Here is a 114592-nt window from a genome sequence, read left to right as displayed (position 1 = left end):
CCAGCAGCCGAACTAGACGCCGATATCGATGAGCGACGCGCACCTCTCCATCGAGAGGCGAGACGACTGTCTCGGCAATTCCGGTTTTCAAAAGCCTGTCAGCGGCTTTGTGAATGTCGACGGGACCCCCCGCATCAAACGAATAGATGAAGTAAATTACTCCCTCACCTAGAACTGCCTCATGGTCTGCCTGTGTGCTCATTGAAGGAGTCCCTACCTGTCATGCGGGTCGTGCTCGTCAATCGTCGATGCCGCGCAAGCACCGATCGTGAGTCCAGGCCCATATCCGGTACCACAAGTTTCGGCGAGGTGGGTCGACGTCTGGATTCGCGTCCAACCAGCCCGATCCAAGCTGCTAGAGCTGGTCGATACACACCCGCAGCAGCGCGTTCAGTGCGGCGGCCTGGGGCAGGTCATACATGGTGATGACATCGGCACTGGCCCGGATTTGCCGGTGCAGTACGTCGTCCGCCTGAGTCTTGAACTCCAGCAAGCGGGTCATGTACTTCTTGTCGGTCCGGGTCCAGGTGTAGTTGTTCACGGCCGCCTCAAACGACTTGTGCCCGAGGAGGGGCGGCACGTGGTCGATGACGGCGCGCAGCATGGCGTGGCACGAGTAGGCGTGGCCGTCCGCGTAGTTTTCATCCAGCTCGTGCAGCAGCGCGATGAGTTTGTCCACGTTCAACTTGGTCTTGCCCTGCTTCGCAGCCAGCTCATCGCGGAGACCGGCATTGACGTAAGGCTTGGGCTCAGCCACCGGTGTCACCGTGGGCGGCAGCTCTGCTTCGGCGGTCGTCTCTTCCTGGACGACGGAGTGGCTCCACACTCCCTTCCTTTCGAGCACAAGCTGGCCCGGAGTGTTGCGAGGGTCCAGCCCATACTCAAGGTTGGTTTGCTTCACGTACTCCATCTGCGAGGCCACGTACTCACGCAAGGTGGAGACGCCCCTGAACCGCAGCAGATACCGGTGGAGCTCGTAGTGCCAGGTCTGCTCACCGTTGGCCTTGTTGTACCAGCCCTGGGCGCCACGCATCAGCAGCGGTTCAATCCGCAGCATGCCCGGCACCGCCTGGAGGAACTCGGCGCTCATCGCAGGAAACTCACGGGCCACCTCATCCGCTTCAACGTAATTGCGCTGCACTGCGTCGGGTGACGACCGTGCGAACGTCTGGCGCTGGACGAGGTAGTGCACGACCCGCAGCAACGAGTCGAAGACGTTCTCCAGCTCGGCCAAGTGCAGGCCGGCCGCCATGGTCAATGCCGGTCGGGCGTCCTCTGACAGGCCGTTGTATTCGTACCAAGCCAGCCCGTATGAAAGTCGCCCCACTGCCCGGGTGCCGACATACGGCAGTGACTTCAGCAGCTCGTCGGCGTCGAGGCCCCTGCGGTCCAGCTCGGTGAGGACGTAGTGCCACACCGGCCACTTACCTGTCTTGAGGAAGGGCCCGGTCATGGTCTGCATGAGCATCAGTTGCTGGTGGGACAGCCGGGGCGTGGCGTCAGGCATGTTCGTCCGCTCTTGAGATCATCCGCACAGATGACCCCAGATGGTACGCCGGGCTACTGACAGTGAGCCACGGCTTTGACGGCGGCCCAGCAGCAGTCTCAGCAGCAACAGCCCGACCGGGATGCCGCCTGTGATGGCGCAGCTATCTGACGCAAGGAGCAGGCCTCCCTGTCGAGCCCGTCCGGGCGGTCTGCGTCCCGAGTGAGTGTCTAACTGCGTGACAACGCAGACGAATAGCGGCGGACAACAGTGGACGCCTGTGGACCGTTGCACCAGGTAAGAGCCAGGTCGGCCCGCGGCAGCGACCTCACCCAAGTTGCTTCGGGACGAAGCAGTCCAAGCGGAAAGGCCCTGGAGCCCTGAGCTGCGGTGGCAGTAAAGTCACGTTGCCCCGACGGCAGGCGCACAGGGGCCCGGGCTAGCGCCCAACCGGTGGGAGTAAGAGGCGGCTCGCGGGGTGGTCGTTACGAGCGTGGCACTCGATCGGTGCCCTGAGTAGGCCCTACCGGACCCCGGCTGTACAGCAGAGAAGTACAGCAACCCCAGCAACCGGCAGTGTCCGGTACTGGCCCGGCACGAACTCGGGACAGCCTGTATAACCTCCAGTGACCGGTCTCTGTAGAGCTACGGATCAGAAGGTCGCTGACATCCACGGCTGACATCAACGGCGCAGGACGGGGACGTACATCAGCGTCTCTGTCCGGCTGTCGCACCAGCCGACGACCGCAGTTGGAGCGGACTCGGATCGAACTCCTAAAGCGGGAGTCAGGCAGGACCCATGAGACGTCGTGGCCGGCCGTCAGCTCTGGGTCAGTCGAGCAGCGCGAGCCAAGGCTTCTACGAACCGGAGGTCCCGCGCAGCGGAGAACGTAGTGAGCCTCAGACAGTAGGTCGTTGCGTCTGACGTCTTCAATGTGAGTTCCTTCCCGTCCAGCTCTGCGGAGACGAGGTGCACCAAAGGGATACGGACGTCGTCGTGCTCTCTCCGCTGTACGACAACACCACGTTCGTCGGCCGCTAGCCAACCTTGCGTGATGTTCCGACGCGGTGCGATGAGTGGGCCGAGCGGGGCTCTGTCAGTGGAAGCAGCGGGCGCGCCGACGGCGGTGCGACTCGGCTTCGGGCGTGTCCCCTTTGAAGAGGAGTAGGAGACGCCAGGAGCAAGGCGCACCGTCGTCGTACGGCGGCCGCGGCTGTTGAGGGTGACTCGGCCAGCCTTGCCTCCGACACTCAGGCTGCTCGACTTGCTGCCGAGCCGGATGCGGACGCCAGGTGCGACCTTGAACGACTTGTTGATGCGCAGTCCCATACATCCCCCCAGACCGTGGAGCAGCAGGCTAGCCCGGCTACCCGGGTATTGGTGCATGTCTGGCTGAGGTCAGCAGGAACCAGGACCGACGCTGGGCCGTCCCCGGGCCGTACGAGGTCACCCGACGCCGACCAACAACGACAGAAGCCCACGGCATCTGAGCTGGTCAGAGCCGTGAGCTTCTTCAGTCTCGCTGGTCGGCGGGACCGGTGATCAGTAGACGGCCGCAGGCCGCGGCCGCGCGTGATCAGTTGTGGCTGAACTGGCTCAGAGGTCCGCGCGTGCGGTCATCGCAAGCGTTCGCCGCGGCTGGTAGCCACTCGGAGTGTGTCCCGCAGAGCGCCGGTCAGCCCGGCGGCCAGAAGTCGAAGTTCTTCCGGACCAGAGTCCGAGTCGCCGAGTACGTCTCGCGCGTGTTCCAGCAGCTCGGCGGCCAGGCCGAGTTGGACCGATTCGGTGTTGTCCGCCAGACGCGACATGTAGCTGTCGTGGTCGTCGGTGCTGAGGTAGCAGGGCTTGCCGTCAGGGCCCGACCACGGCAGTAACCGCAATTCCTCTCGCTTGGTCACTCTTCCATCCCCCTGTCGTCGCTCTGGTGACGTGTGATGAAGACGGCGTCGGCGTGGTCGCCGGGGAATACGAGAAACGCGGTCTCGACTACGCGTCCAGCGGTGTCGGTGATCACACGCGTGATGGCGAGAACGGCCCAGGCAGAGCCGAGCTGGAGGATCGACGCTTCCTCCTGCGTGGGCAGGCGAACCCTGACCCTCTCCTGGACCTCCGCCAGCCGCGGGTGCAGATTGCCCAGGTTCACCAGCGCCCCAAACCGCAAGGTCGACTCTTCGGGCACGGCAGCCGGCGCCAGGTCCCGGGGCACATATATACGGGCCAGGCTGTGGGGCGCCTCCCCTTCATGGGCGAGACAAATGAACTCAGTGAGCGGGCTTCTGGCCGGTACGTTCATCAGGGCGGCCAGTTGGCCCCGCGCCCGGATCTTGGCCGTGCGGATGGTGACACGCAGAGCCGTGTCACCAGGCGTATCCGCATCGGGGCACCGCACTCCGCCGACGTACGTGATCCTTCGTAAGGGCCGCCGAACGAAGTTTCCTCTGCCGTGCATCTTCTCGATCAGGCCCTCTCCCTGGAGGACCGCCAAAGCACTCCGCAGCGTCGGCAGGCTGACCGCGTAGCGCGCGGCGAGGTCGGGTTCAGAGGGCAGGCGTTCGCCGGCCTTGAGGCGGCCGGTGACGATCTGGTTGCGGAGGTCACCGGCGATGGCGTCTCGGCGAGAGGACACGGGCCGGATCACCACCTTCTCAACATTCGCATGGCGATCATTCGGGACCGTGAGTGCAGGGTCAGCAGTTCGCCCGACTCGAACACGAGCTGCTTCCCGCCCTGGCGCAGTTGGATGAGGTCGATCACCAGGCACTGACGGCCGCCGATCTGGACGAGGTCCCCGCGCTGCACGCTCGCCGAAGTGATCTCGACCGGGGAGACCATCGCCCCAGTGGGCATGCGCTCCCTCACCGCTGTACCTCCCCCGACATAGGTCGGTTGGGCGCTGCGTGACACGGGCAGTCGCACGCCTCGTAGACCACCGGAACGTCGACCGGGGCCGTGGCCGGAGCGGACTCCGCGCATGCCAGGTGCGTCCCGATCCGGCACGAGGCCGACCGGTACGGAGCAGCCTCAGCCTTCGTGAGGTGGCGTTCTGGGCGGTAGGGCATCAGTGAACCCCCGCGCGAGCTGACCAGGCCTCAGCTGGCAGATGCCGGACCACGACCACCGAACGCTGCCGTTCGCGCTTCTCCCAGGCCGCCACCAGATACGGCCGGACGAGCGCGTTGTCCTCACCAGCGAGGAAGCCCAGACGGTTCGCGACGTCTTCCCGACGCCCCACGACGCCGGTCACGGCACCGTCCGTGGGCATGGACAGCGCGCAGGCGGCCGGCGGCCGGAAGGATGTCGAGGGGCGGCGGTGCCTGCCCTTGCGGAAGTGCCGCTCTCTGGTGAGTAAGACGGCACTGCGGATACGGTTGAACACGCTGCTCAGCTCCTATCGCTGATGGCTCGGTCCCCCGGCATCGCCCGCCGTGGGGACCGCTTTGCGTACGACCGCCCAGAGGGTGCGGCCGTTCAAGCTGGTGGCGAGGAGCCCGAATCGGTCAGCCTCGGACACCACGTCCAGGACCTCCCGCCACGAGTCGGCGGAGAGCGATTCCGGTACCTCCGCCTCGATCGACGTGCATCGGCCGTGCTCCGCCACACGGGTGGTGAGCCCGACGGCCGATAACCGGGCCGCGATGGCTTCCGCGCTCACTTCCCAAGCAGGCACAGGGCAGCCTCCGTCACCGGCGATCACTTTGGGTGAAGCTAGTTAACTAGATTAGAGCTAGTGGACTAGATTTTCCATATGCCTGAGCAGCCGCCCTATCTCCGCATCGCCGATGAGCTACAGCGGCGGATCGCGGATCACGTGTGGGAGCCGGGAGACCGACTGCCCTCCCGCGCGCAGATCGGCCAGGAGTGCGGCGTCGGCGAGAACGTGGTGCGCCGGGCGCAGGAACTGCTGATCTCCCAGGGCGTATTGGAAGGGCGCGCGGGTTCGGGCACGTATGTCGCCGAGCCCCGGCAGCGCGTGCGGGTCGTGCGTTCCTCGGCGCGCGAGCAGCCCACCGGGTCCCCGTTCCGCGCGGACATGAAGGCCGCGGGCAAGCAGGGGGATTGGGAGAGCAGGACAGACGCCAAGGTTCCGGCGCCGGCGGACATCGCGGCCCGGCTCGGTATCACCGAGGGCGAGCTGTGCGTCCGGACGACATACGAGTTCCTTGCCGATGGCAGGCCCGTGCAGTTGTCGACGAGTTGGGAGCCGTACGACCTCACCGCCGGCACTCTCGTCGTACTTCCCGAGGGAGGGCCGCACGCCGGGGCAGGCGTCGTGAACCGCATGGCCGCGATCGGCGTCACCGTCAGCCACGCCGTGGAGCAGCCCGAGCCCCGGCAGGCCACCGCCGAGGAGGCATCCTTGCTCGGCATCCAGAAGGCAGCGCTCGTCACCCACATCCGGCGGACGTACTACAGCGACCAAGGGCGCCCCGTCGAGACGGCAGACATCGTCGTGCCCGCCGCTCACTGCGAGATCGTCTACGAGATCCCGATCAGCCGCTGACGGGGCAGAGCCTCCTATGCTGAGGCTTCAGCTTCTCGGAAGCGTGTGCGAGCGTGCCCCCGTGACTGCACCCGCATCTGATCTGCTTCCCAGACCCTTTCTGTCGTGCTGGCTTCATTGGATCGCGGTACCCACCGCAGATCAGCACGGAGTCATGTCCCTACTGGGGCTGACGGACGGGGTACCCGTGTCTTTCACTCGCGCTGAAGCGGCCGTCGACGAAGACAGCCATAGTGGAGCCGAAGGGCTCGGCCGCGTGTACGTAAGTCCGGAACTCGACGGGTGGACCCTGGTCATCGGACGTTGGTGTGATCCTTGCGGCCGCGAGCGCTCGGACGCCGTGCTGCGTATGTGCGAGGAACTGAGTCTCCGCTACGGAACGGCGCAGGCCTACTACTACGGCGCGCAGGGTGACGGGTCGGCCTGGCTGGTCGCAGAGCAGGGAGCGGTTGTGCGCCGCTATTGCGAGACCGGCGCGGGCGATGACCACTACCTGACGCTGGGAGAGCCGCTGCCTTATGAGCGTTCCCGTCGCGAGGCCCTGGGCCTGACCAGGAGCTGGGATGCGGCAACCGAGACGGAAGAGGACGAAGAGACGTGGGCCCTGGAGACCATGGACATGGCCCCCGAGATCGCCGCCGACCTCGGCACCAGTCCTCGCGCCCTGACGGCGAAGACCCCGCTGTCTGGCACAGGGGTGTTGGCGCGCACGCCACCCAGTACGTCCTGATCCCCTGCGGCCCAGGGCTGGATGCTGTGATCAATGACGTCTGCGCCGAGGCTGAGGGGCAAGCCACAATCCACTCTCAGCATGCGCTCGCCCGTGCCCCTTCCGTGCCCGATCGAGCGGGAAACCACGGGGAGATACGGTGACGGGCGGGCAGCGCCCAGCACAACGGCCCCTGACCGTATCGCCTGGTCAGGGGCCGTGCGTTCAAGCGGTGGGTGTGGGATTTGAACCCACGGTGACTCGCGCCACGACGGTTTTCAAGACCGTTCCCTTAGGCCGCTCGGGCAACCCACCTTCGCGCCCGCCCACCAGGGGCGGAGCGGGTACAGCGTACCGGCCTCGCGCGTTTCGCGGACGCCGTGGGGCGGGGAAGCGGGCGATGGCTCGTCGCCGTCAGCTGGAGCTGTCGCCGACGCGGGAGCCGAGGACGACCTCGGTCGTGTGCTCCTTGCCGTCGCGCTTGTAGGTGATCTTCACCTTGTCGCCGGGCTTGTGGGTCCAGATCTCGCCGATGAGGGTGGGGCCGGAGTCGACCACCGTGTCGTCGAGCTTGGTGATGACGTCGCCGGGCTTGAGGCCGGCCGTGTCGGCGGGGCCGCCCGCCTCCACCGCGGCGGAGCCGCTCACGTCCTGGTCCGTGATCTTCGCGCCGCTCGCGCCCTCCACCAGGGAGACCGACGCGCCGATCTTGGCGTAGACCGGCTTACCGGTCTTGATCAGCTGCTGGGCGACGTACTTGGCCTGGTTGACGGGGATGGCGAAGCCCAGGCCGATCGAACCGGACTGGCCGGAACCGCCCATACCGCCGCCGCTGCCGGAGGACTGGATCGCGGAGTTGATGCCGATCACCGCGCCGCGCGCGTCGAGCAGCGGACCGCCGGAGTTGCCCGGGTTGATGGAGGCGTCCGTCTGCAGGGCGCTCATGTAGGACGCCTTGCTGTCGCTGCTGCCGTCACTGGAGGCGACCGGGCGGTTCTTGGCACTGATGATGCCCGTCGTCACCGTGTTCGACAGGCCGAAGGGGGCGCCGATGGCGATCGTCTCGTCGCCCACGGCCACCTTGTCGGAGTCGCCGAGCGCGAGCGGTTTGAGGTCGGAGGGGGCGTTCTTCAGCTTGATCACCGCGACGTCGTACCCCTGGGCGTGGCCGACGATCTCGGCGTCGTACTTCCTGCCGTCGGGGAAGGTCGCGGTGAGCTTGCCGCCGTCGACGGCGTCCGCCACGACGTGGTTGTTGGTGACGATGTGGCCCTGGGTGTCGAACACGAATCCGGTGCCGGTGCCGCCCTGGCCGTTGGTGCTCTCGGCCTCGATGGTGACGGTGCTCGGCAGCGCCTTGGCGGCCAGGCCCGCGATCGAGTTCGGGTCGCGCTTGACCTGGGAGGCGCCGGAGTCGGAGGCGGCGACCGTGGTGGAACCGCCGTCGTCGTTCTTGGCGAGGGTGTATCCGAGGCCGCCGCCCAGGCCGCCGGCGACCAGCGCGGCCACCAGGACAGCCGCGATCAGGCCGCCGCGCCGGCCGCGGGGCTTGGGCGCGGGCTGCTGGTACGTCGCGCCCCAGCCGGCCCCTCCGCCGGTGCCCGCACCCGCGCCGCCGTCCGCGTAGGCGGGCACGGCGGGGGGCTGGGGCGGCGGCCAGGAACCGTCGACGGGCGCGCCGCCGGGGCCGCCCTGCGGGGCCTGCGGGTGCTGCGGGTGCTGGAAACCGGAGGAAGCGTACGGCTGTGCGGGCGGGGCGCCCGTCTCACCGGGGGTTCCCGGCTGCGGGCCCTCGGAGGCGGGCGCCTGCCCAGCGGATGCGCCGTCCTGCTGCGGGGCGCCCGGCACGTGCGGGGGCGTACTGGGCGGCGGGGGCGTGGGGGCCCCGCCCTGGGGAGCGGGCGGCTGCGGGGAAGCTGCGGGGGTCTCCACCGGCACGGGAGGTGCGGACGGGGCCGGGGGTACCTCGGTGCCCTCGTTCTCGGTGCTCACAGCTCTTCTCCTCGATCCACGGCTGTTGTAGTCGGTCGCACTCGGTCACGCTCGTCCAGGCTGCCGACGACCCGGCGTGCTCCAGCTGTGCATGCGCATCTGTATGTCGTCAGCTTTTCCCACGAGCCGTCAGAGCACCATAAGCCGTGGCTGTGGGTCCGACAGGATTCTTTATATGGGTCATCTCGTTTTAAACGGACACATTAGCGACACTCGTCCGCCGCCATGCCACCCCGCGGCGGTGGCACCATGACGCGGTGACCCACGCACGGCAGCATCACATCCAGGTCGTCGCACACCGCGGAGCCTCCGAGGCCGCACCGGAGCACACCCTCGCCGCCTACCGGACGGCCATCGAGGACGGCGCGGACGCCCTCGAGTGCGACGTACGCCTGACCGCGGACGGCCACCTCGTGTGCGTGCACGACCGCCGCGTCAACCGTACGTCCAACGGCCGCGGCGCGGTGTCCGCCCTGGAACTCGCCGACCTCGCCGCGCTGGACTTCGGCACCTGGCGCTCCCGCGCCTCCTGGCGGGGCCGCGACGAGGAGCCCGACTGGGTCGTCCGGCCCGAGGACCCCGAGGACACCTCCGTCCTCACCCTGGAGCGCCTGCTGGAACTCGTCGCCGACGCGGGCCGGCGGGTGGAGCTGGCCATCGAGACGAAACATCCCACGCGGTGGGCCGGGCAGGTCGAGGAGCGGCTGCTCGCCCTGCTGAAGCGGTTCGGCCTGGAGGCCCCCGCATCCCCCGCCGAGTCGCCGGTGCGTGTGATGAGCTTCTCGGCACGCTCCCTGCACCGGGTACGGGCGGCCTCCCCGATGCTGCCCACGGTCTACCTGATGCAGTTCGTCTCCCCGCGGCTGCGGGACGGGCGGCTCCCTGCGGGCGTCCGGATCGCGGGCCCGTCGATGCGCATCGTGCGCAGCCATCCGGCCTATGTCGAACGGCTGAAAAGAGTCGGTCACCAGGTGCACGTGTGGACGGTGAACGAGCCCGAGGACGTCGCCCTCTGCGTGAATCTGGGCGTCGACGCCATCATCACCAACCGCCCGGGGGCGGTTCTGCGGCAGCTCGGCCGCTGAGGGCCACCGCGCCGGTACCGGGCCTGTCCGGGCGCGAGCGTCCGCAGCCGACCCGGGCTCCGGCGCGGGGGCGGCCCCCGCCTTCGGTTCCGGCTGCGCGTCCGGCTCCTGCCGCGCCTCGGGCTCCCGTCCCGGCCCCGGCTCCCGCTGCGGCTCGACCCCGGCGACACCGTCGAAATTCGGCCATACCCTCACAGGGAGTGCTCCGGCGCGTCCGGTGCGTGTTCGATCGTTGCGAATGCGTCTCCGGGCGGCGAATGGCCGGTTTCCGGTTCAGGCCAATGGGGCATCCACACCGTGGCGTGGGGCGAAGGAGGTCTCGGGGGTGGCGTTTGTGGTGGCACAGGAGGTGCCCACGTCGTCGTGCATGGCCGTACCCCATGGCCCTGCGGGCGTGGGGGAAGCAAGGCACCGGATGCGCGTGCAACTGCGCGACGGTGGCGTGGCGGAATCGGTCATCGACGATGCCGTTCTGATCCTTTCCGAACTTTTGAGCAATGCCTGCAAGCACGGGCGACCACTCGACGGCGCCCTGACCGGCGACGGTGATGTGCGGGCCGCCTGGCGCGTCGACGCGGGCGGGCGGCTGGTGGTCGAGGTGACGGACGGCGGCGGTCCGACCCGCCCGGCCCCCGCCACCCCGTCCGTCACCGCGCACGGCGGCCGGGGGCTGAACATCATCACTGCGCTCAGCGACGACTGGGGCGTGCGGGACGACGTACGTGGCGAGGTCACCGTGTGGGTGGTCGTCCACGACGACGTGTACGACCCGGACGCCGGTCACCGCCGCGACGACTTCGCCACCCGCGTCGCCGCACCGGCGGTGGCGACCCTGCCCGAACTGGACTTCGCGGACGCCTTCGACGACCTGGACTGACGCGCGCGGGACGAGCGGAGGCAGGCACCAGGCAGGCGGGCAGGCAGGCAGGCAGGCAGGCAGGCAGGCAGGCAGCGGAGGAAAATTCCCCTGCCCGGCAGCCGGCCCGCTCGCCCGCCCGCGCCGGCGGCCGGTTCGCCTGCGCCTACGGTGCGGGCCAGTGGCCGCCCAGGGACACGCCCGTGCCCTGCGGTGCGCAGGGTCGCACCCCTCGCCGAGCACAGCCCCGCGTTGTCCACAACGCCCGTCTCGTCCACAGCTTCCCGTCGTCGAGGGTGTGAACGACTAGGCTCGCGCCCGTACAAGACGAGCCGTAACCGGGAGACACCCAGATGGCCAAGAAGCGACCCCAGACGAAGGCCAAGCGCCCGCAGCTCACGGACGGAGAGATCCCGGTGGTCGGCGCCCGCGAGCCGTGTCCCTGCGGCAGCGGCCGGCGCTACAAGGCCTGCCACGGCCGGACCGCCGCGCACGCGGCGACCGAGCTGGTGCAGCGGCCGTTCGAGGGCCTGCCCGGCGAGTGCGACTGGGTCGCGCTGCGCGAGCTGGTGCCCGCCGCCACGGCAGAGCTGACGCTCAAGGACGGCCTGCCCGAGGGCGTACCGTCGGTCCGGCTCGCCACCGTCCTGCCGATGGCCTGGCCCGCGCTGCGCCGCGACGACGGCTCGGTACTCATCGGCCTGCAGAACGACACGGCCTCCGGCGACATCAGCCGCGACCTCGCCGACACCCTCCAGCGCGCCCTGGAGGCCGAGCCCGGCAACCCGGTGCAGGGCCGCCGCGCCCCGGCCGACGGGCCCCGCCTGCAGGACCTGCTCGACCTGGAGGCCCCCTTCGAGCCGGTGGTGCACGAGGGCTTCGAGTTCTGGGTCCCGGACGCGGAGAACGCGACGGCGGAGGTCACCGCCTCCCTGGAGCGGGCCAACGCCGCGGCCATCCCGACCGTGCGCCTGCAGGGCGTCGACGCGGCGTACTGGTGCCAGACCCCGGAGAAGAACCACCTGCGCTGGGTCATGCCGCACCCCGAGGAGCACCTTCTGGACGCTCTCGCGCGGCTGCACGCGGCGGGCACCTCCAGCCTCGGCGAAGGCACCCGCCTGGTCGGCTCCTTCCGCGCCCACGGCCTGACGGTGCCCGTGTGGGACCTGCCCAGCGAGTTCGGCGCCCAGGACGCGGAGAAGCCGGCCGCCGAGTTCGCCGAGCGGCTGGCCGCGGCACTGAAGAGCGACGCGCCGCTGACCACCGAGGAGCGCCGTGCCCGCGGCGGCCTGACCAACCGGCAGGTCACCCTCAGCTGAGCATCGGGGCGGGGGCCGTGCTGACCGACCGGTCAGCCGGATCCCCACGCGCGGAACAGGCAGCTCCAGTTCCAACTCCCCGTCCGCGCAGGCGAGTCGGTGTGACCGGAAAGACGGCCCCCGAGGTGACTGGAAAGCCGGGATCGAATTTGCGAACCGCCGATCTCTTGTTACCGTTCCCGTAGCCCGGTTGCTGGTGCATCCCCCGTCGCCAGCAACCGGGTCTTTCCATGCGCGCCGCCGTTCACCGACCGCAGTCGGCCGTCAACTCCCCGTTCCCGCAGGCGAGTTGCTCCCCGCGCGCAGCAGCAGCGGCTCGTCGCCGGCGCGCCCCGCGGCCTCCCGGGGGCCCGTACGCCCCGCGAACTCGGCGACGGCCGTGTAGGCGCTCGGCGCGCCGCTGGTGCGCTCCCGCGGCGTCTCGCACGTCTCCGGCTCGTCGTCGCCGCCCAGGGCGCAGTGGGTGCGCACGGTGCGATCGCCCGGGCCCATGAGGGTCAGGTCGGCGTCCAGGGACTCGCCGGTCGCGTTGCGGTAGTAGGTGCGCGCCCAGGTGTCGGCACCCTGGGTGAGCACACAGGTCTGCGCCTCGACACCGCCGGGCGAAGAGACCTCGAGGCCGCAGTGGGCGGCGGTCGCCAGCCCCAGGCCGAGCAGGAACGGGGTGCGCGAGGGCGCGGCGGACGGCACCTTGCCGTCGCCCCCCGGCTGGGGGCGCGCGGCGACCGGCATGTCGGCACCGCCCCGGTCGCCCACCTGCCCCGCGGACGCCACGGTCAGCGGGAGGGCGACCGCACAGGCCGCGACACCCATGAGGGCGAACAGCCGCACCCGCCGGGGATCGACCCGCCCCGTCCGTGCGGGCCCGCCCACGCGATCGCACGCCCAGCCGGTTTCCCGGCCGTCTCCGTGTCCGCTCGCGGGCCCGCCTCGGTACCCGGGGTCGCGTCCATCCGGGCACCCGGCGTCGCGTTCGCCCGGGCGCTCCCCGGGGCGTTCGCTCGGGTGTCCGCTTCCGTGTCCCTGGGGGTGGTGCAGCATAAAGGGACGATAACGACCAGAACGGGCGTTTGGTCTCGGCGCGCCCGACGCCCTCAGAACTCGGGCGCGCTCACACCCTTACGAGTGAGGGCGTCCACCGCCGCGTCCACGACGGCCTCCACGTCGGGCACCCAGGGCGAGGCGGAGCCGGGCAGCGGGGCGCGCTCCCAGCGGATCGGCCCGGCGCCCGTCTGCGAGGGCGGCAGGGCGAGGTAGCCGCCCTCGCCGTGGAAGCGCAGTGAGCCGGGCACGAAGTCCTTGGCGTAGAGGAGTTCGCCGAGCTGCTCCATGGAGTACGGCCTGACGAGGATCGACCAGCGCGTCGGCGAGGCCACGACCGGGCCGAGCCGCATCCCGGCGCGGTCGAGCGCGCGCAGGGCGTGGGCCGCGGCGAGGGCCGGCAGGCTCACCGCGCAGGGCGCCGTGCCGCCGGTGGCCAGGACGATGGGGGCGGCGGGCCGGTTGGTCCACCACCAGCGCACCATCCGGGCGTCGGTGGTGGCCGCGAGGAGGCCTGGGTCGAAGGGGTGTGCGCCGGGGACCGTGCACTCCGGGTCGGGGCAGCCGCAGCGGTCGGGCCGCCTCGGGTCCCGCGCCACGCCGGGGAGCACCGGCCACTGCCACTGGGCGGCGAAGGTCAGGGCCGCGTCGATCGGCTCGTGCCTCCCGTCGCTGCGCCGGGACAGGAGCCTGCGTCGCCTTCCGGGGATCTCGCGCATGAGCGCTCGTTCCTTTCCGTTGCACCGCTGGCAACACCGTGGGCCACATCACACCATGTGTCGATCACTTCACTGGGCGTACCTGTTGGCGCATCACACCCCTGCTTTCAGCACGGGGAACCCCTTCGGGCCGGGCACCTGCCGCTTCCGCGGCGGCCCTGCCCCTACGCGTCCACCAGGAGCACGGGCATGGCGCGGGGTGGCGGAGCATGGCGTTTTGCCGTCGCGCGTTCTGCTCTCCGCCGCCGTCACGCGAGGATGGGGCACGGCCGTCGGTGGATAGGACGCCCGGTTCCGTCACCAGGTTCCGGGCAGTTCCGAACCACCCCTGGTCTTCTCCGAGTACGTACCCATCACGACCGCTGTGACGCTCTGTGGAACGAAACCAGTCGACCGCAATAGGCCGTTACCCGAGGCAGTTTCAAGCCAACTTCGTTGATGCGCAAGAGTTCAGGAGCAAGACCACTGCAGGCTCTCTGACACCAGGAATCCCGGCAGGACAATGCTGGACATCCCCTCACGAGTGCGTGTACATGTGGAGACACTGCCGGCGGCGCAGAATGACATGGGGGTTTGCGATGCTTTTGAGCAGTACGCACCGGTCGGAAAGCCGGACACCATGAACGCCCCTCACCCTCAGAAAGTGGCTGGAATCGATTCAACGGTTCCCGCACCCGCACACACTGTCGCGCCAGCCCCCGCAGCCTCGGACGCCTCCCCCGCCGCCGCCCCGCACAGCGCGCACTCCCCGCACACCGCCCACCCCCCGGGCGCCCTCCTCCAGGACCGGCTCGCGGGCTGGGTCTCCGACCTCACGACCCTGCACGAGCTGACCGAGCGGCTGGCCCGCACCGGCCGGCTCGACACCGCCCTGGAGGAACTGCTGCACGCCGGAGCGGCCCTGGTGGGCGCCCGGCGCGGACTCGTCGTCCTGGAACCGGACGACGGACTGGGGCCCGACACCACCCTCGGCCTCGGCCTCGCCCGCGCCGACCTCGGCCACATCGAGACCGTCCCGCGCCACGCGATGCCCTACGGCGCCCTCCTGGACACGGCGGCCGGGCTGCCCGGCGGCGACGGCGAGATCGTGCGCCCCGACCTGTTCGCCGAGGAGAGCCTCGACCCCCGCCACCGCGAGGTGGCCGCCCGACTCGGCTACGCCGCCGGTTACGCGCTGCCTCTGACCACCGAGGCCGCCGGCCGGCTCGGCGCCGCCCTGTGGCTCTACGACGAGCCCGCCGAACCGACCGACCGCCAGCGCCACCTGGCCGGCCTCTACGTCCGCTTCGCCACCGAGCACCTCGCACGTCTGATCGACTGCGAGCGCACGCGCGCGGCCATGGCCACGATGTACGAGGAGCTGCTGCCGTCCCGGCTGCCGCGGGTGCCCGGCATCCGGCTCGCCGCCCGGCACCGCACCGGCCCGCGCGGCGGCGGCGACTGGTACGACGCGCTGCCCCTGCCCGACGCCGCGCTCGGCCTCGCGGTCGGCTCCGTCACCGGCTCGGGCCCCGGCGCGGTCGCCGCGACGGGCCGGCTGCGCGCCTCCCTGCGGGCCTACGCCGTGATGGAGGGCGAGGACCCCGTCGCCGTCCTGTCCGACCTGGAACTGCTCCTGCGGCTGACCGAGCCCGCCCGCTCGGCCACCGCCCTGTTCGCCTACTGCGAGCCCGCGCTGCGCCGGGTCACCGTGGCCGGCGCGGGGCACTGCCCGCCGCTGCTGGTCGGCGAGCGGCGCACCGAGTACGCGGAGACGACCGTGTCGGCGCCGCTGGGCATGCTCGCCTGCTGGGAGGCGCCCAGCGTGGAGTTCCAGGTCACAGCAGGCGAAACGGTGCTGCTCTACACCGACGGGCTGCTGCACCGCACCGGCGACCCCGTCGACCGTGCCTTCGCGCGGCTGCACGCCGCCGCGGCGGGCGTCCCGCGCGCGATGCGCCACGACCCGGACGCCGTGGCCGACCACGTGCTGCGCACCGTCCTGCCCGACGGCCTGGACGTGACCGACGGCACGGAGGACGTGGTGCTGGTGGCGGCCCGCTTCGAGTAGCCCGCAGGGCATGCCGGCCGGTGGCGGCACCCGCGTCTCGTCCACACGCAGCCGGTGACGGCACCGGCCCGCGACGACACGTCCGGTGGGCGGTACATCCGCGGCGGCGCGCCCAGGGCGGCGCGCACGGTGACGTGTCGCCGGTGACGTGCTCCCGGTAACAGGTGCGCGCCCCTCGGGACCCTTCCGTACGACCGTACGATGGGGGGTGGTCCAGTGCCGTATCGAGGAGGAAGACCGTGGCGGACGAGCTCAACCCGGCAGCATCGGATGGTGCTGCCGACGCAGCGGGCCCGGAGACCGAGAGCGAAGAGCCGATCAAGCAGCGCAAGAACGGCCTGTACCCGGGCGTGTCCGACGAGCTCGCCGAGAACATGAAGTCCGGCTGGGCCGACACCGAGCTGCGCGACCTGGAGCCGGTCGGACAGGCCGCCCACACCGCCCGCCGCCGCGCCGCCCTGTCCGCACGCTTCCCCGGTGAGCGCCTGGTGATCCCCGCGGGCAACCTGAAGACCCGCTCCAACGACACCGAGTACGCCTTCCGCTCCTCGGTGGAGTACGCCTACCTCACCGGCGACCAGACGGAGGACGGCGTCCTGGTGCTGGAGCCCACCGCGGACGGCCACCGCGGGACGCTCTACCTGCTGCCCCGCTCCGACCGGGAGAACGGCGAGTTCTGGCTCGACGGGCAGGGCGAGCTGTGGGTCGGCCGCCGCCACTCCCTGACCGAGTCCGAGGCGCTGTACGGCATCCCCGCCGCCGACGTGCGCGAGCTGGCCGGAAAGCTGCGCGAGGCCACCGGCCCGGTCCGTGTGGTGCGCGGCCATGACGCCGGCATCGAGGCGGCCCTGACGGACAAGGTCACCGCCGAGCGCGACGAGGAGCTGCGCGTCTTCCTTTCCGAGGCCCGTCTGGTCAAGGACGACTTCGAGGTCGGCGAGCTGCAGAAGGCCGTGGACTCCACGGTCCGCGGCTTCGAGGACGTGGTGAAGGTCCTCGACAAGGCCGAGGCGACCAGCGAGCGCTACATCGAGGGAACGTTCTTCCTGCGCGCGCGCGTGGAGGGCAACGACGTCGGCTACGGCACCATCGCCGCCGCCGGCCCGCACGCCTGCACCCTGCACTGGGTGCGCAACGACGGCCCCGTCCGCTCCGGCGACCTGCTGCTGCTGGACGCGGGCGTGGAGACCCACACCCTGTACACCGCGGACGTCACCCGCACGCTGCCGGTGAGCGGCACGTACAGCGAGATCCAGAAGAAGATCTACGACGCCGTGTACGAGGCCCAGGAGGCCGGCATCGCGGCGGTGAAGCCGGGCGCCAAGTACCGCGACTTCCACGACGCCGCGCAGCGCGTGCTGGCCGAGAAGCTCGTCGAGTGGGGCCTGGCCGAGGGCCCGGTCGAGCGGGTCCTGGAGCTGGGCCTGCAGCGCCGCTGGACCCTGCACGGCACCGGTCACATGCTCGGCATGGACGTCCACGACTGCGCCGCCGCGCGCACCGAGACGTACGTCGACGGCACGCTGGAGCCGGGCATGGTCCTCACCGTCGAGCCGGGGCTGTACTTCCAGGCCGACGACCTGACGGTCCCCGAGGAGTACCGCGGCATCGGCGTCCGCGTCGAGGACGACATCCTCGTCACCGAGGACGGCAACCGGAACCTGTCCGCCGCGCTGCCGCGCCGCTCGGACGAGGTCGAGGCGTGGATGGCGGCCCTGAAGGGCTGATCGACGGACGGCGGCCGGGCACCCGAGCGGTGCCCGGCCGTACACATGCCCAGGGGGAGGGTTTTCGTGGACATCGGGGACGACAGAGACATTCGGGACTTCCGGGATTTCCGGGATGCGGACGGCTTCTGGTCCGCGGTCGGAGTGGACCTGCATCTGGAACCGGACGCGGCGGCGGGCCGCCGGGCGGGGCTGGAGAAGGCGCTCAGGGACGCCGTGCGGGACGGGCGGCTGACGCCCGGGACCCGGCTGCCGGCGACCCGGCGGCTGGCGTCCGAGCTGGGCGTCTCCCGGGGCACCGCGAAGGCGGCGTACGACCAGCTGGTCGCCGAGGGGTACCTGACGGCACGCCAGGGCTCCGGCACCCGCGTCGCCGCCCTGCCCGCCGTGGACACGGAGGAGCCCGGAGCGGCGGCACGCGCCCGTGCGCCCCGTCTCGACCTGCGGCCCGGCAGCCCGGACGTGGGCGCGTTCCCGGCGGCGGCCTGGCTGCGGGCGCTGCGCCGCGCCATCGCGACGGCGCCCTCCCTGGCGTACGACTACGGCGACCCGCGGGGCCGGATCGAACTGCGCACCGCCCTGTCGGGCTACCTGGGGCGGGCCCGCGGGGTGATCGCGCCGCCGGAGCGGATCGTGATCACCGCCGGATACGTGCAGGGGCTGGCCCTGCTGACGCGCGTGCTGGACGGCGCCTCGGTCGCCATGGAGGACCCCGGGCTGCCCTTCCACCGGGACGTGGTGCGGCACAACGGCGGCACTGTGGCGCCGGTCCGGGTCGACGAGCGGGGGGTGCGCGCGCAGGACCTGGGCGAGCACGGCGCCGTCGTCGTCACCCCCGCGCACCAGTACCCGACCGGGGTGACCCTGCACCCCGAGCGGCGGCGGGCGCTGACCGACTGGGCACGCGCGCGTGGTGCCCTGATCGTCGAGGACGACTACGACGGCGAGTTCCGCTACGACCGCCAGCCCGTCGGCGCGCTCCAGGGCATGGCGCCGGGCCAGGTCGCCTACCTCGGCACCGCCTCCAAGACCCTCGGCCCGGCGCTGCGGCTGGGCTGGATGGTCCTTCCGCCGCACCTGGTCGACGCGGTGGCCGACGCCAAGCTGCACAGCGACCACCACACCGAGACCATCGGGCAGCTGGCGCTCGCCGAGCTGATCGACAGCCACGCCTACGACCGGCACGTGCGCGCGTGCCGGCTGCGCTACCGGCGCCGCCGGGACCAGCTCCTGGACCGGCTGGGGCCGCGCCGCTCCGTGCGCGGCATCGCCGCCGGGCTGCACGCCCTGGTCGACGTCGCGGACGAGGAGGCGGTGCTGGCCCGCGCGAAGGCGGAGGGGCTCGCCCTCGGCCGCCTGGGCGAGCACTGGCACACCCCCGGCGCGGGACGGCCGCAGGGACTCGTCGTCGGCTACGGGACACCGAGGGAGCGGACGTACCCCGAGGCGCTGGACGTGCTGGCGAAGGCCCTGGACGGCGCGTGAGGGAGGCGTTGCCGCACGGGGCCCGGGCCGGTGCGCCCGGGAGGGCTCGCCGGGCCGGCGTGACCGGTGCGACCGGAAGGGCGCCCCGGGCCGGCGTGACCGGAAGGGCCCGGGGCCGCTCCTAGACCGCCGCCAGGGGCGCGTCCTCGCGCCACTTGAGGATCTTGTCGAAGCTCACCACCGCACCGCCCCGGCCCGGCTCGTTGCCGATGTGGACGTGGTCGGCGAGTTGCCGGATGAGGCACAGGCCCCGGCCGTGCTCGGCCTCCGTGGGCGGGACGCGCGGCGGCACCCGGAGACCGCCCGCCGGGAAGCCGGGGCCCGTGTCGGCCACCTCGATGCGGCACGTCTCCCCGTCGAGGTAGGCCGTCACGCGGTAGGCCTCGCAGGTGGCGTCCCCGCCGTCCCCGCCGTGCTCGACGGCGTTCGCGCAGGCCTCGCTCAGGGCGACGGACAGGTCGTAGGAGACGTCGGGGTCCACACCCGCGGTCTCCATCGTGCCGAGCAGGAGCCGGCGGGCGAGCGGCACGCTCGCAGCGTCACGCCGCAGATGGAGTGACCACCAGATGCTCATGCTCCAGCCTCCCGGCCGCGGCTCGACATACCGTTACGTATTGCCCCGCGTGCCCGCACGTAAGCACCGAGTTGACGCGAGAGCGCCCGATCGGCGGATGTGGCGCGCACGGAATCGGTGTATGCGTGGGACCATCTGCCACAGAAAGTGACCTATACGGAGGTACCGCATCTTGTGGACCTGCCGTACGGACCGCCGGTGCCCAGTGGGATGATGAGCGCGCCATGACTGCCCCCCACTCGCGCACGGCACCCGCCGGGCGCGGTCTCCGGCTGCTGCGGGCCGCGGTGTTCGCCGCGGTCTGCGTCGTGCTGGCCGCTGCCGGTCACACGATGGGCTCGTGCGCCACGGTCCCGCTGTGGACGCTGGGCGCCGGCTTCCTCGGGGCACTCCTGGTCGTGGTCCCCCTGGCCGGGCGCGCCCGGTCGCTGCCGGGCATCGCGGCGCTGCTCGCGGTCGGGCAGACCGTGCTGCACGTCCTGTTCGGGCTGGGGCAGCACAAAGCGGCGGGCATGGCGTCCGGCGGGATGTCCATGGGCTCGATGAGTTCAATGGGCCCGTTCGGTTCGTTCGTCTCGTCCGCGCCGACGGTGCCGACGGGCTCACTCGCGCACGCCGGGCACGCGCTGTCCGACGCCGCGCTGGTGGAGCGGGCCACGCGGTACATGTGCGGCACGACGACCGCCGCGATCACCCCGGCCCGGGCCTACCGGATCCTCGTCGACGCCCACCTCTACCCCCGCTCCGCCCCCGACCCCTCCGCCGCACCGCACCCCACGGGCGCCCTGCGGGCCCTCGGCCCTGCCGCCTCGCTGCTGCCGTCCCTGCCCATGCTGCTCGGTCACGTGCTCGCCGCGCTCGCCGCGGGCTGGCTGCTGCGCCGCGGCGACCTCGCACTGCTGCGCCTCATCGCACTGTCGGCGCACGGAGTCGCCGAGGGCACGCTCGTACGATCGCTGCGCGCGGCGCTCGCCCTGGCGTGCGCCCTGTGCGCCGGGCTGCCCACGGCGCCGCGGACGGGCCCGCGCCCTGCGCGCGCCGCCGACTCCGTACTGCGCCCGCCGGCCACCACCGCACTCCAGCACACGGTGATCCGCCGCGGCCCGCCCGCCGCCTTCGCCCTCGCTGCCTGACACGACGCGCCCAGCGCTCCACCGGACCCGGCCGACCGGGTTCCGCGGGGGGAGTGGCCGCCGTCGTGCGGCACACGCGCGTGCCCTTCTCCCCGGTTTTCCGCACCGGCGGACACCCCGGCGCACGCGCCCCTCCCGACCACCGGAACTCTCCGGAACCCACCGGAACCCACTCGAAGTGGAGTGCTCTTCGTGATGAAGGCCATCAGCCGCAGGACCTCTCGTCTCGCCACCGTCGGCGCCCTCGCGGGCACGGCCGTGCTCGCCGTCTCCGTCCCCGCGTTCGCGCACGTCACCGTGCAGCCGGAGGGCGCGGCGGCCAAGGGCGGCTACGCCGTCGTCGACTTCAAGGTGCCCAACGAGCGCGACAACGCCTCCACCACCAAGCTGGAGGTCAACTTCCCGACCGACCACCCGCTGGCCTCGGTGATGCCGGAACCGATCGACGGATGGAAGATCGACGTCACCAAGTCCAAGCTGGCCAAGCCGCTGGAGATGCACGGCGAGAAGATCTCCGAGGCCGTCACCAAGGTCACCTGGACCGCCGACGGCAAGGGCGTCCAGCCGGGCTACTTCCAGAAGTTCCCGGTCTCCGTCGGCGCACTGCCCGAGGACGCCGACCAGCTCGTCTTCAAGGCCCTGCAGACGTACTCGAACAACGAGGTCGTCCGCTGGATCGAGGTCCCGCAGAAGGGCCAGGCCGAGCCCGACAACCCGGCGCCCACGCTGCAGCTGACCGCGGCGGACGACGCCCACCAGGCCGCCGCCCAGGGCGCCTCGACCGGCTCGAAGGCCGCCGTGAGCACCACCACCGCCTCCGCCAAGAGCGGCAACGACACCACCGCCCGCGTCCTCGGCATCGTGGGCATCGTCATCGGCGCGGCCGGCGTGGCGTACGGCGTCTTCGCCGGACGCCGGCGCACCACCGCCGCCTGATCCTGCAAGTCCGCGCCGCGCACCGGGGTCCCGCACCTCCCCGTACGGCCCCGTACGACCGCAGAGGCGTACGACCCCGGTGCGCGCCGCAGCTCTCACATCTGGGACATTTCTCTATGCGCAAGAAGACGTTCGCCGCGGCCGTACTGCTCGCCGCCGCGACGATGACCCTCTCCGCCTGCGGCAGCGGCACGGACAGTGCCAAGCCCGCCACCGTCGTCGCCGAGGAGACCTCGCAGAAGCCCTCGACGGTCCTCGACCAGCCGTTCGAGAAGCCCGACCTGGTGCTCACCGACACCCACGGCAAGAAGTACGACCTCCGCAAGGAGACCGCGGGCCGGCCCACGCTGCTCTACTTCGGATACACCCACTGCCCCGACGTCTGCCCGCTGACGATGAACAACCTCGCCGTCGCCAAGAAAGCCCTGCCCAAGGCGGAGCAGGACAAGCTGCGGGTCGTCTTCGTCACCACCGACCCCGGCCGCGACACCCCCGCCGAACTCGGCAAGTGGCTCAACGGCATAGACCCCCAGTTCGTCGGACTGACCGGCGACTTCGCCACCATCCAGGCGGGAGCGCGCAGCGTCGGCATCGCCATCGAACCGACGAAGAAGGACAAGAACGGCAAGCTCGTGTCCGTGCACGGCACCCAGGTGGTCGCCTTCTCCCCCAAGAACGACAGCGGTTACGTGGTCTATGACGAGGACGCCGGCGTCGGCGACTACACCAAGGACCTGCCCAAGCTCATGAAGGGACAGAACCCGTGAGGCGCCGCACCACGGCAACCGCCCTGACCGCGGCGGCCCTGGCCGGCACGGTGCTGCTGAGCGGGTGCGGCGGATCGGCCTCCGGCGCGCAGTCCGACGGGAAGGCCGAACTGGCCGTGACCAACGCCTACATGCCACAGCCGGTCTCCGACTCCATGGCGGCCGGATTCCTGACCATCGTCAACAAGGGCGACGCCGACGACAAGCTGACCTCGGTCACCAGCGACGCCGCCGGTTCCGTCACCGCGCACCAGACGGTCGGCGGCACGATGCGGGAGGCCGGCGCCGTCACCGTGCCCGCCCACGGACAGCTGATGTTCAAGAGCGGCGGCAACCACCTGATGTTCGACATGCTCAAGCACAAACCCCGCCAGGGCCAGACGGTCCCCGTCGAACTGCACTTCGCCAAGTCCGGCGACCTCCGGGTCGAGATGCCGGTGAAGTCGGCCACGTACAACCCCGAGACCGGACACTGAGGGAAGGACCACCGTGCCGCGGACCATCGCCCCCCGCCTCCGGAACCTGGTGCTGCTGCTCCTGGCCGTCACCGGCGCGCTCCTGGCCGGCGCCGCACCGGCCTCCGCGCACGCCGCGGTGACCGGCAGCGCCCCCCAGCAGGGGGCGGTGGTCGCCACGGCACCCGCCCGGGTCTCCCTGACCTTCTCCGAGAAGGTCGCCATGAACGACGACTCACTGCGCGTGCTCGACCCCGGCGGCAAACGGGTCGACACCGGCAAACCGTCCAACACCAGCGGCACCACGTACACCGTCGGGCTCCGCGGCGGCCTGGCCAAGGGCACCTACACCGTCACCTACCAGGTGATCTCCGCCGACAGCCACCCGGTCGGCGGCGCCTACACCTTCTCGATCGGAGCGCCCTCCAAGACGTCCGTCGTGGCCGGCGGCCAGGACGTGGGCGGCGGACTCGTCGGCTGGCTGTACGGACTCGGACGGTACGTCTCCTACGCCGGCTTCATCGTCCTGGCCGGCGGCGCCGCCTTCGTCCTGGCCTGCTGGCAGCGCGGAGCGGGCGTACGGGCCCTGCAACGGCTCGTCGTCTCCGGCTGGGTGGCGCTCACCGCGGCGACCCTGGCACTGCTGCTCCTGCGCGGCTCCTACACCACCTCCGGGAAGGCCGGGGACATCGTCGACCTGGACCTGCTGGGCCAGGTGCTCCAGACCAAGACGGGCGCGGCCCTCGTCTCCCGGCTGCTGCTGCTCGCGGCGGCGGCGCTCTTCGTCGCGGTCCTCTTCGGGGCGTACGAGAAGCGGGAGGACGAGGAGAAACGGGACCTGACGTTCGGGCTGGCGATCGGCGGCGTCGTGGTCGCCGCCGGGCTCGCGGCGAGCTGGGCGCTGGCCGAGCACGCCTCGGTCGGCCTCCAGCCGGGCATCGCGATGCCCGTCGACGTCGTCCACCTGCTCGCCGTGGCCGCCTGGCTCGGCGGACTCGCCGCCCTCCTGGTCGCGCTCTACCGGGCCCCGGCGGACACCCCCGTCGAGGCCTCTGCCGTACGCCGCTTCTCCCGCGTCGCCTTCGGCTCCGTGGCAGCCCTGGTCGCCACCGGCGTCTACCAGTCCTGGCGCCAGGTCGGCTCGTGGTCGGCGCTGACCGGCACCCGCTACGGGCAACTGCTCCTGATCAAGGCCGGCCTCGTCGTGCTGATGGTCGCAGTCGCGGGAATCTCGCGGCGCTGGACCGGCCGGCTCGCGGACACGGTGGCCGCCGAGGCCGCCGCCAGATCCGGCGCCAGCTCCAGCGCCACGACCGCCACCGAGGACCGCACGAAGGAACGCGACAGGCAGCGGACCCAGGAACCCGCACGCAAGGAACCCGTGGCCGCGGGCAAGGGCGGCGCCGACGGGAAGAACCCGGCCGGGGGCGACTCCCGGCGGGCCGCGCAACTGGCCCGGCAGCGGGCCGCCGTGGACGCCGCGCGGCAGAAGCGGCAGCGCGACGCCGACCCGAACCGGTTCGGGCTGCGCCGCTCCGTGATGGCGGAGGCGGGCGTCGCAGTCGTCCTGCTCGCCGTCACCACCGTGCTGACACAGACCGAACCCGGCCGCACGGAGGAGGAGGCCAAGGCCGCCACGACCTCCTCCTCGTCCTCCCCTTCTTCCTCGTCCGCGGCGGGGGCGGTCACCCTCGACATGCCCTTCGACACCGGCGGCCAGGCCGGCAAGGGCGTCGTACGGCTCGACCTCGACCCCGCACGCGTGGGCGGCAACGAGATGCACCTCTACGTACAGCGGCCCGACGGCAAGGCCTTCGACGTCCCCGAGATCAAGACCGCCTTCACCCTGACCGCCCGGAAGATCGGCCCGTTGTCGGTCACCCCCGACCACATCACCACCGGGCACTGGGCCGCGAGCGGCGTACAGATCCCCATGGCGGGTTCCTGGAAGGTCGCCGTGACGGTACGGACCTCCGACATCGACCAGGTGACCGTCTCCAAGAACGTGCAGATCGGCTGAACGACCATGACCGACCAGACCACCCCGAAGGCAGCCTCTTCGGCCCCCTCTCCCGCCTCCTCGCCGGCCGCCTCCTCGCCGGTGCCCGAACCCCGGCGGGCCGGCGCCCCCGCCACGGCGGGCGTCACGCGCCGACAGCTGCTCGGCACGGCCGGCGCCACCGGAGTCGTCCTCGGCGCCGCGGGCGCGGCCATCGGCTACACCTCCGCGCCCGCCGGCGCCACACCGCTGACCGCCCTCGGCTCGCAGCGGTCGGCGTTTCACGTGAAACATCAGCCCGGCATCACAGACGCCCTCCAGGCCTGCGGCCATCTCCTCGCCTTCGACCTGACGGCAGGCTCGGGCCGCAAGGAGGCCGCCGCGCTGCTGCGCCGGTGGTCGGACACCGCCGCGCGGCTGATGGCGGGCGAACCCGCCGCGCACAACGACACGGACGTCGCCCGGGACGCGGGGCCCTCCTCGCTGACGATCACCTTCGGCTTCGGCCGTTCGTTCTTCGACCGGACGAGCCTGCAGAAGCAGCGCCCGGCCGCCCTCGACCCCCTCCCGGACTTCTCCTCCGACCGGCTCGACAGAGCCCGCAGCAACGGCGACCTGTGGGTGCAGATCGGCGCCGACGACGCCCTGGTCGCCTTCCACGCACTGCGCGCCGTCCAGAAGGACGCGGGAAGCGCCGCACGTGTGCGCTGGCAGATGAACGGCTTCAACCGCTCTCCGGGCGCCACCGCCCACCCCATGACGGCCCGCAACCTGATGGGCCAGGTCGACGGCACCAACAACCCGAAACCGGCCGACGCCGACTTCGACCAGCGCCTCTTCGTCCCCGCCGGGGGCGAACCGGCCTGGATGGCGAACGGCTCCTACGCCGTCGTCCGCCGCATCCGCATGCTCCTGGACGACTGGGAGAAGCTGCCCCTCACCCAGCAGGAGAACGTCATCGGCCGCCGCAAGTCCGACGGCGCACCGCTGACCGGGGGCACCGAGACGACCGCCATGGACCTGGAGAAGACCGGCGCGGACGGCACCTACGTCGTCCCGGTGAACGCACACGCCCGCATCACACGCCCCGACCAGAACGGGGGCGCGGCCATGCTCCGCCGCCCCTTCTCCTACCACGACGGCATCGCCCCGGACGGCGCACCGGACGCGGGCCTGCTGTTCATCTGCTGGCAGGCCGACCCGCTGCGGGGCTTCGTGCCGGTACAGCGCAAGCTGGACCGCGGCGACGCCCTGTCGCAGTTCATCCGGCACGAGGCCAGCGGCCTGTTCGCCGTGCCGGGCGGCGCGGCGAAGGGCGAGTACGTCGGGCAGCGGCTGCTGGAGGGATGACATGCCGGACGGCCTCAGGGCCGGGGTCGTGGCGTCGCCGGGGCAGACGGGAATGCGGCGGCAGGGCCTAGGGTGAGGGCATGTCAGCGAGTTACGCCTATCTCGGTCCCGAGGGCACCTTCACCGAAGTGGCCCTGCGTACGCTCCCCGAGGCGGCCACCCGCGAACTGGTCCCGTACGTGTCCGTGCAGTCCGCGCTGGACGCGGTCCGCGACGGCGAGGCCGAGGCGGCCTTCGTACCGATCGAGAACTCCGTCGAGGGCGGGATCACCACGACGCTCGACGAGCTGGTCGCGGGCCGGCCGCTGGTGATCTACCGCGAAGTGCTGCTGTCGATCACTTTCGCACTGCTGGCCAGGCCCGGCACCAGGCTCGCCGACATCAAGACGGTCACCGCCCACCCGGCCGCCCAGCCGCAGGTGCGCAACTGGCTGAAGGCGCGCCTGCCGAACGCCCTGTGGGAGTCGGCCGCCTCCAACGCCGACGGCGCCCGCCTGGTCCAGGAGGGCCGTTACGATGCCGCCTTCGCCGGTGAGTTCGCCGCCGCGCGGTACGGGCTGGAGCCCCTGGAGAGGGACATCCACGACGCGGAGAACGCGCAGACCCGGTTCGTGCTCGTCGGCCGCCCCGCGCGCCCCGCCGCCCCGAGCGGCGCGGACAAGACGTCCGTGGTGCTGTGGCAGCGCGACGACCACCCCGGCGGGCTGCGCGACCTGCTGGGCGAGTTCTCCGGCCGGGGGATCAACCTGATGCTGCTCCAGTCCCGCCCGACGGGCGCGGGCATCGGCAACTACTGCTTCTGCATCGACGCCGAGGGGCACATCACCGACCGCCGGATGGCCGAGGCCCTGATGGGTCTGAAGCGGATCTGCCTCCAAGTGCGCTTCCTCGGCTCCTATCCGCGCGCGGACGTCGGCACGGCGGACGTACGCCCCCCTCTCGCCGGGACGTCGGACGAGGACTTCGCGGCCGCTGCGGACTGGGTGGCACGCTGCCAGGACGGTCGTTCCTAGCCACCCCTTGACCGTGTGTGACCGGTCGTACCTGCAGATCTTCGTTATCCACAGAAGTTATCCACAGGTCCTCTTCTCGACCTGGGGACAAGTCGACACCGATCGGCAACTCGGTCGACAAATCGCCCTTCAACCCGCAAGGCGGTCGATCGCCATGCAGGTCACCCTTCGTCCACTCGTTTCCTTTGGTTCATCTTTTGGGGCGACCCTTTTGCACCCGAAAGTGGGTGTCGGGCCGGTTTGAGGCGGGAATTCTTCCCACGTCCGGCACTTCCGGAGTGATCAATTCCGAAGTCCACAGATGTTTCGCACAGCCTGTGGATAACTCTCCCGGAGGTGACCGTTCCTGTGGACAACCGACCGCCCAAGTCCGGTGCCCCACAAGCAGATCCAGTCAACCGGAGGGCCGCCGGCCGCCCCCTTCCAGGGGGCCGGGTCCTCTCTTCTTGACACGATGCGCAATTCCTCCATGACGGTGGGTACGGCCGTGCGGCCGTGCGCTCCGGAATACTGGGTCGTGAGCCGGAACGCCGCACCGGTAGCCTTGGCCACGTGATTGACCTTCGCCTGCTCCGTGAGGACCCTGACCGTGCGCGCGCCTCGCAGCGCGCCCGTGGAGAGGACGTCGCACTCGTCGACTCCCTCCTGTCTGCCGACGAGCGGCGCAGGTCGTCCGGCGTCCGCTTCGACGAGCTGCGCGCCGAGCAGAAGGCGCTGGGCAAGCTCATCCCCAAGGCCGCCGGCGACGAGAAGGCCGAGCTGCTGAAGAAGGCGAGCCAGCTCGCCGCCGACGTCAAGGCGGCCGACGCGGAACGCGACGCCGCCGACGCGGAGACCCAGGAACTCCTGCTCCGCCTCGGCAACCTCGTCCACCCCGACGTACCCGTCGGCGGCGAGGAGGACTTCGTCACGCTGGAGACGCACGGCACGATCCGCGACTTCGCCACCGAGGGCTTCGAGCCCAAGGACCACCTGGAGCTGGGCCAGCTCCTCGGCGCCATCGACGTGGAGCGCGGCGCGAAGGTGTCCGGCTCGCGCTTCTACTTCCTCACCGGTGTCGGCGCCCTGCTGGAGCTGGCGCTGGTGAACGCGGCGATCGCCCAGGCGACCGCGGCCGGCTTCACACCGATGCTCACCCCGGCGCTGGTGCGCCCGCAGTCCATGGCGGGCACCGGCTTCCTCGGCCAGGCCGCCCAGGACGTCTACCATCTCGACAAGGACGACCTGTACCTGGTCGGCACGTCCGAGGTGCCGCTGGCGGCGTACCACATGGACGAGATCATCGACGCCGAGCGGCTGCCGCTGCGCTACGCGGGCTTCTCGCCGTGCTTCCGTCGCGAGGCCGGATCGCACGGCAAGGACACGCGTGGCATCTTCCGCGTGCACCAGTTCGACAAGGTCGAGATGTTCTCCTACGTCGCCCCCGAGGACTCGCGGGCGGAGCACCAGCGGCTGCTGGAGTGGGAGAAGCAGTGGCTGACCTCGCTGGAGCTGCCGTTCCGCGTGATCGACGTCGCCTCGGCCGACCTCGGCGCCTCGGCGGCCCGCAAGTTCGACTGTGAGGCGTGGATCCCGACCCAGGGCAAGTACCGCGAACTGACCTCGACGTCGGACTGCACCGAGTTCCAGTCCCGGCGCCTGTCGATCCGCGTCCGCGACGGCAAGCAGGTCAAGCCGCTCGCCACCCTCAACGGCACGCTGTGCGCCGTCCCGCGCACCATCGTGGCCCTGCTGGAGAACCACCAGCAGGCGGACGGTTCCGTGCGCGTGCCCGAGGTGCTGCGTCCCTACCTCGGCGGCCGGGAGGTCCTGGAGCCGACGGCCAAGTGACCGCCACCGTCCCCGCGGCCGTCGGCGAGAGGTCCGGCGGCCTTCCCTACCGGCTGGTCGCGACCGACCTGGACGGGACGCTGCTGCGCTCGGACGACTCGGTCTCGCCCCGCACCCGTGAGGCTCTCGCCGCGGCCACCGCGGCGGGCGCCGCGCACATCGTCGTCACCGGCCGCGCGGTCCCCTGGACGCAACACATCCTCGACGACCTCGGCTACCGCGGCCTCGCGGTCTGCGGCCAGGGCGCCCAGGTCTACGACGCCGGGGAGCGGCGTCTGCTGACGTCGGTGACGCTGGACCGGCAGCTGGCCGGTGTGGCCCTGGCGAAGATCGAGGCCGAGGTCGGCCCGCTGTACCTCGCGGCCAGCCGGGACGGGCTGGACGGCGAGGTGCTGGTGGGGCCCGGTTACGCCCTGACCGGCTCCCTGCCCGCCACGCCGCTCACAGACGCCTCGGACCTGTGGAGCGCGCCGCTCAACAAGATCTACGTCCAGCACCCGACGCTGTCCGACGACGAACTGGCCGAGGCGGCCCAGCGGGCCGCGGGCGGTTTCGTCACGGTCACGATGGCCGGTGAGGGCATAGTGGAGCTGCTTCCGCTCGGTCTGTCGAAGGCCACGGGGCTCTCGCTGGCCGCCCGGCGGCTGGGTCTGAAGGCGGCCGACACGCTCGCCTTCGGCGACATGCCCAACGACATCCCCATGTTCGCCTGGTCCGCCCACGGCGTGGCCATGGCCAACGCCCACGACGACCTGAAGGCGGTCGCGGACGAGGTCACGGCCTCACACGAGGAGGACGGCATCGCGGTCGTTCTGGAACGGCTGCTGGGCTAGGCGCGACGCGCCCGAGGGGCGGCGTGAGGGTGCGTAAGTGTCGGTCTCTGCGGAGGATGCACGGATCGAACGTGCGCGGGGGTGACCCCGACCACGGCTTAGCAAGCCGGTGCCTTACCACTCGGCCAATCCTCCGGGTGGGCGGCCCACGCGACAGCGGGGTCGCGTGCTCGAAGCGGCCGCCCCGGGCAACTCCCGGTGCGGAGCGGGCTCGACGGAGCGGTCAGTCACTCCGGAGTCCGCCGCGGGCTGCCCTGACGGGAGCCGGGCGTACTGCTGTGCATGGGCATCGCCCCGCTCATCTCCCAGAACATGGCGTCGGTTCGGTCCGGCACTGCGGTCATCTCCACTGTGCCGGTGCGGCGACCGCGACGCCACCGAATGAGAGGCCACCGAATCGAAGGGAACGATCGCCTCCGCCCCGGCCGTATCCGCCCCGGGTCCGGAGCCGCCGCCGGTCAGCGCCGCCGCCACCTGCGGCGGCGCACCTTGCTGAAGAACCAGCCCGCGGGCGGTTCGTCGGAACGCCACGGCTGCGGTTCGGGTGCCTCGCGGCGCCAGCGTGCGGCGAGCATCCGGGCGCGGGCGGACGGCTCCCTGGCCTCGGCGGCCCGTATGAAGTCGGAGTCGAGGACGATGTCGTCCCATTCCCCGCCGGTCGTCTGCCGGTCCTCGCTGCGCGGAGTCTCGCCGGTCATCTCCGTCCTCCTGGTCGTCCGACCGCTGCGCCCAGTGTGCGTGTACGGCGGTGAAGCCTCCGTGAAGGGCGAGCGGAGTCCGCTCGCCCCAGGAGCCGTCGGTGTCTCACTCCTCGCCGGCGAGGGTCAGGGACCGCAGTTTCTGTCCGGCGTACCAGGTGGCCAGCACGGTCACCAGCACCAGCAGGACCGTCGCCGTCGTCAGTCCGACGTCGGAGGTCACCAGGTCACCGCCGGCGACCTTGTGCGCGACGGCCAGGGCCCACTGCTGGATGCTCAGCGTGCGTGCCCCGGGCACCAGGGAGCCGAACAGCGCCTCCCAGACCAGCGCGTACACCAGTCCGAAGACCACTGCGTGCCGGGAGACCGTGCCCAGCAGGAGGAAGAGGGCGGCGTAGGCGATGGAGGCGACCAGCGCGGCCACCGTGTAGGCCACCGCGATCTGCTGGCCGTTGCCGTTGAGGATCAGCCCGGCGATCAGCGTGGGCACCGCGGAGAACACCATGGTCACGGCGATCGCCACGATCAGCTTGGTGAAGATGATGGCCGGGCGCTTCAGCGGCTTGGACAGCAGGTACACCACCGAGCCGTCGTCGATCTCCGGCCCGATCGCGCCGGTACCGGCGATGACGCCGATGATCGGCACCATGGTGGCGAGCGCGAAGCCGCCGAGGACGTTCACCGCGGTCTGGTCGTCGGCGCCGGTGAGGGCACGCACGACGACCGCGATGACGATCAGCAGCAGGGGCAGCGCGCCGAGAATGAGGGCCCGGCGGCGGCCGAGCAGGGCCCGGTAGGTGAGCCGGGCGACTGTGGGGTCGTACATCTTCGGCCTCCTACGCCGCGACAAGATACGAGAAGACGGACTCGAGGGACTCGTCGGACGGCGAGACCGTGTGCAGCCGGATGCCGTGGTCGCGGGCCACCCGCGGCAGCAGGACGGTGAACCGGCCGAAGTCGACGGCCTGGATGCGCAGCGCGCCCTCGGCGAGGTCCACCTCGATCCCGGAGGTCGACGGGTCGGCGATCAGCGCGGCGGCCAGGGCGCGGTCGTCGCTGGAGCGCACCAGGTAGCGGTGCGGCCGGTCGGTCATCAGGCGGCGGATCTTGCGGAAGTCACCGCTGGCCGCGTGCCGGCCGGCGACGATCACTTCGATGTGCCAGGCGAGTTGTTCGACCTCTTCCAGGATGTGGGAGGAGAACAGCACCGTGCGTCCCTCGTCGCCCATGCGCCGCAGCAGGTCCATCAGCTGCATGCGCTGGCGCGGGTCCATGCCGTTGAACGGCTCGTCCAGCAGGAGCAGCGAGGGGTCGTGCACGAGGGCGCTCGCCATCTTCACGCGCTGGCGCATGCCCTTGGAGTACGTGGAGATCTTGCGGTCCTGGGCGTACTCCATCTCGACCGTGGCCAGCGCCTTCTGTGCCGCCTTGGCGCCCAGGCCGTGCAGTTCCGCATTGGCGAGGACAAAGTCGCGGCCGGTGAGGAAGTCGTACATCGCCTCCCGCTCGGGGACGACGCCGATGTGCCGGTAGATCTGCTCGTTGCGCCAGACGGGCCGGCCGTCGAGGGTGACGGTGCCGGTGGAGGGCGCGAGGAAGCCGCCCATCATGTTGATCAGTGTGGACTTCCCGGCGCCGTTGGGGCCGAGCAGACCGGTGACGCCGGGGCCGATCGTCATGGTGATGTCGTTGACGGCGACCACGTTGCCGAACCAGCGGGAGACGTGGTCGATGCTCAGCGTGGTCACAGTCCCACCTTCTTGTAGCGGCGCAGCAGGAGGCCGTAGGCGGCGGCGATGAGGCCGAGGACGACCAGGACGTAGACGACGCCCTGTCCGGTGCCGGGGCCCGCGGCGCCGGGGGCGGAGGAGGTAGCGCCCAGGAAGGCTGTCTGTACGCCGTCGATGAGGGTGATCGGGGAGAACAGGCCGATCCACGGGATGGCGCCGGTGCTGTTCTGTGCGTCCGCGATGGCTTCGAGCGTGGAGACCGCGCCGTAGGAGATGACGAGCACGGCGATCACGGCCGCGATGCCGAAGCCCCGGCGGGGGGTGACGGCCGCGATGACCAGGCCGATGCCGGCGAAGAGCAGTGAGAGCAGGGCCACGGAGACGAGTCCTTCGGCGAATCCCTTGGTCTGGTCCGCGAAGTCGAGCTTGGCCAGCAGCGCGCCGACGTAGAGCACCAGCAGCGGGGCGGCGGTCAGGATGAACAGCGCCGAGGCCAGCGCCGCGTATTTGGCGCGGACGTAGTCCGCGGTCTCGATGGGCCGCGAGAAGTACAGCGGCACGGTCTTGAAGCGCAGGTCGCGGGAGACGGACTGGGGTGCCTGTGAGGCGACGTACAGGCTGATGACGCCCTGCAGGATGATGGCGTAGCGCGTGTAGTCGACGGGCAGGTCCTTGGCCTTGGTGGCGACCGCGACGGCGACCATGATGGCCGCGGGCACGCACATCACCACGAACAGCAGCATGGGCAGCACCTTGGACTTCACCGAGCGGCCGAGGCCGTAGGAGCCGCGCAGGGACTGCGAGTACAGCGAGCGGCGGGCGTAGGCGCGGCCGAGGCGGGGGCCGTCGTAGTTGCGGTAGCCGATGTTGTGGATCCGGGTCTGGTCGCCCGGCGGCGGTACCGGATTGCGCAGGGGCTGCTCAAGCGCCATGGTCGGCCGCCTCCTTCCGCTGTGCTTCGCGCTGTTCGTCGTCGTCCCGGAAGACCTCCGAGATGTGGTGCCTGCGCTGTTCCATGCGGACCAGGCCGAGGCCGAGGTCCGCGATCACGTCGCGCACCAGGTCGTGCGTCTCCTCGCCCTGGGCGGTGAGCAGCAGGACGTGTCCCGCGCCCGGCAGCCCGGTTCCGTCCTCGGTCTCCACGCCGCGCGCGTGGAGCGCCTCGCGGACCGCCCGGGTGCCGTCCGGGTGCTCGTCGCTGTCGGTGACCTCGACGGCGAGGGTCGTCGTGGTCTGGGTGAAGTCGGTGGTGGAGCTGGACCGCAGGAGCTTGCCGCCGTCGACGACGACGACGTGGTCGCAGGTGCGCTCCAGCTCGCCCAGCAGGTGGGAGGTGACGAGGACCGAGATGCCGAAGTCGGTGTGGATGCGGCGGATGAGGCCGAGCATGTCGTCGCGGCCGACCGGGTCGAGGCCGTTGGTCGGTTCGTCGAGGAAGACCAGCTGCGGGTCGTGCACCAGGGCCTGGGCGAGCTTGACGCGCTGCTTCATGCCGGTCGAGTAGCCGCCGATGGGCCGGTAGCGCTCCTCGTAGAGACCGACGTGGCGCAGCGTGTCCGCCGTGCGCTCGCGGGCGGCGGTGGGCGGCAGGCCGGACATGCGGGCCATGTGGACGACGAACTCGGTGGCCGAGACGTCGGGCGGCAGGCAGTCGTGCTCCGGCATGTAGCCGACGCGCTCGCGGATCGCGGCGCCCTTGGTGGCGACGTCGAGGCCGAGCACCTCGGCGCGGCCCTCCGTTGCAGGGGACAGACCCAGCAGGATCTTGATCAGTGTGGACTTGCCGGCTCCGTTGGCGCCGACGAGTCCGGTCACACCGGGTCCGACGTCCACGGAGAGCCGGTCAAGCGCGGTCACCCGGGGGAACCGCTTGCTCAGGCTTTCGGTCGCGATCACAGTCACGTCTTCGACGATAGTGACGGCGGCCGTGCCGGTCGTCAGACCGCAGAGCCGTCTTGCGGTCCCTCTTGAGTATTACGGGGCCCTAAGGGGTGCACCCCTGAGGTGGCCCATCATCCGGGACGACCCGGCTCTACCAGGCCCCCGCCCACCCTATTGACGTTCAGTCTAACAACTGCCACAGTTCGCCGAAGTCACGTGACGGGCACGCACCCCCGGCGAACGCGAGCATGGGGAGTGTGCCGCCGGGCGGAGGAGAGGTGATGCGCGTGTCGCCGCTGAAGGGCGCGCGGGAACGCCGGGTACAGGCCGGCGAGGTCGAGCTGTGCGTGGCCGAACTGGGGGATCCGCGCCGGCCGACGGTCGTCCTGGTGCACGGGTACCCGGACAGCAAGGAGGTCTGGTCCGAGGTGGCCGAACGCCTCGCCGAGCACGGTGACTTCCACGTCGTGCTGTACGACGTGCGGGGCCACGGCCGCTCCACCGCGCCCCGCCCGTTGCGCGGCGGATTCACGCTGGACAAGCTCACCGACGACTTCCTGGCGGTCGCGGACGCGGTCAGCCCGGGCGAACCGGTGCACCTGGTGGGGCACGACTGGGGCTCGGTCCAGGCCTGGGAGTTCGTCACCGTCGAGCGCACCAAGGGCCGGATCGCTTCCTTCACCTCCATGTCCGGCCCCTCGCTCGACCACTTCGGCCACTGGATCAACTCCCGTGTCACCCGCCCCACGCCGCGCCGGGTGGGCCAGCTCCTCGGCCAGGGCGCCAAGTCCTGGTACGTCTACCTGCTGCACACGCCCGCGCTGCCCGAACTCGCCTGGCGCGGCCCCCTCGGCAGGCGCTGGCCGAAGATCCTCCAGCGCGTCGAGAAGGTGCCCGCGGGCGACTACCCGACCCCGTCGCTGCCCCAGGACGCGGCGCACGGCGCCTGGCTGTACCGGGACAACGTCCGGGCCCGGCTGCGCCGACCGCGCCCGGACGCCCGCGCCCACGCACCGGTGCAGCTCATCACCCCGGTGAACGACGTCTTCCTGTCGGAGAGGCTGTACGACGACCTGGAGCAGTGGGTCCCCCGCCTGGTACGCCGCACCCTTCCCGCCCGGCACTGGATCCCCCGCACCCGGCCCGACCGGCTGGCCGACTGGATCACCGACTTCGTGACCGCCGTCGAGGACGGGCGGCCGTCGCCCACCGCCGCCGGACGCCACGCCGACCGGTTCGCCGGACAGCTCGTCCTGGTCACCGGGGCGGGCAGCGGCATCGGACGGGCCACGGCGCTCGCCTTCGCCGGGGCCGGGGCCCGGGTGGTGGCCGTCGACCGGGACGCCGAGGCCGCGACGCGCACGGCCGAGCTGGCCCGGCCGCTGGGCGCGCGGGAGGCCTGGGCGGAGACCGCGGACGTCTCCGACGAGCGGGCCATGGAGAAGCTGGCCGGGAAGGTCGCCGCCGAGTACGGCGTGGTGGACGTGCTGGTGAACAACGCGGGCATCGGCCTGTCCAGTTCGTTCTTCGACCACACCACGGAGGACTGGGGCAAGGTCCTCGACGTCAACCTGTGGGGCGTGATCCACGGATGCCGGCTCTTCGGCCGGCAGATGGCCGAACGCGGCCAGGGCGGCCACATCGTCAACATCGCCTCGGCGGCCGCTTACCAGCCGTCCCAGGTGCTGCCCGCCTACAGCACCTCCAAGGCGGCCGTGCTGATGCTCAGCGAGTGCCTGCGCGCGGAACTGGCCGGGCAGGGGATCGGTGTCACGGCCATCTGCCCCGGATTCGTCAACACCGGCATCACGTCCGCGGCACGCTTCGCGGGTGTCGACGCGGCCGAGGAGAAGCGCCGCCAGAAGCGCACGGCCCGGCTCTACCGGCTGCGCAACTATCCGCCGGAGAAGGTCGCCGCCGCGGTCCTGCGCGCGGTCGTGCGCGACGCTGCGGTGGTGCCGGTGACACCGGAGGCCCGGCTCCTGCACGCGATGTCCCGCTTCACCCCGCGGGCCCTGCGCAGGCTGGCACGGGTGCGGCCACGCCTGTGAGGTCCGCTGCGCACGGCCGATCCCGGCGAAATCCCCCAGGCCGCCCGTGAGTTGTCCACAGATTCCTCAATTAGCCTGTGGATAACTTCACTTGCTTGTGGATCAAACCTGCCCGGCAGAAAAGTTCTGCGTGAGGCTGGTCTCTTCCGGCAGGCTGGCGGCATGGACGAAAGGCGCACCGTGCAGGTCTCGAAGTACCTCTCCCGGCACCTGCGCCACCAGCCCGCGAGGATCGGACTCACGCTCGACGAGGCCGGATGGGCCCAGATCGACGCCCTGACAGCGGCGGCGACCACCACCCGCTTCCCCATCACCCGCGCGGAACTCGACCACGTGGTCGCCACCAACGACAAACGGCGCTTCGAGATCCAGGGCGACCGCATCCGGGCCACCCAGGGCCTCAGCGTCGATGTCGACCTGGGACTACCGCCGGCGCCCCCGCCACCGTACCTCTACCACGGGACGGTCGCCCGCGCCCTGGAGGCCATCCACGCCGAGGGCCTGCGGCCCACGAACCGGCACGACGTGCACCTCTCACCCGACCGGGAGACCGCGACCCGCGTGGGCGCCCGCCGCAGCCGGCCGGTCGTACTCGCCGTGGCCGCCGGCGCCATGCACCGCGACGGTCATGTCTTCCGGCTCAGCGTCAACGGCGTATGGCTGACCGGGGCCGTACCGCCGCGCTACCTGCGGTTCCCCTCCGGCCATTGAGCCCGTCCGGCATGATCGGCACCATGGACCACCCTCTCGCCACGACCCAAGCCGCCGTCACCGCCTGCCGTGCCATCGCCGCCGCCTACGCGCGCGAGATCGAGGTGACCGACGACATCGGGGCCGACCAGACCTCCCGTCGCAGTGCCGCGGGCGTGGGTGTCGCCACCGATCCGGACGGTTCGCTCCCGCACGAGGCCTTCGTCGAGTTCGGTGGCCTGCCCCGGCTGACCGTACGGCTCTACCCGGAGGAGGACGCCCTGATCACGGTCGAGGGCGTCGAATTCCACGACCTGCCCCGCGACGACGTCCCCGCCTTCCTCCGAGCTGTCCTGGACGACACCGCGTTCGTCACAGTACGGCGCTTCCCGCCCGGCTACCGGCTGGTCGTCCCGCTGCCCGGCGACCGCACGTACAAGGAACCGGTCCCGGTGATCGCTCTCACCTCGTGGCTGAGCAGCCGCGTGCGGTGACTGTTTCACGTGAAACACCGGCAGCCGCTTAGGCTCGGCCCCATGAGCCTGCGTCTGAGCACCGTGGTCCTTCCCTACCGCCGCTGGCACGAGGGCGGCCGTTCGGCGTGGACCCGTGCCGAGCAGCTCGGCTTCCACACCGGCTACACCTACGACCACCTGTCCTGGCGCACTTTCCGGGACGGCCCGTGGTTCGGTGCCGTGCCGACGCTGACCGCCGCCGCGACCGCGACCGAAAGCATGCGCCTGGGCACGCTGGTGACCTCGGTCGAGCCTCGTTCACCAATCGCGGCCTGACCTGCGAAGACGTACGTCGGGCGGCTTGGTGCCAGCCGAAGCGGCTCAGAGCGCGATGAGTCGGACGCGGCTACCGCACAGCTTGGCCATGTCGTCGAGGTCCGACGTGAGCATGGCCACCGGGCCCGGCTGGCGGAGCGCCAGCTCGGCGACGGTGGCATCGATCGCGTACTTGTGGCCGTCGCGGCCAGTCTCCTTCAGCAGCGCGGCGGCGGCTCTGGCCGCCTGCTCGGTGACCGATTCGACCTTGACCTGTGAGAGGACCCAGTTCAGTCGGGCGGTGTTCACCCGGGCGTGCACGACTTCCACGATGGTGTTGGAGCAGACCACAAGATCGGCAGCCATCGAATGGAAGGACCGGATCATCGCGAGCACGGCCCGGTCCTGCGAGATCCAGGCGGACAGCCCTTGGGAGTCCAGTACGACGGTCTCGACGCGGTGGTTCACGCGGCGCTCGCCGACTCCTCGTGCTCGGCCGTGCCGAAGATTCTGGCCTGGGCTGCGGCCAGCTCCTCGTCGGTGAACGCGCCGTGTTCCTCCTCGTAGCGGCGCAGCTCCTCACCGAGCAGCTCGCACAGACGGTCGCCGATCACGGACACCCCCGGGCGCGGGTCGCTCTCGTAGTACCAGGGCTTACGCCGACGCAGCAGCGCGTCGCCATGCTCGCTCCAGGTGAATCCCGGTTTCCGCAGGAGCTTTCGGAACACCGCGTCGGCGGTCTCCGGGTGGGCGGCGGCCAGACGGCGGATCGGCAGTGGCGTGATCGACTCCTCGCGGAGGTACGTGCGCAGCAGGTCCTGGTGCCGGCTGCGGCCCGTGCGGGCGGGGTCCGCGAAGAGGTCCCGCAGCATCCCGTAGTCGGCGTAGAAGTTGAGCCCGTCGACCTGGTCATGGATGACGCCGATGGTGCCCGCGTCCGCAAGTTCCCGCGGGAACGCGAAGAAGGGCAGGTCCAGTCCAGGGAGCCGGCGACGCCGGGCACGGCCGGGCTGTGCGGCGACAGCGGCCTGCTGGCGGTGGCGGTAGTAGGCATTGAGGAGGCCCTCGGCTTCGGCAGGCGGAAGAACCAACTCGTCGCCGCCGAAGAACTCGACGAACGCGGCCCGGTCCTCCCTCATCCGCTGCCACCCCTGCTCGACCTTCTGAGGGTTGCGGAAGACCAGCTCGGGCTGGCTGGTGGCCAGTTCGAGTGCCGCCTGTGCGATGTCGGTGGCACTGGACCTGGGGTAGTACGACATCGCCCCGGACACCAGCCACGCCCCGCCGGCCGACTGAACGGGTACCAGGCAGGTGTGGAGGAATCCCCCCTTGGACACTCGGCGGAACGCCGCCCGCCCGACATTCGAGTAGGTGCGGTACTCCAGGTCGCTGATCAGGTCGAGCAGGACGACGGCATCCCCTTCCTTCCGCCGGACCTCGAAGATGCCCTCGACCGGGTCACGCCAGCCGAGCAGCATCTCCCGGTCCGACGGGGTCAGGTCCTTCCGTCCGGCGACGAACCGGTCCACTACGGTCGAGCCGTCCGGCAGGCGGTGTCGCAGGATGAAGTGGTCGGTGATCCTGATCATCTCACCCTCGTCCAGCAGTCGCTCAGGCCCAGCCGCCTCCAGCAGGAGGGGCGTCAACCAGCGGTCGAAACGGGCGTCCTGAGCGAAGGCGACCAGCTCACCCTTCAACTCGGCACTGCGCTCGACGAGATCGGTCGGTGACGGCTCGGCGGCATCCTGACGCACGCCCTGCACGGCCTCAGGCACGTTCATCCCTTTCGTACGAACCAGTTCCGCGTGAAGTGAGAGGTGTCCGGCCTCAACCGGCCCAGTGGCGGTACGCCTCGATCCACTGCGCCCCCTCGGGCACCGGGCTGGGCAGAGGCAGCTCCAGGATGCCGATCGACTGCCGGACGCGGCCACGAGAGCACAGGGCGACGATCGTGCCGTCGGACATGAGGTCGACACCGCGCACCGTCACCTCGACGCCGAGAACCATGGTGGTGAAGGGCACATCGAGATACTCCTCGAGCATGGTGAACCAGCCGGTCCGCTGCTCGTCCTCGCCGTAGGCGTCCACCGTCGCCTCTTCGATCATGGCGTCAAGCTCGACCCTGCCCAACGTGCTCACGACGCCACGGTAGCGACCCCCGCCGCGACACTGGCACAGTTACCCGATCCTGCGCCGCCGGCTGGCACATCGGTGGCGGCGGGAAGCCCGCGTATCGTCGGGGCCATGCGTCTGAGCACGGTGATTCTCCCCATCCACCGATGGGCCGAAGGACAGAAGATCTGGCGGCAGGCCGAAGACCTCGGCTTCCACGCCGCGTACGCCTACGACCATCTCTCCTGGCGAAGCTTCCGCGACGGGCCGTGGTTCGGCGCGATCCCCACGCTGACGGCGGCAGCGACGGTGACGCGGCGTATGCGATTGGGCACCCTGGTGACCTCGCCGAACTTCCGGCACCCGGTCACCCTCGCCAAGGAACTGATCTCGCTCGACGACATCTCCGGCGGCCGGCTCACGCTGGGCATCGGTGCGGGCGGCACCGGCTTCGACGCCACCGCACTCGGTCAGGAGCCCTGGCCGCCACGGGAGCGGGCCGACCGCCTGGCCGAGTTCGTACCGCTGCTGGACCGGCTGCTCACCGAGGACTCGGTGTCGTACGAGGGTGACTTCTACTCGGCGCACGAGGCACGCAACATCCCCGGGTGCGTGCAACGGCCCCGGCTGCCGTTCGCCGTGGCCGCCACCGGCCCGCGTGGGCTGCGGCTCGCGGCGCGGTACGGGCAGGCGTGGGTGACCACGGGCGACCCCAGGCTGTTCGAGAACGGCACGCCGGAGCAGTCCGTCCAGGCCCTTCGCGGTCAGGTCGAGAAGCTGGGCGCGGCGTGCGAGGCGACCGGCCGCGCGGTCTCCGCGCTCGACAAGATCCTGCTCACCGGGTTCACCCCCGACCGCGGGCGCCCTCTGGAGTCCCTGGATGCCTTCGTCGACTTCGCGGGCCGCCACCAGGAGCTGGGATTCACCGAGATCGTGATCCACTGGCCGATCCCCGACTCGGACTTCGCGGCGGACGAGAAGGTCTTCGAGCGGATCGCCCTGGAGGCACCCGCCCAGCTGGCGTGACCGAGGTGTCGTCTCACGTGACCGAGGCGACGTCTCAGATGTGCGCGGACCCGCACGGTCGTGCGGGCATATGCGGGACAATGACCCGGTGACCTCAGCGACGCGACAGCCCGAGCCCCCGGCCCCCACCCAGCTCTCGACCTCGCTCGCACAGGGAGGTGCCCCGGTCGTCCCCCCGCGGCTGATCGCCACCGATCTTGACGGAACGTTGCTGCACGACGACAAGTCGGTCTCGCCCCGCACGGTCGCCGCCCTCGCCGCCGCCGAGGAAGCGGGCATCGAGGTCTTCTTCGTCACCGGCCGCCCGGCCCGCTGGATGGGCGTCGTCAGTGACCACGTGCACGGTCACGGCCTGGCGATCTGCGGCAATGGCGCGGCCGTGGTCGACCTGCACGGCGGCCCCGGCGCCCACCGGTTCGTCAAGGTGCGCGACCTCGCCCGGGAGAACGCCCTGGACGCCGTACGGCTGGTGCGCGAGGCGGCACCCGGCACGGTGTACGCGGTCGAGCAGACGTACGGCTTCCACCAGGAGCCGGACTACCCGAAGCTGCACATGGAGGCCCCCGACACGCTGGCGCCCGTCGAGGACCTGCTGGCGCCCGGGGGCTCTGCCGCCGGACACCCGATCCTGAAGATCCTCGCCGCCCACCCCACGCTGGACCCCGACGCCTTCCTCACCGTGGCCCGGCTCGCCGTCGGCGACCGCGCCACCCTCACCCGCTCCAGCCCCAGCGCCCTGCTGGAGATCAGCGGCCCGGGCGTCTCCAAGGCCAGCACGCTCGCCCTGTGCTGCGCCGAGCGCGGCATCTCGCACGAGGAGGTCGTCGCCTTCGGCGACATGCCGAACGACATCGAGATGCTCACCTGGGCCGGCCAGTCCTACGCCATGGGCAACGCACACCCGGACGCCGTCGCCGCGGCGTCCGGGCGGACCGCGGCCAACAACGAGGACGGAGTCGCGGTCGTGATCGAGCGCATCCTGGGGGAGCGGCGGTAGCAGCACTGCCGCCCGCCAGCCGGGCAGATGAGCGGCGGTGCTCCACCCCGACGGGTGGACGGCTCGGGTTCGGGCTCGGCGGGGCGATTCGGGCCGAGCTGGGCCGGTCGGCGCGGGGCGGGGCGGTCGACGCGGTGGAGCGATCGACGCGGTGGGGTGGTCGGCTGTGGTCGGGCGCAGCAGTTCTGGTCGGACGCGGCGGCTCTGGTCGGGCACGGCGGCTCTGGTCGGGCACGGCGGCTCTGGTCGGGCACGGCGGCTCTGGTCGGGCACGGCGGCTCTGGTCGGGCACGGCGGCTCTGGTCGGGCACGGCGGCTCTGGTCGGGCGCGGCGGCTCTGGTCGGGTCGGTCCCGCCTCCTACCGCGCCCCCACCAGCAGCTCTGACGCCGCCTCCCGCTCGGCCATCCGCCTCAGAGGGCCGGGCAGGGCCGCCAGCTCCGCGTACGGGCCTCGCTGGACCACGCGGCCCTCGTCCAGCACGATCACCTCGTCCACGGCCTCCAGTCCGGCCAGACGGTGCGTGATGAGGAGCGTCGTACGCCCCTCGGTGGCGGCCAGCAGATCGGCCGTGAGCGCGTCGGCGGTCGGCAGGTCGAGGTGCTCGGCCGGCTCGTCGAGGACCAGGACGGGGAAGTCCCCGAGCAGCGCCCTGGACAGTGCCAACCGCTGCCGCTGGCCCCCGGACAGCCGCGCCCCGTGCTCCCCGACGAGTGTGTCGAGGCCGTCGGGCAGGCTGTCGGCCCAGTCCAGCAGCCGGGCCCGGGCGAGCGCGTCCCGCAGCTCGGACTCGCTCGCGCCCTTCTTCGCCAGCAGCAGGTTCTCCCGCACCGAACTGTCGAACAGGTGCGCGTCCTGAGCGCAGAGCCCGACGAACCGGCGTACGTCGTCGCCGTCCAGCGCGCAGGCGTCGACGCCGCCGAGACGGTAGGCCCCCGCCCGCGGGTCCAGGAACCGGAGCAGGACCTGCGCGAGTGTCGTCTTGCCGGCCCCGGACGGTCCGACCACGGCGATCCTGCGGCCCTCCTCCAGAGTGAGGTCCAGCCCGGCGAGGGCGTCCTTGCCCTGTTCGGGGTGGCGGGCGGTGAGGCCGCGGACGGTGAGCGGGAAAGGAGACGCGGGCGCCTGCCGCGGTGTCTCCGGCTCGCGCACGGGCTCCGGCGCGTCCAGGACCTCGTACACGCGCTCGGCGCTGCGCCGCACCCGCTGCCGGTACTGCACGGCGAGCGGCATGCCGAGGACCGCCTCGAAGGCGGCCAGCGGGGTGAGGACGACGACGGCCATGGCCACCCCGCCCAGCCGTCCGCCGACTACGGCGTGGGCGCCGACGAGGGCGGTGGCCGCCACGGTCAGCCCGGAGACGAGGGCGGTGAGCCCGTCACCGAGCGCGGTCGCGGTGGCGGCACGCGAGGCGATCCGGGTCAGTACGGTGTCGGCGCGCCGGGTCTCGGCGGTACGCGCGGGCAGCGCACCGGCGACCGTCAGTTCGGCGGTCCCGGTGAGCAGGTCGGTCACGCGGGTCGCGAGGGCACCGCGCGCCGGGGCGAGCCGCTGCTCCGCCCGCCGGGCCACGGCACCCGTGACCAGCGGAACTCCGGCCCCGGCGACCAGCAGTCCCGCGGCGAGTACCGCCCCGGCCTCGGGCAGCAGCCAGGCAGTGAACGCGACGGACGCGGCGGAGACGGTCACCGCGGCCCCGGCCGGCAGCAGCCAGCGCAGCCAGTAGTCCTGCAGTGCGTCGACGTCGGCGACGAGCCGCGTCAGCAGGTCGCCTCGGCGGGCCCGGCGCAGCCCGGCGGGTGCCAGCCGCTCCAGCCGCCGGTAGACGGCCACCCGGGTGTCGGCCAGCATTCGCAGCACCGCGTCGTGCGACACGAGCCGTTCGGCGTACCGGAAGACGGCCCGGCCGATGCCGAAGGCGCGGGTCGCCGTGACGGCGACCATCAGGTACAGCACGGGAGGGTGCCGGGACGCCCGCGAGATGAGCCATCCGGAGGTGGCCATCAGGCCGACGGCACTGCCGAGGGCGAGGCTGCCCAGCAGCAGGGCGAGGGCGAGGCGGCCGCGTCGGCGGCCCGACATCGAGCGGACCCGGGTGAGGACGTCACCCACCGCCGACGCGGACGCGCCGCCGGGCGCCCGCGGAAGCGCGAGGGCGTTTACCGGCCGCGTATCGATCTCTCGGTCCCGGGCGTTCCCGGCCGCCCCCGCACCGCTCGTCCGCCCCCGCGACTCGGTGCCCTCCAGCCGCACCACCCGGTCGGCGACGTCCAGCAGCGCGGGCCGGTGCACCACGAGCAGCACCGTGCGGCCGGCGGACAGCCGGCGCACCGCCTCCACGATCTCGGCCTCGGTCGCCCCGTCCAGCGCCGCCGTCGGCTCGTCGAGCAGCAGGACAGGCCGGTCGGCGAGGAAGGCCCGGGCGAGCGCGAGCCGCTGCCGCTGCCCCGCGGACAGGCCCGCGCCGTCCTCGCCGAGCACGGTCAGCGGCCCGTCCGGCAGCGCGTCGACGAAGTCCAGTGCTCCGGCGTCGGCCAGCGCGGCACGGACCGTCGCGTCGTCCGCGTCGGGCCGGGCCAGGCGGACGTTCTCCGCGATCGTCCCGGCATACAGGTGAGGCCGCTGCGGAACCCAGGCGATGCGTGAGCGCCACTGCTCCGGGCCGATGTCGTGGAGGTCGGTTCCCGCGACGCGTACCCGGCCCGCGGTGGGGCGGACGAATCCCAGCAGGACGTTCAGCAGCGTCGACTTGCCCGCGCCGCTCGGACCGACGAGCGCGACGGTCTCTCCCGGCTCCACGGCGAAGGACACGTCGGTCACGGCGTCCGCCGACCGGCCCCGGTAGCGGACGCTCACGCCCTCGAAGGCGAGGGCCCCGGCGGGAACAGCCGCCGTGCCGGACCGCGGCACCGGTGTCTGCAGCACCTCGAAGATCTCCTCCGCTGCCGCCAGCCCCTCGGCCGCCGCGTGGTACTGCGCGCCCACCTGCCGCAGCGGCAGATAGGCCTCGGGCGCGAGGACGAGGACGACCAGACCGGTGTACAGGTCCATGCCGCCGCTGACGAGCCGCATGCCGATCGTCACGGCGACCAGGGCCACCGACAGCGTGGACAGGAGCTCCAGCGCGAAGGAGGACAGGAAGGCGATCCGCAGCGTGCGCAGGGTCGCCCGCCGGTACTCGTCCGTGATGCGCCTGATCGACTCCGCCTGGGCCTTGGCGCGGCCGAACACCTTCAGGGTCGGCAGGCCGGCCACCACGTCCAGGAAGTGCCCGGACAGCCGGGACAGCAGACGCCACTGGCGGTCCATGCGGGACTGCGTGGCCCAGCCGATCAGCATCATGAAGACGGGGATGAGGGGCAGGGTGGCGAGGATGATGGCCGCGGACACCCAGTCCTCGGTGACGATTCTGGCCAGCACCGCCACCGGGACGACCACCGCGAGACCCAGCTGCGGCAGATAGCGTGAGAAGTAGTCGTCCAGGGCGTCGACGCCGCGGGTGGCCAGCGCGACCAGCGAGCCGGTCCGCTGCTCACTCAGCCAGCCGGGACCGAGCGCCGCCGCGCGGGCGAGCAGACGCCCGCGCAGCTCGGACTTCACCGCGGCGCTCGCCCGGTGCGCTGCCAGTTCGGTGAGCCAGGAGACCAACGCCCGGCCGACGGCGACGGCCACCAGCAGCAGGAGTGGCGTGCGCAGTTCGGTGACCGGCATGCGGTGCTGGAAGGCGCCGACCACCACCTCCGCGATGAGCACGGCCTGCGCGATGACGAGCCCCGCGCCCAGGGCGCCCAGGGCGATCACGGCCATCAGGAAGAACCGGGTGGCCCGGGCGTAGCGAAGAAGACGCGGATCGATCGGTTTCACGTGAAACATGCCCTTCGGTCCCAGGGGGGTGTTTCACGTGAAACACCCCCTCACCGGACTCAGTGCGCGGCTTCGGCGATGTGCTGGGTGCCGATCCGCTTGCGGAACACCCAGTACGTCCACCCCTGGTAGAGCAGGACGATCGGCGTGGCGATCCCCGCGCACCAGGTCATGATCTTCAGGGTGTAGGGGCTGGACGAGGCGTTGGTGACCGTCAGGCTCCAGTTCGCGTCCAGTGTGGACGGCATGACGTTCGGGAACAGCGACAGGAAGAGCATCGCCACGGCGGCCACGATGGTGACGCCGGACAGGGCGAAGGACCAGCCCTCCCGCCCAGCCTGGTTGGCCACCAGCGCGGCGACCAGGGCGACGACCGCGACGACCAGGGCCACCAGGCTGCGGCCGTTGCCTGTGTCGGCCTGTGTCCACAGGAGGAAGGCCAGGGCCACCACGGCGGTCACCAGACCGACGCGCAGAGCCGTCCTGCGCGCCCGTTCCCGGATCTCGCCGACGGTCTTCAGCGCCGTGAACACCGCACCGTGGAAGGTGAACAGCGTCAGGGTGACCAGGCCACCGAGGAGCGCGTACGGGTTGAGCAGGTCACCGAGGCTGCCGACGTACTCGAGGTTCCGGTCGATCTTGACGCCCCGCACGATGTTGCCGAAGGCCACGCCCCACAGGAACGCGGGGATCAGCGAGCACCAGAAGATCGCGGTCTCCCAGTTGCGCTGCCAGTTCTCCTCCGGCCGCTTGGCCCGGTACTCGAAGGCGACACCGCGGACGATGAGGCAGACGAGGATGACCAGCAACGGCAGGTAGAAGCCGGAGAACAGCGTGGCGTACCACTCGGGGAAGGCTGCGAAGGTCGCGCCGCCCGCGGAGAGCAGCCACACCTCGTTGCCGTCCCAGACGGGGCCGATGGTGTTGATCAGCACCCGCTTCTCGGGCCGGTCGCGGGCGAGCAGCTTGGTGAGGACACCGACCCCGAAGTCGAAGCCCTCCAGGAAGAAGTAGCCGGTCCACAGGACGGCGATCAGGACGAACCAGACGTCGTGGAGTTCCATGACTGTGCCTTCCTCGGCCTAGTAGGAGAAGGCCATCGGCTTGTCGGCGTCCCGGTGGTCGCCGCCGATCTTCGTGGGCGGGTTGAGGTCGGCCTCCGTCAGCTCGGGCGGGCCCGCCTTGACGTACTTGGCGAGCAGCTTCACCTCGACGACGGCGAGGATGGCGTAGAGCGTCGTGAAGACGGCCATGGAGGTGATGACCTCGCCCTGGGAGACGCCGGGGGAGACGGCGTGCCGGGTCTGCAGCACGCCGTAGACGACCCATGGCTGGCGGCCCATCTCGGTGAAGATCCAGCCCCAGGAGTTGGCGATCAGGGGGAATGCCAGAGTCCAGACGGCGATGCGCCAGTACCACTTGGTCAGCTGCGGGCTGAGCGCCTTGTTCCGCAGCAGCACCAGGTGCGGCACCTCGTCGTCGCCGACCCGTAGATGCTGCGGCAGCAGGAACTTCTTGCGGGTGAGCCAGAGTCCGGCCAGGCCGATGGCGAAGGAGGCCATGCCGAACCCGATCATCCAGCGGAAGCCCCAGAAGGTGACAGGGATGTTGGGCCGGTAGTCGCCGGGCCCGAACTTCTGCTGCTCGGCCTTGTTGACGTCGTTGATACCGGGGACGTAGGAGCTGAAGCTGTCGTCGGCGAGGAAGGACAGCAGGCCGGGGATCTCGATGGCGACCGAGTTGTGGCCCTTCTCGACGTTGCCGTAGGCGAAGATCGAGAAGGGGGCGGGCTTCTGTCCGTCCCACAGGGCCTCGGCGGCGGCCATCTTCATCGGCTGCTGCTTGAACATGACCTTGCCGAGGGTGTCGCCGCTGATCGCGGTGAGCATGCCGGCGATCACCACCGTGATCAGGCCGAGCCGCAGGGAGGTCTTCATCGCACCGACGTGCTTCTTGCGGGCGAGGTGGTAGGCGGCGATGCCGACCATGAAGGCGCCTCCGGTGAGGAAGGCGGCGGAGAGCGTGTGGAAGGCCTGGGTGAGTGCGGTGTTCTGGGTCAGGACGGCCCAGAAGTCGGTGAGTTCGGCACGCCCCTTGGCCTTGTTGATCCGGTAGCCGACGGGGTGCTGCATCCACGAGTTGGCCGCGAGGATGAAGTACGCCGACAGGATCGTGCCGAGCGAGACCATCCAGATGCAGGCCAGGTGGATCTTCTTGGGCAGCTTGTCCCAGCCGAATATCCACAGGCCGATGAAGGTGGACTCGAAGAAGAACGCGATCAGTGCCTCGAAGGCGAGCGGGGCGCCGAAGATGTCACCGACGAAGCGGGAGTAGTCCGACCAGTTCATGCCGAACTGGAACTCCTGCACGATGCCGGTGACGACACCCATGGCGATGTTGATCAGGAAGAGCTTGCCCCAGAACTTGGTCGCCCTGAGGTACTTCTCCTTCTCCGTGCGCACCCAGGCGGTCTGCAGGCCGGCCGTCAGGGCGGCCAGGGAGATCGTCAGGGGAACGAACAGGAAGTGGTAGACGGTCGTGATGCCGAACTGCCAGCGCGCCAGTGTCTCCGGCGCCAAAGCCAGGTTCACGTCGTCACTCTCCTTACGTCGCCGAGTCACGCGGCGGCCGTTTGCCCCGGTGTGTCCTACGCAACACGGCAGTAATCGGACGCGCTTGTGAACGCGTTCACATTCACAAGCAATTATGACGTACCGATTTTCAGGGTGGAACCGGGGGTCCCCCCTTCGCCCTCGTGTCGACTCCTTGGCAAGAACTTCAACAACTTGTTGAATTGCACGCCATGCAGATACGGATCTCCTGGCCCTCCGGCCACCTCACCGCCCACCTCGACGACACCCCGACCACCTGGGCGCTCGCGAAGGAACTGCCGCTGGTCTCCACCGCCCGCACCTGGGGCGAGGAGGTCTACTTCGACACCGGTGTCCGTGTTCCACGTGAAACCGGCGCCCGGCAGGTCGTCGAGCCCGGAACGGTCGCCTTCTGGACCGACGGGGACGCACTGGCCCTCCCCTACGGGCCCACGCCGATCTCGCGGGGCGACGAATGCCGCCTCGCGAGCCCGTGCAACGTCCTGGGCCGGATCGAGGGCGATCCCCGCCGGCTCGCGACGGTCCGCGACGGCGACCCCGTGCGCGTCGAGCCGGTGAACGGCTGAGGGCCCGCCCGGCGGAGCGGACCGCGGAGGAACCGCGCGCCGCCGGGCAGGCCCCGAAGGAACCCTGGACAACAGGAGGAACGCACACACCACCCTGCGGAGATCACCTCTCCGGGTGGAGGGCATGCCTGATCGGGGACGTCACGCCCCCTGGTGGAAGGCCTCCGCCGTCTTGAGGAAGATGTCGTTCGCCTCGCTCTCGGCGACGGTCACCCGCACCCCCTCGCCCGGGAACGGCCGGACGACCACGCCCGCCCGCTCACAGGCCTCGGCGAAGGCGCCGGTGCGCTCCCCCAGCCGCAGCCACACGAAATTGGCCTGCGTCTCGGGGACGTTCCAGCCCTGCGTGCGCAGCGCGTCGACCACGCGCGTGCGCTCGCACACCAGCGAGCCGACCCGGCCCAGCAGCTCGTCCTCGGCACGCAGGGAGGCGATCGCCGCCTCCTGCGCCAGCTGGCTCACGCCGAACGGCACCGCCGTCTTGCGCAGCGCCGCCGCGACCGGCTCGTGAGCGATGGCGAAGCCCACCCGCAGCCCGGCGAGCCCGTAGGCCTTGGAGAAGGTGCGCAGCACACAGACGTTGGGCCGCTCGCGGTACAGGACCGCGCCGTCGGGCACCTCGGCGTCGCGGATGAACTCTCGGTAGGCCTCGTCCAGCACCACCAGCACATCACCGGGCACCCGGTCGAGGAACCGTTCCAGCTCGGCCCGGCGCACCACCGTGCCGGTCGGGTTGTTCGGATTGCAGACGAAGATCAGGCGGGTGCGGTCGGTGATCGCGTCCGCCATCGCGTCCAGGTCGTGCACATCACCCGGCGTGAGCGGCACCTTCACCGAGGTCGCCCCGCTGATCTGCGTGATGATCGGGTACGCCTCGAAGGACCGCCAGGCGTACATGACCTCGTCACCGGGCCCGCTGGTGGACTGGATCAGCTGCTGGGCGACGCCGACGGAGCCGGTGCCGGTCGCCACGTGCGAGGCGGGCACCCCGAACCGCTCGGCCAGCTCGTTGATCAGGTCGGTGCAGGCCATGTCCGGGTACCGGTTGAAGGAGCAGGCGGCCGCCGTCACCGTCTCCATGACACCCGGCAGGGGCGGATACGGATTCTCGTTGGAGGACAGCTTGTACGCCACCGGGCCGCCGGACGCGGCGGGCTTGCCGGGCTTGTAGGTGGGGATGCCTTCCAGCTCGGCGCGCAGTTTCGGGTTCGTCTCGCTCACCGCTGTCCTCCTCATGACCACCGCCGACTTCCAATACTCCATACCTTATGAGGATTGGGCGTCCCTGCGAATGGGTCGGAAGCCATCACTCCCGCCGGCTTCCCACGGCACCGGTCGCGCGGCATCGGGGGCATCCATGTACGAATATGTACGAACGAGGGGCGCGTCTCACATATATCTACGCGCCGGTGGCTCGCGCCGTGGCGCGCATCGCTCGTGCAGGTGAGTTGAGACCTCTTCGAGACCTCCAGGGCTCGGCAGGCCTACGGGTGTCACTGCTTCACGTCCTGGCATGAAATCGATGAACAGCCTTGGTTTCATCGGCAGTTGATGGGCTTCAGCCATGCAGAAACGTGCCTGTCAATGCGTGCATATGCGTCCGCACTACCCCACCGCATGAGCCCTACTATCGGCTCGCCATGACAGCAGCAGGGAAGCACCAGGTGAGCCGCGCGGAAACCTCTCGTCGAGGCAGTCGGCCGGGCCGGGCAGGCATCAGAGACGTCGCCGCCGCCGCCGGAGTCTCCATCACAACCGTCTCCGACGCCCTCAACGGCAAGGGGCGGCTCCCGGACGCCACCCGCCGCCACGTCCGTGAGGTCGCCGACCGGCTGGGGTACCGACCCTCGGCCGCAGCACGCACGCTCCGTACCGGCAAGTCGGGCCTCATCGGCCTGACCGTGACGACGTACGGGGATGAACCTTTCACCTTCACCGAGTTCGCGTACTTCGCGGAGATGGCGCGCGCCGCCACCTCCGCCGCGCTCGCCCGCGGCTACGCGCTCGTCATCCTCCCGGCGACCTCGCGCCACGACGTGTGGTCGAACGTCGCCCTGGACGGCACGGTCGTCATCGACCCCTCCGACCAGGACCCGGTCGTCAGCGAGCTGGTCCGGCAGGGCTTACCGGTGGTCAGCGACGGCCGCCCCGCCGGTTCCCTCCCGGTCACCGCCTGGGTCGACAACGACCACGAGGCGGCCGTCCTGGACATCCTCGATCACCTCGCCGAGGCCGGCGCCCGCCGCATCGGCCTGCTCACCGGCACCACGACCGACACGTACACCCACCTGTCCACGACCGCCTACCTGCGCTGGTGCGAGCGCGTCGGCCAGGATCCCGTCTACGAGGCCTACCCCGCCCACGACCCGTGCGCGGGCGCCGTCGCCGCCGACCGGCTGCTGGCCCGCCCCGACCGGCCCGACGCCGTCTACGGACTGTTCGACCCCAATGGCACGGACCTGCTCGCCGCCGCCCGCCGCTACGGCCTGCGGGTCCCCGAGGACCTGCTGCTGGTGTGCTGCAGCGAGTCCACGGTCTACGCCAACACCGAGCCGCCTATCACCACGCTCTCCCTCAAGCCACGCCGCATCGGCACCGCCGTGGTCCAGCTCCTCATCGACGCCATCGAGGGAGTCGATTCGGACCACCCGGTCGAGCAGGTGATACCGACCGAGTTGATCGTGCGCACCTCCTCGCAGCGGCGCCCGCCGCGCACGACCGTCAGCCCGCCCAGAACGCCGGAGGAGCAGTAAGGGCAGCTCGTCGCGGGACCGCCGAAGACTGCCCAATCGGGGCGAAAGCCGCGGTGAACCTGAGTCCTGCTCCGATTCACCACCCCTGGGTCATCACACGACGCGATCCGCATTCCTATGATGGGCGCACGACACCGCGGGCCGCTGCGACCAGGCAGTCCGAAGCGGTGCAGATGCGGCGCGATGGTGGAGGGGTCGATGACTCAGGGGGCCGGTCAGGGACCCGAGGTGGAGCGGACGGCGCCACTGCGCGATTTCCGCGTGCCCGCGTACATGAACGAGACCGCTCCGTACGCTCCCAGCGTGCCCCCCGCCGATACCGCGCCACCCCTGGAAGATGGCCCTCCCGCGGTCGAGGAGGGCTACCCGGACGCGTACACGCCCACCCAACGGGACCTGCCCGTCCTCCAGCGCGGGGACGCGGTCCAGGTGGCGGTGGACTCCGCCCCCGCACAGGCCGCGCAGCCTCCCGCCGGGCCCGGTCCGCTGTACGTCGTCGGCGACGTGCACGGCTACGTCGACCAACTGGTCGCCGCTCTCCAGGAGCAAGGCCTCATCGACGCCGCGGGCCAGTGGTGCGCGGGCACCGCGCGGCTGTGGTTCCTCGGCGACTTCACCGACCGCGGCCCGGACGGCATCGGCGTCATCGACCTGGTGATGCGGCTGTCCGCCGAGGCGGCGGCGGCCGGCGGCTACTGCAAGGCCCTCATGGGCAACCACGAACTCCTCCTGCTCGGTGCCAAGCGGTTCGGCGACACCCCCGTCAACTCCGGTGCGGGCACCGCCACCTTCCAGGCCGCCTGGCTGCTCAACGGCGGCCAGAAGTCCGACATGGACCGCCTCCAGGACCACCACCTGCAGTGGATGGCCCGCCTCGACGCGGTCGAGGAGGTCGACGGCTATCTGCTCGTGCACTCCGACACCACCTCCTACCTCGACTACGGCGACTCGATCGAAGCGGTCAACGACACCGTCCGCGAGACCCTCACCCGCAACGACGCCGACGAGTGCTGGGACCTGTTCCGCAAGTTCACCAAGCGCTTCTCCTTCCGCGACGAGGGCGGCGCCGACGCCGTGCGCTCCCTGCTCGATACGTACGGCGGCACCCGCATCGTTCACGGCCACAGCCCCATTCCCTATCTGCTGGGCGAGGTCGGCTCCGAGGACGGCGACGAGCCCACAGGCCCGCTCGTGGAAGGACCGCACGTCTACGCCGACGGACTTGCCATCGCCATGGACGGCGGCGTGACCATGGCCGGGAAGCTGCTGGTCCAGCAACTTCCCCTGGACATCTGAGCGTTCGACGAGCAGGCCCGTGACAGCGGGCCGGACCACGGCTCGGCGCGCAATTTGTGGAAACCCCCTGTCACCGCGCGCCGTCACGGCTCTACCATCGGTCTATCCGTAGCAGGCTCCCCTCCGTTTCTGCCCGACGGCTCGCTGTCATGCGAGCCCCAAGCCCTACGGAGCATCGGGGGATGCACATGAACAGCGTTCCGCAGCACCTGCTGATCGAGGACCGCCAGGAATACGAGCGGCTCCTCGACGAGGCGCTGCGCTCCGCCCCGCACCACCTTGAACCGGGCACCGCCGGACAGCGGCTCAACACCGAACAACTGCGCACCATGGCACTCGACGCCACGGCCCTGATCACCGCCGCCGCGGCCACCGAGTACCACCACTACGTGAAGGTCCGCGAGGACCTGCGTCGCCCCGCACCGGCCGTCCCCGCGTCCGTCCGCGAGAGTGACACCGCGGAGTCCGCAGGGGCCGCGGCAGGAATCGCGGCCACCGTCGGCGAGGCCGTCGAGCCCAGCGGTGCGGGCGCCGCCGCCGTCGTCGCGGTCCTCGCCCCCGTCCTCGCGGGCGTCGCCGCCGCTCTCTTCCTCCTCGTCGGCTACATACTGAAGATGCTCGACCCTGCACCGGCCTTCGCCCAGAGCCTGGTCACCGTCGGCTGGGTGTTCGGCGCCGTGACCGCTGCCGCCATCCTGGCGGCCGGGGCGGCCCTGCTGCTCACCGCGCTGCGCAACCGCCCGTCACCGGGCACCGCGCCGCACGAGGAACTCGTCCAGGCCCGCGCCGCCTGGCAGGAGGCCCTGCTCGAACGGGGCATCCTGCCGTTCCTGCGCGAGGCCCTCGCGGCCTCCGGGTCCGTCACGCCGTACCGGACGGACCCGTCGGCACCGAGCGGCCGCATGCCGCACCTCGGCTACGGCCGTCCCGGCTTCAGCAGCCCGGGCGACGGCGTCCCGGGCCCGCGTCCCAGCTACTCCAGCCCCGACTTCACCAGCCCGGACTTCGGAGGACCGGAACACCAGCCGGAGTGACAGCGGCCGCGGCCTCACTCAGCGAGCGGCAGGTACACCCGGTTGCCCGCGGCGGCGAACTCCTTGGACTTCTGGGCCATGCCCTCCTCGACCTCGGTCCGGCTGGTGCCGTGCTCGCGGCGGATGTCCTGAGAGATCTTCATCGAACAGAACTTCGGCCCGCACATCGAGCAGAAGTGGGCCGTCTTGGCGGGCTCCGCCGGGAGGGTCTCGTCGTGGAACTCCCGTGCCGTGTCCGGGTCGAGGGCCAGGTTGAACTGGTCCTCCCACCGGAACTCGAAACGGGCGTCGGATAGCGCGTCGTCCCACTCCTGGGCGCCCGGATGTCCCTTGGCGAGGTCGGCCGCGTGCGCGGCGATCTTGTAGGTGATGACCCCTGTCTTCACGTCGTCGCGGTTGGGCAGGCCCAGGTGCTCCTTGGGCGTGACGTAACAGAGCATCGCCGTGCCCCACCAGGCGATCATGGCGGCACCGATACCGGAGGTGATGTGGTCGTACGCCGGAGCGACGTCCGTCGTCAGCGGTCCGAGCGTATAGAACGGAGCTTCATCACAGATCTCCTGCTGAAGGTCGATGTTCTCCTTGATCTTGTGCATCGGGACGTGGCCCGGGCCCTCGATCATCGTCTGTACGTGGAAACGCTTGGCGACCGTGTTGAGTTCCCCGAGCGTGCGCAACTCAGCGAACTGCGCCTCGTCGTTGGCGTCCGCGATCGAGCCCGGCCTGAGGCCGTCACCGAGGGAGTACGTGACGTCGTAGGCGGCGAGGATCTCGCAGAGTTCCTCGAAGTTCTCGTAGAGGAACGACTCCTTGTGGTGCGCGAGGCACCAGGCGGCCATGATCGAGCCGCCGCGCGAGACGATGCCGGTCTTGCGGTTGGCGGTCAGCGGCACGTACGCGAGGCGTACGCCGGCGTGGACGGTCATGTAGTCCACGCCCTGTTCGGCCTGTTCGATGACCGTGTCCTTGTAGACTTCCCAGGTCAGTTCCTCGGCCCTGCCGTCGACCTTTTCCAGAGCCTGGTAGAGCGGCACCGTCCCGATGGGCACGGGGGAGTTGCGCAGTACCCATTCACGCGTGGTGTGGATGTTGCGGCCGGTGGAGAGGTCCATGACGGTGTCGGCACCCCAGCGGGTCGCCCACGTCATCTTCTCGACCTCCTCCTCGATCGAGGAAGTCACCGCGGAGTTGCCGATGTTGGCGTTGACCTTCACCAGGAACCGCTTGCCGATGATCATCGGTTCGATCTCCGGGTGGTTCACGTTGGCCGGGAGCACCGCGCGGCCTGCCGCGATCTCCTCGCGGACGACCTCGGGCGAAACGTTCTCCCGGACGGCCACGAACTCCATCTCCGGTGTGATCTCCCCCCGGCGGGCGTAAGCCAGTTGCGTCACGGCCTGGCCGTCACGGCCTCGCCGCGGCTGGCGCGGCCGGCCCGGGAACACCGCGTCGAGGTTGCGCAGGCCCCCGCGCGGTGCGGTGTGCTTGATCCCGTCGTCCTCGGGACGGACCGGCCGACCCGCGTACTCCTCGGTGTCGCCGCGGGCAGTGATCCAGTTCTCCCGCAGCGGCGACAGGCCACGGCGGACATCGGTGTCGACGAGCGGATCGGTGTACGGGCCCGAAGTGTCGTAGAGCGTGACTGACTGCCCGTTGGTGAGGTGCACCTGACGGACCGGCACCCGCAGATCGGGGCGTGAGCCCTCGACATACGCCTTGTGCCAGCCGATGGACACCCCGGCCTCCTCGCGGGAAGCGGACTGCCCCCCGTCGCTGGACAACTGCGCGGAGGCAGGCGTGCGTGCGTCCTTGTTGGTCATGAGACCTACTCCCTACGCCGGCATTACCCGGTAACAGGTTCGGCGGTCGACGCAGCGGCTTCCGTCCGGCGGCGGTTCCCGGGGAACGTCTCTCGTTCCACGTGAAACATCGCGAAGACGAAGGTCAGCGCCCTCTCAGCCCGGTGCTCCGAGCTCCCGCGTGTGCAAAGGTGCCTCCACGCTAGCGTCATATGGGGCGCGGTGAACAGTGGGCCCCTGCCCTTCTTGCGATGATCTGGCGGTGACCACGACACAGCAGTTCCCCCAGCCGCCGCCGGAACCGCGCCCCGACGCCGGGGCCGGGCAGGGACATGCGTCCGGGCAAGGCAGTCCCCACGGCCAGGGGCACGGGCACGGTCACGGGCACGGGCACGGCCCCGCCGCCCCGGTCTCCCAGCACCTCCGCAAGGTCATCGCCGCGATCCTGATTCCCTTCGCCGCCGCGGTCGTGGTCGGCCTCGTCGCGCTCTGGCCGGGCGGCGCCGCCGCGCACGAGCGCACCGGCGTGGGATTCGACCGACAGACGCAGCAGGCCACGGTCACCGTGGTGGTGTCGGTGAGCTGCAAGGCGGTGAACGCCTCCGGTGACACACCCACCGGGGACACCTCCACCGCCGAGGGCGCCTCTGCCCAGGCGCAGGCGTCCGGGACCTGCAAGAAGGCCACGGTCCGCGTCGACACCGGCCAGGACGAGGGGCGCACCTTCACCGAGATCGTGCAGCCGGACCAGTCGCGGCAGTTGCACCGGGGCGAGAAGGTCGTGGTCGCCTACGAGCCCGCGGCGCCGCGGGAACTGCAGTACTCGGTCACGGACGTGAACCGGGGTTTGCCCATGGCGCTGCTGGCCGGGATCTTCGCACTCGCCGTCGTGGTCGTCGGGCGACTGCGGGGCGTCATGGCGCTGGTCGCGCTGGCCATCAGCTTCCTGGTGCTGGACCTGTTCATCCTTCCCGCGATCCTGCAAGGGTCGAACCCGCTGGTCGTGGCCGTGGTCGGGTCGAGCGCGATCATGCTGATCGCGCTGTACATGTGCCACGGCCTGTCCGCCCGGACCTCGGTGGCGGTGCTCGGCACGCTGATCTCCCTGGTGCTGATCGGCGTCCTGGGTTCGCTGTTCATCGGCTGGGCCGCGCTCACGGGCAACACCGACGACGACACCGGCCTGATCCACGGTCTTTATCCGGCGATCGACATGAGCGGTCTGCTCCTCGCCGGTGTGATCATCGGCTCGCTCGGCGTCCTCGACGACGTGACGGTGACCCAGACGTCGGCGATCTGGGAGCTGCACGAGGCCAACCCGTCCATGGGCTGGCGCGGGCTGTACCGCGCCGGCATCCGCATCGGGCGCGACCACATCGCGTCCGTCGTCAACACCCTGGTCCTCGCGTACGCGGGCGCGGCGCTGCCGCTGCTGCTGCTCTTCTCCATCGCGCAGAGCAGCGTGGGGACCGTCGCCACCAGTGAACTCGTCTCCGAGGAGATCGTGCGCACCCTCGTGGGCTCGATCGGCCTGGTCGCCTCGGTGCCGGTCACCACGGCCCTGGCTGCCCTCGTCGTCTCGGCCGACCGCCCGGAGGCGGTGCGGAACCGGGCGGCGGCCGGGCTCCCCGCTCCCGCGCGCGGTGGCCGGGGCAGACGACGCAAGCAATGAGGCCTCACCGGGGACGGTGAAGGGACTGAGGGCTGGCCCGGCCTGCTCCTCGGGCCGGGCCTCAGGCCTCGGGCCGCCCCTCAGGCCTCGGATCGGGCCGGCGTCGTGTCTCGTGCCGGGCGGTGAAGCGTTACTCCATGGCACGCGCCCGCTTGCAGAAACGCTTCAGCCCGCGCTCTGCTCTTCCGCCAGGATCCGGTCCAGGGCCTCGTCGAGATGCGCGTCGAAGTCGGCCAGAGCACCTTCCTGGCCCAGCGGCACCAGTTTGTCCGTGCGGTCGAGGAACGCCACCAGGGGCGCCGTGGAGGAGCGGAAGAGGGCCCGGTCGACGCCGACCTGAAGACGGATCAGGACCTCCGCAAGCGAGTCGGACTCGGCAGGCGCGATACGCACGTCGCCGTCCCCGCACGGCCTGCCCACTCCGTCCACCAGCAGCTCCCGCCCGAACGCCCAGGTGACGGGGGCGTCACCGGGCAGATGGAAGGTCAGCCGTACGGCATAGGGATCACAGGTCTCGTACCGCAACTCCACCGGAATGCGGAAGGAGAGCTCCTCGGACACGAGAAAGCTCATCATGACCTCTGCCTGTACGGACTCGCGCATCACTACCCCGTCATCTGCCGTCGACTGGCCGGGAATGATCCCCATAACACTGGTGGCATCTTGCTGAACGTATATGGCAGATCACAAGGAGTGAGTTTTCAGATACTGATAGCCAGCGCGAGAGACCCGACACGCCGCCCCACCTCGCACTGCAACTGGCGCGCCGCGGGCAGCAGCCGGTCGGCCTGATGAGCGGGGAGTGAGAGCGCCATCGTCGCGGCCATGGTGCCCACGGTGATCGGAACGGCCGCGCAGACCGTCCCCAGCGCGTACTCCTGACGTTCCGTCACCGGCTGCATCCGCGGCATCCGCTCCAGACGTCGCAACATGGTGTGGTCGTCACGGACCGTGTAGGGAGTGATGGACCGCACCGGGTAGCGGGCCAGATGGTCGCGGCGGGCGTTCTCGTCCAGCTGGGAGAGCAGGCACTGGCCGATCGCGTGCGCGTGTCCGGTCTCCCGGAAGTCGGCCCACTCCTGGACAGCCGGATTGCCCGGGGTGTCGGAGACACACACGACCTCGATCTCGCCGTCCCGGTACATCGCGTAGTAGACCGGCACACCGATCAGATCGCGCCATTGTGCGAGCGAGTCGACGACCGTGCTGCGACGTTTCTGCGCCGCTCCGCTGCTGCTCAGCCGTTCGGCCGCCTCGCCGAGGAAGAACAGGCCCCGATCGCGGTGGAGGTAGCCCTCGTGGACCAGCGTCCGCAGCAGGTGGTAAGCGGTGGGGAGGGCGATGCCGGTCTCGCGGGCGAGCTGCTTGGCGGGGGCGCCGTGCTCGTGCCCCGCGACGGTCTCCAGCAGGCGCATCGCGCGCTGCACGGATCCGATGAGGGTCTGCGCCGCCGACGCGGGCGGCTGCTCCGGAACGCCGACGTGGGGGTGCTCCACCCGCGGCGCGGAACGCGGCTGGGCGGGGAGTCCCGTGGAACCGGACGGTGCCCGCGGGGCCGGGGGCGCGTGCGGTCCTGCGGGGGCGGTGTCAACCGTGGCCAAGGGTCACTCCCGTAGCGCGAGGGGGCAGCCCGTGCTGGGGACACGGGTGGGGGAACGCTGCCCGCGGGGGCCGGCCCCCGCGTCGATTCCCGGACCTTATCGGCCTGTCACCACTCCCAGGCGGACTGTCCGGAAAACTTCCCTCCCCCGAGGGAACCGCTGCTCCCCGTCCCGGTTCACCGGTGTCCCGGAAGGCTCACCAGTCGCCGCGCGACGACGAACCCGCCATGAACTTCCGCACGATGTAGATCAGACCGCCGACCAGCGCGACGAAGATCAGCAGCTTGAAGAGCAGACCGATCACGAAACCGACGACCGTCGCTATGAGGCTGCCGAAGACGACCAGGGCGATGACCGGCACCGCGATCCACTTCACCCACCACGGCAGACTCGTGAAGACCTCTCGCATTGCCCCGTCCTTACCTCTCCGCCGGCCCTGCGCCGGTTTCTCCGGATGGCCGGCGCCTCGTGGTGCCGGACCCGTCGTACGTCCTGCGTACGTCCTGGTTTCGATGCTAGGGCCGCCGGGGGCCCGAGCGGGCCTTTCGCATCCCTTGTCGTCCCCTGACCCTTCCCTTAGGGAACCCTGAGACGGCTCCTCACGCTTCTGGCGGAGAGAACACCACGAGGACCCGCAGATCCTCGCTGATGTGGTGGAACTTGTGGGCGACCCCGGCCGGTACGTACACCACGCTGCCGCGCGCCACTTCCGTCGTCTCCAGGCCGACGGTGATGGAGGCACGACCGCTCACGACGAAGTAGACCTCGTCCTGCCGGTGCGGGTTCTGCGGATCGTGCTCGCCCGCGTCCAGCGCGTACAGCCCCACCGACATGTTCCGTTCCCGCAGGAACTGGAGGTAGGCGCCGTCGTTGGCGGCCCGCTCCGCCTCCAGTTCGTCCAGCCGGAATGCCTTCATCGCCTCGCCCGTGTTCGTCGTGGACCTCGTCTGCCACGATCAGACACATGAAGAATTTCGTAGTCAAGACGATCGCCAACGCGGGCGCCCTGGCGGTCGCCGTCTGGCTGCTCGACAAGATCACCCTGACCGGGGACAACACGGCCAAGGAGGTCGGCACCCTCATCGGTGTCGCACTGGTGTTCGGTCTGGTGAACTTCCTCGTCAAGCCGGTGGTGAAGGTGCTGACCTTCCCGTTGTTCATCCTGACCCTGGGCCTGATCACCCTCGTCGTCAACGCCCTGATGCTGCTGCTGACCTCCTGGGTGTGCGGCAAGGTCGACCTCAGCTTCCACGTGGACGGCTTCTGGACCGCGGTGGTCGGCGGCCTGATCATCTCGGTGGTCTCCTGGGCGCTGCACATGGTCCTGCCGGACGAGGACTGAAGACGGCGCCCGCCCGTCGGCCGACGCGGCACCCCTTCCATCACCGCCGTCGCACCCGTCGCCCCCGCCACCGAGGGTGCGCCACGGGTGCGGCGGCTGTGTCCTGAGAGGGTGGAAGCGGCGGGCCACGGCTGCTCGTCACCGCACGAGAACACGTGAAGGGACAGGCGGCATGAACGATTCCGCTGCGAACGGCAGAGAGGGCGCGCCGAGGGCCACCCGCGCACCCGCCGGTGCCGGTGACGGCACGCGAGCCGTCCGGGCCGGGCTCCCCGAGCCGGTCAAGCACGAACCGACCCTGCCCGGGCCCGTGTTCGCCGCCCACTTCCACCTCCCCGGCGACCCCACGGGCCCGTACACCTACGGCCGGGACGAGAATCCGACCTGGACCCTGCTGGAGAGCGCCATCGGCGAGCTGGAGGCGCCCGGAGCGGTGGGCGCCGAAACGCTCGTGTTCGCCTCCGGCATGGCGGCCGTCTCCTCGGTGCTCTTCTCCCAGCTGCACACGGGGGACGCGGTGGTCCTGCCCGACGACGGCTACCAGGCCCTGCCGCTGGTCCGCGCCCAGCTGGAGACGTTCGGCATCGAGGTGCGGACCGCGCCGACCGGCGGGGACGCCCAGCTCGACCTGTTGGACGGCGCACGGCTGCTGTGGATCGAGTCCCCCTCGAACCCCGGGCTCGACGTCTGCGACATCCGGCGACTGGCCGAGGCGGCACGCGCGCGTGGCGCCCTGGTCGCCGTCGACAACACCCTGGCGACACCCCTGGGGCAGCGGCCGCTGGAGCTGGGCGCCGACTTCTCCGTGGCCAGCGGCACCAAACAGCTCACCGGGCACGGCGACATCCTGCTGGGCTACGTCACCGGCCGCGATGCGCAGACCATGGCAGCCGTGCGGCGCTGGCGCAAGATCGTCGGAGCCATTCCGGGTCCCATGGAGGCCTGGCTCGCCCACCGTTCGATCGCCACGCTGCAGCTGCGGGTCGCCCGGCAGAACACCTCGGCGCTGGCCGTCGCCGAGGCGCTGCGCGGACGCCCCGAGGTGACGGGCCTGCGCTACCCCGGACTGCCCGACGACCCCTCCCACGAGATCGCCTCACGGCAGATGCGGCGCTACGGCTGCGTGGTCTCCTTCACCCTGCCCACGCGCGCGCGTGCCGAGCGCTTCCTGGACGCACTGCGGCTCGTGGACGACGCGACCAGTTTCGGCGGTGTGCGCTCCACCGCCGAGCGGCGTGGGCGCTGGGGCGGCGACGCTGTCCCGGAGGGCTTCATCCGGCTGTCCGTCGGCGCGGAGGACCCGGCTGACCTGGTGGCGGACGTGCTGCGCGCACTGGACGAGTCCGCACACTGACGGACGTACGGCGGGCGGTCCGAGCCTCCCCCCTCGTGGTTCGGACCGCCCACGGTTCCGCGTGCTAAGAACCGCTCGAAGAAGGCTAGTTGACTCCGAGTCAGTGTCCAATCACAGTAGCGGCAGAGGCCTATCGACATATTTATAGTTGGGCACGGTCGGGGGCTGGGCGCAGTGGCGGCGGGAGGGGAGGGCAGGCCGTGGACCTGGCATTGCTGCGCACCTTCGTGACCGTCCACCGTGCCGGTTCCTTCACCCGCGCCGCAGCGCTGCTCGGTCTCTCGCAGCCGGCGGTCACCTCCCAGATCCGCACGCTGGAACGGCAACTGGGCCGCCCCCTGTTCCTGCGGCAGGCCCGCGGCGTGACACCGACGTCGATCGGCGAGGAACTCGCGCACAAGGCCGCGCCGCACCTGGACGCGCTGGTGGAGATCGCCGAGGCGGGCCTCGACGACGAGTCCTCCTCGCGCACCCTGCATCTGGCCGGGCCGCCCGAGTTCACCGCGGAACGGGCGCTGCCCGCGCTGAGCGGACTCACCGGGGACGAAGGTCAGGGCTTCGCCCTGCGCGCATCCTTCGGAACGGCCGAAGAGACCCTGGAAGGGCTCTCCGCCGGCCACCACGACCTGGTCATCAGCACGGCACGGCCACGTGGCGCCCTGTTCACGGCCGCACCGCTCTGCGACGAGGAGCACGTCCTGCTCGCCGCTCCGCGCTGGGCGGACGAGATCGGCTCCGCACGGCGGCGGAGCAAGGACGCGCCCGCTCTGGAGGGCGTCCCGGTGATCGAGGTCCACGAGTCACTGCCCCTCGTCCGCCGTTACTGGGCCTCGGTCTTCGATTCCCGCCCGACCGGACCGGGCACGGTGATCGTCGCCGACCTGCGCGCGGTCCTGGCGTGCGCGGTGGCCGGTGCCGGGCTCGCGGTGCTGCCGCGCTACCTGAGCGCCGCCGCCCTGAGGCGGGGAGACGTGGTGGCCCTCCATGAGCCGCCGGTCCCACCGCTGCGCACGTACTTCCTGGTCGCACGGGCCGGCACGCTGGCGATGCCGCACCTCGCGCGGGCCCATGAGCGGCTGATGCGGGCAGCGGTCGACTGGTGCTGAGCCCGGCCGAACGAAGGAGTCACCTCGGGTGCGTGGGTGATGACGGTTCGCGATGTTTCACGTGGAACCAGCCGGGCCACATTTCTCCCATGACCGTCCGACCCGTGGTCAAGCGCACCGCCCGCGCCGTCCTCCTCGACGGCGACGACCTGCTCCTGATCAAGCGCACCAAGCCCGGTGTCGATCCCTACTGGGTCACTCCCGGTGGCGGGGTCGAGCCGGGTGACACGACCGTCGTCGACGCCCTGCACCGAGAGGTCCACGAGGAGCTGGGCGCGAAGATCACCGATGTGGTCCCCTGCTTCGTGGACACCGTGGAACACATCGGCGAGGACGGCGGCGCGACCGGAGTGAAGGTCCAGCACTTCTTCGTGTGCCACCTGGAGTCGATGGACCCCTCCCTGAGGCACGGACCGGAGGTGGACGAGCCCACCGGCGAGTACGAGATCGTGCGCGTGCCGTTCACCCGGGTCGGGATCGCCTCGGTGCACCTCGTTCCGCTGTCGCTGCGGCACTACCTGGACGCAAACATCGAGGGCGTACGTGCCATGCACGCCCCGGACCTCGGCTGACCCTCCGCGTTTCACGTGAAACAGCCGCGGTCCGGTCGCCGAGCCGCGCCGTCGCCCGCACGTGACATGGCCAAAAGCACGTACGTCTCTTACGAAACGAGTGGACGCCGACGGCATCCGTCGGACAGCCTGACCTGCGTGTCGACTCCTTCCCCTGCCGCTCTGCCCATCCGCCCCCTGACGCGCCAGGACCTCACCGCCTGCGCCGACCTGTCCGAGAACCGGGGCTGGCCCCGTGAGGAACACAAATGGGGCCTGCTCCTCTCCGCCGGGAAGGGGTTCGGCATCGACGACCCCGACGGGGGACTGGTGGCCGCCTGCGTGGTCACCGAGTACGGGCCCCACGGCCGACCGGACCTCAGCGCCATCGGTATGGTCCTGGTCGCCGAGCGCCACGCACGCCAGGGCATCGGCCGCCGGCTGATGCGTCACGTCGTCGCGGCGGCGGGCACCACACCGCTGTCCCTCCACGCCACCCCCTACGGGCGCCCGCTGTACGAGGAACTCGGTTTCAAGGTCACGGGCCGGTCGGAGATGCTGCTCGGGCGTTTCTCACCGGAGGGGCCACTCACCGGGCCCGCCACTCGACCGGCCTCCGCCGACGACCTCGTCGGCATCCTCCGCCTCGACGAGGAGGTCTTCGGCGCGGACCGGACCCCTGTCATCACGCGGCTGCCCGCGTTCGCCGACCATCTCCGGGTCGCCGAGGAGGACGGCAGGATCACGGGTTACGCGGCTGCCTGGCCCAACATGGACACGCACGTGGTGGGCCCGCTGATCGCCCGGGACACGGAGACCGCCAAGGCCCTCATCGCCTCCCTCGCCGCCCACACCGACCGCCTGCTGCGCACCGACATCGACGTACGCCACGAAGAACTGCGGGACTGGGCGAAGCAGCGCGGGCTGGCGTCCATCGTCTTCAACTCCGTCATGACGTACAAAATCACGGAACCGCCCGGGGACTGGACCCGACGGTTCGCTCCGTTGACAGTGGCGGCCGGATGAGCCGGCCGGTCCCCTGGAACGCGTGAGGTCGCGAGATGCGGCGGCGGTGTGGTCCTCGGCCTGGTACGGCCGCCCTCCTCGTAGTTGCAGGCGCCGGTTGCTTGCACCCGCTGGCAACCCCGGGGGTGCCCTATCCTTGAGGCACCCGCCCCGGGATGGAGGAAACGCCATGACAGCGACGGACCCCGCGCTCACCGCCCTCGCTCAGGGCTGGTGCGCCCTCTCTCTGCTGCACGGCAGGATCGAGACCCACATCGAGCGGGCCCTCCAGTCGGGCCACGGCCTGAGCGTGCGCGAGTACTCCCTGCTCGACGTGCTCAGCCGGCAGCACGACGGCGACGGCGGTCATCTGCAGATGAAACAGGTCGCCGACGCGGTCGTGCTGAGCCAGAGCGCCACCACCCGGCTCGTCACCCGGCTCGAGGACCGCGGCCTCCTGGAGCGGTACCTGTGCCCCACCGACCGCCGGGGCATCTACACCAACGTCACCGACGCCGGACTGAGCCTTCTGGAGAAGGCCAGGCCGACCAACGACACCGCCCTGCGCGAAGCGCTCGACGAGGCCGCCGAGAACCCGGAGCTGGCACCCCTCGTCCGGGTCGTGGAGTCGTTGCACGCCCCTGCCCCGGTATAGCGGCACGCTCCGGCCGGGCGGCGCATAAGCTCCGGGGCATGGGAGATCTTGAGATACGTGCGGCCGTCGCCGAGGACGTCCCCGCCATCGTCGCCATGCTCGCGGACGATCCGCTGGGCGCCCTGCGCGAGTCGCCCGACGACCTCGCCCCGTACCTGGCCGCCCTGGAACGGCTCCGCGCCGATCCGAACCAGCACCTGGTCGTCGCCCTACGGCAGGGGCGTGTCGTCGGTACGCTCCAGCTCTCGGTCATCCCCGGGCTCTCCCGTCGCGGCTCCACCCGGTCGATCATCGAAGGCGTCCGCATCCACGCCGACGAACGCGGCAGCGGCCTGGGCACACAGCTCATCGAGTGGGCGATCGACACCTCACGGCGCGAGGGCTGCCGTCTGGTGCAGCTGACATCGGACCGGACCCGCACCGACGCCCACCGTTTCTACGAACGGCTCGGATTCGAACCCTCGCACGTGGGTTACAAGCTGTCCTTGTGAGCGCCCGCGGTGGCCACGCTCGCCGTGCAAACCGTCAGGGGCCACGCTCGCCGAGGGCCTTCCCCGCGCTGGGCCTCCCCGCCGCCAGGAGTGGCCGTTTCACGTGAAACAGCCACTCCTGCCGTTTTCACTCCGTGGCGAGGGCCGGCCTCCCTCTCTTCGGGGCTAGCCGATCCCCCGCCACCCCTCCAGGGCCACGCCCCCGGGCACCGCGGCCCCGGCGTCGTACGGCTGCCGGGTGAAGACGAACGATCCGAGGTCCAGGTGGTCCACCTCCCCGTCCGGTCGCCGTACCGCCCGCAGCAGCTCCCCGGCGTAGTACCCCTCCAGGCCCGTCCAGGTGCCGTCGCCGTTCGCCCGGAACCGCGACCTGCGCCCGGTGCCCGTCAACGGCTCCAGCGACAGGAGTCCGTCCCCGGTCAACCGCAGCCCGAAGCCGTGCGTCCCCCAGTACCACTGGCCCGCCAGCTCCAACACCTCCGGGACGATGTCCCGCAGCGGCCGCCAGGGGTCCGGGATGCGCGGCTCGGCCTCGGCGACGATCCGGACCAGATCCGCCCCCACGGAGACCACCGGGAGGCCAGAGGTGCAGTTGGTCAGCACCACGGCGGCCACATCGTCCTCCACGGCGATGGTGAGAGAGGCGAGGAAGCCCGGGAGCGAACCCGAATGCCCCACCAGCAGCCGCTCGCCGGAACGCCGCAACTCCATCCCCAGACCGTACGCGTATCCCGCCGTCACGTCCGAGGCCTCGGGCGGAGCGGCCGGGGTGCGCATCTCCCGGACCGAAGCAGCGCTCAGCACCCGCTCGTCGCCCCGGGCGAGAAACACGGCGAACCGGCTCAGATCCCCTGTCGTGGACCAGAGTTGTCCGGCCGGCGCCATCCGGCCGAGGTCCTCGACGGGCTCGGGCAGCATCACGTCGGCCCAGGGGTGCACGGCCCAGCCGCCCGCGTGCGGTGCACGGGGCCGCGCACTCGTGCTGCCCAGCCCCAGGGGTTCGAGCACCTCCCGGCAAAGGACGTCCTCCCACGGAGCGCCGCGCAGCTTCTCGACGAGCGCCCCCAGCACCGTGTAGCCGGGGTTCGAGTAGTGGAACCGCCTGCCGACCGGGTGCCGCAGCGGCTTCTCACCGAGGACGTCGGCGAGTTCGGGACGCAGCGTGCCCGGGGTCCGCTCCCACCAGGGTGCGGGCGACTCCGCGGCCAGGCCGCCCGTGTGGGCCAGCAGATCGGCGATCGTCGGGTCTCCCGCGCCCGTGCCCGGCAGGTGCTTCTCCAGCGGGTCACCGAGGTCGAGCAGGCCTTCGTCGCGCAGGCGCAGGACGAGCACGGCGGTGAACGTCTTGGTGATGGAACCGATGCGGTACTGCGTGTTCTCGTCCGGCGCGTGCCCGTCCACCGACGTGCGCGCGCCGTGCCAGACCGCCTGCCCGCCCCGTACGACGGACGCGACCAGTGACGGCGTCCGTCCTTCGGCCTGGGCGACGGCGATCCGGTGCGTAAGGGATCGACGGGTGCTGGGCAGCAACTCATCCTGAGGTGTCGTCATGTCCCCAGTCCATCGGGGACGGGCGCGCGCGTCGAGCCGATTTCGCCGGGTGGGGGCGCTTCCGCCGTGCGACCGGTCCGGGCCTCGCCGTACGAGCCGATCCGCACGGCCCGCAGGCAGCCCCTGGGCGACCCCTGGGCAGCTCGAAAACACCTCGTACCAGGCGCGCTCACCTCTCGTCCGCGTCGTCCGGTGTGTGGGGCAGCAGGGGGAACAGGCGTGTGATGAGAGCCACCGGGCGAGCGCCTTCCGGGCGGGCCAGGGGCCGCTGCTCGCGATCCTGGTAGGGCGCGAGCGCCCGTCGGATCACGTCCGCGACCCGGCCCATCTCCTCGGGCGTCAGGTAGGTGACGGCACTGAAGGCCTCGTCGTGGCGCCATGCGGGCGGGGCGTCGTCCCGCTGGGCCAGCCAGCGCTGCCAGCTCTCGTCCTCCAGCCCCCGGGCCAAGGCGCCGAACTCGTCGTGCGCGGAGCCTCCTCCGGCCGGCGTGCGCGACGCCAGACGCCAGGGCCGGGCGCGTCCTCCGCTGTGAGGGGCTTCCTCGATGCGCCCGTGGCGAGCGAGCTGCCGCAGGTGGAACGAGCAGAGACCCGAGCTGTAGCCCAGCCGGGAAGCAGCCTCGGTCGCCGTGACGGTGCCGACCTCGGCGAGCAGTTCCAGGAGCGCCGTGCGGACCCCGTGCTCACGGAGGGGGGCGTCGACGTCCCCTGGTCGGTCGTTCGGGGCGTTCAGCTCTTCAGTCACTTTGCAAAGTCTGCTACTTTGCAAAGCCTCAGGCAAGGGGCACCGCAAGAAGCCGTCGCAGGACGCCGCCGCGGAGACCGTCGCCGGAAGCCCCGGCCGAGAAGTCTTGGCACACGTCCTGCAAGAAGGAGAGGCGACCGTGACCGACCGACACGCACGGGGCTCAGTCCGCCGGATCACGGTGGTCGGCGAGGAAGTGCTGGGCCGGCCCTGCCGGGAGGTGACCGAGTTCGGGACATCGGCCCTGGCGGCGTTGATCGACGACATGTTCCTGACCATGTACGTGGCCGACGGTGCCGGTCTGGCCGCCAACCAGGTCGGCGTCGACCTGCGGCTGTTCGTGTACGACTGCCCGGACGACCACGGGGTCCGGCACGTCGGTCATGTCCTGAACCCGGTACTGGAGCTGCCAGTTCCGGGCGCCCGGCGCCTCGTCGACGACGTCGAGGGCTGTCTGTCCGTCCCCGGTGCCACCATGCCCGTACCCCGCACCGATCGGGCGGTAGTCCGCGGATTCGACAAGGACGGCACCCCTGTCGTCATCGACGGAACGGGCTACTTCGCCCGCTGCCTGCAGCACGAGACCGACCACCTGGGCGGCCACACGTACCTGGACCGGCTCTCCAAGCGGGACCGCAGGGAGGCGCTGCGACAGATGACGGACCACCGTGACGACGTCTTCGCACAGCGCGCGGCCAAGGCCGCCGCCCTGGACAGGTGAGCAGAGCGGGAAGAGCGCCCGGCGGCGTCGGATCAGGTCTGGGCCATGTCCACGAACCGTGAGTAGTGGCCCTGGAAGGCCACCGTGATCGTCGCGGTCGGGCCGTTCCGGTGCTTGGCCACGATCAGGTCGGCCTCCCCCGCACGCGGCGACTCCTTCTCGTAGGCGTCCTCGCGGTGCAGCAGGACGACCATGTCGGCGTCCTGCTCGATGGAGCCGGACTCGCGCAGGTCGGAGACCATCGGCTTCTTGTCGGTGCGCTGCTCGGGGCCACGGTTGAGCTGGGAGAGCGCGATGACGGGGATCTCCAGCTCCTTGGCGAGCAGCTTGAGGTTGCGGGACATGTCCGAGACCTCCTGCTGGCGGCTCTCGGCGCGCTTGGCACCGCCGGACTGCATCAGCTGGAGGTAGTCGATGACGACCAGCTTCAGGTCGTTGCGCTGTTTCAGCCGCCGGCACTTGGCGCGGATCTCCATCATCGACAGGTTCGGGGAGTCGTCGATGTACAACGGGGCGGCGGAGACGTCCGGCATCCTGCGGGCCAACCGGGTCCAGTCCTCGTCGGTCATCGTGCCCGAGCGCATGTGGTGCAGGGCGACGCGAGCCTCGGCGGACAGCAGGCGCATCGCGATCTCGTTGCGGCCCATCTCCAGCGAGAAGATGACGCTCGGCAGGTTGTGCTTGATCGAGGCGGCCCGCGCGAAGTCGAGCGCGAGCGTCGACTTGCCCATCGCGGGACGCGCGGCGATGACGATCATCTGACCGGGGTGCAGGCCGTTCGTCAGCGAGTCGAAGTCGGTGAACCCCGTGGGCACTCCGGTCATCTCGCCGCTGCGCGACCCGATCGCCTCGATCTCGTCGAGGGCGCCTTCCATGATGTCGCCCAGCGGCAGGTAGTCCTCGCTGGTGCGCTGCTCGGTGACCGCGTAGATCTCGGCCTGGGCGCGGTTGACGATCTCGTCGACGTCGTCGTCGGCCGCGTAGCCCATCTGGGTGATCCGGGTACCGGCCTCGACCAGGCGGCGGAGCACCGCACGCTCGTGGACGATCTCCGCGTAGTAGGCGGCGTTCGCCGCGGTGGGCACCGTCTGCACGAGCGTGTGCAGGTACGACGCGCCGCCCACCTTGTTGATCTCGCCGCGCTTGGTCAGCTCGGCCGCGATCGTGATCGGGTCCGCGGGCTCGCCCTTGGCGTAGACGTCGAGGACGGCCTGGTAGATCGTCTCGTGGGCCGGCTTGTAGAAGTCGTGGCCCTTGAGGATCTCGACGACGTCGGCGATGGCGTCCTTGGACAGCAGCATGCCGCCGAGCACGGACTGCTCCGCGTCGAGGTCCTGCGGAGGCACCCGCTCGAACGCCGGGCCCGCACCTTCCCAGGAGCCGCCCTCCCCGCCTCGGTCGTGCTGTTCCTCGCGTCCGCGACCGCCGTCGGGCCGCCTGCGGGAAGCAGGCAGACGATCACCTGGTCCGCTGTCGGCCCACGGGTCGTCCAAGGGCTCGGAAATGCTCACCGAGCGGCCTCCTCCCGTCCGCCGAGCGGACCTCGCCGTGCCTCTCTTTTCTACGGCACGGCACTGACAAATCGAGAGGCCCGCCTCCGCTTCCGGCGCGTCGTTTCGGGACGGTTCGAAAGCCGGCGAACGGAGCGGGCGCCGGACCACGGTAGGCCCCCGGGCACCGTCAGCCAATCTGGTTATCCACAGGCCATGTGGACGACGGGCCGGATGCTGTGGAGAACTCCACGAAACCTGTGCACGACTCGGTGGACAGCGTTGTGAACAAGCCCTCGACGGTTTCCGCAGACCCACTTTGACCTGCTGTTTTCCCGTCCACCGGCTGTGCAGAAGAAAAACTTCGCCCATCGGGCCAAGATCGGTTCGAACGAGGTGCACAAGTGCGCAGCCGACACGGGCAAGTAAGGGTCCCAAAGCCTTTGCATCACTTACCTGTGGACGGTTAGATTGGTGCCCATGACACAGGCCCCCGCACGCCCTACGGCCGACCGGCGCCGGCACGACCGAGAGATCGTCGCGCTGGCCGTCCCGGCCTTCGGCGCACTCGTCGCCGAGCCGCTCTTCGTGATGGCCGACAGCGCGATCGTCGGCCACCTCGGCACGGCACAGCTCGCCGGACTCGGTGTCGCCTCGGCCCTGCTGACGACCGCCGTGAGCATCTTCGTCTTCCTCGCCTACGCCACCACGGCCGCAGTCGCCCGCCGTGTCGGCGCGGGTGACCTCCAGGCCGCGATCCGTCAGGGCATGGACGGTGTGTGGCTGGCGCTGCTGCTCGGCGCCGCCGTCATCGTGGCCGTACTGCCCGCAGCCCCCGGCCTGGTCGATCTCTTCGGCGCCTCCCACACGGCCGCTCCGTACGCGACGACGTATCTGCGCATCTCCGCACTGGGCATCCCCGCCATGCTCGTCGTCCTCGCCGCCACCGGTGTGCTGCGCGGACTGCAGGACACCCGGACCCCGCTGTACGTCGCCGTCGCGGGCTTCGTCGCCAATGCCGCCCTGAACGCCGGACTCGTCTACGGTGCCGGACTCGGTATCGCGGGCTCCGCCTGGGGCACCGTCATCGCCCAGTGGGGCATGGCCGCGGTCTACCTCGCCGTGGTCGTCCGCGGTGCCCGCAGGCACGGCGCGTCCCTGCGCCCGGACGCCGCGGGCATCAGGGCCTGTGCCCAGGCCGGCGTTCCCCTCCTGGTCCGCACGCTCTCCCTGCGGGCCATCCTGATGATCGCCACGGCGGTCGCGGCCCGCCTGGGCGACGCGGACATCGCCGCCCATCAGATCATCCTGTCCCTGTGGAGCCTGCTCGCCTTCGCTCTCGACGCCATCGCGATCGCCGGGCAGGCCATCATCGGCCGCTTCCTGGGCGCCTCGGACGCCGAGGGAGCCCGAGGAGCATGCCGTCGCATGGTGGAGTGGGGCATCGCTGCCGGGTTCGTCCTCGGGCTTCTGGTCGTCGTGGCACGGCCGGCATTCCTGCCCCTGTTCACCGGTGACTCCACCGTGAAGGACGCCGCCCTTCCCGCGCTGCTCCTGGTGGCGCTCTCCCAGCCCGTCTGCGGCGTCGTCTTCGTGCTCGACGGCGTCCTGATGGGCGCGGGAGACGGTCCGTACCTGGCCGGGGCGATGATCCTGACGCTGGTGGTCTTCACCCCCGCCGCGCTGCTGGTGCCCGCCCTCGGTGGTGGGCTCACCGCGTTGTGGGCCGCGATGACCCTCATGATGACGGTGCGCATGCTGACCTTGTGGGCGCGTACCCGTTCAGGCCGCTGGCTCGTGACGGGCGCGACACGCTGAAGCGTCCTGCCCACTGGATTCGCACCGCCGTCGGCAAGCGGTGTTTCACGTGAAACGCGCCCTACGTCCCACGAATCGCTCACCTCGACGACCACGAAGAGGGGGCCGTACCCCGCCGGGTACGGCCCCCTCTTTCGACTGCGGTCAGCCGAGCACGGCGATCAGGCCGCGACGACCTCGACGTTGACCTTGGCGGCAACCTCGGGGTGCAGACGCACGGACGTCTCGTGGGCGCCCAGGGTCTTGATCGGCGCACCCAGCTCGATGCGACGCTTGTCGACCTCGGGGCCACCGGCGGCCTTGATCGCCGAAGCGACGTCGGCCGGGGTGACGGAACCGAAGAGGCGGCCGGCGTCGCCGGAGCGAACGGCCAGACGGACCTTCACACCCTCGAGCTGGGCCTTGATCTGGTTGGCCTGCTCGATGGTCTGGATCTCGTGGATCTTGCGAGCACGACGGATCTGCTCGACGTCCTTCTCGCCACCCTTGGTCCAGCGGATAGCGAACTTCCGCGGGATCAGGTAGTTGCGAGCGTAACCGTCCTTGACGTCGACGACGTCGCCCGCGGCACCGAGGCCGGAAACCTCGTGGGTAAGGATGATCTTCATGAATGGCTCACCCTTCCCTTATCGCGCGGTGGAGGTGTAGGGCAGCAGCGCCATCTCACGGCTGTTCTTGACGGCCGTGGCGACGTCACGCTGGTGCTGCGTGCAGTTGCCGGTCACGCGGCGGGCACGGATCTTGCCGCGGTCGGAAATGAACTTCCGCAGCATGTTCGTGTCCTTGTAGTCCACGTACGTGACCTTGTCCTTGCAGAAAGCGCAGACCTTCTTCTTAGGCTTGCGCACAGGCGGCTTCGCCATGGTGTTTCTCCTGTGTGATCAAGAAGTGTGGGTACGGCCCCGCCTCTCGACCCGTCCCGGTCCGCGGACCGGTCCGAAGGCCTAGAAGGGGGGCTCGTCCGAGTAGCCGCCGCCGCTGCCGCCGGAGCCACCGCCCCAGCCGCCGCCACCCTGCTGGCCACCGGCGGGAGCGCCGGTCGCCCAGGGGTCGTCGGCGGGAGCGCCGCCACCGCCCTGCTGGCCGCCGCCGGGGCCGCCGCCCCAGCTGCCGCCACCCTGGCCGCCGCCGGCGCCACCGCCGTACCCGCCCTGGCCACCTCGGCCGCTGGTCTTCGTGACCTTGGCCGTGGCGTTGCGCAGGCTGGCGCCGACTTCCTCGACGTCCAGCTCGTAGACCGTGCGCTTGACGCCCTCACGGTCCTCGTAGGACCGCTGCTTCAGCCGGCCCTGCACGATCACGCGCATGCCTCGCTGGAGCGACTCGGCGACGTTCTCCGCCGCCTGGCGCCAGACCGAGCAGGTCAGGAACAGGCTCTCGCCGTCCTTCCACTCGTTCGTCTGGCGATCGAAGGTGCGGGGCGTGGACGCGACGCGGAACTTCGCGACCGCCGCACCGGAGGGGGTGAAGCGCAGCTCGGGGTCGTCGACGAGATTGCCGACGACCGTGATGACGGTCTCGCCTGCCATGGGGGTACCTCTCGGCGGGTTTGCTGCTGGCTGCTGGTGCTGCTACTCGGATCCCGAGGCCGGCTGAGCGAAAGGGCTCAGTGGGTCTCGGGGCGGAGGACCTTGGTCCGGAGGACCGACTCGTTCAGGTTCATCTGGCGGTCGAGCTCCTTGACGACCGCAGGCTCGGCCTGCAGGTCGATGACCGAGTAGATGCCCTCGGGCTTCTTCTTGATCTCGTACGAGAGACGACGACGGCCCCAGGTGTCGACCTTCTCGACCTTTCCGCCGCCGTCACGGACGACAGAGAGGAAGTTCTCGATCAGCGGGGAGACAGAGCGCTCCTCGAGATCGGGGTCGAGGATGACCATCACCTCGTAGTGACGCATGTGGAACCCACCTCCTTTGGACTCAGCGGCCACGGTCGTTCCGTGGCAGGAGGGTTGTGATGCGTACGCAATCGTGTCTGCCAGTAAAACAGCCGGCACTGACAACGGGGGTCGGCCGGCGGAATCTCCTGACCGTCCCCTGGTTGCCCCGCGCTCGGGCCGGGCAGACACAAGTGCAGACGGAACAGACTACCCGCACCCCCGCTTCCGGTTGAAATCGGGGCGCAGAACCCGGCAATCTGGACACCTCGGGTGTACATGGCGCTACGATGCGCTGCCTTTCGCAGGAGGTGCCCCATGGCACAGACGATGCGACCGAACACCGCCGCGAACAACGGCCTCTTCGCCACGGACGGCAAGTCCCATCCCCTCCAGGACACACTGCTCGCGGTGACCCTGGTGCTGGGCATCCTCGCCTTCATCACCGGGCTCCTCTTCCACGGCCTGCACCTGCTGAGCTCCTGGGCCGGGCTGATGGGCATCCTCACCGGGGCGTACGGCCAGTGGATCTCGGTGACGACACGCGAGCGCTTCGGCCTCATCCTCGGTCTCGGGGCCTCCGCCATCGGGTTCTTCCTCGGCATGGCGCACGGCGGTCTCTTCGGCGGCCTCTTCGGCTGACGCCGGCCCCGGCCGCTCCCGACACGGGCGGCGTCCGCCGGACCCGGCGGGCGCCGCCCGGACGCCGTATGCCGTGCCCGCGCCGGGCGACAGGCCGGTGCGAAGGTGGTGTGCGGCCAGTCTGCGCGCTCCCTTGGCGCAGTAGGCTTCGGCGCGAGAGCCGGAGCCCCTGAACCCATGGGGACACGCCAGCCCGAGGAGCGCCCCGAATGAGCCTGACCCTGAGGACCATCAGTCGAGAGCAGCATCTGGCCTACATCCAGAGCCTGCCGGCGGCGAGCCACATGCAGGTCCCGGCCTGGGCAGACGTCAAGGCGGAATGGCGCTCGGAGAGCCTCGGCTGGTTCGATGACCGTACAGGCGAGATGGTCGGCGCCGGGCTCGTCCTGTACCGCCAGCTGCCCAAGATCAAGCGCTACCTCGCGTACCTGCCCGAAGGCCCGGTCATCAACTGGTTCGCGCCCAATCTCGACGACTGGATCCAGCCGATGCTGGCGCACCTGAAGCGTCAGGGCGCCTTCTCGGTGAAGATGGGTCCGCCGGTGGTCATCCGGCGCTGGAACTCCGAGACCATCAAGAAGGGCATCCAGGACGCGGACGTGAAGCGTCTGCGCGACCTGGAGGCCGACTTCATCGAGCCGCGCGCCTTCGAGGTCTCCGACAAGCTGCGCCGCATGGGCTGGCAGCAGGGCGAGGACGGCGGCGCCGGCTTCGGCGACGTGCAGCCGCGTTACGTCTTCCAGGTGCCGCTGGCCAACCGGTCCCTGGAAGAGGTCCACAAGAACTTCAACCAGCTGTGGCGCCGCAACATCAAGAAGGCCGAGAAGGCGGGCGTCGAGGTCGTCCAGGGCGGCTATCACGACCTTGAGGAGTGGCAGCGGCTGTACGAGATCACGGCCGTGCGCGACCACTTCCGGCCCCGGCCGCTGTCGTACTTCCAGCGCATGTGGACGACCCTCAACTCCGAGGACCCCAACCGCATGCGGCTGTACTTCGCCCGGCACAACGGCGTGAACCTGGCGGCCGCGACGATGCTCATCGTCGGCGGGCACGTCTGGTACTCCTACGGCGCCTCGGACAACATCGGCCGCGAGGTCCGGCCCTCGAACGCGATGCAGTGGCGGATGCTGCGCGACGCGTACGCGCTCGGTGCCACGGTCTACGACCTGCGCGGCATCTCGGACTCGCTGGACGAGACCGACCACCTCTTCGGCCTGATCCAGTTCAAGGTCGGCACCGGCGGCCAGGCCGCCGAGTACCTCGGCGAGTGGGACTTCCCGCTGAACAAGCTGCTCCACAAGGCGCTCGACATCTACATGTCGCGGCGCTGACCGCGCGTTCCTCGTTCGACGACGTCGACAGTCTTCAACCTCTGACACACCGCAGCCACGAGAAAGGTTCCAGGTCCGGCCATGGCGCTCACGCTCTACGTCGACACCGCGCGCTGGCGGGCGCATCACAAGCACGTGCAGGAGCAGTTCCCCGGGCTGGTCCCGGTCTGCAAGGGCAACGGCTACGGCTTCGGGCACGAGCGGCTCGCGGAGGAGGCCACCCGGCTGGGCTCCGACGTCCTCGCCGTCGGCACGACGTACGAGGCCGCCCGGATCAAGGACTGGTTCGGCGGCGACCTGCTGGTGCTGACGCCCTACCGGCGCGGCGAGGAGCCGGTGCCCCTGCCCGACCGGGTGATCCGCTCGGTGTCCTCCATCGACGGCGTGTACGGCCTCGTCGGGGCCCGCGTGGTCATCGAGGTGATGTCCTCGATGAAGCGGCACGGCGTCAGCGAGCAGGAGCTGCCGCAGCTGCACGCCGCCATCGAGAACGTCCGCCTGGAGGGCTTCGCCATCCATCTCCCGCTGGACCGCACCGACGGCTCGGACGCCGTCGAGGAGGTCATCGGCTGGATGGACCGGCTGCGTGCGGCCCGGCTTCCGCTGCACACCATGTTCGTCAGCCACCTCAAGGCCGAGGAACTCGCCCGGCTGCAGCAGCAGTTCCCGCAGACCCGCTTCCGCGCCCGTATCGGCACGCGGTTGTGGCTGGGCGACCACGAGGCCACCGAGTACCGCGGCGCGGTCCTGGACGTCACGCGTGTGGCCAAGGGCGACCGCTTCGGCTACCGGCAGCAGAAGGCGGCCTCCGACGGCTTCCTGGTGGTCGTGGCGGGCGGTACGTCGCACGGCGTGGGCCTGGAGGCTCCCAAGGCGCTGCACGGCGTCATGCCGCGGGCCAAGGGCGTCGCACGGGCCGGCCTCGCCACCGTGAACCGGAACCTCTCCCCGTTCGTGTGGGGTGCCAAGCAGCGCTGGTTCGCCGAGCCGCCGCACATGCAGGTCTCGATCCTGTTCGTGCCGTCGGACGCGCCGGAGCCGAAGGTCGGCGACGAACTCGTGGCCCATCTGCGGCACACCACCACGCAGTTCGACCGGATCGTGGACCGCTGAGCGCCTTTGCGGTCGTGCGAGAGGCCGTACCCGGCAGCCGTCGGGTACGGCCTCTCGTATGACGCGACCGGTCCGGTTCGCTCAGAGCGAACGGTCTTCGAGGGCGGTCTCCGGGGGGCCGCCCCACTCGGCCGGGGCGTCCTCGACGTGCGCCGCGTGGCGCGCCGGCCGGGCGGCGGTACCCAGGACGAAGAAGTCCTCGGCACCGCCGAGCACACCGCCCGACGGGTCGTCCTCCCCGCCCCGGCGCACCACGTCGTGGTCCGGCATGAGGATGTCGCGCACGACGATCGCGCACAGGTACAGGGTTCCCGCCAGGTGGACGACGATCGCCCAGTGGTAGCCGTCGGTCGGCAGGCCCTTGTGGGCGTCTCCGCTGGTCGTATAGGCGAGGTACAGCCAGATGCCGAGGAAGTACGCCACCTCGCAGGCCTGCCAGATCAGGAAGTCGCGCCACTTGGGGCGCGCCAGCACGGCCAGCGGAATCAGCCACAGCACGTACTGGGGCGAGTAGACCTTGTTGGTGAGGATGAACACCGCCACCATCAGGAAGGCGAGCTGGGCGAAGCGTGGCCGGCGGGGGGCCATGAGCGTCAGTGCCGCGATGCCCAGGGAGCACAGCAGCACCAGCAGGGTGGCCACGGTGTTCACGAAGTCCGTGCTGGGCGGGTCGGTCGAGTTCTGGGCCCAGATCAGCCAGAAGGACCCGAAGTCGACGCCCCGGTCATGGCTGAAGTTGTAGAACTGCCACCAGCCGTCGCCGGCGAAGGCCATCACCGGCAGGTTGACGACGAGCCAGGCAAGAACGGCGCCGCCCAGGGCCTTGCGGTACTCGTACCACCTGCCGGCCCGCCAGCACAGGACGAACAGCGGACCGAGCAGCAGCACCGGGTAGAGCTTGGCAGCGGTCGCGAGCCCGAGCAGGACGCCGAAGGCGAGGGGACGCCGCCGCGACCACATCAGCATGGCCGCCGCCGTCAGCGCGACCGCCAGCAGGTCCCAGTTGATCGTGGCAGTCAACGCCAGGGCCGGTGCCAGGGCGACCAGCAGTCCGTCCCACGGCCGCCGGGCGTGGGTGCGGACCACGCAGACGGCGATGACGGCCGCGCACACCATGAGCATGCCGGCGTTGACCATCCAGTACCACCGCTCCTGGTACTGGATGCTTCCGCTGTGGGGCGTCAGCCAGGAGGCCGCCTCCATGAAGACGCCGGTCAGCACCGGGTACTCCAGGTAGGGCATGTCGCCGGTGAGCTTGTCGAAGTAGGGCACGAGGCCGTCGGCGAAACCACGCCCCTGGTAGAGGTGCGGGATGTCCGAGTAGCAGGCCTTCGTGTACTGGGAGCTGGCGCCGAAGAACCAGGCGCTGTGGTAGCAGGGTGCCTTCTGGACCAGGCCGAGGGCGAACACACCGATCGCGACGAGGGCGACCACCCGCACCGGGGTCCACCAGGACGTCCCGAGGAGGGCGTGCCGCCCGACGGGTCCGCCGATCAGCTCGCTGCCGGCGGCGGCGACCTCGTCCTCCTCGGTCGGCCGGACCGGGCCGGGCGCCTGCGCGTTCGCTTGCGTCGATTCAGCACTGGACATGCCGCACATCCTGCCGTACGCGACTGGGAATACGCCGTGGGCCGCCGCACCCGGGGGATGCGGCGGCCCATGTTTCACGTGAAACGGCCCGGCGGGGCGGCGCTCCGGCTCATTGCCGGCTCGGCAATGAGCTGCCCTCGCCCTGTGTCGCTGTCACTACTGCCACCATGATGACCTCGTGGGCGTGGGGGAGGAGCCTGCGCCTCCGTCCGACTGGCCGCCGCCATCACCACTGTCGCCGCCGTTGGCTCCGTTGCCGCCGTTGGCTCCGTTGCCGCCGTTGCCACCGTTGCCGCCGTTGCCACCGTTGCCGCCGTTGCCGCCGTTGCCGCCGTTCTGTCCCCCGTTGGCTTCGCAGCCGAAGAGGCCGCAGTGCGACTGCGTGGGCGACGGCGGGGACGGGGGCGGGCTGTCCTGCGGCTCGCTCGGCGTGATCGACGGCGTCGGGCTGTTCTGCTGGGTCTCGGTGGCCGACGGGGTGGGCGTGATGCTGGGTGCGGCGTTGACGACCTCACCGATGGGCTGGGGCGTCGGGAACTTCTCCGCCGGCTGGCCCTTGAGGGCCTCCATCATGTAGTCGTGCCAGATCTCGGACGGGAACGAGGCACCGTGGATCTGCTTCTGGTTACCGGTCCCGTACATCTCCAGGAACGTGCGCGACTTGTTCTTCTCGTTGTCGTCCAGCCGGAACATGCCGATCGCGGTGGACAGCTGCGGGGTGTACCCCACGAACCAGGCGGACTTGTTGCCGTCGGTCGTACCGGTCTTGCCGGCCACCTCGCGCCCGGGCAGCTTGGCGTTGGAACCCGTGCCCTTCTCGACCACGGTCTTCAGGACGTCGGTGACGTTGTCCGCCACGTTGGCCTCGAAGGCCTGCTTGGGCGTGTTCTTGTGTTCGTAGACCGTTCCGTCCTGGTTCTTGACCTCGGTGACGGAGAACGGCTCGTTCTGCTTCCCGCTGGTGGCGAACGTCGCGTACGCGCCCGCCATGCGGATGGCACTGGGGTCGGAGATACCGATGGAGAAAGACGGGAACGTCGTGCCGGCCAGGCTGTCCTTCTTCAGGCCCGCGTCCAGCGCCGCCTTCTCGACCTTGTCCAGGCCCACGTCCATGCCGAGCTGGACGTAGGCGGAGTTCACCGACTCCCGCATCGCCTCGCGCAGGTCGATCATGTACTTGGGCGGAGAGCCGAGGGAGTCGTTGCCGTCATTGGTCTGGAGCCACTCCTCGCCCTGCTCGTTCTTCCACACACTCCCGTCGTAGTTCTTGATCTTGAGCTTGTTCTTGCCGCTGAACCGGCTCTTGGGAGAGACCAGGGTGCGTTCGTCCGGCCCCTGTGTCTCGCCCCCGTGCGGGTCACGGACACCGTCGCGCATGGCCGCCGCCAGGACGAACGGCTTGAAGGTCGAACCCACCTGGGCACCGGTGGCGTCCGCGTTGTCGGTGAAGTGCTTGGTCCAGTCCACACCGCCGTAGATCGCCTTGATGGCACCCGTCTTGGTGTCCACCGAGGCGCCGCCGAACTGCACGTGCGTGTCGGTCTTGGGGCGCAGCTTGGGCTTGATGTTGGCCTTCTGGACCTTCTCCACCGCGGTCTTGAGCTTCTCGACCTTGTCCTTCTCGAAGGTCGTGTGGATCTGGTAGCCGCCCTGCTGCAGCTTGTCCGCGGTGATGTCGGTGTTGTGGACGACGTAGGACTTGGCCAGGTCGACGAGATAGCCGACCTGGCCGCTCATCCTGGTGTTGGACCGCGGGTTCTGCCACTTGGGCAGCGACCTGAACTTGTTCCGCTCCGTGGCGCTGAGGTGCCCGTACTCGACCATCTTGTCGAGCGTGTCCTGCATCTGGCGCGTGACGCGCTTGGTGTTGGCCTCGGCGGTAGCCGTCGGGTCGATGGCCGTCGAACCGGCCGGGTCGTAGTACGTGGCGCCCTTGAGCACCGCCGCCAGGAAGGCGCACTCCCCGGCGTCCAGCTCCTTGGCGTCCTTGTTGAAGTACGCCCGCGAAGCCGCCTGGAGACCGTAGGCCCCGCGGCCGTAGTAGGAGGAGTTGAGGTACCCCGCCATGATGTCTTCCTTGTGGAGCTTCGCACCGACCTTGATCGAGACGAAGATCTCCTTGAACTTGCGGGAGACGGTCTGCGACTGGTCGTTCAGCATCGCGTTCTTGACGTACTGCTGGGTGATGGTGGACCCGCCCTGGGTCTGACCGCCCCGGGCCATGTTGAACACGGCACGCGCGATGCCCTTGGGGTCGATGCCGCTGTCGGTCTCGAAGGTCTTGTTCTCCTGCGAGATGACCGCGTAGCGCATGTCCTTCGGGATGTCCGAGTAGTTCAGGATCTGGCGGTTGATCTCACCGCCGGTCCGCACCATCTCGCTGCCGTCGGCCCAGTAGTAGACGTTGTTCTGGGCGGTCGCGGTCTTCTGGATGTTCGGGATGGCCACCATCGCGTATCCGATGCCGGCGACCGCCACCAGGCTGCCGACGAAGCCGACGAACAGCCCCGTCATCAGCTTCCAGGACGGCATCCAGCGCCGCCAGCCGTACTTGCCCGCGCGCGGGTAGTCGATGAACCGCTTCTTGGCGGGCGGAGCCGTCCGTCCGCGGCCACGTCCGGGCCCCGCGGGGCCGCCCGAGTCGCCTCCTCTGCGCCGTCCGCCGCCCCTCTGCGCCGCCCGCCGGGCCTCGGCGCGGCCCCCGTAGGGGCGCTCCTCCTGACCCGCACCGTAGGAACCCGACCCGTAGGAAGTGGACCCGGAGGCGGATTCGTAGGAGTCGGCAGAGGACCCGGTGGCGCCTCGCGGGGCCGCACGGCGACCGGAGGACGAACCGGACTGGCCGCGTCGGGCCGCGGCACGTCCGCCTCCCTGCGGCTGCGGCGGTTTGCGACGGTGCTCGCTCATCGAACGATTTACTCCTCGGGCAGGCGCGCCCGTGCGCGCCTGGAAACAGCGGCTGGTTTCCGGTCCCCCCGAAGTACGGATGTGGTCGGTCGCGCATTCACCCGTACTGCACCGGGGACGAGGACGTCCCCAGGCGTCACTCGGTTCCCGGTGTTGTGCATGGCGGACAGACTACGCACCGTCAAAACCCCCCGGGCCCCGAAGTTCACCCCAAATCAGGCAACTTGACTCCAACGAAACGGTGATGTGATCCCGTTCACCCTGCCCCCTCTTGTCGCATGGGCGGGGCCGTTCTATCGTCTGGATGTATCGAGTCGATACATCAGCTTGAGATAAAGACCGTCACGGCACCCGGTGCGGCATCCGCCGCCACCGGGTCGCGGCAGGAAGGAGGCGACGATGGGCCGGCGTTCCGGGATCCTTGAGTTCGCCGTACTCGGCCTGCTCCGCGAGTCCCCGATGCACGGCTATGAGCTGCGCAAACGGCTCAATACGTCTCTGGGTGTGTTCCGTGCGTTCAGCTACGGGACGCTCTATCCCTGCCTCAAGACGCTGGTCGCGAACGGCTGGTTGACCGAGGAACCGGGGAACACCACCGAGGACGCCCTCGCCGCCCCGCTCACCGGGCGCCGCGCAAAGATCGTCTACCGGCTGACGGCGGAAGGTAAGGAGCACTTCGAGGAGCTGCTCTCCCAGACGGGCCCCGACGCGTACGACGACGAGCACTTCGCCGCGCGCTTCGCCTTCTTCGGACAGACCTCGCGGGATGTACGCATGCGCGTGCTGGAGGGCCGCCGCAGCCGGCTGGAGGAGCGTCTGGAGAAGATGCGCGCCTCCCTCACGCGCACCAGAGAGCGCCTCGACGACTACACCCTCGAGCTCCAGCGCCACGGGATGGAGTCCGTGGAGCGCGAAGTGCGCTGGCTGAACGAGCTCATCGAGAGTGAGCGGGCCGGACGGGACCTCAAGGGGTCCGCCGAGGGGCCCGCTCAGCAGGACACCACCAATGGAGCGACGGGCGGCCTGCCCCGGACCGGAGATTCCTCCCGGCCGGATACGCCCGGCGACACCGCCACGTGAGGTCCCGTCGGGGCTTCACCGAGTACACACAGGGAGCAACCGGAATGGGTTCGGTTCGCGTAGCCATCGTCGGTGTGGGCAACTGCGCCGCATCGCTGGTGCAGGGCGTCGAGTACTACAAGGACGCCGACCCGGCGACCAAGGTACCCGGCCTCATGCACGTGCAGTTCGGCGACTACCACGTGCGTGACGTCGAGTTCGTCGCCGCCTTCGACGTCGACGCGAAGAAGGTCGGCCTGGACCTCGCGGACGCCATCGGCGCCTCCGAGAACAACACCATCAAGATCTGCGACGTCCCCTCCACCGGTGTGACGGTGCAGCGCGGCCACACCCTCGACGGCCTCGGCAAGTACTACCGCCAGACCATCGAGGAGTCCGCCGAGGAGCCGGTCGACATCGTCCAGGTCCTCAAGGACAAGCAGGTCGACGTCCTCGTCTGCTACCTGCCCGTCGGCTCCGAGGACGCGGCGAAGTTCTACGCCCAGTGCGCCATCGACGCCAAGGTCGCCTTCGTCAACGCCCTCCCGGTCTTCATCGCCGGCACCAAGGAGTGGGCGGACAAGTTCACCGAGGCGGGCGTCCCGATCGTCGGCGACGACATCAAGTCGCAGGTCGGCGCCACCATCACGCACCGTGTCATGGCGAAGCTGTTCGAGGACCGGGGCGTCATCCTGGACCGCACGATGCAGCTGAACGTCGGCGGCAACATGGACTTCAAGAACATGCTCGAGCGCGAGCGCCTGGAGTCCAAGAAGATCTCCAAGACGCAGGCCGTCACCTCCCAGATCCCCGACCGGGACCTCGGCGAGAAGAACGTCCACATCGGTCCGTCCGACTACGTCGCGTGGCTCGACGACCGCAAGTGGGCCTACGTCCGCCTCGAGGGCCGTGCCTTCGGCGACGTCCCGCTGAACCTTGAGTACAAGCTCGAGGTCTGGGACTCCCCGAACTCCGCGGGCGTCATCATCGACGCGCTGCGCGCCGCGAAGATCGCCAAGGACCGCGGCATCGGCGGCCCGATCCTCTCGGCGTCCTCGTACTTCATGAAGTCCCCGCCGGTCCAGTACTTCGACGACGAGGCCCGGGAGAACGTCGAGAAGTTCATCCGCGGCGACGTCGAGCGCTGACCTCCCGCAGAACGCTCCTGCCAGGGCTGAGAGGGTCCCCGAGGCGATCGCCCCGGGGACCCTCCCGTATGTGAGGCTGTGCCCCATGGCCGTCGTCCGTGACCTGCGCGTCCTGCTGCGTCTGCGGGGCTTCAGACGGCTGCTCGCCGTACGGCTGTTCTCCCAAAGCGCCGACGGGGTCTACCAGGTCGCGCTCGCCGCCTACGTCGTCTTCTCACCCGAGCACCAGGCCTCGGCCGCCGCGGTCGCCTCCGCCATGGCGGTGCTGCTGCTGCCCTACTCCCTGGTCGGCCCGTTCGCCGGTGTCCTCCTGGACCGCTGGCGGCGCCGACAGGTCTTCCTCCACGGCAATCTCGCCCGGGCGGTGCTGGCCGCCGCGACCGCCGTGCTGATGGCGGCGGGCGCCGCGGACTGGCTGTTCTACGCCTCCGCGCTGTGTGTCACCGCCGTGAACCGTTTCGTCCTCGCCGGGCTGTCCGCCGCGCTGCCGCGGGTGGTCGACGCCGAGCGGCTGGTGGTGGCCAACTCGCTGTCGCCGACCGCGGGCTCCCTCGCCGCGTTCGGAGGCGGCGGCCTCGCCTTCGCCCTGCGCCTGGCCGGGGCGGACTCCGACGCCGCCGTGGTGCTGCTGGGCGCCGTCCTCTACCTGTGTGCCGGCCTCGTCTCCCTGCTCATGGCCCCGGACCTGCTCGGCCCCGACCGAAGGACGGCCCGGCCCCGGCTGGGCGCCGCACTGACCGGCACCGTGCGGGACCTGCTGGCCGGTGTGCGCCACCTCGGCACGCCGCCGCGCCGGGCCGCCGCCCGGGCGCTGGGCGCGATGACGCTGATGCGGTTCTGCTACGGCGCGCTGACGGTCATGGTGCTGATGCTCTGCCGCTACGGCCTGACGTCGGCCCCGGACGCCGGACTGCGCGTGCTCGGTCTGGCGCTCGGCGCGTCCGGCGCCGGATTCTTCGCCGCGGCGGTCCTGACCCCGTGGGCAGCCGGGGCGCTCGGCGGCCCCGCCCACTGGATCGCCGTGTGCGCCGGCTCGGCCGCGGTACTCGAACCCGCTCTCGGCCTGCCGTTCGCCACCGGCCCGCTGGTGCTCGCGGCCTTCGTGCTCGGTCTCACCACGCAGGGCGCGAAGATCGCCACGGACACGGTCGTGCAGTCCTGCGTCGAGGACGGCTTCCGCGGCCGGATCTTTTCCGTTTACGACGTGCTGTTCAACGTCGCGTTCGTGGGCGCGGCGGCCGTCGCCGCCGTGATGCTGCCGCCGGACGGGCGATCGGCGCCCCTGGTGATCACGGTTGCCGTGATCTACGGAGCGGTTGCTGTGGCTATGACCCGATTCGAACACCGGTAAGTGTCACATCAAAGCCACAGAGCCTTCGAGAGGTACAGGGAATGTCAGCGGGGCCCTGTAGCTTACGTGCGTCTTATTTCGACGCCATGTTCGCGTCATCGTGCCTATGTTCTAGGGGGACCCCCAAGTGACCACTCCGCCGCCGCCCCAGGGCCAGAATCCGTACGCCCAGGCCCCCACCGCGCCCTTGGGGCAGCAGCCCGGCCAGCCCGGCGTCCCTCAGCAGCCGTACCCGCCCCAGCAGCCGTACGCCCCCTTCCCGCAGCAGGGTGCTCCGGTGCCGCCGCCCGCACCGGCGAGGCGCGGCGGCAAGAAGGTGCTGCGCGTCGTCGGCGGCGTCGTCGTCGTGGTCCTCCTCGGCCTGCTGAAGTTCGGCGGCGCCCTGGGACTGGGCTGGTTCCTGGGCCGCGACGACGCGGAGACCACATCGGTGGGCTCGTGCATGCACAACGACGGCACGATGACCAAGGCCGACCTCAAGGAGGTCGACTGCTCGTCCGACAAGGCGCAGTACAAGGTGGTCCAGAAGTTCGACGGTTCCACCGATGAGGACAAGTGCAAGACCGTCACGGACGCGACGATCTCCTACGTCCAGTACGGCGGCGGTCACGACGTGGTGCTCTGCCTGAAGGACGTCAAGTAGGGCTCCGATCGGCACAGGTGAGTTCGGTGCAGGGCGAAGGGCCGGTGTTTCACGTGAAACACCGGCCCTTCGCCGGCTTCGGCTTCGCGGAGCCTGCGTGAAGGGGTGGGTGTTTCACGTGAAACACCCACCCCTTCACATGTCTTCGGCGCTTGGCCTCAGTCCTGCTGGGACCACCACTCCTTGAGGGCCGCCACGGCCGCGTCGTGCTCCATCGGGCCGTTCTCCAGACGCAACTCCAGCAGATGCTGGTAGGCACGTCCGACGGCCGGGCCGGGTGCGACGCCCAGGATCTCCATGATCTGGTTGCCGTCCAGGTCCGGACGGATGGCGTCCAGCTCCTCCTGCTCCTGGAGCTGGGCGATGCGCTCCTCCAGCCCGTCGTACGCGCGGGACAGCGCGACCGCCTTGCGCTTGTTCCGGGTGGTGCAGTCGGAGCGGGTCAGCTTGTGGAGCCGGTCGAGGAGCGGGCCGGCGTCGCGCACGTAGCGGCGGACCGCCGAGTCCGTCCACTCGCCGGTGCCGTAACCGTGGAAGCGCAGATGCAGCTCGACCAGGCGCGAGACGTCCTTCACCAACTCGTTGGAGTACTTCAGAGCGGTCATACGCTTCTTGGTCATCTTCGCGCCGACCACCTCGTGGTGGTGGAAGGAGACCCGGCCGTCCTCCTCGAAGCGGCGCGTACGCGGTTTGCCGATGTCGTGCAGCAGCGCGGCCAGCCGCAGGGTGAGGTCGGGCCCCGTCTCCTCCAGGGCGATCGCCTGCTCCAGCACGATCAGCGTGTGGTCGTAGACGTCCTTGTGCCGGTGGTGCTCGTCCCGCTCCAGTCGCAGTGCGGGCAGCTCGGGCAGCACCCGCGCGGCGAGACCGGTGTCCACGAGCAGCGTCAGGCCCTTGCGCGGGTACGCGGACAGGATCAGCTTGTTCAGCTCGTCCCGCACCCGCTCGGCGGAGACGATCTCGATACGCCCGGCCATCTCCGTCATCGCCGTGACGACCTCGGGACCGACCTCGAAATCGAGCTGGGCGGCGAAACGCGCGGCCCGCATCATGCGCAGCGGGTCGTCGGAGAAGGACTCCTCCGGCGTGCCCGGCGTACGCAGCACCCGTGCCGCGAGGTCGTCGAGACCGCCGTGCGGGTCGACGAACCTCTTCTCCGGCAGTGCCACGGCCATCGCGTTCACCGTGAAGTCGCGACGGACGAGGTCCTCCTCGATGGTGTCGCCGTACGACACCTCCGGCTTGCGCGAGGTGCGGTCGTACGCCTCCGACCGGTAGGTCGTCACCTCGATCTGGTAGCCGTCCTTCTGCACGCCCACCGTGCCGAAGGCGATCCCGACCTCCCACACGGCGTCCGCCCACGGCCGCACGATCTTCAGTACGTCCTCGGGACGCGCGTCGGTCGTGAAGTCCAGGTCGTTGCCGAGCCGGCCGAGCAGCGCGTCCCGGACGGAGCCGCCGACCAGGGCGAGCGCGAACCCGGCCTCCTGGAAACGGCGTGCGAGGTCGTCGGCGACAGGGGCCACCCGCAGCAGCTCGCTGACCGCGCGCTGCTGCACCTGGCTCAGGGCAGGGGGAGTGTCATCGTTGGCGTTCGGCACAACAGAAGAGGGTACGTGTCCAGGCGGCCCCGCCGTGTCGTCCGGATTGCCGCGGGGGCTCGGTCCGCTGTTCACCCTCTCAAGTCCACCCCATCGTGACGTAATGAACAGCATCCGTGGATACGCGCATATCCAGGGGCGCGCCCCCGTTTCTTGCCGATCTTGTGGCCTCCTCCGCGGCACTTCCGCTCCGCGCACCTCGTTACCATGCGTGGACGCACATTCCGACGACCACTGACGACGAGGGACGGGCGAGCGCGTGGCCGAGGCGGCAGACTTCCTGGGGACCAGTCCCTCACCTGCCCGCCGCTGGCTGCGGCGGGCAGGGGCACTGCTCGCCGCGGCGCCCCTGCTGGCCGGGCTGCTGCAGCTCTCCGCCGCCCCGGCCGCGCACGCCGCCGTCCCCGAGGCCCCCCGGGCGGCCTCCGGCTCGCGCACGGTGGCGGTGTCCCTCGACGCCCTCACCCCCAGCGTCCCCTCCGAAGGGGACACCGTGACCGTCTCGGGCACCGTGACGAACAAGGGCAGGCAGCCGGTCACCGGCGCCCACGTCGGACTGCGAGTGGGGCCGCACCTGGACACCCGCTCCGAGATCGACGCCGTCGCGCAGCGCACCGACTTCGAGTTCGGTGCCGACGGCGCGGAACTCGGCGGCAAGTACACGCAGAAGTTCGCCACGCTGGCGCCCGGAGTGGCCCAGCACTTCAGCATCTCCGTCCCGGCCGCCAAGCTGGATCTCGGCGCCGACGGCGTCTACGAGTTCTCCGTCTCCCTGTCGGGTCAGACCTCCGCCCAGCAGTGGGAGCAGGTACTGGGCATCCAGCACACGTTCCTGCCGTGGCAGCCCTCCGAGGCGGACACGAAGACGAGGACGACCTTCCTGTGGCCACTCGTCTCCACCGTCCACATGACGGCGGAGACAGGGCCCGGCGAACTGCAGACGCCGGTCTTCCTCAACGACGACCTCGCCAAGGACCTGGCCCCCGGCGGCCGGCTGGAGCGGATGCTCGCCCTGGGCAAGGACCTCGACGTCACCTGGGTGATCGACCCGGACCTGCTGGCGTCCGTCGACGCCATGACCCGCAACTACCAGGTCCGTACGGACGCCTCCGCCACCCCGGTCGCCGGAACCCACCAGGCGGTGGCCAAGCAGTGGCTCGCCGAGCTGCAGCAAGCGGTCGCGGGCAAGGAGGTCGTCGCGCTGCCGTTCGCCGACCCCGACCTGGCCGCACTCGCCCACCGGGGCACCAGCGTCTCCGGCTCCCTGAGCCAGCTCAAGGACGCCACGGACGTCGCCGCCAGCACGGTGGAGACGGTGCTCCACGTGAAACCGGCCACGGACTTCGCCTGGCCGGTGAACGGTGCCGTCGACCCGTCGATCGTCAGGGTCGCCACCTCCGCCGGCGCCGACAAGGTCATCGCGCGCAGCGACAGCCTCGAGGAACCGGACAACCTGACCTACACCCCCTCCGCCGCCCGGCCGATCGGCGGCGGAACCACCGCTGTCGTCGCCGACGCCCGCCTGTCGACCGCGTTCGAGGGCGACCTGTCGCAAGCCGGTGCCAGCACGCTCGCCGTGCAGCGCTTCCTCGCCCAGAGCCTCGAACTCGACGGCCAGACGAGCAAGCAGCGCAGCATCGTCGTCGCCCCGCAGCGCATGCCCAGCACCAGCCAGGCCCAAGCCATGGCGCAGGCACTGCTCGCCCTCCAGCAGGGCACCTGGTCCCAGGCCCAGGACCTGGCCGCGGCCGCCAAGGCCAAGCCGGACCCCGGGGCCACGACGAAGGTCCCCTCGACATCGGACTACCCGTCCTCGCTGCGCCGGCAGGAGCTGCGGCGGCCGGCCTTCGCCGAGATCGCCACGACGCAGGACAAGGTCGACAACTTCCAGGTCGTCCTCACCTACGCCTCCCGGGTCGTCACACCCTTCGGTCGCGCCCTGAACCGGGAGATGTCCACGTCCTGGCGTGGCCGCGGGAGCGCGGCAGAAAGCTTCCGGGACGGGGTGAGGGGCTACCTCGACGACCTCTCCGGAGAGGTCAGACTCATCGACAAGTCGGAGACCAAGCTCTCCGGTCACAGCGCGACGATCCCCGTGACCGTGCAGAACAACCTGGTGCAGGGCGTCGACCACCTGGTGCTGCGGCTCACCTCGACCAACCCCACCCGCCTGAAGATCGGCGGCAAGGCCTACGCGGAGCAGCCGATCGCCGTCTCCGGCGGGCACAGCCAGTCCGTGAAGTTCACCACGTCGGCCAACGCCAACGGCCCGGTGACGGTGATCGCCCAGCTGTACACGCAGGACGGCCAGGAGTACGGCGCACCCGTCACCTTCGACGTGAAGGTCACCGAGGTCACCGCCACCGTCATGCTCGTCATCGGCGGCGGCGTCCTGTTGCTCGTGCTCGCCGGTTTCCGCATGTACACCCAGCGCAAGCGCGCGGCGGCCCGGGAGGAGAAGCAGGACCCCTCGGACACGCAGGACGCCGAGGACGCCGAGGACGCCGAGGACGCCGAGGACGCCGAGGACTCGGACGGCCCCGACGCCTCCGACGACCCCGACGACCCCGACGACCCCGACGAAGCGCAGAACCCCGAGGACCCCGAGACCAGGCGGGGCTCACGGGACGCTCAGGGCCCCGCCGCGGCGACCGATGACGCGGCGGACGCCACCGGGGCCTCCGGTCCGGAGAACCCCGCAGGCCCCGCGGCACGTCTCACACAGGAGTCGGGCCCCCGGACCCCCGCACAGGACCGGGAGCAGCCGAGTGACCCGACACCGGACACCGCATCCGAAAGCGCCGACCCGTCCGGCACGGGTGAGAAAGTGGACCGTTGAGGATGTCGTGGCCCGGAGGGCCCGGGACGATGAGGTGGGGTAACCATGAACGCGCCGTACGACGGTGACCGCGGCCAGGCCGCGGGCAGCTCGGGCCACCCCGGCGCCCCGCCGCCCGAGCACGGCCAGGTGCCCCAGCAGCCTCCCGCGGACATGTACCTCCAGGACGCCTACACCGAGGACCCGTACCGGGCGCAGGACCTCACAGCCCAGGACCCGGTCGGCGAGGCACTGTACGACCGTGCCGCGCACCCGCCCCCGCCTCCCGGCACGTACGAGCCGCAGCAGCCGCTGTACGGCAGCCCGCCGCCCTCGCCCTACGCACCCGACCCTCAGGTCTGGGCCCAGACCCCGCCGCCCGAGCCGTCGGCCACCACCCAGTACCTGCCGTACGGCGAGGACCCCCGCACCACCCAGTTCGTCGGCGTGGACGACCTCGTCACCCACTCCGGCGAGGAGCAGCACGAGCCGGACGCCTTCGCCCACCTCTTCCGGGACCAGCAGCAGGGCGGCTACCCCCAGGACCCCCGGCAGGCCGCCCACCAGAACTACCAGGACCCCGGACCGTACGGCTACGACCCCCGCCAGAACGGCTACCAGGCGCCAGGGCAGCCCGCTTACCAGGGCCAGCAGGGCTATCCGCCCGTGGACCAGCAGGGCTATCCGCCCGTGGACCAGCAGGGCTATCCGCCCGTGGACCAGCAGGGCTACCAGACCCCCGACCGGCAGAGCTATCAGGCCTCCGACCAGCAGCGCTACCAGCCGTCCGACCAGCAGGGCTACCAGCTCCCACAGGACATGGGCGGGTATCCGCCCATCGACCCGCCCTCCGTGCCAGGCCCCGCCCCGGCCCCAGCCGCCGGCCAGGGCCCGATGAGTCCGTACGCTCCGGCTGCGGGCGCTGCCCGGACCGTCGCCGAGGCACCCGCCGCCGCACCCGCGCCCGCGCCGGCGGCGAAGAAGGGCGGAAAGGCGTCGGGGCTGCTGAAGTCGAGCGCCGTGATGGCGGCCGGCACCATGGTCTCCCGGCTCACGGGCTTCATCCGCTCCGCGATGATCGTCTCCGCACTCGGCGTCGGCCTGCTCGGCGACACCTTCCAGATCGCCTACCAGCTGCCGACGATGATCTACGTCCTGACGGTCGGTGGCGGCCTCAACTCGGTCTTCGTGCCGCAGCTCGTCCGGGCGATGAAGGATGACGACGACAACGGCGAGGCCTACGCCAACCGGCTGCTGACACTGGTCATGGTCGCGCTGGGCGCCCTCACCGTCGTCGCGGTCGTCGCCGCGCCCCTCCTGATCCGCCTGCTGTCCCCGTCGGTGGCGGGCGATCCGGCGGCCAACCAGGTCGGCATCACCTTCGCCCGCTACTTCGTTCCCTCGATCTTCTTCATGGGCATCCACGTGGTGATGGGGCAGGTTCTCAACGCGCGCGGGAAGTTCGGCGCGATGATGTGGACGCCCGTCCTGAACAACATCGTCATCATCGTGACGCTCGGCACGTTCATCTGGGTGTACGGCACCGCCGCCCACTCCGGGATGGGCGTGGCGAGCATCCCGCCGGAGGGCCAGCGACTCCTCGGGGTGGGCATCCTGCTCGGTCTGGCCGTCCAGGCCCTGGCCATGATCCCTTACCTCCGTGAGACCGGCTTCCGGCTGCGGCTGCGTTTCGACTGGCGGGGACACGGGCTCGGCAAGGCCGCGACCCTGGCCAAGTGGACGCTGCTGTTCGTGCTCGCCAACCAGGCCGGCAACGTCGTCGTGACCCGGCTGTCCACCGCTGCGGGCAAGAGCTCGCCGGTCCAGGGCACCGGCTACGCCGCCTACGCCAACGCCCAGCTGATCTGGGGCCTGCCGCAGGCCATCATCACCGTCTCCCTGATGGCCGCCCTGCTGCCCCGGATCTCCCGCTCGGCGCACGAGGACGACACCGGTGCCGTCCGCGACGACATCTCGCAGGGCCTGCGCACCACGGCGGTCGCGATCGTGCCGATCGCCTTCGGCTTCGTCTCGCTCGGCATCCCGATGTGCACGCTGATCTTCGGCTCCTCGGGCACCGGGGAGGCCACCAACATGGGCTACATGCTCATGGCCTTCGCCCTGGGCCTCATCCCGTACTCCGTCCAGTACGTCGTCCTGCGCGCCTTCTACGCCTACGAGGACACCCGGACGCCCTTCTACAACACGGTCATCGTGGCCGCGGTCAACGCGGGCGCCTCCGCACTGTGTTACTTCCTGCTCCCGGCCCGCTGGTCCGTGATCGGCATGTCCGCCGCGTACGGCCTCGCCTACGCCATCGGTGTGGGCGTCGCCTGGAGCCGGCTGCGCAAGCGGCTCGGCGGCGACCTCGACGGCTCCCGTGTCCTGCGGACCTACGCGCGGCTGTGCATCGCCGCGGTGCCGGCGGCACTCGTCAGCGGCGCGGCCTGCTACGAGATCGGCCACGCCCTCGGCCAGGGCGTCGTCGGCTCGTTCGCCGCGCTGGTGGCGGGCGGGGCCCTGCTGCTCGGCATCTTCTTCGTCGCCGCCCGCCGCATGCGGATCGAGGAACTCAACTCGCTCGTGGGCATGGTCCGCGGACGGCTGGGACGTTGAGGCGGGGGTAGGCGCACAACCATCGTCCGCCGTCGTGTGTCGTGCATAGCGCCGGACTGTGGGCACAATTGGTTTCGGCGTCGGACAGCGCGCAATGGATGGGGAGGCAGGAGCGACGGTGGCGGAACGGAGCACGGCTGCCGTCGACGTGGCAGACAACAGCGGTGACGAGCCGCTGACCGCGGAGGCGGACCAGGCCACGGCCGACGGGGTGGCCCAGAACCGGGAGCGGGACACGGACAACGACGAGGCGCAGGGGAGCGGCGGGACCGAACGTCCCGGGAAGAAGGCCTCACCACCCGAACTGCACAGCGGCCACAAGCTGGCCAGACGCTACCGCCTCGAGGAGTGCGTCACCCGTCTGGACGGATTCAGCAGCTGGCGTGCGGTGGACGAGAAGCTCCGCCGGGCCGTGGGTGTGCACCTCCTGCCCGCCGACCACTCCCGCGCCCGCTCGGTCCTGGCCGCGGCACGCTCCTCGGCGCTCCTCGGCGACCCGCGCTTCGTCCAGGTCCTCGACGCCGTCGAGGAGAACGACCTCGTCTACGTCGTCCACGAGTGGCTGCCCGATGCCACCGAGCTCACCACCCTGCTTGCCGCCGGGCCGCTGGAACCCCACGGTGCCTACCAGTTGGTCAGCCAGGTCGCCTCCGCGATGGCCGTCGCGCACCGTGAGGGCCTGGCCCATCTGCGCCTGAACCCGAACGCCGTGCTGCGCACCTCCACCGGCCAGTGGCGCATCCGTGGCCTCGCCGTGAACGCCGCGCTGCGCGGCATCAGCTCCGAGACCCCGCAGCGCACCGACACTGAGGCGATCGGAGCGCTGCTGTACGCGGCGCTCACCCAGCGCTGGCCGTACGAGAACGACGCCTACGGCCTGTCCGGCCTGCCCAAGGACATCGGTCTCATCCCGCCGGACCAGGTGCGGGCCGGCGTCCACCGGGGTCTGTCCGAGCTGGCCATGCGCGCGCTCGCCAACGACGGCGCCACAGCCTCGCGCCACGAGTCCCCGTGCACCACGCCGGAGGAGCTGGTGAAGGCGATCGGCGAGATGCCGCGGATCCGGCCGCCGGAGCCCGCGTTCACCGCGCCGCCCGATTACCAGGGGACGTCGTACCAGCAGGGCACGTACGGCCGTCCGGCACCGCACCCCGGCGTCACCCAGCCGGTGCACGCCCCGCCGCCCCCGCTGCAGAGCCGGACCGGAAAGGCGCTGAAGTGGGCCGTCTCGGCGCTGCTCATCGCCGCTCTGGGCCTGGGCAGTTGGCAGCTCGCGGACGCCCTGATGGACCGGGACGGCAAGTCCACCAAGGACAGCCAGACCCAGACGCAGGACGGGAACGACAAGAAGGACAACCAGCCGAAGCCGGTCAAGCCGCTCAAGATCTACAGTGCCCAGGAGTACGTCGCCAAGGGGGACGCCCAGCATCCCGGTGATGTCGGCAAGACGTACGACGGGGACAACTCGACCTACTGGCGCACCGCGAGCTACAAGGACGGGCCGGACATGAACCCGGCCTTCAAACCCGGCGTCGGTATCGTCTACGACCTCGGTTCGGCACAGGAGGTCTCCTCCGCCTCGATAGGCCTCCTGTTCAGCGGCGATCACACGACCGTCTCGCTGTACGCGACCGACTCGACCAGCTCCGCGGTCCCGATCAGCTCGATGAAGAAGCTGGGCTCCGACACGACCTCCGGCAACACGGCACAGGTGAAGGTGACCAAGCCGGTGAAGAGCCGGTACGTGCTGGTGTGGTTCACCGCGCTGCCGCCCGCTCCGGGCGACGCGTACAGCGACCCCGGGTTCAAGCAGGCCGTGACGGACCTCAAGTTCACGGGCTGAACACGACCAGGGGGAGGGGGCCCATGGCGGACGACAGCGCCTACCGCGACGTGAGCGACCAAGACCTCCTGGCCCGCCACGTGGAGGGCGACCGGAACGCCTTCGGCGAACTCGTACGACGTCACCGCGATCGCCTCTGGGCGGTCGCCCTGCGCACGCTGGGCGACCGCGAGGAGGCCGCCGACGCCGTGCAGGACGCCCTGGTCTCCGCCTACCGCGCCGCCCACACCTTCCGGGGGCAGTCGGCCGTCACCACCTGGCTGCACCGCATCACCGTGAACGCCTGTCTCGACCGGGTCCGCAAGGCGGCCTCGCGCAAGACCTCTCCGGTGGACGACACCGAGCGTCTGGAGCACCTGCTGGAGCCGCACGAGTCGGCCTCCGCTCCCGCGGAGAGGAACGACGTGCAGCGCCAGCTCGTCGAGGCGCTGGGGACGCTCCCGGCCGACCAGCGGGCCGCCCTGGTGCTCGTGGACATGCAGGGTTACCCCGTCGCCGAGGCCGCTCGCATCCTCGATGTGCCGGTGGGGACGGTGAAGAGCCGGTGTGCCAGGGGCAGAGCCCGACTCCTGCCCCTGCTCACCCACCTCCGGCCCGACGGCTCGAGGCACGGCAAGGAGCCCGGGACCGGACGGAACCGGACGCAGCGGGCGTCCGTCCCACCGGCAGCGGATCCTCCCCATGGGGATGCGCGGAGCGCGGAACCAGGCGATTCAACTGCTGTGAAGGGCGGAGGTGGGCGAGCGTGACATCCACGACGGACATGGCCGGGCACCCGGACGTCTCGGAGATCTCCGACCTCACCGAGGGGCTGCTCGCTCCCCCGAGGTCCGAGGAACTGCGCCGGCACCTGGACGCGTGCGCATCCTGTGCCGAGGTTCAGTCCTCGCTGGAGGAGATCCGGAGCCTGCTCGGCACGCTTCCGGTCCCGCAGGAGATGCCGAGCGACATCGCGGACCGTATCGACGCCGCTCTCGCCGCGGAGCCCGCCCTCGCCGTCCTCGCCGCCCCGGCCGACGAAACGGACGAGGAGCAGGGCACCGGCGACAGCGACAGCGACAGCGACCATGTTTCACGTGAAACATCGGCCGCGGACCGACCGGCAGGCAACGTCCGCGCCTCCCGCACGGGTCCCGGCCGCAAGCCCCGCCCACGCCGTGTACGTCGTGGGATCGCCGTCCTGGGCGCCGCCTGCACCGTCGCCGCGCTGGGAGTGGCCACCGTGGTCCTGACCTCCCAGCCGGACAGCAAGGGATCCAGCGCCGCGGCTCACGGCCGGCCGAGTACGTCCGCACAGGCCTTCTCCGAGACGAGCCTGGAGAGCCAGGTCACCGAACTCCTCGACAAGACACCACGCACCCAGGGGACGGCTCGCGCCCCGCACAGCTTCGGCGCGAACACCGACACCGGCGCGGGCACAGGGACGGGCACCGGGACCGGCCGGCCGAACACCCTGAAGAGCGACCCCACCGTCTCGGTCCCCTCCTGTGTCCGCCAGGGCATCCACAGCGCCGGCACCCCCCTCGCCGCCCAGCCGGGCACCTACAACGGCAAGGACGCCTACCTCGTCGTACTGTCCGACCCCTCGGGCGCCGGCTCCCAGGTCACCGCCTACGTCGTGGAGGCCTCCTGCGTCCACGACCCTTCCGCCGCGGCCAGGGTGCTGCTGTCCCACCCTTACGCGCGTTCCTGAGCAGGCCTCCCTCAGAGCGGTCGGCACGGCCCGGTGCCGTGCGGCTCCCCAGCTCCATGACGCCTCCGTGTGCCCGGGGACACCGGGAATGCACGCCCCTTAGGATCCGTTGGGTGGGGTGAGAGCACCGAGAGAAGCTCCACCGGCCGTAGGACACAGTCCAGAGACGAGGAATCAAGCCGTGAGCGACGTCCGCAACGTGATCATCATCGGCTCCGGGCCCGCCGGCTACACGGCGGCCCTCTACACCGCGCGCGCGTCGCTGAAGCCGCTGGTGTTCGAGGGCGCCGTCACCGCGGGCGGTGCGCTGATGAACACCACCGAGGTGGAGAACTTCCCGGGCTTCCGCGACGGCATCATGGGCCCCGACCTCATGGACAACATGCGGGCCCAGGCCGAGCGCTTCGGCGCCGAGCTGGTGCCGGACGACATCGTCTCCGTCGACCTCGCCGGTGAGATCAAGACCGTCACGGACACCTCGGGCACGGTGCACCGGGCCAAGGCGGTCATCGTCACCACCGGCTCCCAGCACCGCAAGCTCGGCCTGCCGAACGAGGACGCGCTCTCCGGTCGTGGCGTCTCGTGGTGCGCGACCTGTGACGGCTTCTTCTTCAAGGACCAGGACATCGCCGTGATCGGTGGTGGTGACACCGCGATGGAGGAGGCCACCTTCCTCTCGCGGTTCGCCAAGTCCGTGACGATCGTCCACCGCCGCGACACCCTGCGCGCATCCAAGGCGATGCAGGAGCGCGCCTTCGCCGACCCGAAGATCAAGTTCGTCTGGGACAGCGAGGTGGCCGAGATCCAGGGCGAGCAGAAGCTCTCCGGTCTGAAGCTGCGCAACCTCAAGACCGGCGAACTCTCGGACCTGCCGGTGACGGGCCTGTTCATCGCGATCGGCCACGACCCGCGGACCGAGCTGTTCAAGGGCCAGCTCGACCTGGACGGGGAGGGCTACCTGAAGGTCGAGTCGCCCTCCACGCGCACCAACCTGACCGGTGTCTTCGGTGCCGGTGATGTCGTCGACCACACCTACCGCCAGGCCATCACCGCCGCCGGTACGGGCTGCTCCGCCGCTCTCGACGCCGAGCGTTTCCTCGCCGCCCTCGCGGACAACGAGCAGCAGGCCGAGCCCGAGAAGACCACTGTCTGACCCCCGACCACCCCACCGCACCAAAGCGAAGAAGACTAAGGAGCCCGCCGTGGCCGGCACCCTGAAGCAAGTGACCGACTCCTCCTTCGAGCAGGACGTCCTGAAGAGCGACAAGCCCGTCCTGGTGGACTTCTGGGCTGCCTGGTGCGGTCCCTGCCGCCAGATCGCCCCGTCCCTCGAGGCCATCGCCGCCGAGTACGGCGACAAGATCGAGATCGTCAAGCTCAACATCGACGAGAACCCGGGCACGGCCGCCAAGTACGGCGTCATGTCGATCCCGACGCTGAACGTCTACCAGAACGGCGAGGTCGCCAAGACCATCGTCGGCGCGAAGCCGAAGGCCGCGATCGTCCGCGACCTCGAGGACTTCATCGCCGACTGACGCGTGCCGCCGGGAATCGGCGGCACGATGTTTCACGTGAAACACGAAGGGGCCGGCCCGCCAGGGCCGGCCCCTTCGGTGTGCCGTGGGCTCACAGCGGGCGGAGCACGGGTTCCTTCTGCACTGCTCCGAGCAGCCGGTCGAGCGCCATCTCCACGTCTTCCTTCCAGGAGAGGGTCGATCGCAGCTCCAGACGGAGCCGGGGGTGCGCGGGGTGGGGGCGGACCGTCTTGAAGCCCACCGCCAGCAGGTGGTCCGCCGGGAGCACGCAGGCAGGCTCCTTCCAGCGGGCGTCCCCGAAGGCCTCGATCGCCTTGAAGCCACGGCGCAACAGGTCTTTGGCGACCGTCTGCACCAGCACACGGCCCAGCCCCTGCCCTTGGTAGCCGGGCATCACGAACCCTGTCATCAGCTGCACCGCGTCCGGCGAGACCGGGCTCGTCGGGAACGCCGTAGAGCGGGGCACGTAGGCGGGGGGAGCGTAGAGCACGAAGCCCACCGGCACGTCGTCGACGTAGGCGACGCGACCGCACGAGCCCCAGTCCAGCAGGACGGCGGAGATCCACGCCTCCTTCTCCACAGCGGGTGTGCCCGCTCGCACCGCGGCCTCGCCGCTGACCGGGTCCAGCTCCCAGAAGACGCATGCACGGCAGCGCCGTGGAAGATCATGGAGGTTGTCCAGCGTGAGCGGCAGGAGCCTACGGCCCATGAAGGCTGATCCTCGCTTCCTTCGCCCGCAGCGTCACGAGCGGCCGTCCATCACGGACGTGCCGTCGGGTGGATGCATACCCGAACGCATCGTATCCACGATGTGATTCCGGGGACACCGAGTACAGGCAAAGGCGGGCCGTGAACCGGTGATCCTCCGGTGCACGGCCCGCCACAGGGAAGCCTCTGGCCGCTCCCCCAAGGCTCAGGCGTCGGTCTCGTCCTCAGCCGGTTCGCCCTCCAGCAGGCCCTTCTGCATCACCCGGCCCTCGCCGGGAGCCAACGTGCCGAGAATGCGCTCCAGGTCCTCCATGGAGGCGAACTCGACGGTGATCTTGCCCTTCTTCTGCCCCAGGTCGACCTTGACCCGGGTCTCGAAGCGGTCGGACAGGCGCGTCGCGAGGTCGGAGAGGGCGGGAGAAAGCCTGGCTCCGGCACGGGGGCCCTTGGAGCGCGGCGACGACTGCGGCCGCGATCCCATGAGCGTCACGATCTCCTCGACGGCCCGCACCGAGAGTCCCTCGGCCACGATCCGGTGGGCGAGCCGGTCCTGCTCCTCGGAGTCCTCGACCGAGAGCAGCGCCCGCGCATGCCCGGCGGACAGCACTCCGGCAGCGACCCGTCGCTGCACCGCCGGCGACAGCTTCAGCAGCCGCAGGGTGTTGGAGACCTGCGGGCGAGAACGGCCGATACGGTCCGCCAGCTGGTCATGGGTGCAGTTGAAGTCCCTCAGCAACTGATCGTAGGCAGCTGCCTCTTCCAGCGGGTTGAGCTGGGCCCGGTGGAGATTCTCCAGCAGGGCGTCCAGCAGGAGCTTCTCGTCGTCCGTGGCCCGCACGATCGCCGGGATGGCGTCGAACCCTGCCTTGCGACAGGCCCGCCAGCGCCGCTCGCCCATGATCAGCTCGTAGCGCTCGGCGCCGGTCTGCCGGACGACCACCGGCTGGAGCAGCCCGACCTCCTTGATGGAGGTGACCAACTCGGCCAGCGCCTCGTCGTCGAAGACCTCACGCGGCTGCCGCGGGTTCGGCGTGATGAAGTCCAGCGGGATTTCCGCGAAATGGGCGCCCATCGGTGGCGGGGGCAACATGGCCACCTTCGCCGCGGCCACTCCACGGTCGGACGTCAGGACCGGGCCGGGGCTTCCCGCCGGGCCTGGCACAGGGGTCCTCTCCGTCGGAGCGGCCGGGATCAAGGCTCCGAGACCCCGACCCAGCCCAGGCCTCCGTCGCTCGCTCACTGGATCCCCTCCACCATGCTCGGGTCGCTCTGTGCACCGATGTGGGCGTGCGTGGCGTCATAGCTGACGCCGACACCCTTCAATGCGATTTCTCGTGCCGCCTCAAGGTAGGAGAGGGCACCGCTCGACCCTGGATCGTAGGTCAGCACCGTCTGCCCGTAGCTGGGGGCCTCCGAGATACGGACGGAGCGCGGGATGCTCGTCCGCAGCACCTCGTCACCGAAGTGGCTGCGCACCTCGTCCGCGACTTGGGACGCGAGACGCGTCCGGCCGTCGTACATGGTGAGCAGGATGGTCGACACGTGCAGCGTGGGGTTCAGGTGGCCCCGCACCAGATCGACGTTGCGCAGCAGCTGCCCGAGGCCCTCCAGCGCGTAGTACTCGCACTGGATCGGGATGAGCACCTCCTGGCCGGCGACCAGGGCGTTGACCGTCAGCAGGCCGAGCGAGGGAGGGCAGTCGATGAGGATGTAGTCCAGCGGCTGCTCGTAGGCCTGGATCGCCCGTTCCAGACGGCTCTCCCGGGCCACCAAGGACACCAGCTCGATCTCCGCACCGGCGAGATCGATCGTGGCGGGGGCGCAGAAGAGGCCTTCGACATCAGGAACGGGCTGGACCACCTCTGCCAGAGGCTTGCTCTCCACGAGCACGTCGTAGATGGACGGCACCTCGGCGTGGTGGTCGATGCCCAGCGCGGTGGAGGCGTTTCCCTGCGGATCGAGGTCGATCACCAGGACCCGGCCGCCGTGCAGAGCCAGCGAAGCAGCGAGGTTGACGGTCGTCGTCGTCTTCCCGACGCCGCCCTTCTGGTTGGCGACCACGATGACACGCGTCTGATCGGGGCGCGGCAGGCCCTCGCCGGCGCGGCCCAGAGCCTCGACCGCCAGTTGGGCAGCACGACCGATGGGAGTGTCGTCCATCGGGGGCGGTGTTTCACGTGAAACATTCTCCCCCATCGACTCGGTACGGGGGCCGGGGACCGGATCGGTCATCGGTCCCGCGATGTTGGCGTCGGACCGCAAGGATTCACTCTCCTCGACTTCAGGCTCGCAATGAACAGAGCCTCCCATGCCATCGGGGTCGCGAACCAGTGAGGCCTGACGTTCTGTGGAGAAATCCACCTCTGTGGACAACTCGGTTCCCTCTCCGAGTGAACCGAGAGGCTTGCGGTCGCGGGGTTGGGCCGCGGCGCGGCCACGGTTGATGATGCCGTGCAGCAGTGAGCGACGTTTCACGTGAAACACGATGACAACAATTCGCCCTTTATGTGAGCGACACTCCGCCGCACCTCTCCCAGCAGGGTCCCTGCGGCGGAGTGAGAGGCGACGGAGAGACGAAAGGAAGGGCTCACCGCCTCCGGCGCGCACGTCCTGTCCGGGCCGCCTTCGCCCGCTTCGCCGCGAAACGCACGCCGCCGGGGCTCTCGCCGACCTCCACCCGGACCACGGTGGACAACGGATCCACGACACCCTCACCCACATGCAGGATGGACGTCTCCGCCGCGCCGAGCTTGCTCAGCGCGGTGCCCGCACTCTTCAGCTCCTCCTCCGCCGTGTCCCCCTTGAGGGCGAGCATCTCGCCGTACGGGCGCAGCAGCGGAATACCCCAGGTCGCCAGGCGGTCCAGCGGAGCCACCGCCCTGGCGGTCACCACATGGACCGGCGGGAGCTTGCCCATCACCTCTTCGGCCCGCCCCCGGACGACGGTGACATGGTCGAGTCCCAGCATCTCGACGACCTCGGTGAGGAAGTTGGTGCGCCGCAGCAACGGCTCCAGCAGCGTGATCTTCAGGTCCTCCCGGACCAGAGCCAGCGGGATGCCCGGCAGGCCGGCGCCGGAACCGACATCGCACACGGTCACCCCTTCGGGGACGACCTCGGAGAGCACCGCACAGTTCAGCAGGTGGCGCTCCCACAGGCGGGGCACCTCCCGCGGACCGATGAGCCCTCGCTGCACACCTGCTTCTGCCAGCAGCTCGGCGTACCGGACCGCATCCGCGAAGCGATCACCGAATACGTCTCGTGCCTGCTCGGGCGCAGGGGGGAGCTCCGCTGCCTCCGTCACGGGGGACCGTCCTTCCGTACCGCATCAGCGCGATCAGCGCCGACCACCAGAACTACCAGGCTGACAAAGTTCGGCCCCGCCTGCGCAACAGACGGGGCCGGTGGAACGTGGGACCGCTCAGGCGGGGAGCACGACGACGAAGCGCTGCGGCTCCTCGCCCTCGGACTCGCTGCGCAGCCCCGCGGCCTTGACCGCGTCGTGCACGACCTTGCGCTCGAACGGGCTCATCGGCTTCAGCTTCACGGGCTCGCCGCTGCTCTTGGCCTCCGCCGCGGCCTTGGCGCCCAGCTCGGACAGCTCGGTGCGCTTCTGGGCACGGTAGCCCGCGATGTCCAGCATCAGGCGGCTGCGGTCACCGGTCTCCCGGTGCACGGCCAGCCGCGTCAGCTCCTGCAGCGCCTCCAGCACCTCACCGTCCCGGCCGACCAGCTTCTGCAGGTCCCGGCTGCCGGCCTCGCTGATGATCGAGACAGAGGCGCGGTCGGCCTCGACGTCCATGTCGATGTCGCCGTCGAGGTCGGCGATGTCCAGCAGACCCTCGAGGTAGTCCGCCGCGATCTCGCCCTCCTGCTCCAGGCGGGTCAGGGCGTCTGCGCCCTCGACAGCGGCGGAGGTGGTGCCTTCCGTCACGGGATGGGCTCCTTCTTACTTCTTGGACGGGGACTTGGGCCGCTGCGGGCCCTTGCGCTGGCCGGACTGGGCCTTGCTGCGGCTGCCGTTGCCCGGCTTGGAGTCGGGCTTCTTGGCAGCGGCGGGCGGGGTGTCCCGCGGCGCGCCGGTCTTCGTCTCGGCCTCGGGCTCGGGCTTGGTCAGCGACGGGGGCTGCTCGATGTCACCGGCCCCTGCCGCCTTCGGGCTGCCCGACTGACGCTGTGACTTGCTCTGCCGCTTGGGCTGCTGACGCCTGGCACCGGCGGCCGTCGTGGTGGTGACCGTGCCGTCCTCGGCCTGCACGACGGCGGCGCTCTCGCCCTTGATCACCGTGCCGTCGGGCTGGGCCGCCAGGCCGGCCTTGGTCAGGCCGTTGATGAACTTGCGCTCGAACTCGTTGCGGTCGCGGCCCTTGGCGACGATCGCCTTGACGATGGCCTTCTCACGCCGGTTGCGGGTCTTGCCGTGGTGCGTGACGTGCTTGTGCAGACGCTCCAGGTAGGAGGCCTGAGCCTTGGAGCCCGGAGTCGGGTTGTTGTGGATGACGTACATCTGCTGGCCCATGGTCCACACGTTGGTGGTCAGCCAGTAGACGAGGACACCGACCGGGAAGTTGATGCCGAAGACGGCGAACATGACCGGGAAGACGTACATCAGCATCTTCTGCTGCTGCATGAACGGCGTCTTCACCGTGGTGTCGACGTTCTTGGTCATCAGCTGGCGCTGCGTGTAGAACTGCGACGCCGACATCAGGACGATCATGACCGCGGTGACGACACGGACATCGGTCAGGGAGGCACCGAGCTGGGCGACCTTGTCGGCGCTGTCCGTGAACTTCGCGGCCAGCGGGGCGCCGACGATGTGGGCATGACGGGCGCTGGCCAGCAGCGGCTCGTTGATCACACCGATCGTCTTGCCGGTCGCGATCGCGCTCAGTACGTGGTAGAGGGCGAAGAAGAACGGGGACTGCGCCAGGATGGGAAGGCACGAGGAGAGCGGGTTGGTACCCGACTCCTTGTACAGCTTCATCATCTCTTCGGACTGACGCTGCTTGTCGTTCTTGTAGCGCTCCTGGATCTTCTTCATCTCCGGCTGGAGCGTCTGCATCGCGCGGGTCGCCTTGATCTGCTTCACGAAGAGCGGGATCAGGCAGATGCGGATCAGAACCACCAGGGACACGATGGACAGGCCCCAGGCCCAGCCGGTGTCAGCCCCGAAGATCGCCCCGTAAACCTTGTGGAACTGGACGATGACCCAGGAGACGGGCCAGGTGATGAAACTGAAGAAGCTGGCAATCGTGTCCACTAATCATGCTCCTTGGGCATGGGACGAGGTCTCTGCGACCGGGCCCGACGGGAAGTCCCCGTCGGTGGCCGTCTCGGCGGCGGAGGGCCCGCCCTTGCGCGTACGCCAGGCGTCACGCAGCATTTCGTGCCACCGCGGACGCTTGCGCGGAGGAACGTGGTCCACACCACCCAGCGACCACGGGTTGCACCGCAGGATGCGCCAGGCGGTGAGCGCCGTTCCCTTGACCGCACCGTGCCGGTCGATGGCCGTGAAGCCGTAGTGGGAACACGACGGGTAGTACTTGCACACCGGCCCGAGCAACGGACTGATGGTCCACTGGTACAGCTTGATCAGGGCCAGCAGTGGGTACTTCATCGCGTGCCCCCTCCCAGCAGTCGTTGAAGGGCGGCATCCAGGTCTCGGGCCAGCTGTGCGTGATCGGCCTCGCCCGCTCCTGGTAGCGCTCGTACGACTACCAGGCTACCGGGGGGGAGGAGTGCGACCCGGTCGCGCATCAGATGGCGAAGCCTGCGCTTCACCGCGTTGCGTACGACCGCGCCACCCACTGCCTTGCTCACGACGAAACCCGCACGCGTCGGGGGAGCGCTCTCCCCAGGCGCGTGCGGGTCCGTGGCACCGCTACGAAGATGGACGACGAGAAGCGGGCGTCCGGCCCGGCGCCCTCGTCGTACCGCGGTCGCGAAGTCCTCGCGCCGCCTCAGCCGGTTCTCGGTGGGCAGCACGATGTCATGACCTGACCGGGATCAGGCGGACAGACGGGCGCGACCCTTGCTACGGCGGGACGCGAGAATCGCGCGGCCGGCACGGGTGCGCATACGCAGCCGGAAGCCGTGGGTCTTCGCGCGACGACGGTTGTTCGGCTGGAAGGTGCGCTTGCTCACTCGGGGGCTCCAGAAAGATTCGGTAGTGGCGGGGTGCCGTCCTGGCTGTCACCGTGCGCCCACGATTAGCTCGCAGTCACGCCGTGTGCACCGCTTACCGATCACCTTGACGCGATCTGTGCCCTTCGGAGGCAGGCGGCAGCAGCCATCGACAACTCGACCTGGTTACGGTACGCGCGGCTAGGCCATCCGGTCAAACCGCGCGGCCCCGGGCCGAGCTTGTCCACAGCCTGGGGACAACAACTTGAACGGTACCCGCCGCGCTGACTACCGTGGGCGGACTCCCATTCGTTCCCTTGTCCCCCGTTTACATCCCGACCCGTCCCGAACCACACGTTCGTGGGACCCGTGAGAGAGCGTGCCCTGTGGCTGACGTACCTGCCGATCTTGCCGCAGTGTGGCCACGCGTACTGGAACAGCTCCTCGGAGAGGACCGCGGCCAGGGCGTCGAGACGAAGGACGAGCACTGGATCCGCCGCTGCCAGCCGCTCGCGCTGGTCGCGGACACGGCACTGCTCGCGGTACCGAACGAGTTCGCGAAGAACGTGCTCGAAGGCCGCCTCGCCCCGGTCGTGAGCGAGACGCTGAGCCGCGAGTGCGGACGCCCGATCCGCATCGCCATCACCGTCGACAGCTCCGTCGGCGAGACCCAGCCCCCCACGCCGTCGGCCCCCCAGTCCCGCTACGAGGAACAGGAACTGCCCACCGGCCAGGGCGGCTACGAGCCCTACGGACGGCACCGGGCCGAGCCCCACCGCCCCGACCGGCCTGACCCCCACCGCGCGGACCGCACCGGCCGGCCCGACCGCCCCGGACGCGCCGACCAGCACCCGGGCGGCCCCGGCGACCAGCACCCGCCCCCGCGCACCGGCGGCCCCCAGCCGGGCGACGGCACGGACCAACTGCCGACCGCCCGCCCCGCATACCCGGCGGAGTACGGCGACCGCCAGCGCCCCGAACCCGGCGCCTGGCCGCGCCCGGCCCAGGACGACTACGGCTGGCAGCAGCAACGGCTCGGCTTCCCCGAGCGCGACCCCTACGCCTCACCCGCCCAGGAGCCGTACGCCCCCCGCGACCAGTACCGCCCGCAGGACACCTACGGCACCCAGGACGGCTACGGGTCCCAGGACTCGTACGGCTCCTCGAACGACTCCTACACCGGCCCGCACGAGCCCTACCCCCCGGCGCAGGACTACCGCCCGCGGCCGATGGAGCGCCCCTCCTACGACCAGTCGCGCCCCGACTACGACTCGGGGCGCCCCGAGTACGACCAGCGCGACTACGAGCAGCGCGACCCCGGCCGCCGGGAACTGCCCGAGCCGCCGGCCGGTGCCGGACCCGCGCACCGCGGCGGACCGGCGGGCCCCCCTCCCTCCGGAGCCGGCGGTTCCGGCTCCGCGGCCGACCGGCCGGCGCAGGGCCACGGACCGGGTGAGCCGACCGCACGGCTGAACCCGAAGTACCTCTTCGACACGTTCGTCATCGGCGCGTCCAACCGCTTCGCACACGCCGCCGCGGTCGCCGTCGCCGAAGCCCCGGCCAAGGCCTACAACCCGCTGTTCATCTACGGCGAGTCCGGCCTGGGCAAGACCCACCTGCTGCACGCGATCGGGCACTACGCGCGCAGCCTCTACCCGGGCACCCGCGTGCGCTACGTCAGCTCGGAGGAATTCACCAACGAGTTCATCAACTCCATCCGCGACGGCAAGGGCGACAGCTTCCGCAAGCGCTACCGCGAGATGGACATCCTGCTCGTCGACGACATCCAGTTCCTGGCGGACAAGGAGTCGACGCAGGAGGAGTTCTTCCACACCTTCAACACGCTCCACAACGCCAACAAGCAGATCGTGCTCTCCTCGGACCGGCCGCCCAAGCAGCTGGTGACCCTGGAGGACCGGCTGCGCAACCGCTTCGAGTGGGGACTGATCACCGACGTCCAGCCGCCCGAGCTGGAGACGCGCATCGCGATCCTGCGCAAGAAGGCGGTCCAGGAGCAGCTGAACGCCCCGCCGGAGGTGCTGGAGTTCATCGCCTCCCGGATCTCGCGCAACATCCGCGAGCTGGAGGGCGCGCTGATCCGCGTCACGGCGTTCGCCTCCCTCAACCGGCAACCGGTGGACCTGGGCCTGACGGAGATCGTCCTCAAGGACCTCATCCCCGGCGGCGAGGACAGCGCGCCCGAGATCACGGCGACCGCCATCATGGCGGCCACCGCCGACTACTTCGGGCTGACGGTCGAGGACCTGTGCGGCACCTCCCGCGGGCGCGCGCTGGTCACCGCACGGCAGATCGCCATGTACCTGTGCCGTGAGCTGACGGACCTGTCGCTGCCGAAGATCGGCGCGCAGTTCGGCGGCCGCGACCACACGACGGTCATGCACGCCGACCGCAAGATCCGCGCCCTGATGGCCGAGCGGCGCTCCATCTACAACCAGGTCACCGAGCTGACCAACCGCATCAAGAACGGCTGACCAGAGCTCGTACGACACCTGTGGGGCGCCTTCCGGAACACCGTCTCCGGAAGGCGCCCCACTGCTGTGCCCGGAAGCGCCCCACTGCTGTGTCTGGGGCCGGCGTGCGTCGGCCTGCTGTGCCTGGAGCCACCATGCGTCGGCGTAGGCACCGGAAGACGACAGCGAAGGGCCTCAGCGGGCTCGGCGCGAGCGGCAGCGGCCCCGGGCCGGCCTTCCCCTCCCTGTGCACCGAGACGCCCTGCCGCGGGGCCCGTTGTTCGATTAGCTGGGTGGTTACGGGCTCTCTCCACAGATCCGTGAACTTTCTTCCGTCCACATCCTGGGGACCGCCAAGTTGTCCCGAACGGCATCCACAGCCTCCCGGCCCAAAACCCGTCCCCCCAGCTCAGGGGGGTGTGGAACGGTGGATGAAAGATTTCCACAACCTGTGGGCGAAGCCGGGGTCCACAGCCTGTGCATGAAGTTGTCCACGGGCAACCCACAGGCTGCGGTCAGTTGTCCCCAATGATCGGTGGCTTCTCCACATGGTTGTCCACTGTTCGGCAACCCGACGCACCCGGTCACCGCGTCGAGTGAAAGCCGTCACACCAAGCTGCCAGATTGGGGTGTGGGCAACTTGGGAAAACCTGGGGACGCAGCTGGGGAGAACTCACCTCGTCCTGTGGGCGGTGTGTGCAGAACTTTCTGTTCTCCACAGATCCCCTGAGTTGTCCACTGGTGTCACCCACAGGGTCCGTGGACAAAATCTCCGTGCTGAGCTGGGGAAACGTGGTTATCCACCGTATCCACAGCCCCTACTACTACTCCCAACCAGTAAGAGTGCGGAATTCGTTTCGAAGCGGGACCTGTGCACAACTCGCCCCTTCGAGCCCGGCCGCCCCTCGGAGCGACTTGACCCCGACGGGCACCTACTGTCAGTGGTGTGCGTCAGACTGGTCCCCGGTGCTCTTCCCGTCGCAGCGGGCGGTGACACCGAGTCGGAGGACTCAGTAGCAATCAGCAGGAGGCGGCTTACGGTGAAGATCCGGGTGGAACGCGACGTACTCGCGGAGGCAGTGGCGTGGGCGGCACGCAGCCTCCCGGCCCGTCCGCCGGCGCCTGTTCTCGCCGGCCTGCTGCTGAAGGCGGAGGACGGCCAGCTGAGCCTGTCCAGCTTCGACTACGAGGTCTCCGCCCGTGTGTCGGTGGACGCCGAGGTCGAGGAGGAGGGCACCGTCCTGGTCTCCGGCCGGCTGCTCGCCGACATCTCCCGTGCCCTGCCCAACCGGCCGGTGGAGATCTCCACAGACGGTGTACGGGCGACGGTGGTCTGCGGCTCCTCGCGCTTCACACTCCACACCCTGCCTGTGGAGGAGTACCCGGCGCTCCCGCAGATGCCGAACGCCACGGGCACCGTCCCCGGCGAGGTCTTCGCCTCCGCCGTGCAGCAGGTCGCCATCGCCGCGGGCCGTGACGACACGCTGCCCGTCCTCACCGGTGTGCGCATCGAGATCGAGGGCGACACGGTGACGCTGGCCTCCACCGACCGCTACCGCTTCGCGGTCCGCGAGTTCCTGTGGAAGCCGGAGAACCCGGACGTCTCCGCGGTCGCCCTGGTCCCCGCCAAGACGCTCCAGGACACCGCCAAGGCTCTGACCAGCGGCGACAGCGTCATCCTCGCGCTCTCCGGCTCCGGGTCGGGCGAGGGCCTGATCGGCTTCGAGGGCGCGGGCCGCCGTACCACCACCCGCCTGCTCGAAGGCGACCTGCCGAAGTACCGCACGCTGTTCCCCACCGAGTTCAACAGCGTCGCCGTCATCGAGACCGCCCCCTTCGTCGAGGCCGTCAAGCGCGTGGCCCTGGTCGCCGAGCGCAACACCCCGGTCCGTCTCAGCTTCGAGCAGGGTGTGCTCATCCTGGAGGCGGGCTCCAGTGACGACGCACAGGCTGTGGAACGGGTGGACGCCCAGCTCGAAGGCGACGACATCTCCATCGCCTTCAACCCGACCTTCCTGCTGGACGGTCTGAGCGCGATCGACTCCCCGGTGGCGCAGCTGTCGTTCACGACGTCGACCAAGCCCGCCCTGCTCAGCGGCAAGCCGGCCGTGGACGCCGAGGCGGACGAGGCCTACAAGTACCTGATCATGCCGGTGCGTCTGAGCGGCTGAGCCGGAGCCGGTCCCGGCCGACGGCGGGCGTACGCATGAGCGCGTATGCCCACGGATGTGCGGGAAGGTCCGGGTCTAGGCTCGGACACCGGTACGAAAGTGCCCCCACATCACGTCGGACACCTAAGGACACAACTGATGGAGCTCGGTCTCGTCGGCCTCGGCAAGATGGGCGGCAACATGCGCGAGCGGATACGCCGCGCAGGCCACACCGTCATCGGATACGACCGCAACCCCGACCTCGCGGACGTCCACAGCCTCTCTGAGCTTGTGGACAAGTTGACGGGCCCCCGCGTGGTCTGGGTGATGGTCCCGGCCGGCGCCCCGACCCAGTCGACCGTCGACGAGCTGGCCGAGCTGCTGGAGCCCGGAGACGTGGTCGTGGACGGCGGCAACTCCCGCTGGACCGACGACGAGAAGCACGCGCGGGAGCTGGCGGCCAAGGGCATCGGGTTTGTCGACTGCGGTGTCTCCGGCGGTGTGTGGGGCCTGGAGAACGGCTACGCGCTGATGTACGGCGGCGACGCGGAGCACGTCGCCAGGGTGCAGCCGGTCTTCGACGCGCTCAAGCCGGAGGGCGACTTCGGCTCGGTGCACGCGGGCAAGGTCGGCGCGGGCCACTTCGCGAAGATGGTCCACAACGGCATCGAGTACGCGATGATGCAGGCGTACGCGGAGGGCTGGGAACTCCTGGAGAAGGTCGACTCGGTGGACAACGTCCGCGAGGTCTTCCGCTCCTGGCAGGAGGGCACGGTCATCCGCTCCTGGCTGCTCGACCTCGCGGTCAACGCGCTGGACGACGACGAGCACCTGGAGCAGCTGCGCGGCTTCGCCCAGGACTCCGGCGAGGGCCGGTGGACCGTCGAGGCGGCCATCGACAACGCCGTGCCGCTGCCCGCGATCACGGCCTCGCTGTTCGCGCGGTTCGCCTCCCGCCAGGAGGACTCGCCGCAGATGAAGATGATCGCCGCGCTGCGCAACCAGTTCGGCGGTCACGCCGTGGAGAAGAAGTAGTCCACAGGGCGCAGCCGTCCGCCGGGCGCCGGTCCGCAGGCCGGTGAAACCACAGGTGGTCCACAGGGCACGTACACCGGACACCGGACGGTTCGCACGACACGGGACCGCTCGGCGGTCCACCCGCTGGAGGAGGCCGGCGAACGACCATGCACGTCACGCATCTGTCGCTGGCCGACTTCCGCTCGTACGCCCGGGCCGAGGTGCCGCTCGACCCGGGCGTCACCGCGTTCGTCGGCCCCAACGGCCAGGGCAAGACCAACCTCGTCGAAGCGGTCGGCTACCTGGCCACCCTCGGGAGTCACCGGGTCGCCTCGGACGCCCCGCTGGTCCGCATGGGCGCCGAGCGGGCGGTGATCCGGGCGCAGGTGCGGCAGGGCGAGCGGCAGCAGCTGGTCGAGCTGGAGCTGAACCCGGGCCGTGCGAACCGGGCCCGCATCAACCGGTCCTCGCAGGTCAGACCGCGTGACGTGCTCGGCATCGTCCGGACGGTGCTGTTCGCGCCGGAGGATCTCGCCCTGGTCAAGGGCGACCCGGGCGAGCGTCGCCGCTTCCTCGACGAGCTGATCACCGCCCGTTCTCCGCGTATGGCAGGTGTCCGCTCCGACTACGAGCGGGTCCTCAAGCAGCGCAACACGCTCCTGAAGTCCGCGGCGCTCGCGCGGCGGCACGGTGGGCGCTCCATGGATCTGTCCACGCTGGACGTGTGGGATCAGCACCTCGCGCGCGCGGGTGCGGAACTGCTGGCCCAGCGTCTGGACCTGATCACCACGCTGCAGCCGCTCGCGGACAAGGCGTACGAGCAGCTGGCGCCCGGCGGCGGGCCGGTGGCCCTGGAGTACAAGCCGTCAGCGCCCGGTGAGGCGCACACGCGCGAGGACCTGTACGCGCAGCTCATCGCCGCGCTCGCCGATGCCCGCAAGCAGGAGATCGAACGGGGTGTCACCTTGGTCGGCCCGCACCGGGACGACCTGGTGCTGAAGCTGGGGCGGCTGCCCGCCAAGGGGTACGCCTCGCACGGCGAGTCCTGGTCCTACGCCCTCGCGTTGCGCCTGGCCTCGTACGACCTGCTGCGTGCGGAGGGCAATGAGCCGGTGCTGGTCCTGGACGACGTCTTCGCCGAGTTGGACGCCCGGCGCCGGGAGCGGCTGGCCGAGCTGGTCGCGCCCGGTGAGCAGGTCCTGGTCACGGCGGCGGTCGACGACGATGTGCCGCACGTGTTGTCGGGGGCCCGGTTCGCCGTGTCGGGCGGGGCGGTGGAGCGCGTATGAGCGCCGAGAACGAGCCGGGGGCCGGGAAGGCGCCGAAGGCGGCCCGGCAGGGTCCCGAGCCCTCGGGTGTCGACCTGGCGCGGGTGGCGTTGCGCGCGGCCAAGGAGGCGGCGCGCGCGCGGGGTGAGGCGGCGCAGCAGAAGAGGCAGGTGCGGCGCGGTGGGCTGCGTTCCGGTGCGCGTGGCGACGGTCGCGACCCGATGGCGCTGGGTGCGGCCATCAACCGGCTGATCACCGAGCGCGGGTGGGAGACTCCGGCCGCGGTCGGCGGTGTGATGGGGCGCTGGCCGCAGATCGTCGGGGCGGACGTGGCCAAGCACTGTGTGCCGGAGAGGTACGACGAGGACGAGCGGGTGCTGGCGGTGCGCTGTGATTCGACGGCGTGGGCGACGAACCTGCGGCTGCTCGCGCCGACGCTGGTCGCCCGCCTCAACGAGGACCTGGGGCACGGCGCGGTCCGGTTGATCAAGGTGCAGGGTCCCGGGGGCGGTGCCCGTCGGTACGGTCCGTTGCGCGCGCCCGGGAGTACGGGGCCCGGCGACACCTACGGATGACGGATGGCGCCGCGCCTTCGGGTGCCGGGTCGCGGCCCGGCCGGTGGTCGGTGGCGCCGTGCGACACGCGGTGGACCGCCGCCCGCGGCGGGTGACAGAGATCACATCGGGTGGTTGCGGAGGGTGGTGTGCGGGTGTCGCGGAGGGCTCCCTCACACACCCGCACGCGCTTGCGAATCCCGACCTGACCCCGGAGTAGCGAAGGGTTGACGCCCGGAAGCGCTGAGTGCCGCTGTGAGCCTCTTGGAGCCCCCTTCCGTATATCGGGACCCGGCCAAGACCGGTTCAGGGCGCCACATGCGGACCCAGGTACCGGCAAACCCCCATCACTGTCGGCGCTACCGGTAGACTGGAAGACAATCCCGCCCCGAACGTGGGGACCGTCCGGGAAAAGCTGAGCAACGCTGATCAAGGCTTACCAACGCAACATGCCGCAGCCGCTCCGGCAACCCTCCCCGGAGGGGGCACCCCCAGGAGCCCGGCTCGTGCTGTGCCAGAAAGGGCGCTTCGTGGCCGATTCCGGCAACCCCAACGAGAACATCCCGTCCACCGACACCGGCGCCGATGAGCCGGTGGCCTCTCCGAGCGGTGAGGCCACCGCCTCGTACGACGCCAGCGCCATCACCGTCCTCGAGGGTCTGGACGCGGTCCGCAAGCGACCCGGTATGTACATCGGCTCCACCGGCGAGCGCGGTCTGCACCACCTTGTGTACGAGGTCGTCGACAACTCCGTCGACGAGGCACTGGCCGGGCACGCGGACACGATCGACGTGACGATCCTGGCCGACGGCGGGGTCCGCGTCGTCGACAACGGCCGTGGCATCCCGGTGGGCATCGTCGCCTCCGAGGGCAAGCCGGCCGTGGAGGTCGTGCTCACCGTGCTGCACGCGGGCGGCAAGTTCGGCGGCGGCGGCTACGCGGTCTCCGGCGGTCTGCACGGCGTCGGCGTGTCCGTGGTGAACGCCCTGTCCTCCAAGGTCTCCGTCGAGATCAGGACCGACGGCCACCGCTGGACGCAGGACTACAAGCTGGGCGTGCCCACCGCCCCCCTGGTCAAGCACGAGGCGACGGAGGAGACGGGTACCTCGGTCACCTTCTGGGCCGACCCGGACATCTTCGAGACCACCGAGTACTCCTTCGAGACGCTTTCGCGGCGCTTCCAGGAGATGGCGTTCCTCAACAAGGGTCTGACGATCCGGCTGACCGACGAGCGTGAGTCGGCGAAGGCCACCAGCGGCGCGGACGAGGCGGGCGCCGACCAGAAGGACGAGGTCAAGACCGTCACGTACCACTACGAGGGCGGCATCGTCGACTTCGTGAAGTACCTCAACTCCCGCAAGGGAGAGGTGGTGCACCCGACGATCATCGACCTGGAGGCCGAGGACAAGGACAAGAGCCTGTCCCTCGAGGTCGCCATGCAGTGGAACGGCGGCTACAGCGAGGGTGTGTACTCCTTCGCGAACATCATCCACACGCATGAGGGCGGTACGCACGAGGAGGGCTTCCGTGCGGCCCTGACCAGCCTGATCAACAAGTACGCGCGCGACAGGAAGCTGCTGCGCGACAAGGACGACAACCTCACGGGCGACGACATCCGCGAGGGTCTGACCGCGATCATCTCGGTCAAGCTGAGCGAGCCGCAGTTCGAGGGCCAGACCAAGACCAAGCTGGGCAACACCGAGGCGAAGACCTTCGTCCAGCGGGCCGTCTACGAACACCTGAACGACTGGCTGGACCGCAACCCGGTCGAGGCGGCGGACATCATCCGCAAGGGCATCCAGGCGGCCACCGCCCGTGTGGCGGCCCGCAAGGCCCGCGACCTCACCCGCCGCAAGGGGCTGCTGGAGTCCGCGTCCCTGCCGGGCAAGCTCTCCGACTGCCAGTCGAACGACCCCGCCAAGTGCGAGATCTTCATCGTCGAGGGCGACTCCGCCGGCGGTTCGGCCAAGTCCGGCCGCAACCCGGAGTACCAGGCGATCCTCCCGATCCGCGGCAAGATCCTCAACGTCGAGAAGGCGCGGATCGACAAGATCCTGCAGAACCAGGAGATCCAGGCGCTGATCTCCGCCTTCGGCACGGGTGTGCACGAGGACTTCGACATCGACAAGCTCCGCTATCACAAGATCATCCTGATGGCGGACGCCGACGTCGACGGCCAGCACATCAGCACCCTGCTGCTGACCTTCCTGTTCCGCTTCATGCGGCCGCTGGTCGAGGCCGGGCACGTGTACCTGTCCCGTCCCCCGCTCTACAAGCTCAAGTGGGGCCGGGACGACATCGAGTACGCCTACTCCGACCGCGAGCGCGACGCGCTGATCGAGATGGGCCGGCAGCGCGGCAAGCGCGTGCGCGAGGACTCGATCCAGCGCTTCAAGGGTCTCGGCGAGATGAACGCCGAGGAGCTGCGCGTGACCACGATGGACCAGGAGCACCGGGTCCTCGGCCAGGTCACCCTCGACGACGCCGCCCAGGCCGACGACCTGTTCTCGGTCCTGATGGGCGAGGACGTCGAGGCCCGCCGCCAGTTCATCCAGCGCAACGCCAAGGACGTCCGTTTCCTCGACATCTGAGTCGGTCTCAGCTGACCGCACCAGGAAGGATCCCCACCAGCAATGGCCGACGAGAACACCCCCGTCACCCCTGAAGAGGGCGGCGAACTCGCGATGCGTGTCG

General features: G+C 70.3%; 105 protein-coding genes, 2 tRNA genes, 1 pseudogene and 1 riboswitch (2 of these 109 cut by a window edge). Of the genes and pseudogenes, 58 read left to right on the top strand and 50 right to left on the bottom strand.

Translation table 11 applies throughout. From position 1 onward, the window contains the following. The 8 genes from AB0G56_RS10645 to AB0G56_RS10610 all read right to left on the bottom strand — a co-directional run. Window positions 1-202: the start of a hypothetical protein gene (locus tag AB0G56_RS10645; protein WP_360966729.1), read on the bottom strand. 1598 nt of this gene lie to the left of the window's left edge; only the first 202 of its 1800 coding nucleotides appear in the window; its start codon is at window positions 200-202; its stop codon lies beyond the left edge, outside the window. Between the two features lie 153 nt (window positions 203-355). Beyond that, window positions 356-1507 carry a hypothetical protein gene (locus AB0G56_RS10640; RefSeq protein WP_360966726.1) on the bottom strand — a complete coding sequence of 384 codons (1152 nt, stop codon included), beginning with the start codon at window positions 1505-1507 and terminating at the stop codon, window positions 356-358. A gap of 799 nt (window positions 1508-2306) precedes the next feature. Then, window positions 2307-2816, bottom strand: coding sequence for a DUF4236 domain-containing protein (locus AB0G56_RS10635; RefSeq protein WP_360966723.1), 510 nt, complete (start codon window positions 2814-2816; stop codon window positions 2307-2309). 287 nt (window positions 2817-3103) lie between these two features. After that, complete coding sequence (locus AB0G56_RS10630; RefSeq protein ID WP_360966720.1) at window positions 3104-3385, bottom strand: hypothetical protein; 282 nt, start codon at window positions 3383-3385, stop codon at window positions 3104-3106. Further along, window positions 3382-4125 carry a GntR family transcriptional regulator gene (locus AB0G56_RS10625; RefSeq protein WP_360966858.1) on the bottom strand — a complete coding sequence of 248 codons (744 nt, stop codon included), beginning with the start codon at window positions 4123-4125 and terminating at the stop codon, window positions 3382-3384. Before AB0G56_RS10625 ends, AB0G56_RS10630 begins: the two co-directional genes overlap by 4 nt. Then, window positions 4122-4334 (bottom strand): hypothetical protein, encoded by a 213-nt coding sequence (locus AB0G56_RS10620; RefSeq protein WP_360966717.1) that lies wholly within the window; start codon window positions 4332-4334, stop codon window positions 4122-4124. Before AB0G56_RS10620 ends, AB0G56_RS10625 begins: the two co-directional genes overlap by 4 nt. Window positions 4335-4545: 211 nt before the next feature. After that, a complete protein-coding gene (locus AB0G56_RS10615) occupies window positions 4546-4863 on the bottom strand; it encodes a hypothetical protein (RefSeq protein WP_360966713.1) in 318 nt (105 codons plus the stop codon). A 12-nt stretch (window positions 4864-4875) separates the two neighbouring features. Continuing rightward, the gene (locus AB0G56_RS10610; RefSeq protein ID WP_360966855.1) at window positions 4876-5154 is read right to left on the bottom strand and encodes a hypothetical protein; all 279 of its coding nucleotides are present in this window, start codon (window positions 5152-5154) and stop codon (window positions 4876-4878) included. Between the two features lie 78 nt (window positions 5155-5232). Here AB0G56_RS10610 and AB0G56_RS10605 point away from each other — a divergent pair, with 78 nt between their 5' ends. Both AB0G56_RS10605 and AB0G56_RS10600 read left to right on the top strand, forming a co-directional pair. Continuing rightward, window positions 5233-5988, top strand: coding sequence for a GntR family transcriptional regulator (locus AB0G56_RS10605; protein ID WP_360966710.1), 756 nt, complete (start codon window positions 5233-5235; stop codon window positions 5986-5988). 187 nt (window positions 5989-6175) lie between these two features. Continuing rightward, window positions 6176-6718, top strand: coding sequence for a hypothetical protein (locus AB0G56_RS10600; protein ID WP_360966707.1), 543 nt, complete (start codon window positions 6176-6178; stop codon window positions 6716-6718). A 209-nt stretch (window positions 6719-6927) separates the two neighbouring features. Here AB0G56_RS10600 and AB0G56_RS10595 read toward each other — a convergent pair. Together AB0G56_RS10595 and AB0G56_RS10590 are read right to left on the bottom strand one after the other, a co-directional pair. Next, window positions 6928-7012, bottom strand: a tRNA-Ser gene (locus AB0G56_RS10595). 99 nt (window positions 7013-7111) lie between these two features. Further along, window positions 7112-8689: a trypsin-like peptidase domain-containing protein gene (locus tag AB0G56_RS10590; protein WP_360966705.1), complete on the bottom strand. Its 1578-nt coding sequence runs from the start codon at window positions 8687-8689 to the stop codon at window positions 7112-7114. 257 nt (window positions 8690-8946) lie between these two features. On the opposite strand from AB0G56_RS10590, the gene AB0G56_RS10585 reads away from it, so the two are divergent. From AB0G56_RS10585 to AB0G56_RS10575, 3 genes are all read left to right on the top strand, one after another. Beyond that, window positions 8947-9774, top strand: coding sequence for a glycerophosphodiester phosphodiesterase (locus AB0G56_RS10585; protein ID WP_360966702.1), 828 nt, complete (start codon window positions 8947-8949; stop codon window positions 9772-9774). A gap of 238 nt (window positions 9775-10012) precedes the next feature. Next, on the top strand, window positions 10013-10651 hold the full coding sequence (locus AB0G56_RS10580; RefSeq protein ID WP_360966699.1) for an ATP-binding protein: 639 nt from the start codon (window positions 10013-10015) through the stop codon (window positions 10649-10651). 332 nt (window positions 10652-10983) lie between these two features. Further along, complete coding sequence (locus AB0G56_RS10575) at window positions 10984-11949, top strand: DUF5926 family protein (protein ID WP_360966697.1); 966 nt, start codon at window positions 10984-10986, stop codon at window positions 11947-11949. Between the two features lie 264 nt (window positions 11950-12213). Here the strand turns inward: AB0G56_RS10575 and AB0G56_RS10570 are convergent, their stop codons facing one another. Next, window positions 12214-12762: a hypothetical protein gene (locus AB0G56_RS10570; RefSeq protein WP_360966852.1), complete on the bottom strand. Its 549-nt coding sequence runs from the start codon at window positions 12760-12762 to the stop codon at window positions 12214-12216. A 281-nt stretch (window positions 12763-13043) separates the two neighbouring features. After that, window positions 13044-13709 (bottom strand): bifunctional DNA primase/polymerase, encoded by a 666-nt coding sequence (locus tag AB0G56_RS10565; protein ID WP_360966694.1) that lies wholly within the window; start codon window positions 13707-13709, stop codon window positions 13044-13046. Between the two features lie 502 nt (window positions 13710-14211). Between AB0G56_RS10565 and AB0G56_RS10560 the strand changes: the two genes are divergently transcribed. From AB0G56_RS10560 to AB0G56_RS10550, 3 genes are all read left to right on the top strand, one after another. Next, window positions 14212-15759, top strand: a complete 1548-nt coding sequence (locus AB0G56_RS10560; protein WP_360966691.1) for a PP2C family protein-serine/threonine phosphatase — start codon at window positions 14212-14214, stop codon at window positions 15757-15759. A 239-nt stretch (window positions 15760-15998) separates the two neighbouring features. Continuing rightward, the gene (locus AB0G56_RS10555; protein ID WP_360966688.1) at window positions 15999-17486 is read left to right on the top strand and encodes an aminopeptidase P family protein; all 1488 of its coding nucleotides are present in this window, start codon (window positions 15999-16001) and stop codon (window positions 17484-17486) included. Window positions 17487-17630: 144 nt separating this feature from the next. Continuing rightward, complete coding sequence (locus AB0G56_RS10550; protein ID WP_360966849.1) at window positions 17631-18971, top strand: PLP-dependent aminotransferase family protein; 1341 nt, start codon at window positions 17631-17633, stop codon at window positions 18969-18971. Window positions 18972-19092: 121 nt separating this feature from the next. Here AB0G56_RS10550 and AB0G56_RS10545 read toward each other — a convergent pair whose 3' ends face one another. Further along, window positions 19093-19545, bottom strand: a complete 453-nt coding sequence (locus tag AB0G56_RS10545; RefSeq protein ID WP_360966685.1) for an ATP-binding protein — start codon at window positions 19543-19545, stop codon at window positions 19093-19095. 224 nt (window positions 19546-19769) lie between these two features. Between AB0G56_RS10545 and AB0G56_RS10540 the strand changes: the two genes are divergently transcribed. From AB0G56_RS10540 to AB0G56_RS10500, 9 genes are all read left to right on the top strand, one after another. Continuing rightward, a complete protein-coding gene (locus AB0G56_RS10540) occupies window positions 19770-20678 on the top strand; it encodes a hypothetical protein (RefSeq protein WP_360966682.1) in 909 nt (302 codons plus the stop codon). A gap of 195 nt (window positions 20679-20873) precedes the next feature. Further along, window positions 20874-21614 (top strand): YcnI family protein, encoded by a 741-nt coding sequence (locus AB0G56_RS10535; protein WP_360966679.1) that lies wholly within the window; start codon window positions 20874-20876, stop codon window positions 21612-21614. 116 nt (window positions 21615-21730) lie between these two features. Then, window positions 21731-22381 carry an SCO family protein gene (locus AB0G56_RS10530; protein WP_360966676.1) on the top strand — a complete coding sequence of 217 codons (651 nt, stop codon included), beginning with the start codon at window positions 21731-21733 and terminating at the stop codon, window positions 22379-22381. Next, window positions 22378-22857 carry a copper chaperone PCu(A)C gene (locus AB0G56_RS10525; protein WP_360966673.1) on the top strand — a complete coding sequence of 160 codons (480 nt, stop codon included), beginning with the start codon at window positions 22378-22380 and terminating at the stop codon, window positions 22855-22857. Before AB0G56_RS10530 ends, AB0G56_RS10525 begins: the two co-directional genes overlap by 4 nt. Window positions 22858-22870: 13 nt before the next feature. Further along, entirely contained in the window at window positions 22871-24856 is a 1986-nt protein-coding gene (locus tag AB0G56_RS10520) for a copper resistance protein CopC (RefSeq protein ID WP_360966670.1), read from the top strand. 6 nt (window positions 24857-24862) lie between these two features. Further along, complete coding sequence (gene efeB / locus AB0G56_RS10515; protein WP_360966667.1) at window positions 24863-26185, top strand: iron uptake transporter deferrochelatase/peroxidase subunit; 1323 nt, start codon at window positions 24863-24865, stop codon at window positions 26183-26185. Window positions 26186-26265: 80 nt separating this feature from the next. Beyond that, complete coding sequence (gene pheA, locus AB0G56_RS10510) at window positions 26266-27198, top strand: prephenate dehydratase (protein ID WP_360966664.1); 933 nt, start codon at window positions 26266-26268, stop codon at window positions 27196-27198. A gap of 552 nt (window positions 27199-27750) precedes the next feature. Beyond that, window positions 27751-29028, top strand: a complete 1278-nt coding sequence (gene serS, locus AB0G56_RS10505) for a serine--tRNA ligase (protein WP_360966661.1) — start codon at window positions 27751-27753, stop codon at window positions 29026-29028. Then, window positions 29025-29861, top strand: coding sequence for an HAD-IIB family hydrolase (locus AB0G56_RS10500; RefSeq protein ID WP_360966658.1), 837 nt, complete (start codon window positions 29025-29027; stop codon window positions 29859-29861). The genes serS and AB0G56_RS10500 overlap by 4 nt, the downstream gene beginning before the upstream one ends. A gap of 50 nt (window positions 29862-29911) precedes the next feature. Here the strand turns inward: AB0G56_RS10500 and AB0G56_RS10495 are convergent. From AB0G56_RS10495 to AB0G56_RS10470, 6 genes are all read right to left on the bottom strand, one after another. After that, window positions 29912-29996 (bottom strand) — tRNA-Ser (locus AB0G56_RS10495). Window positions 29997-30319: 323 nt separating this feature from the next. Next, the gene (locus AB0G56_RS10490) at window positions 30320-30559 is read right to left on the bottom strand and encodes a hypothetical protein (RefSeq protein WP_360966656.1); all 240 of its coding nucleotides are present in this window, start codon (window positions 30557-30559) and stop codon (window positions 30320-30322) included. A 106-nt stretch (window positions 30560-30665) separates the two neighbouring features. Continuing rightward, the gene (locus AB0G56_RS10485; protein ID WP_360966653.1) at window positions 30666-31385 is read right to left on the bottom strand and encodes an ABC transporter permease; all 720 of its coding nucleotides are present in this window, start codon (window positions 31383-31385) and stop codon (window positions 30666-30668) included. Between the two features lie 10 nt (window positions 31386-31395). Next, complete coding sequence (locus AB0G56_RS10480) at window positions 31396-32307, bottom strand: ABC transporter ATP-binding protein (RefSeq protein ID WP_360966650.1); 912 nt, start codon at window positions 32305-32307, stop codon at window positions 31396-31398. Continuing rightward, window positions 32304-33221: an ABC transporter permease gene (locus AB0G56_RS10475; protein ID WP_360966647.1), complete on the bottom strand. Its 918-nt coding sequence runs from the start codon at window positions 33219-33221 to the stop codon at window positions 32304-32306. The genes AB0G56_RS10480 and AB0G56_RS10475 overlap by 4 nt, the downstream gene beginning before the upstream one ends. Beyond that, window positions 33211-34185, bottom strand: a complete 975-nt coding sequence (locus tag AB0G56_RS10470) for an ABC transporter ATP-binding protein (protein ID WP_360966846.1) — start codon at window positions 34183-34185, stop codon at window positions 33211-33213. Before AB0G56_RS10470 ends, AB0G56_RS10475 begins: the two co-directional genes overlap by 11 nt. A 266-nt stretch (window positions 34186-34451) precedes the next feature. On the opposite strand from AB0G56_RS10470, the gene AB0G56_RS10465 reads away from it, so the two are divergent. From AB0G56_RS10465 to AB0G56_RS10450, 4 genes and pseudogenes are all read left to right on the top strand, one after another. Next, the gene (locus tag AB0G56_RS10465) at window positions 34452-36221 is read left to right on the top strand and encodes an SDR family oxidoreductase (RefSeq protein ID WP_360966645.1); all 1770 of its coding nucleotides are present in this window, start codon (window positions 34452-34454) and stop codon (window positions 36219-36221) included. Window positions 36222-36383: 162 nt separating this feature from the next. Further along, window positions 36384-36932 carry an RNA 2'-phosphotransferase gene (locus AB0G56_RS10460; protein ID WP_360966642.1) on the top strand — a complete coding sequence of 183 codons (549 nt, stop codon included), beginning with the start codon at window positions 36384-36386 and terminating at the stop codon, window positions 36930-36932. 11 nt (window positions 36933-36943) lie between these two features. Continuing rightward, a complete protein-coding gene (locus tag AB0G56_RS10455; protein ID WP_360966639.1) occupies window positions 36944-37405 on the top strand; it encodes a hypothetical protein in 462 nt (153 codons plus the stop codon). Window positions 37406-37447: 42 nt separating this feature from the next. After that, window positions 37448-37672, top strand: a pseudogene (locus AB0G56_RS10450) (LLM class flavin-dependent oxidoreductase); the annotation flags it as partial. 75 nt (window positions 37673-37747) lie between these two features. On the opposite strand, the gene AB0G56_RS10445 reads toward AB0G56_RS10450, so the two are convergent. From AB0G56_RS10445 to AB0G56_RS10435, 3 genes are read right to left on the bottom strand one after another with little or no spacing between them, the layout of a single operon-like run. Then, window positions 37748-38149: a DNA-binding protein gene (locus AB0G56_RS10445; RefSeq protein WP_360966637.1), complete on the bottom strand. Its 402-nt coding sequence runs from the start codon at window positions 38147-38149 to the stop codon at window positions 37748-37750. Beyond that, entirely contained in the window at window positions 38146-39456 is a 1311-nt protein-coding gene (locus tag AB0G56_RS10440; RefSeq protein ID WP_360966861.1) for a hypothetical protein, read from the bottom strand. The genes AB0G56_RS10445 and AB0G56_RS10440 overlap by 4 nt, the downstream gene beginning before the upstream one ends. Before the next feature lie 52 nt (window positions 39457-39508). Then, window positions 39509-39820, bottom strand: a complete 312-nt coding sequence (locus AB0G56_RS10435) for a calcium-binding protein (RefSeq protein ID WP_360966634.1) — start codon at window positions 39818-39820, stop codon at window positions 39509-39511. A 105-nt stretch (window positions 39821-39925) separates the two neighbouring features. Here AB0G56_RS10435 and AB0G56_RS10430 point away from each other — a divergent pair, with 105 nt between their 5' ends. Further along, the gene (locus tag AB0G56_RS10430; RefSeq protein ID WP_360966631.1) at window positions 39926-40819 is read left to right on the top strand and encodes an LLM class flavin-dependent oxidoreductase; all 894 of its coding nucleotides are present in this window, start codon (window positions 39926-39928) and stop codon (window positions 40817-40819) included. A gap of 70 nt (window positions 40820-40889) precedes the next feature. Continuing rightward, a complete protein-coding gene (locus tag AB0G56_RS10425; RefSeq protein ID WP_360966628.1) occupies window positions 40890-41816 on the top strand; it encodes an HAD hydrolase family protein in 927 nt (308 codons plus the stop codon). Between the two features lie 359 nt (window positions 41817-42175). On the opposite strand, the gene cydD is transcribed toward AB0G56_RS10425, so the two are convergent. Genes cydD through AB0G56_RS10410 form a run of 3 tightly spaced genes read right to left on the bottom strand, consistent with a single transcriptional unit; the run spans window position 42176 to window position 48270 of the window. Beyond that, window positions 42176-45688 (bottom strand): thiol reductant ABC exporter subunit CydD, encoded by a 3513-nt coding sequence (gene cydD, locus AB0G56_RS10420; protein WP_360966625.1) that lies wholly within the window; start codon window positions 45686-45688, stop codon window positions 42176-42178. A gap of 50 nt (window positions 45689-45738) precedes the next feature. After that, window positions 45739-46743, bottom strand: a complete 1005-nt coding sequence (gene cydB / locus AB0G56_RS10415) for a cytochrome d ubiquinol oxidase subunit II (RefSeq protein WP_360966622.1) — start codon at window positions 46741-46743, stop codon at window positions 45739-45741. A gap of 18 nt (window positions 46744-46761) precedes the next feature. Beyond that, window positions 46762-48270 (bottom strand): cytochrome ubiquinol oxidase subunit I, encoded by a 1509-nt coding sequence (locus AB0G56_RS10410; protein WP_360966619.1) that lies wholly within the window; start codon window positions 48268-48270, stop codon window positions 46762-46764. 212 nt (window positions 48271-48482) lie between these two features. Between AB0G56_RS10410 and AB0G56_RS10405 the strand changes: the two genes are divergently transcribed. Continuing rightward, a complete protein-coding gene (locus tag AB0G56_RS10405; protein ID WP_360966616.1) occupies window positions 48483-48857 on the top strand; it encodes a cyclophilin-like fold protein in 375 nt (124 codons plus the stop codon). 141 nt (window positions 48858-48998) lie between these two features. Here AB0G56_RS10405 and hisC read toward each other — a convergent pair whose 3' ends face one another. Continuing rightward, window positions 48999-50078, bottom strand: coding sequence for a histidinol-phosphate transaminase (gene hisC, locus AB0G56_RS10400; protein WP_360966613.1), 1080 nt, complete (start codon window positions 50076-50078; stop codon window positions 48999-49001). Between the two features lie 419 nt (window positions 50079-50497). Here hisC and AB0G56_RS10395 point away from each other — a divergent pair, with 419 nt between their 5' ends. The 3 genes from AB0G56_RS10395 to AB0G56_RS10385 all read left to right on the top strand — a co-directional run bounded on the left by AB0G56_RS10395 (window position 50498) and on the right by AB0G56_RS10385 (window position 53940). Next, entirely contained in the window at window positions 50498-51610 is a 1113-nt protein-coding gene (locus AB0G56_RS10395) for a LacI family DNA-binding transcriptional regulator (protein ID WP_360966610.1), read from the top strand. Window positions 51611-51808: 198 nt separating this feature from the next. Further along, complete coding sequence (locus AB0G56_RS10390; RefSeq protein ID WP_360966608.1) at window positions 51809-52906, top strand: metallophosphoesterase; 1098 nt, start codon at window positions 51809-51811, stop codon at window positions 52904-52906. 182 nt (window positions 52907-53088) lie between these two features. Next, complete coding sequence (locus AB0G56_RS10385) at window positions 53089-53940, top strand: hypothetical protein (RefSeq protein WP_360966605.1); 852 nt, start codon at window positions 53089-53091, stop codon at window positions 53938-53940. 14 nt (window positions 53941-53954) lie between these two features. Here the strand turns inward: AB0G56_RS10385 and thiC are convergent, their stop codons facing one another. After that, complete coding sequence (gene thiC / locus AB0G56_RS10380) at window positions 53955-55760, bottom strand: phosphomethylpyrimidine synthase ThiC (RefSeq protein WP_360966602.1); 1806 nt, start codon at window positions 55758-55760, stop codon at window positions 53955-53957. After that, window positions 55753-55930, bottom strand: a riboswitch (TPP riboswitch). (Overlaps the previous gene by 8 nt.) 71 nt (window positions 55931-56001) lie before the next feature. On the opposite strand from thiC, the gene AB0G56_RS10375 reads away from it, so the two are divergent. Further along, window positions 56002-57411 carry a YibE/F family protein gene (locus AB0G56_RS10375; RefSeq protein WP_360966599.1) on the top strand — a complete coding sequence of 470 codons (1410 nt, stop codon included), beginning with the start codon at window positions 56002-56004 and terminating at the stop codon, window positions 57409-57411. A gap of 165 nt (window positions 57412-57576) precedes the next feature. Here the strand turns inward: AB0G56_RS10375 and AB0G56_RS10370 are convergent, their stop codons facing one another. The 4 genes from AB0G56_RS10370 to AB0G56_RS10355 all read right to left on the bottom strand — a co-directional run bounded on the left by AB0G56_RS10370 (window position 57577) and on the right by AB0G56_RS10355 (window position 59929). Next, window positions 57577-58014: an SsgA family sporulation/cell division regulator gene (locus tag AB0G56_RS10370; protein WP_360966597.1), complete on the bottom strand. Its 438-nt coding sequence runs from the start codon at window positions 58012-58014 to the stop codon at window positions 57577-57579. Window positions 58015-58112: 98 nt separating this feature from the next. Further along, window positions 58113-58907, bottom strand: a complete 795-nt coding sequence (locus AB0G56_RS10365) for a helix-turn-helix domain-containing protein (protein ID WP_360966843.1) — start codon at window positions 58905-58907, stop codon at window positions 58113-58115. Between the two features lie 301 nt (window positions 58908-59208). After that, window positions 59209-59421, bottom strand: coding sequence for a DUF5326 family protein (locus tag AB0G56_RS10360; protein ID WP_360966594.1), 213 nt, complete (start codon window positions 59419-59421; stop codon window positions 59209-59211). Window positions 59422-59611: 190 nt separating this feature from the next. Further along, the gene (locus tag AB0G56_RS10355; protein ID WP_360966592.1) at window positions 59612-59929 is read right to left on the bottom strand and encodes a cupin domain-containing protein; all 318 of its coding nucleotides are present in this window, start codon (window positions 59927-59929) and stop codon (window positions 59612-59614) included. Window positions 59930-59976: 47 nt separating this feature from the next. Between AB0G56_RS10355 and AB0G56_RS10350 the strand changes: the two genes are divergently transcribed. The 7 genes from AB0G56_RS10350 (at window position 59977) to AB0G56_RS10320 (ending at window position 65516) form a co-directional block, all read left to right on the top strand. Continuing rightward, window positions 59977-60354 carry a phage holin family protein gene (locus AB0G56_RS10350; protein WP_360966590.1) on the top strand — a complete coding sequence of 126 codons (378 nt, stop codon included), beginning with the start codon at window positions 59977-59979 and terminating at the stop codon, window positions 60352-60354. A gap of 172 nt (window positions 60355-60526) precedes the next feature. Further along, a complete protein-coding gene (locus AB0G56_RS10345; protein ID WP_360966587.1) occupies window positions 60527-61708 on the top strand; it encodes a cystathionine gamma-lyase in 1182 nt (393 codons plus the stop codon). A 200-nt stretch (window positions 61709-61908) separates the two neighbouring features. Next, on the top strand, window positions 61909-62814 hold the full coding sequence (locus tag AB0G56_RS10340; protein WP_360966584.1) for a LysR family transcriptional regulator: 906 nt from the start codon (window positions 61909-61911) through the stop codon (window positions 62812-62814). Between the two features lie 89 nt (window positions 62815-62903). Then, the gene (locus AB0G56_RS10335; RefSeq protein WP_360966582.1) at window positions 62904-63386 is read left to right on the top strand and encodes an NUDIX hydrolase; all 483 of its coding nucleotides are present in this window, start codon (window positions 62904-62906) and stop codon (window positions 63384-63386) included. 138 nt (window positions 63387-63524) lie between these two features. Then, window positions 63525-64391 (top strand): GNAT family N-acetyltransferase, encoded by an 867-nt coding sequence (locus AB0G56_RS10330; protein ID WP_360966579.1) that lies wholly within the window; start codon window positions 63525-63527, stop codon window positions 64389-64391. A 169-nt stretch (window positions 64392-64560) separates the two neighbouring features. Next, the gene (locus tag AB0G56_RS10325) at window positions 64561-65025 is read left to right on the top strand and encodes a MarR family transcriptional regulator (protein WP_360966576.1); all 465 of its coding nucleotides are present in this window, start codon (window positions 64561-64563) and stop codon (window positions 65023-65025) included. A gap of 38 nt (window positions 65026-65063) precedes the next feature. Further along, window positions 65064-65516 carry a GNAT family N-acetyltransferase gene (locus AB0G56_RS10320; protein WP_360966573.1) on the top strand — a complete coding sequence of 151 codons (453 nt, stop codon included), beginning with the start codon at window positions 65064-65066 and terminating at the stop codon, window positions 65514-65516. Between the two features lie 165 nt (window positions 65517-65681). On the opposite strand, the gene AB0G56_RS10315 is transcribed toward AB0G56_RS10320, so the two are convergent. Continuing rightward, the gene (locus AB0G56_RS10315) at window positions 65682-67067 is read right to left on the bottom strand and encodes a serine hydrolase domain-containing protein (RefSeq protein ID WP_360966570.1); all 1386 of its coding nucleotides are present in this window, start codon (window positions 67065-67067) and stop codon (window positions 65682-65684) included. Window positions 67068-67236: 169 nt separating this feature from the next. Further along, window positions 67237-67812: an ArsR family transcriptional regulator gene (locus AB0G56_RS10310; protein WP_360966567.1), complete on the bottom strand. Its 576-nt coding sequence runs from the start codon at window positions 67810-67812 to the stop codon at window positions 67237-67239. A 139-nt stretch (window positions 67813-67951) separates the two neighbouring features. On the opposite strand from AB0G56_RS10310, the gene def reads away from it, so the two are divergent. Beyond that, on the top strand, window positions 67952-68533 hold the full coding sequence (def, locus tag AB0G56_RS10305) for a peptide deformylase (RefSeq protein ID WP_360966564.1): 582 nt from the start codon (window positions 67952-67954) through the stop codon (window positions 68531-68533). A gap of 32 nt (window positions 68534-68565) precedes the next feature. Here the strand turns inward: def and dnaB are convergent, their stop codons facing one another. Continuing rightward, entirely contained in the window at window positions 68566-70044 is a 1479-nt protein-coding gene (gene dnaB, locus AB0G56_RS10300; RefSeq protein WP_360966561.1) for a replicative DNA helicase, read from the bottom strand. A 459-nt stretch (window positions 70045-70503) separates the two neighbouring features. On the opposite strand from dnaB, the gene AB0G56_RS10295 reads away from it, so the two are divergent. Further along, window positions 70504-71841 carry an MATE family efflux transporter gene (locus AB0G56_RS10295; protein ID WP_360966558.1) on the top strand — a complete coding sequence of 446 codons (1338 nt, stop codon included), beginning with the start codon at window positions 70504-70506 and terminating at the stop codon, window positions 71839-71841. Between the two features lie 161 nt (window positions 71842-72002). Here the strand turns inward: AB0G56_RS10295 and rplI are convergent, their stop codons facing one another. The 4 genes from rplI to rpsF all read right to left on the bottom strand — a co-directional run bounded on the left by rplI (window position 72003) and on the right by rpsF (window position 73738). Next, window positions 72003-72449 carry a 50S ribosomal protein L9 gene (gene rplI / locus AB0G56_RS10290; RefSeq protein WP_360966555.1) on the bottom strand — a complete coding sequence of 149 codons (447 nt, stop codon included), beginning with the start codon at window positions 72447-72449 and terminating at the stop codon, window positions 72003-72005. A gap of 18 nt (window positions 72450-72467) precedes the next feature. Beyond that, complete coding sequence (gene rpsR, locus AB0G56_RS10285) at window positions 72468-72704, bottom strand: 30S ribosomal protein S18 (protein ID WP_003949403.1); 237 nt, start codon at window positions 72702-72704, stop codon at window positions 72468-72470. A gap of 81 nt (window positions 72705-72785) precedes the next feature. After that, window positions 72786-73370 (bottom strand): single-stranded DNA-binding protein, encoded by a 585-nt coding sequence (locus AB0G56_RS10280; protein WP_360966552.1) that lies wholly within the window; start codon window positions 73368-73370, stop codon window positions 72786-72788. Window positions 73371-73447: 77 nt separating this feature from the next. Then, a complete protein-coding gene (rpsF, locus tag AB0G56_RS10275) occupies window positions 73448-73738 on the bottom strand; it encodes a 30S ribosomal protein S6 (protein ID WP_019324683.1) in 291 nt (96 codons plus the stop codon). A 297-nt stretch (window positions 73739-74035) separates the two neighbouring features. On the opposite strand from rpsF, the gene AB0G56_RS10270 reads away from it, so the two are divergent. The 3 genes from AB0G56_RS10270 (at window position 74036) to AB0G56_RS10260 (ending at window position 76803) form a co-directional block, all read left to right on the top strand. Further along, window positions 74036-74359, top strand: coding sequence for a hypothetical protein (locus AB0G56_RS10270; protein WP_360966549.1), 324 nt, complete (start codon window positions 74036-74038; stop codon window positions 74357-74359). A 209-nt stretch (window positions 74360-74568) separates the two neighbouring features. Further along, window positions 74569-75690, top strand: coding sequence for a peptidoglycan bridge formation glycyltransferase FemA/FemB family protein (locus AB0G56_RS10265; RefSeq protein WP_360966546.1), 1122 nt, complete (start codon window positions 74569-74571; stop codon window positions 75688-75690). 81 nt (window positions 75691-75771) lie between these two features. Then, the gene (locus AB0G56_RS10260; RefSeq protein ID WP_360966543.1) at window positions 75772-76803 is read left to right on the top strand and encodes an alanine racemase; all 1032 of its coding nucleotides are present in this window, start codon (window positions 75772-75774) and stop codon (window positions 76801-76803) included. 81 nt (window positions 76804-76884) lie between these two features. On the opposite strand, the gene AB0G56_RS10255 is transcribed toward AB0G56_RS10260, so the two are convergent. Both AB0G56_RS10255 and AB0G56_RS10250 read right to left on the bottom strand, forming a co-directional pair. Further along, window positions 76885-78402, bottom strand: coding sequence for a glycosyltransferase 87 family protein (locus AB0G56_RS10255; protein WP_360966541.1), 1518 nt, complete (start codon window positions 78400-78402; stop codon window positions 76885-76887). Window positions 78403-78549: 147 nt separating this feature from the next. Continuing rightward, on the bottom strand, window positions 78550-81300 hold the full coding sequence (locus AB0G56_RS10250) for a transglycosylase domain-containing protein (RefSeq protein WP_360966538.1): 2751 nt from the start codon (window positions 81298-81300) through the stop codon (window positions 78550-78552). Window positions 81301-81699: 399 nt separating this feature from the next. Here AB0G56_RS10250 and AB0G56_RS10245 point away from each other — a divergent pair, with 399 nt between their 5' ends. From AB0G56_RS10245 to AB0G56_RS10230, 4 genes are all read left to right on the top strand, one after another. Next, complete coding sequence (locus AB0G56_RS10245; RefSeq protein ID WP_360966535.1) at window positions 81700-82380, top strand: PadR family transcriptional regulator; 681 nt, start codon at window positions 81700-81702, stop codon at window positions 82378-82380. Between the two features lie 44 nt (window positions 82381-82424). Continuing rightward, the gene (locus AB0G56_RS10240) at window positions 82425-83507 is read left to right on the top strand and encodes an inositol-3-phosphate synthase (RefSeq protein ID WP_360966532.1); all 1083 of its coding nucleotides are present in this window, start codon (window positions 82425-82427) and stop codon (window positions 83505-83507) included. 85 nt (window positions 83508-83592) lie between these two features. Continuing rightward, window positions 83593-84858 (top strand): MFS transporter, encoded by a 1266-nt coding sequence (locus tag AB0G56_RS10235; protein ID WP_360966529.1) that lies wholly within the window; start codon window positions 83593-83595, stop codon window positions 84856-84858. Window positions 84859-84985: 127 nt separating this feature from the next. Then, window positions 84986-85501 carry a hypothetical protein gene (locus tag AB0G56_RS10230; RefSeq protein WP_360966527.1) on the top strand — a complete coding sequence of 172 codons (516 nt, stop codon included), beginning with the start codon at window positions 84986-84988 and terminating at the stop codon, window positions 85499-85501. Window positions 85502-85659: 158 nt separating this feature from the next. On the opposite strand, the gene AB0G56_RS10225 is transcribed toward AB0G56_RS10230, so the two are convergent. Then, window positions 85660-87102: a CCA tRNA nucleotidyltransferase gene (locus tag AB0G56_RS10225; protein ID WP_360966524.1), complete on the bottom strand. Its 1443-nt coding sequence runs from the start codon at window positions 87100-87102 to the stop codon at window positions 85660-85662. 259 nt (window positions 87103-87361) lie between these two features. On the opposite strand from AB0G56_RS10225, the gene AB0G56_RS10220 reads away from it, so the two are divergent. From AB0G56_RS10220 to trxA, 7 genes are all read left to right on the top strand, one after another. After that, the gene (locus tag AB0G56_RS10220) at window positions 87362-89941 is read left to right on the top strand and encodes a DUF6049 family protein (protein WP_360966521.1); all 2580 of its coding nucleotides are present in this window, start codon (window positions 87362-87364) and stop codon (window positions 89939-89941) included. A 45-nt stretch (window positions 89942-89986) separates the two neighbouring features. Beyond that, window positions 89987-92536, top strand: a complete 2550-nt coding sequence (gene murJ / locus AB0G56_RS10215; protein WP_360966518.1) for a murein biosynthesis integral membrane protein MurJ — start codon at window positions 89987-89989, stop codon at window positions 92534-92536. Between the two features lie 118 nt (window positions 92537-92654). Next, window positions 92655-94379 carry a protein kinase family protein gene (locus tag AB0G56_RS10210; protein ID WP_360966515.1) on the top strand — a complete coding sequence of 575 codons (1725 nt, stop codon included), beginning with the start codon at window positions 92655-92657 and terminating at the stop codon, window positions 94377-94379. A gap of 23 nt (window positions 94380-94402) precedes the next feature. Beyond that, entirely contained in the window at window positions 94403-95128 is a 726-nt protein-coding gene (sigM, locus tag AB0G56_RS10205; protein WP_360966513.1) for an RNA polymerase sigma factor SigM, read from the top strand. After that, window positions 95125-96072 (top strand): hypothetical protein, encoded by a 948-nt coding sequence (locus AB0G56_RS10200; RefSeq protein WP_360966510.1) that lies wholly within the window; start codon window positions 95125-95127, stop codon window positions 96070-96072. Before sigM ends, AB0G56_RS10200 begins: the two co-directional genes overlap by 4 nt. A gap of 181 nt (window positions 96073-96253) precedes the next feature. Beyond that, complete coding sequence (gene trxB, locus AB0G56_RS10195) at window positions 96254-97225, top strand: thioredoxin-disulfide reductase (RefSeq protein WP_360966507.1); 972 nt, start codon at window positions 96254-96256, stop codon at window positions 97223-97225. A 49-nt stretch (window positions 97226-97274) separates the two neighbouring features. Further along, entirely contained in the window at window positions 97275-97607 is a 333-nt protein-coding gene (trxA, locus tag AB0G56_RS10190) for a thioredoxin (RefSeq protein WP_360966504.1), read from the top strand. A gap of 91 nt (window positions 97608-97698) precedes the next feature. Here trxA and AB0G56_RS10185 read toward each other — a convergent pair whose 3' ends face one another. The 9 genes from AB0G56_RS10185 to rpmH all read right to left on the bottom strand — a co-directional run bounded on the left by AB0G56_RS10185 (window position 97699) and on the right by rpmH (window position 104459). Then, window positions 97699-98316, bottom strand: a complete 618-nt coding sequence (locus AB0G56_RS10185) for a GNAT family N-acetyltransferase (protein ID WP_360966501.1) — start codon at window positions 98314-98316, stop codon at window positions 97699-97701. 204 nt (window positions 98317-98520) lie between these two features. Further along, complete coding sequence (locus tag AB0G56_RS10180) at window positions 98521-99555, bottom strand: ParB/RepB/Spo0J family partition protein (RefSeq protein WP_360966499.1); 1035 nt, start codon at window positions 99553-99555, stop codon at window positions 98521-98523. Further along, on the bottom strand, window positions 99552-100625 hold the full coding sequence (locus AB0G56_RS10175) for a ParA family protein (RefSeq protein WP_360966841.1): 1074 nt from the start codon (window positions 100623-100625) through the stop codon (window positions 99552-99554). The genes AB0G56_RS10180 and AB0G56_RS10175 overlap by 4 nt, the downstream gene beginning before the upstream one ends. 277 nt (window positions 100626-100902) lie before the next feature. Then, window positions 100903-101619: a 16S rRNA (guanine(527)-N(7))-methyltransferase RsmG gene (gene rsmG, locus AB0G56_RS10170; protein WP_360966496.1), complete on the bottom strand. Its 717-nt coding sequence runs from the start codon at window positions 101617-101619 to the stop codon at window positions 100903-100905. 117 nt (window positions 101620-101736) lie between these two features. Continuing rightward, window positions 101737-102249 carry a R3H domain-containing nucleic acid-binding protein gene (locus AB0G56_RS10165; protein ID WP_360966493.1) on the bottom strand — a complete coding sequence of 171 codons (513 nt, stop codon included), beginning with the start codon at window positions 102247-102249 and terminating at the stop codon, window positions 101737-101739. Between the two features lie 15 nt (window positions 102250-102264). Next, window positions 102265-103575, bottom strand: a complete 1311-nt coding sequence (gene yidC, locus AB0G56_RS10160; protein ID WP_360966490.1) for a membrane protein insertase YidC — start codon at window positions 103573-103575, stop codon at window positions 102265-102267. Window positions 103576-103578: 3 nt separating this feature from the next. Next, a complete protein-coding gene (gene yidD, locus AB0G56_RS10155; protein WP_360966487.1) occupies window positions 103579-103932 on the bottom strand; it encodes a membrane protein insertion efficiency factor YidD in 354 nt (117 codons plus the stop codon). Continuing rightward, window positions 103929-104300 (bottom strand): ribonuclease P protein component, encoded by a 372-nt coding sequence (gene rnpA / locus AB0G56_RS10150; protein ID WP_360966484.1) that lies wholly within the window; start codon window positions 104298-104300, stop codon window positions 103929-103931. The genes yidD and rnpA overlap by 4 nt, the downstream gene beginning before the upstream one ends. A 21-nt stretch (window positions 104301-104321) precedes the next feature. Next, entirely contained in the window at window positions 104322-104459 is a 138-nt protein-coding gene (rpmH, locus tag AB0G56_RS10145) for a 50S ribosomal protein L34 (protein WP_003956500.1), read from the bottom strand. A 365-nt stretch (window positions 104460-104824) separates the two neighbouring features. On the opposite strand from rpmH, the gene dnaA reads away from it, so the two are divergent. The 7 genes from dnaA to gyrA form a co-directional block, all read left to right on the top strand. Next, window positions 104825-106930: a chromosomal replication initiator protein DnaA gene (gene dnaA / locus AB0G56_RS10140; protein ID WP_360966481.1), complete on the top strand. Its 2106-nt coding sequence runs from the start codon at window positions 104825-104827 to the stop codon at window positions 106928-106930. Window positions 106931-107949: 1019 nt separating this feature from the next. Beyond that, entirely contained in the window at window positions 107950-109080 is a 1131-nt protein-coding gene (gene dnaN / locus AB0G56_RS10135) for a DNA polymerase III subunit beta (RefSeq protein WP_360966478.1), read from the top strand. 138 nt (window positions 109081-109218) lie between these two features. After that, window positions 109219-110094 carry a phosphogluconate dehydrogenase (NAD(+)-dependent, decarboxylating) gene (gnd, locus tag AB0G56_RS10130; RefSeq protein WP_360966475.1) on the top strand — a complete coding sequence of 292 codons (876 nt, stop codon included), beginning with the start codon at window positions 109219-109221 and terminating at the stop codon, window positions 110092-110094. Between the two features lie 149 nt (window positions 110095-110243). After that, entirely contained in the window at window positions 110244-111365 is a 1122-nt protein-coding gene (gene recF, locus AB0G56_RS10125; RefSeq protein ID WP_360966472.1) for a DNA replication/repair protein RecF, read from the top strand. Further along, entirely contained in the window at window positions 111362-111919 is a 558-nt protein-coding gene (locus AB0G56_RS10120) for a DciA family protein (protein WP_360966469.1), read from the top strand. Before recF ends, AB0G56_RS10120 begins: the two co-directional genes overlap by 4 nt. Window positions 111920-112404: 485 nt before the next feature. After that, window positions 112405-114489: a DNA topoisomerase (ATP-hydrolyzing) subunit B gene (gene gyrB, locus AB0G56_RS10115; protein ID WP_360966466.1), complete on the top strand. Its 2085-nt coding sequence runs from the start codon at window positions 112405-112407 to the stop codon at window positions 114487-114489. 42 nt (window positions 114490-114531) lie between these two features. Further along, on the top strand, window positions 114532-114592 hold the beginning of the coding sequence (gene gyrA, locus AB0G56_RS10110; protein ID WP_360966463.1) for a DNA gyrase subunit A. Its footprint extends 2534 nt past the window's final position; the window shows 61 of its 2595 coding nt (coding positions 1-61); its start codon is at window positions 114532-114534; its stop codon lies beyond the right edge, outside the window.

The sequence above is a fragment of the Streptomyces sp. NPDC021356 genome, from assembly GCF_040641015.1.
Lineage (GTDB): Bacteria > Actinomycetota > Actinomycetes > Streptomycetales > Streptomycetaceae > Streptomyces.
The sequence above is the reverse complement of the archived record's forward strand: the minus strand, read 5'-3'. Positions and strand labels throughout refer to the sequence as shown.

What these genes read in the sequence shown, in the direction of transcription:
- AB0G56_RS10640 (WP_360966726.1), bottom strand. Translation starts at nt 1,507, where the DNA reads ATGCCTGACGCCACGCCCCGGCTGTCCCACCAGCAACTGATGCTCATG.
- AB0G56_RS10635 (WP_360966723.1), bottom strand. Translation starts at nt 2,816, where the DNA reads ATGGGACTGCGCATCAACAAGTCGTTCAAGGTCGCACCTGGCGTCCGC.
- AB0G56_RS10620 (WP_360966717.1), bottom strand. Translation starts at nt 4,334, where the DNA reads ATGCCCACTGGGGCGATGGTCTCCCCGGTCGAGATCACTTCGGCGAGC.
- AB0G56_RS10605 (WP_360966710.1), top strand. Translation starts at nt 5,233, where the DNA reads ATGCCTGAGCAGCCGCCCTATCTCCGCATCGCCGATGAGCTACAGCGG.
- AB0G56_RS10580 (WP_360966699.1), top strand. Translation starts at nt 10,013, where the DNA reads ATGCGTCTCCGGGCGGCGAATGGCCGGTTTCCGGTTCAGGCCAATGGG.
- AB0G56_RS10575 (WP_360966697.1), top strand. Translation starts at nt 10,984, where the DNA reads ATGGCCAAGAAGCGACCCCAGACGAAGGCCAAGCGCCCGCAGCTCACG.
- AB0G56_RS10570 (WP_360966852.1), bottom strand. Translation starts at nt 12,762, where the DNA reads ATGGGTGTCGCGGCCTGTGCGGTCGCCCTCCCGCTGACCGTGGCGTCC.
- AB0G56_RS10565 (WP_360966694.1), bottom strand. Translation starts at nt 13,709, where the DNA reads ATGCGCGAGATCCCCGGAAGGCGACGCAGGCTCCTGTCCCGGCGCAGC.
- AB0G56_RS10560 (WP_360966691.1), top strand. Translation starts at nt 14,212, where the DNA reads ATGCTGGACATCCCCTCACGAGTGCGTGTACATGTGGAGACACTGCCG.
- AB0G56_RS10545 (WP_360966685.1), bottom strand. Translation starts at nt 19,545, where the DNA reads ATGAGCATCTGGTGGTCACTCCATCTGCGGCGTGACGCTGCGAGCGTG.
- AB0G56_RS10540 (WP_360966682.1), top strand. Translation starts at nt 19,770, where the DNA reads ATGACTGCCCCCCACTCGCGCACGGCACCCGCCGGGCGCGGTCTCCGG.
- AB0G56_RS10535 (WP_360966679.1), top strand. Translation starts at nt 20,874, where the DNA reads ATGAAGGCCATCAGCCGCAGGACCTCTCGTCTCGCCACCGTCGGCGCC.
- AB0G56_RS10530 (WP_360966676.1), top strand. Translation starts at nt 21,731, where the DNA reads ATGCGCAAGAAGACGTTCGCCGCGGCCGTACTGCTCGCCGCCGCGACG.
- efeB (WP_360966667.1), top strand. Translation starts at nt 24,863, where the DNA reads ATGACCGACCAGACCACCCCGAAGGCAGCCTCTTCGGCCCCCTCTCCC.
- pheA (WP_360966664.1), top strand. Translation starts at nt 26,266, where the DNA reads ATGTCAGCGAGTTACGCCTATCTCGGTCCCGAGGGCACCTTCACCGAA.
- AB0G56_RS10490 (WP_360966656.1), bottom strand. Translation starts at nt 30,559, where the DNA reads ATGACCGGCGAGACTCCGCGCAGCGAGGACCGGCAGACGACCGGCGGG.
- AB0G56_RS10485 (WP_360966653.1), bottom strand. Translation starts at nt 31,385, where the DNA reads ATGTACGACCCCACAGTCGCCCGGCTCACCTACCGGGCCCTGCTCGGC.
- AB0G56_RS10475 (WP_360966647.1), bottom strand. Translation starts at nt 33,221, where the DNA reads ATGGCGCTTGAGCAGCCCCTGCGCAATCCGGTACCGCCGCCGGGCGAC.
- AB0G56_RS10465 (WP_360966645.1), top strand. Translation starts at nt 34,452, where the DNA reads ATGCGCGTGTCGCCGCTGAAGGGCGCGCGGGAACGCCGGGTACAGGCC.
- AB0G56_RS10460 (WP_360966642.1), top strand. Translation starts at nt 36,384, where the DNA reads ATGGACGAAAGGCGCACCGTGCAGGTCTCGAAGTACCTCTCCCGGCAC.
- AB0G56_RS10455 (WP_360966639.1), top strand. Translation starts at nt 36,944, where the DNA reads ATGATCGGCACCATGGACCACCCTCTCGCCACGACCCAAGCCGCCGTC.
- AB0G56_RS10430 (WP_360966631.1), top strand. Translation starts at nt 39,926, where the DNA reads ATGCGTCTGAGCACGGTGATTCTCCCCATCCACCGATGGGCCGAAGGA.
- AB0G56_RS10425 (WP_360966628.1), top strand. Translation starts at nt 40,890, where the DNA reads ATGCGGGACAATGACCCGGTGACCTCAGCGACGCGACAGCCCGAGCCC.
- cydD (WP_360966625.1), bottom strand. Translation starts at nt 45,688, where the DNA reads ATGTTTCACGTGAAACCGATCGATCCGCGTCTTCTTCGCTACGCCCGG.
- cydB (WP_360966622.1), bottom strand. Translation starts at nt 46,743, where the DNA reads ATGGAACTCCACGACGTCTGGTTCGTCCTGATCGCCGTCCTGTGGACC.
- AB0G56_RS10405 (WP_360966616.1), top strand. Translation starts at nt 48,483, where the DNA reads ATGCAGATACGGATCTCCTGGCCCTCCGGCCACCTCACCGCCCACCTC.
- AB0G56_RS10395 (WP_360966610.1), top strand. Translation starts at nt 50,498, where the DNA reads ATGACAGCAGCAGGGAAGCACCAGGTGAGCCGCGCGGAAACCTCTCGT.
- AB0G56_RS10390 (WP_360966608.1), top strand. Translation starts at nt 51,809, where the DNA reads ATGACTCAGGGGGCCGGTCAGGGACCCGAGGTGGAGCGGACGGCGCCA.
- AB0G56_RS10385 (WP_360966605.1), top strand. Translation starts at nt 53,089, where the DNA reads ATGCACATGAACAGCGTTCCGCAGCACCTGCTGATCGAGGACCGCCAG.
- thiC (WP_360966602.1), bottom strand. Translation starts at nt 55,760, where the DNA reads ATGACCAACAAGGACGCACGCACGCCTGCCTCCGCGCAGTTGTCCAGC.
- AB0G56_RS10370 (WP_360966597.1), bottom strand. Translation starts at nt 58,014, where the DNA reads ATGCGCGAGTCCGTACAGGCAGAGGTCATGATGAGCTTTCTCGTGTCC.
- AB0G56_RS10360 (WP_360966594.1), bottom strand. Translation starts at nt 59,421, where the DNA reads ATGCGAGAGGTCTTCACGAGTCTGCCGTGGTGGGTGAAGTGGATCGCG.
- AB0G56_RS10355 (WP_360966592.1), bottom strand. Translation starts at nt 59,929, where the DNA reads ATGAAGGCATTCCGGCTGGACGAACTGGAGGCGGAGCGGGCCGCCAAC.
- AB0G56_RS10350 (WP_360966590.1), top strand. Translation starts at nt 59,977, where the DNA reads ATGAAGAATTTCGTAGTCAAGACGATCGCCAACGCGGGCGCCCTGGCG.
- AB0G56_RS10345 (WP_360966587.1), top strand. Translation starts at nt 60,527, where the DNA reads ATGAACGATTCCGCTGCGAACGGCAGAGAGGGCGCGCCGAGGGCCACC.
- AB0G56_RS10335 (WP_360966582.1), top strand. Translation starts at nt 62,904, where the DNA reads ATGACCGTCCGACCCGTGGTCAAGCGCACCGCCCGCGCCGTCCTCCTC.
- AB0G56_RS10325 (WP_360966576.1), top strand. Translation starts at nt 64,561, where the DNA reads ATGACAGCGACGGACCCCGCGCTCACCGCCCTCGCTCAGGGCTGGTGC.
- AB0G56_RS10320 (WP_360966573.1), top strand. Translation starts at nt 65,064, where the DNA reads ATGGGAGATCTTGAGATACGTGCGGCCGTCGCCGAGGACGTCCCCGCC.
- AB0G56_RS10315 (WP_360966570.1), bottom strand. Translation starts at nt 67,067, where the DNA reads ATGACGACACCTCAGGATGAGTTGCTGCCCAGCACCCGTCGATCCCTT.
- AB0G56_RS10295 (WP_360966558.1), top strand. Translation starts at nt 70,504, where the DNA reads ATGACACAGGCCCCCGCACGCCCTACGGCCGACCGGCGCCGGCACGAC.
- rplI (WP_360966555.1), bottom strand. Translation starts at nt 72,449, where the DNA reads ATGAAGATCATCCTTACCCACGAGGTTTCCGGCCTCGGTGCCGCGGGC.
- rpsR (WP_003949403.1), bottom strand. Translation starts at nt 72,704, where the DNA reads ATGGCGAAGCCGCCTGTGCGCAAGCCTAAGAAGAAGGTCTGCGCTTTC.
- AB0G56_RS10280 (WP_360966552.1), bottom strand. Translation starts at nt 73,370, where the DNA reads ATGGCAGGCGAGACCGTCATCACGGTCGTCGGCAATCTCGTCGACGAC.
- rpsF (WP_019324683.1), bottom strand. Translation starts at nt 73,738, where the DNA reads ATGCGTCACTACGAGGTGATGGTCATCCTCGACCCCGATCTCGAGGAG.
- AB0G56_RS10270 (WP_360966549.1), top strand. Translation starts at nt 74,036, where the DNA reads ATGGCACAGACGATGCGACCGAACACCGCCGCGAACAACGGCCTCTTC.
- AB0G56_RS10265 (WP_360966546.1), top strand. Translation starts at nt 74,569, where the DNA reads ATGAGCCTGACCCTGAGGACCATCAGTCGAGAGCAGCATCTGGCCTAC.
- AB0G56_RS10260 (WP_360966543.1), top strand. Translation starts at nt 75,772, where the DNA reads ATGGCGCTCACGCTCTACGTCGACACCGCGCGCTGGCGGGCGCATCAC.
- AB0G56_RS10255 (WP_360966541.1), bottom strand. Translation starts at nt 78,402, where the DNA reads ATGTGCGGCATGTCCAGTGCTGAATCGACGCAAGCGAACGCGCAGGCG.
- AB0G56_RS10250 (WP_360966538.1), bottom strand. Translation starts at nt 81,300, where the DNA reads ATGAGCGAGCACCGTCGCAAACCGCCGCAGCCGCAGGGAGGCGGACGT.
- AB0G56_RS10245 (WP_360966535.1), top strand. Translation starts at nt 81,700, where the DNA reads ATGGGCCGGCGTTCCGGGATCCTTGAGTTCGCCGTACTCGGCCTGCTC.
- AB0G56_RS10240 (WP_360966532.1), top strand. Translation starts at nt 82,425, where the DNA reads ATGGGTTCGGTTCGCGTAGCCATCGTCGGTGTGGGCAACTGCGCCGCA.
- AB0G56_RS10235 (WP_360966529.1), top strand. Translation starts at nt 83,593, where the DNA reads ATGGCCGTCGTCCGTGACCTGCGCGTCCTGCTGCGTCTGCGGGGCTTC.
- murJ (WP_360966518.1), top strand. Translation starts at nt 89,987, where the DNA reads ATGAACGCGCCGTACGACGGTGACCGCGGCCAGGCCGCGGGCAGCTCG.
- sigM (WP_360966513.1), top strand. Translation starts at nt 94,403, where the DNA reads ATGGCGGACGACAGCGCCTACCGCGACGTGAGCGACCAAGACCTCCTG.
- AB0G56_RS10185 (WP_360966501.1), bottom strand. Translation starts at nt 98,316, where the DNA reads ATGGGCCGTAGGCTCCTGCCGCTCACGCTGGACAACCTCCATGATCTT.
- AB0G56_RS10175 (WP_360966841.1), bottom strand. Translation starts at nt 100,625, where the DNA reads ATGGGAGGCTCTGTTCATTGCGAGCCTGAAGTCGAGGAGAGTGAATCC.
- yidD (WP_360966487.1), bottom strand. Translation starts at nt 103,932, where the DNA reads ATGAAGTACCCACTGCTGGCCCTGATCAAGCTGTACCAGTGGACCATC.
- gnd (WP_360966475.1), top strand. Translation starts at nt 109,219, where the DNA reads ATGGAGCTCGGTCTCGTCGGCCTCGGCAAGATGGGCGGCAACATGCGC.
- recF (WP_360966472.1), top strand. Translation starts at nt 110,244, where the DNA reads ATGCACGTCACGCATCTGTCGCTGGCCGACTTCCGCTCGTACGCCCGG.
- AB0G56_RS10120 (WP_360966469.1), top strand. Translation starts at nt 111,362, where the DNA reads ATGAGCGCCGAGAACGAGCCGGGGGCCGGGAAGGCGCCGAAGGCGGCC.